Here is a 115,343-nt window from a genome sequence, read left to right on the forward strand (position 1 = left end):
TTGAGCAGCGAGATCCAGGAGACCAATACGTAAATCCATGTAACATTAAGCCGCCTTGATTAGAACTTTTGATAGTGTTAAAACCCTTATAGCAAAATAGTATATAAACTTCTTCACAAAACCCGTATTTTATACATATGTCTATAAGTCGATTAACCCCCTCATATGTTGTCTCTACATAAATGACACAAAATTCCCTTGATTGTCATACCACCCTTTGTCGTTATCGGACGTTTGGAGGCCCCAACCATTTTAACAGGAATGCGGCTCCCTCGATTTTTAAAATATTGACCTGAGATGAGCTCTGCAAACCTCTTATTCGATGTCAATCAAGGAATTGCTTTAAATTGCTTCATTTTTCACCCATGCGGCCAATCACAGCTTTATCTGCTTCGGCTTTACGGCACCTTGCTTCACCGCCTCCATATATTCATATGGCGACAAGTCATAGATGCTGCCGTGGATGCGGATTCGATTGACGTACAGGAATCTAGGCTTTTTAAATAATATGAATGCTTAGCGTACGTTTTCCGCGTTTTGTTGGCGGGACCCCTTACTGATCTGCTAGGTCACGCCCCTATATATCCAGCTTCAAGGCTCCGACGAATACGTAGGTATATTTAAAACTTCGGGATGGAATATCATGGGAAACTCAAAAAGAACGAGCCTCGTCCCTTACGTTCCTAGCCTTTGGAGTCGGTTCTGCGCAGTGGATCTGCTCGTTCTAAAAGTATCATACCTCTGGATCTTCTTTCTTATGCGTGATGATCTGCAAAGAAAAAACGCCACCCGTTAAGGTGACGTTGATTTCATTATTTCTTACAATACACGGCGTGCCGTAGCGTAATGATTGCTCCACCAACCTTTGCTCATATCCGAGATCGTAACTCCCGGACTGCCGTAAGTCTGTAGAACTTTACCGTTACCGATGTAGATACCTACGTGATGGATCGGTGAATAAAAGAATACCAAGTCACCGGGCTGCAGTTGATTACGTGGTACATACGTACCGACATGCGATTGCTCGCTGGACGATCTAGGCAAATTAATACCATATTGTCTAAACACAAATTGCGTAAACGAGGAACAGTCAAAAGTTCGAGTATTTCCCGACGCTGAACCAAATCGATATGGTGTGCCCATATAGCGTTCGCCTGTAGTGATGATCTTATTCGCAGTTGTGGCCGCCGGTGCCGTTACCGTAGCGGCATGTGTTGTTGGTGTGATCGCCATAGCGCCGCCTGTGAAGACGGATAAACCCAGAGCAAAAGTCGCGATCATTTTATTGGCTTTTTTCATGTGTGTATCCTCCCTTTGTTGGCTCAATGGCCTGTGTTTTGTTGACCTGGGATCACTATAACACAGAGAGGATATCCGAAAATTTACCGCTATGTCCGTTAAAGTACGCGCGGCAACGATTCAACCGGGTTTATTAGAGTTTGCTAAGAACTGAATGAGCAGAATTTTATTGACTAAATAATAAAAACCGCCGGATGCTTTCCGAGGCGACTCTCTAAATTTATGGTCGATCAAAGAAGTCCTTTTGAGTTTTGCGTTTTCTAAGGGCTAGAAGCAGCCGGGAGCCAGCTAAAGCGCACATCATGTGCATCATATTGCGATATTGCCTTCGTACTCGCTAAATTAATTTCTTAGAAAAATAAGGGTAGAGCCAACGGAACGCTAAAAATCGTTAAAGCAGACAAATTATGTCAAACTCATTATTATAACCTCCGGATCGGAGGTTTCTTTGTTTGTTCAGTCGTCGACGATACATCGTCAAAAACGCCTCAAAAGGGGTAGTGTCAACATTTTGAGCGATTTAGACACGGCCATGGAACGGACGGAGATTCACCCGACTCTTATCTCTCACCTGTATGTTATCGTCCAACATTAACGATCTTCTTGATCCATGCTGGCTCACTCGTCGCCGCCCGCACAAGGCAGTCGGCACAGTCTGCAAAGGGCAGCGGCCGCAGTGGAGAGATGCGAGCCCATGGACCTGCTGTATAGTTCAGATTGCCATCCGCGTATTTAAGCACTGACGCTCGTACAATTACCCAATCCAAATCACTCCGTATTACTGCATGCTCGGCAATCGCCTTATCCTCGATCGCCTTCCAATAGATTCGGCGCATCAAGTCTACTGCCCACCGATTGACAGCAGAAAGTTCTTTTCCGTCGCTCAAATTAATGCCACTCTGCATGACTAGGTGCTTAACGCCAGCTCGCTGACAGGCCGCAAGTATATTCGGGATTCCCTCCGACATGACGGTGCCCGGTGAGAAGTTTGCCGCCATAACATTCTTTGCCGCCCTGATATTCAGAAGCCACTTCTTGGCGCTATCCGGCGAGAAGTTACTTGGCGGGCCTATGCAACTGATTACGGCTTCAGTACCGGCTATGGCTTTTTCCATGCTCGACGCATCGAATACATCCCCCTTCCGGGTGCTGATCCGCTCTGCGGGGGTAATGACTTCTGGCCGACGAGCCACGGCTACAACTTCATGTCCCAATTCAAGTGCTCGTTCCATCACTTTCCTTCCAGTTCCCCCTGTTGCTCCAATAATTGCAATTTTCATTAAAATGTTCTCCTTTCGCTGGTGATCATGATTAAACCCATCCTCTTATATGCGCATATAATGCACTCTAGAATATTAGGTAACAACTATGTATAATTATAAATAGAAATAAAAAGTCTACAATGATTAAAAAGTCAGGTTCCGTGCATTAGTTCACAATTCTTTTGAAATTATGTATTAATTTCAGGAAAGCTGGTGTTTCTCAGGTGTCAACGATGGATCGAAGGATACGCAAATCTCAAGAAGCCATAAAAATGGCTGTTGTTGAACTGATGATTGAAAAAAAATTTGATCAAATTACGATACAAGATATTTCCGACAGGGCAGATGTCAGCCGAAGAACCATCTATCTTCACTACATGGACAAATTTGATCTTCTGGATAAACTCATCGAAGAACATATTGAACAGATGCGGGAAATCTGCGATTCGACAGGCGACGACGCCGATTATGTGGATGCGGGGTTGTTATGGTTCGAGTATTTTGAGCGTCATTCTTTATTTTTCTCCGCGATGCTAGCGAGTAAAGGGGGCCCTTTTTTTCGTAATCGATTCCTTACGTTTTTCCTCCAAGAGTTAAAGAATAAAGAGAATGGTTTATCACAAGGGAGTAATCGAGGCTTAACTAACGGCGAGGAGGTTGATTTTCAATTTTTAGGAGCGGCTATCGTAGGGGTAGTGGAATGGTGGTTCAAGAATGAAATGCCCCACCCTCCTTCTTTCATGGCTCAACGATTGGGGACGTTGCTTGAACGAAATCTTGAAGCAGATTTCCCGCTTGCATGAAGAAAAGCCCTATGTATCGCCGCAAACTTGGCGAGTTTTCTTTAATATTGTTATCTATTCCTAATTCAACTAAACTCCCCGTTACTTCAATAAAAAAGGAACAGCTGCCGGCCCGTGGCATTCTGCTCCCTTATTTTGAACTATCGTCCCCCGATAGTTTAGTTCTCAGAGCGTAATGAGATGATGTAAGACTAAAATGTTCATTGCGGACCTCTATCCCTAATGATATACCCTTGCCCGAGTTCGATCTCTGTGAAGCCTGCCATTTGGCGTGCTTGGAACCCGATCGGCTTATTTCTGCCTACGAGAATGATATTTTGAATGTCGGCGATGCCTTCTGACGGTAGAGAAAATGCTTTGATATACGCAAATTCCTCGCTTAGCGTTGTATGAATAGCATTCATGAGCTGGTCATTTTCACCTTTACCGAACAAGTTCATAACGATCAATCCCGAAGAATCGAGCTTTTCTCTGCAAATCACAAAGAATTCTTTAGAGATCAAATGAAGAGGCGTTCCCTTTTCAGTAAAGGCATCTAAAACAATAAAATCATAAGCCTGTTGATCTTCACTTTCAAGAATTTGTCGGCCATCACCAATGCTCACATTATCCTTTCGGTATCCAAAAAACCTCTTACTTAACTCCACCACCTTGTGATCTAGCTCCGCCACCTTAAATCGTTTCTCTGGAAAATGGCCAGCAATCGTCCCAATCCCGTGACCGATGATAAATACGTTTTCGAAGGAAGGGGTGTTACATTCAATTAGATGTATAATAGCTCGCGGATATTCAAATAGGATACGTTCCGGATCATTCAAATCCATAGCACCTTGTATGGCTTTATTGGAAAACTCCAACACTCGAAACTTGCCTTTTTCACCGTACAACTCTGTAGTGTCATAAACGGATATCTCATGATTAGGGCTGGACGTTTTGAAAAGTAAATCCAAGTTATCGATCCCTTTCTGGCTGATCTTTGTGACAGTATACCATTATAAGCAATCAACCTAAAGAAGAATTCTATTAGTTGTCGAAACGATATCCGCCAATTATTAGAATATGCGGCCGTCACTTCGCCAAATTCGGAAAAAACAAATATGTCCCGTTTTTCCGTTCGTCTGTATTTCCCGCTTGTTCCATTCGCAGTAGATGTCGCCGCTGATGCAATAGTTCGACTCGAAGATCGGGCTGGCTTCCGGAATGCTTATCTTTGTATCCTGTTCGTAGATCAGATCGGAAATGATAATTTCCATTCCGGACCGAATCCGCATACGCGTGATGGCGCCACTCCCCATACGAGCGGGCAACAAGAGTTCTTGCTCCCAATGGCTATGGCGAGTACCGCCATTTACCCATGCTGTCAGTTGATCAAAGTAATCATGTATCGTTGTATTTGTAACGGTAAAGTTCGATGTCATCGTCAACCCTGCTTTCCTTCACAATCAAATTGATAACCATTCTCATCGATTGTACTTGGTTCTCCCTCGTTTATCAATAGCAGGGAAAAGAAGGCTGCGATGTCAGGCATGCAGGGTTGATTGATCTGGAAGCAACTGAATTTCGCATTAACATTTCATCACAATTAACCGACTCTACGGCCGTTTCGATACAGCAAATAAAGCAAATATGGCGCTCCAATCAGCGACACCATCAATCCCGAAGGAACTTCTTTCGGCAAAGCAACCAATCGTCCCGCCACATCGGCCGTTGTCAGCAGCAAAGCGCCGATCAGCATGGAGAACCCCATCATTCTGCGATGAGCCGTTCCTGTCAACAGTCTTGCCGCATGCGGAGCCAGCAATCCGATAAATCCGACGGTGCCTACGGTGGCTACAACGACCGCAGCTAATGCTACTCCCAGGCTTGCCGTCAGCAATCGATCTCGCTTGACGCGTTGTCCAACCCCTGTCGAAACTTCGTCGGTAAAGGACAATAATTCCACGCGCTTCCCCAACCACCAGGCGATCGGAAGAAGAAGAGCAGAAACGATGACTAATGGAATCGTATCTGTCCATCCTCGCGCATACGTACTGCCCGCAAGCCAGATGAAAGCAGCCGTAAAGCTTGTCGTCCGCAGCACCAGGATTTGAATGACGGCCGTACCTACCGCGGATATGCAGATCCCCGCCAGAAGCAACATTCCGGGCTCCAGACCGCTTCGCCAAGCAGCCGCGAAAATAACAATGGAGATGATAACCGCTCCAGTAAATGCACATATCCCCATCAGCCATCCCGGCGCATAGGGCCATACAACCAACAGGGCCAGCACCCCCGCACCTGCGCCGGACGTAACCCCGATGACTGACGGATCGGCCATCGGATTGCGCACGGCACTCTGAATCAGTAAGCCGGATGCCGCCAGTGCCGCGCCGCCAAGCCAGGCAGCAGCCATACGCGGCAAGCGCAATTGCCACACCAGATGATGAATCGATGGTTCGCCTTGGCCTAATAACCCTTGGATAAACCCTTCGAAGGTCAGCATGGAATGTCCTGAACGCAAGCATCCATATAGGGTGACGCCGAGCAAAGCCAAGCTCAGCAGGATATAGGCCGTGAACATTCGCGCTTTACTCGCTCTGAATCTGGAAGTTGCGGACATCGGGGGTGTCCCGGCGAATCCGCCAATTCCTTGACGCTTCTTTTGTGCGCGCATTACGAATACGACCAACCAAGCACCGCCAAGCAATGCCGTCACAGCTCCGACAGGAAGCGTGCCGTAAGTCGCCTGTAACATGGAGGTCAGCGAATCGGCAACGAGCAAAAGCCCTGCCCCCAGCATCGCGCTTGCGGGAATCAACAAACGGTGCCGCCGAATGCCGGTCAGTCGAATGATATGCGGCGCGAGCAGACCGATATACCCGATAGGACCAGCGAGGCTCGCACTGAGCGCGGCAAGTGTAATGGCTATTCCAGACAACGCCACCTTCGTCCAAACCGTACGTTGCCCCAGGGAAGTCGCTGACTCCTCACCAAGCATCAGCAGATCAAGGGATTTGGAGAAAAGAAAAACAATCGCCAACCCGATGACCATCCAGTGCCATGTGACCTGAACGCCTTGCCAATTGTTTTGCATCAAGGAACCCGAGCCCCACACGAACAAGTGACTGGCATCTTCCAAATACAAAATTTGCATCATATTCGTCAACGAAGACAGCAACAAGGTGACAATTAAGCCGGACACCACCAGACGAATCGGTGGTGCCCGATAACCCCCGGCCAGCACGTAAGCCATGCCGGCCGCCAGAACGCCGCCAGCAAGAGCAAAAACAAATGGAAACCGGTGAAGCAGAAAAGGACTCCATACCGTTCCTGCTACGACTGCCAAGTAAGCTCCCGCATTAATGCCAAGGGTGCCCGCAGAAGCGAGCGGATTGCGCAGCACCGTCTGCAGCAACACGCCGCTGGCAGCCAAAGCTGCTCCACAGAGCATGCCCGCAACCGCCCGCGGCAAACGCAGCCCCCATATGGCCTGATCAACAGCCGATCCTTGCGCATGTAGAAGAGAACGCATTACATCAGATACGCTGATATCTACTTGTCCCTGAGTTACATGAAACATAAAGAGCAGCGCCAGAAGCAGGGCGCTTCCTCCTATCACACTGACCGCCTTCACATTCGCTTTCATTGCCCGGTCAACGCCTTGACAACCTCACCGACCAGCACTTTGGCGCTGATTGGTCCCCCATACGCCCAAATCCGACGATCTATCGCATAGACACGCTGCTGTTTGACGAAATCCAATTCGTTCCATAACGCATTGGCTTCCAGTTGATTCCGCAGTCCGCCTGTACTGTCCGTGTTTAAATAAATCAAGGAAGTATCCTGATAATCCATTAACGCTTCTACGGTTGTCACCGTCACGCCTCGTTGTTCAAACATCTGAGGCTGATAGACGTGATGTAATCCGATTTCTTTCATGATTCGCGCACCTTGGGAGTTTCCAGTGAACAACCATACGGCAGGACCCGATTGACCAGGTGTCATTTGTGCGAACACAACATTCGCTCCCGCTTTATTCGCGCCTTTCAGCCTCCCTTTGGCCTCGTCATACACCTTTTGCAAATCCTTGAGTTGCTGCTCGGCTTCATCCCCTTTGCCTACTATATCTGCAATTACACGGAATGTTTCCGTCATTTCTTCGTACTGCTCCTTCCCTTCCGGCGGATAGGGATCAAAGACCATGGTCGGCGCAATGGCATTTAGCTTCTCATAGTTCTTCTGAACAAAATACACATTGGTTAAAATGAGATCCGGCTGAAGTTCGGCAATGATTTCGAGATTAGGTTCCTGCCGGCCTCCGACATCCACAACCTCGGCCCCCAACCCAGGCTGTATATTCACCATGGTGTTAAAGCCTGTCGGAGAATCAATATCCGCTACGCCTACCGGCGTAATCCCCAGCGCCAGCAGATCTTCCGTATAACTGAAATCCAATGCCACGATTCTTTTTGGTGTTTCGGTCAACCTTACTTCGCCTAACGGATGCTTAAATATACGAGCCTCTTCCTGGTTAAGCGATGGCTGCCGATTCTTGGAGCAGCCAGTCAGCATCACTATGGCCAAAACAATAAATGTGAAGATAAACCCTTTTCTAACTCCCATCCTTATGTGCTCCTTTCTGTGAATGATAATGATTATCACATACATTCATAGCTCACCTCTACCCAAGGAAGACGCTCGGCAACCCATTAAGGACGGCAAAACGGACATACATCAGTTGACGATGCATGTCCGTTTCGTTTGTAAGGGATTCCGTTTTTATCGTTCAAGATGCTGCCCATATTGACTTGGATTGCAGCCATATTGCTTTCTGAAGGCGGCAGCGAATTGGCTCGGGTTGCTGTATCCAACCGCCATTGCCGCATCGCATACCCTCATCCGATTCGTCTCCAGCAGCCATACCGCTTTTTGCATTCTTTGTTCGCGGACATATTCAAAGATCGTTTTGTCGAACACAGTCCGGAAGCCTGCTTTTAGTTTTGTTGTGCCCATTCCTGCTATTTTGGCCAACTGCTGAATGGAAAGAGGCTGATCCAAATGCTCGAGTATCGCTCTGCGAACGTTATGCAGCTTCTCCAAGTCATTGCGATGAAGTGTCGTTAATTCTTTGCTCGACAGATCATATGTAGACAACTCATGAATAAAGAGAATGACCAGCTCCAAAACCTTACTTTCCATAAACAATCGCTTTAGCGCCCCGTCATATTCACATGTCCACATCGCCTGCAAAATCGCTTGAACAGCCGGTGAGATAGCTTGACCGCGAATGGTGTTTTTATATGAGTGTAGCATCTGCCGCAGTTTGCGATTCTCCTCCCCGTCGGCAAAATACGCCTCCAATATACCCGGACTCATTCGAATCTTAATGGCATTGTTCTGGATAGCTGAGCTTGTCTCCAAATAGACTTTGGTTTGATGGGTAAAGAACACCGTACTCTCAGGACCGGATAAGTTCGTACAAATGGCATTATTCCATTCACAGTAGCTTTCTCCGCTTAGGCGATAAACCAAACCCAAAACTTGGCACTCCTGGTCGATCCTCAATCTCAGATTTTGATGCAGACTTAAACGCTCCAGTAAAATTTCCATCCCCGGACGAATAACCATTCGGTGAATCGTGCCATTTCCAAGTTCATTCGGAAGGATCAGTTGTTGTCCCCAACTTGAACGAGACAGTTTCCTCTCCAGCCCCATCGATAAATGATCCATATATTCGTGCATGCGGGTTAATTTGAATTTGTGCTGCATAAGCCACTTCCTCGATATCTATAATGAGTATCATTCTCATTATAAAATATAATAAGGAATAATGCAGGATTGTTTTTCTGGCGCTATCCTCTTACTTTAAGAACGTTTTATAAACCGACCTTGTCTTCGACGCAAGCAACTCTCATGACCAATGCCAACCTTCTCTGCATCACAAGTCCTAGCCGCTAGTTTCATACAGTTCTCCCCTCTGCCTGATCATTCTTCATTGGCCTCTATCTTCTCCACGACCACCTGCACGACATAGCAAATTCCGCTATGATACAACTCTTACTTCCGTTCTGCTTCTCCAGTGAAAATTTGTATCACTTACGGCATATATTTTAAAATGTTTGTGCGAGCTTTTCTGCACGCACAACGGCATTCGCTTTAATTTCTTCAGCTTTGTTTGGTGTTGCCGCATAGCCTTCTATAAAAATACCTTCAAGTGATGGAACTCCAAAAAAGTCCATAATTGCTGCTTTGTATGAATCGATAAATGTTTTTCCGACTGCCATGCTGAAAGACTTTGCTTCATTATAGAAAGGGCGATATGACGGTCGGGTGTCGTTTGTGACAACATAGACACCTTGGACAGTACCCAATTATGGACAGACTTATCCCGTTGGTGATTGATTGTTGATTTCTGGCCAAAAGAAAAACCGCTCTATCAATCATAAGGCGGTAAATTCTGAACTAACGTTTTCCGTTATCAATGACTCGTGGTACGGTCTTCCCCCAGTCTGTAACGGCAAAGTGCACTTTATCCCTCATACGCTTGCATCAAAGTTTTTATGTCAATTTTACTCTTCGTTTGGAGCAATGCTTTCATAACTCTTTCTGATTTTTCTGGATCTGGGTCGCTTACCATCTCGGTTAGAGTGGAAGGAATAATTTGCCACGACACGCCATACTTATCTTTTAGCCAACCGCAGTTTTGAGCCTTTTCATCTCCGCCTTCGGAGAGTTTTTCCCAAAAATAGTCCAATTCATCTTGATCTTCACAGTTCACGATAAATGATATTGCCTCTGTGAATTTGAAATACGGACCGCCATTCAAGGCTACGAATTTTTGCCCGTCCAATTGAAATTCCACGGTCATTACTGTTCCTTCTGGTATCCCGTGATTATCTTTGCCATGGTGAGTGATTCTTCCTATCTTCGAATTTTTAAAAATAGAAGTGTACAACTCTGCCGCCTGTTCGGCTTGTGTATCGAACCACAAGTTTGGCGTGATTTTTTGGATTTTGTTATTCATAATTTTTTCCTCCTTAATATTCAAGCGTTTTAGTAGGTTTATACACAATACAGTTTAGCATAAAAAATGAGCCATGGTTTCTTTCAAATTGCTATGTTTAAAAAGTTGCTCATTGAAAACAAAAAAAGAACGGGAAGCTTCCCGTTCCAAGCTACTGCGAATGTCTAACTGTTGATACCCGCTGTTTGTATTTATTCTTATTTGAAATAATAATTTCAATCATGATAACTAAAATGAGCGATAACCCAAATAACGGCATCATACAACCTAGTACAACCATAAAAATGATGAAGCCTATCGACAGCCTGCCTGTAAGATTTGGAGGTGCTGACAAGGAATTTTTCTTCTTCCGGATGAACCACGTTCTAAAGCCCCAAAAAATAACGAGCAGAAACGAAAGACAAACTAGCAGATTCATTAATTTATTGAGCCAGCCGAATAAGTGGCCTTCATGCAGCGGAATTCCCCAAGTATACCATTTCGCTAAAATTCCGTAATCCTCATAGCCTACTTTTGAAATCAATTTACCGTTATATTGATCAAAGTAGGTCGTCACTTCCTCATAAGGGCTAACGTCTAAGCCTGTTACACCGGTATTGCTTCCTTTGGAAACCGTATACACGCCGTTTTCACCGGATGGGTAAATGATTGAATATGGTTTGGAAATGTTATTCTTCTCCACCTCATTCATCAACTGTTGGACAGTAATCATGTTGCTTGGGCTCGACATTGAATCCATAGGCGCCATACCAGTATGATCAGCATGAGCTTCGCTGGATGTTGGGGCTTCATTTTTACGGGTAGCCCAAGGAATTTCGTTCATGTCCGATGTCGGCGGATGTTGTTTTAAGAATGGAATGCCGATCGAAGGATGCTTTTGAGCTGTCGAATAGATGAAATCCCCCATAAATGCCGACCAGGGCAACCCGGTAAAAATAATGATAATCATTGGAATTGTAATGATGGTTCCGATGAGCGCATGCCATTTAAGATTCTTTTGCCTCTTCGTTGGGCTTGGCTCTTTCTTCAAGGCTCTTTCTTTGAACGTCATATAAATACCGGAGAACAGCAGGAAGACCGCCCAACAGGCAGCTAGTTCCACCAAGTAGTTAACGACGGTTCCACCTACAAACAGTGAACTATGGAGAGCTCTCATGAAATTTGAAAACGTATATTCCGCATTTTGACTGCCGACGATTTGGTTATTTTTATCCAAGAATATGTATTTTTGGACGCCGTCTTTAGTCAACGTCAGTCGTGTATTATACGGATCTGCTAACATAATTACTTTTGCAACAGAATATCCTGCGTAGGTTTCTTTAGCCTTTTCAATTCCTTGATCGATCGTCAATGGTTCGGCTTGACTGCTTTTACCAAAAAATTCATGCTTATACACATTATTTTCTACATTTGTATAGAACAAATAGCCAATACCGCTTAATGTTAGTGTAATCAGCAGTGGTGTAATAAATAATGCTGCATAAAAATGCCACCGCCAAAAACGGTTATAATTCGTTTTTTCCATTTTGTCTTTCCTTTCATGTCATAAGAGTGTAACCCATTCACCATTACACAAGCTCCTGCACCCTATCGATGGCCTGGGTGCAGGAATGATCCCCGCATAAAAAATGTCACCTCCTGAATAAAGACTCCCCTTCGAATACCTACTTCGGATTCAGACTACATTATACTTATTGTGTTTGACTTTGAAATGACTCGATAGTGCTAGGAATCGATGAACAAATTTTGAACGTGTATGCCATCGAATGGCACTCACCTCGTAGAAAATGACTGCCAACTTGCCGGAAGCCATCATCAGTCAGTCGAATATCAACTATCATTGGATACCCACAGGTTATAAACCAGCTCCCTCTGGTTCTTGGTGCTCAGTCTGTTGTTCCGGTTGAACTTGAGGTCCCAAAGATTGATACAGAATTCCAACAGTCAACAGCATGATAGCGTCCATAAACAGAATCATGAGCAAAGGATGGTCCTGCGTGATCATGACACCAAGCATAGCCCCCATCATTCCGCTCATCACTCCGGACAACATGCCGTCGAGTGCAGCAAGCCAGCTATAGGCCTGGCCTGCAAGGATTCCCGCGCCAACTCCGAGCGTCACGCTAAGAACAGTTGCATAGAACAAGGATTGTAACCAGATTCCGAGTAGTGTTCCTCCAATCAGCCCAGTCATCATTCCGACGGTCATGGCCGCCATCATGGCGGTCATCTTGTTAAGCCTGGAAGCATCGGTCCGGAGCCGCACGATCATAGCTGCAGCCGCAATCGTCGTTGCCAGAGCGGATATCGTTCCGACAATGACCGTTTCTGAAGCGGATCCTGAGCTGCTGGCGGCAGTCGCGGTTCCATGATTATGATCGTGCTCTGCTGCTACAGCTAACGGTGCTGCCATCCACATGCTTATCACCATAATCAACATGCAGAATGCTACCTTTACCCAGTTCTTGCTCATTGCCACAAGCACCTCCGCATCATTGTAGTTCATCCCATAAGCTCTTCACTCTATCATAGTCATCTGCAATCAGAATAGTATGACTCGTTCGAGTCATTTTTCAACGCCAAATAAGACATCACACCAGTATCCCTTCTGAAAACAACTCCTTAGAGCCACGTCGTCAGGCTATGAAACAAGTTACAATGATGTTCAAATACGAGGTGAAAGAGAATGAAGAAGCCATACTATCGCGTGCTTGTAGCCGTTCACGAAGAACGGATCCGTCAGTTGATTTGCATGAATTTGGAAAAAGATTCCGCATTTATAAGGGAAGCAGAAAATTCCGAGACGGCCATTAGTGTGCCTGCTAATTCATTCGATCCCTACATAACCAGGTTCCGCCCAAAGCAAAAAACACGTCGAAGGCAAGTCGGATCGAAACTCTGACTCCCTACTTGCTAGGCAGGTGCTCTTCGAACTGAGCTATGTCACTTCGTTGTCATCTTTTCGGTGCTTTTCAGTGCCTTACTGATTCTCCCTATTTATATTTTATTTTAGTTGGCACTTGATGACAGCTTCGCTGGGAACAGAGACCCCTACTGCCGGGATTCCAACTGGTCCATGCGTTCTACCACTTCGTCAAGATCATTATCGAGCATTCGCATGTAGCCTTCCAACTGGCGGAAGTTGCTTTTCGTTTGCCTGCAAAATGTGTGAAGCTCGTCGGGGAAACGGCATTCAGTTTTTCATTTTGTGCCTCAACCTCGCCTTTTTTCCAATGCCGCAGCAAATACGCATACTGCACCGCCGCTAGCGCTGCCGGTGATCATTATTTTCGACATTTTCTTGATCCTGTATGGACTCTTAAATTTTTATCCAAAAAAAGAAAAATATATGATATATTTGACATGTAACTTAAAACATGTTCAGGAAAAGAGGATGTTATATGAAAAAAATCTTTTTAACTTGTCTTACCATGCTCATGTTTTTGATTCCATTTTCCCCTGTGACTTCCGCCAGTGGAGATCGGCTGATTTATGACACGATGTATAATGTCGCCGGTAGAGGGTTAGTGTCAGACAATAACAGGTTTTCGTTTCAATTTGATAACTGGGGCGATGCGCAGCTCTGGGACGTCAAGACAGGAACGATGTTATGGAACTCCAAGACTAAAGACACGAGAATACATAAACTCCAGATTAATTATTTCAGCGGGAAGTTGGTAATATCAGATCCGCAAAACACACCTTATTGGACGTCGGATAACCTGGCGTGGGCTAAGGCATGGTATGGAGCAGACAATGTGCCGGCCAATCTTAGAGGCAATGTGCTGATCATGCAAAATGACGGCAATCTGGTACTGTACAACAATGAAAATCCGGCCTTGGGCTGGTATCCTGTCTGGGCTTCCAATACAGGTGGACATTAGACACCATCCGTATCTTGCAAGTGGATTCACGCGCTCATCCGTCATCATTATGTAATGTGATTTCATTAAAAAGTTGTTGTACACCAAAAGATCTCTTCAGTAGTGAAGAGATCTTTTGGTAGTGCGCCACGCATGGCAATTAAGTGTCCGGTGAACCTAAAGTGGTTGCATTGATTTGGAACACTAATATTGACAGTATCCCAAATCAATGCAACCTGTTTTATCCAGTTCTCACTACTCCTGTCGCCTTACCTTCCTTGCTCCTTTCAAGTGGATTTCCCGATCCGCGCAAACCCCTAAACTAAAGAGGACTATGGGGCTGATTCGTTCCAATACCCCAACTTTAATTTCTCATCTACAATTTGACTCGTCGTCCACAAATGAGATAAAGTTCTTGTCACCCGACACATGGCTGTGAGTTAAAACGTATTATATACATTTACACATTCTTTCGCGGTCGGCTCATAAAAACAGTGCTTCTTCCATCGTCCTACGAGCGGCTGATTATACCAAGTTGGCGGACATGGTCCGGGATTTTCGAACGATCCTGGACGGAAGTACCATAAGGAGAATTTGGCTGGCCAATTCCGCTCCCCTTTCACAGAACGTTGCGCCAGACGGCGTTCCCTCTCTCTTGACTTTTGATAGTACAAACCATGTTGCAACGCTTCGAATGCATGCGGCTGGTTGATCATTTGGGGAATTGTCCGAATTCCTTTAAAATCGGAGCAATTCGCTCTTATTCGGTTAATGCCAACATTTCCAACAAGGAGCATGCCCATTTCACCTTCGGTCTCAGCTTCAGCTCGAAGCAACCTTGCCAACATATCAATATCCTGTTTCCTTGCTTTTACGACTGCCATTGGCTCACCTCTTTAGATTTCTAGACTCATCATATTGTAGGTGAAGCGGATGTGTTACTCTGGCAAAATAGAACATGCCTATTTTTCAGTATAATGCTGGTAATCGGCGGGATGTAAGCAGATACAATTATAGCTACCATCCCAGCCTTCGTTCACTTGGCAGCTAGACTACAATTGCGAAGTCATTGCGTGCCTTGGTAGCGACCTAACAGCTCGGAAAGTCTCGTCCTTATCGCTTCTTTTAATTCCTCCGGCTCATCCAGAATAACCTCATCTCCTAATCCAATGAAAAACTCCGCATAAAAGGAAAGATGGGATCGGGACACAGCCTTGTCAATAAAGCCGCTTCCGTCTGCATTCAATTGCAGAGAGAGCCAAATCTCTGCCTCGCAGCGTTGCACGCCTTTGCGACTCAGATAAGCCCGAAGGTGGGTGGGGTCTTTCACAGGCTCCTCTTCTTCTCGCCATGTAAGATGGATATCGCCAAGCTCAAGCGGCTCTATGCCTGAAGTATCGTAGACAGCCGTTCGAATCCGGTCGCACCGGAACAACCGATAACCTTGGCGCAGGAAGCAATGCGCCAAGCAATACCAGTACCCTTGGTTGGCATAGAGCAAGACTGGTTGAATCTGACGGCTGCTTTCCCCTTTCTCATCCGATTCGTATTCGATAGCGAGTACCTTTTGCTCCACAGCGGCTTCCAGCACAATAGCCAGGTATGGAGCATCCCCCCACCTTGTCGGTGCAATGAAATCGAGCCGGTCTTTCATGCTGTCGATGCGATTCCTGACATCTCCAGGCATATGCAAATAAAATTTTTTCAGCGCAGAAACCGACTCCGCTTCGAATGGAAGCGAGGAATAATGACGTAAGGCATGCACCGCAAAAAACATCGCCACCGCCTCCATTTCCGTAAACGCGATAGGCGGCAGAACCCTTTCTCTTACTACTTGATATCCCCCGTGCGGGCCTACTTCCGAATAAAGCGGAACCCCCAGCTCGCTCAATTCCTGCAGATCTCTCAAGATGGTGCGCGTGGACACCCCGAATTCATCGGCAAGCTCTCGAACCTTGAACTGCCGCTTTCGATTAACGGTCATCATCAGTTCCATCAGTCTTTTGGACTTAGGCAATTCAGATTTTGGCATTTTAATTCCCCATCTTGTTCCAAATTAAAGTTCATGACAATCCCTGTCACCATTATTCCTTATTATAGTCTCAGAGGGCAATACAAACTTCAAAAATGATGGAGGAATGACGAATGTCAACATGTGACAAGAATCAAAAAGTCGAATTCGTAACAATGAGAGACGGGGTCAATCTGCATACGATTGTTACGCTTCCGGAAGGGGGAGGCCCTTGGCCAGTCATTCTCAGTCGAAATCCGTACCCGTTCATGCAGGCGGATTTTCTGGAGCAGGCGAAGTTCTGGGCTGGGCACGGATATGCCTTCGTTCTCCAGGAATGCCGAGGCCGGGGGCAATCTGAAGGAGAATGGATTCCCTTTGTCCATGAGAAAGAGGATGGGCTGGATACGCTCACTTGGGTGATCGAGCAATCTTGGTCGAACGACCACATCGGCACTTACGGTTCCTCTTACTTGGGGATCCTTCAGTGGAGCATGGCCGCACACTTGCCCCCGGAAGTCAAAACGATGTTTATCGCCGTCGCCGGAATCGAGCGGTACAAACAACTTTACATGAACGGCATGTTTCGGCACGACCTCTTCACCGCTTGGGCGATTTGGAACGCCGGCTATGAGCCGCTTTTGCCGCAAGATACGCTTTATCGGGAAGCGCTGTCCGTGAAACCTCACATCGAGATGGACCAGCATCTGTTTGGACATAAGCTGCCTTGGTATCGGGATTGGGTAACAGAGGTCGATCCCGATAGTCCTTTTTGGAAAACAGGTTTTTGGGCCGAACTGAAAGAAGCTCCCTGCAAGACGAAGATTCCGCTCATGATCATCGAAGGATGGTTCGATCAAAATCTCAATTCGTCCGTCTTGAGCTACAACAAACTTCCCGAACCCGTCCGATTGGGAAGTTGTTTTCTCATCGGGCCTTGGGTGCATACAGAAGATGTTGCCGGCGACCTGGATTATCCGAATCATGAATTATGGGTTCCGAAGCAGCATCGAGCCGCATTGCAGTGGTTTAATCATCATTTGAAAGGCGAGCCGTTCGAGAACGAGGATCTAAAGGGAAAGGTTCAAACTTATGTGATCGGGGAAGGACGTTGGAAAAGCTGGGACGGATGGATCAAAAACAACAGCGTTGCGCGATATGAACTGGCATGTACGCAGGGGCCCATTCATTGCTTGACGCTCGAAAAATCGTTTGCGGAAACTTCCGTTTCCTATGCATACGATCCTTCGAATCCCGTACCGACGAAGGGGGGAGCCGCTTTGATGAATTATTTGTCCGGGGCTCCTGACGCTTGCAGGCCGGCCAGCGTCTATCAAGACGCGCCGGGTACGAGGACGGACGTCATTTCTTTCTTGTCGGAAGAACTGGAGGCCCCCTTGCAGATCTCGGGGCCAATTACAACGCATCTGACCGTAAGCTCGGATGCCGAGGATACTTCGTTCACGGTATGCATCATGGAGCAGTTTGCTGACGGTACCACGTGCAACATTCGCGATGGCATCACTAGCTTGCGTTTTCGCAATGACCGTACATCACCCTACACGCCAAACGAGATCGTCGAGATCGAAATCGAATTGTGGCCGATCCTCTGGACGATCCGCAAAGGTTCGAAATTGAGGTTTGATATCTCCTCATCCAATTTTCCGGCCTACCATGCACACCCTAACATCACCGGATCTTGGGCGCTTCAAGAAGAGATGAGAATCGTGAAGCAAACGATATATACCGGTGATATTCGTTCATCCTGGATTGAAATTCCGGTTCTATAGAACCTATAGACTAGAACTAACAACATCGCTGATCTGCCTGTTTCCGGCAAGACGTCCCGATCGGAATACTATTGGGCTTAGAGTAAGAATAAACGCTAAGCCAGACATGATTGAAGGCTTAGCGTTTATTTTCGTTAACATGCCCGCCCGAAACTGATTTCACTTACCATTCCGCATACACAAATGTCGGAGACCTTCCGGTTTAGCAACTCTTTTGTCGATATCCGTTCAATCAATCCGGCACAACCCGATAAACATTTTTCTTCCCTATATTTTGCAAAATGCGGGTTGGCACACATGACATTTTCACCACATCCGTTATCCCTTTTGCATTTTTCGTTAAGGTTAACATCATGATTGTTCCTCGCAGTCTAGCGGTATGCCGGGGAAGTTCGGTGGATACGAAATTCCCTAGAGAAGACGCCGCTACCCGATTTCTAATGCGTCCGTCTATGTCCTTCACCTTAAACATTCTTATCGGATGCAGTACATGGGGATGCGCTCCCAGCACTACATTCACACCATTTTTAAACAACAGCTGCATGAGCCGGATTTGGCTGCGGTCGGGATAAGTTTGAAATTCTTTCCCGAAATGTAGGCAAGCAATGATAAAATCTGTTCTATTTTTCAAGCTGCGCACGTCCGATAATATTTTTTTCCGGTTTAGCCTGTTGACTAACCACGGCTCCGGCACTGGGATCCCGTTCGTTCCTTTCGTATAAGCCAATATTCCGATTTTTATTCCCTTTACGTTGACAATCAGTTTCCGGCGGGCTTCCCGGGCGGAACGATACGTGCCCGTATGTCGCAGACCGTGTCGATCTAGGACGTTCAATGTCCGCCTCAAACCGGATAGTTTCCCGTCCATACAATGGTTATTGGCTGTGCCTAATACATCGAAGCCCAAGTTCCGGAGCGCAGCAGCGAACTTGTCCGGGGAGTTAAACAACAGTTTTCTGGGCTCTTCGCGAAAATTGTTGCCGGAAAAGGTCGTCTCCAGATTGCCTATCGTTAGATCGGATTTCCTCAGATAGGGTTTCACTTTGGCAAAAATAGGTGCGAATCCGCCTTCCCGTGCGGCCGAGGCGATCATCTTCTTTTTCATCAACAAATCTCCGACTGCAGCGATTGTGATTTTCGTCAAACCACCCACTCCCTTCATGATTACACCTTATGCGATAGAAAAGCGAAATGCTTGTAAGTTGGGCACCCTTGGTACAGCCAGAAGAAAAAAGCCCAAGCCTGGATCGGCTGAGCTTTCGCATTTTAACCCGCTATAGGTTGACGCTTTTCATACTCAATGCCAATTTGTGCCGCGGCTGTAATCAACTAACCACCGCTATTGGCGATCGCCTGCCCCAATACCTCTTCATTTCCATAGATACGCGCTGTGTCAAAATGACGATATCCCGCTTTAATGGCTTCGAGATTTGCTTCCACCCGAACGAAAACGGCAAGGTGGACGAATTTCGCTTGATGCTCAACGCTATGTTTTGGGTGGCCAGGTCCGGGGCGCCATGGCGAGATCTAGTGCTTCATTTGGATAATGATGAACCTGGGAAAATGAGTAGTGTTTTCCCTCCCCAAAAAAACAGCAGCTCTGGACAAAATCCAGCAGCCGCTAGCCGATGGTTGGATCATTCATTGGGTTTTCTGCCAAGCTTCCTGATTTAATTCTCCATTTATTGCTGCTGCAGCTACAGCCCCCGATGCGGCTGCGGCAATGGATTGATGCATTAGTGAAGACGCGTCACCCGCTGCGTAAACGCCAGGTACACTGGATTTTCCAAATTCGTCGACTGCAATCACCTCCGTATCCGATATGTGGCAACCAATGGACTGCGGCAAATCCGTTCCCTGAACCAGTTCCGACTTGAAGAAGATTCCCGTGCACGGAATTTCTGTCCCATCCTCAAGCGCAACATGGTTCACCATACCCTCACTGGATAAAATGGCACGAATCGGCGTATCGAATAGCGGAATATGATGATCCCGCAATTCATCGCGTTCAGCCTCGCTCAATTCATCGGGGCCATTCGTGCAAACGACAAACCGCTTCGTCCACCCCGACAACAATGGAGCGAAATGCATGAGTGCCGCTCCTCTGCTAATGACAACCAGCGGCTCATCCCTTAATTCCCAGCCATCGCAATACGGGCAAACAAACGCGCTCTTCCCGTAGACCTCGGTCAATCCCGGTATTCCAAGCTTGCGATCCTTCATGCCTACGGCAAACAACAGCTTTTTGCTGGCGATCTTCATCCCTGTGGCCGTCTCCAGCAAGAAGTATCCGTCCTCACCCGTGATCGACACAACGGTATCTTCCGCCTGGGAAACCGACGGATAGACGCGCAGCTGCTCCTTCGCAATACGTCGGAATTCACCCGGGCTGATTCCGTCCCGCGTCAAAAACCCGTGCGCCTCCAGGGTCACGGCATTGCGGGGACGTCCCTCATCAATGACAATCGTCTGCTTCCTCGCGCGTCCCAGCATAAGTCCGGCGCTCAAACCGGCGGGACCTCCCCCGATAATCGCTACATCCACTTTGTTCATGATTGTTTAACCCTCCTCGTTAGCATGATCAATAATTTGGAGACTATCGTTGTTTTCAATTCCCGGGTTACCAACGATTGATAAGAGTATCCCTTTAGCAGCAGTAATTGGGTCAGGTAAATCATCTCCAAATGCTCGGTCTTTCGGGGGCGATCGGTGACAAGCGGCCATATCTCGTCAACCAGACTGTGTTCCCTGAAACCTACCGCCAAACTCATGTAGCAGAACGCCCTCGCGCAGCTCAGCGCCCTCTCCACACTGGCCCAATCGACCAGAACAGGGCACATGGAGACAAAGACGAGATCAAAGGTTCTCTCCCATCCCCTCACCTCAAGATCGATGTTTTCGAAAGGTTCGTGCATCACCTTGACCGTTCCAGTCGCCAAGCCCGAACTATTTTGCTGATATGTGAACACGCCTCATGAAAAGAGAGAAGACGAAACCTACAATCGCAACAACAATAGCAATTTCAAAAACATGTTGTATGCCTGCTGTCAAAGCAAGCGCGGCGTTAACTGGGTCCGCCTGGTCTGCCGTTTGCTTCAGAATGTTGCTCATGCCAACAGACATGATACTTACCGCAACCGCAGTGCCGATCGCCCCCGCCACCTGCTGGACCGTATTCATAATTGCGCTACCGTGCGGGTAAAGTGAAGGAGGCAATTGGTTCAGACCATTCGCCTGCGAAGGCATCCAGACCATGGAGATCCCGATCATCAAGAAGGTATGAAGCACAATGATTTGGGTTATGGTCGTCGTTGTCGTAATTCCTGAGAGAAACCAGAGCACGACGGATATCAAGACCATACCAGCGGGAACAACCCATCTCGGCCCAAATTTATCGAATATTCTGCCCATAATCGGTTGCGTGATCGCGTTCACAATCCCCCCGGTCAACAAAACAAGTCCGGCAGAAAAAGCGTTTAGGCCGAGGCCTCTAATCAAATACAAGGGCAACATAATCATGGCTGACATCATCACCACTACGGCAATCATAAGCATAACAGTGCCAACCGTAAACATGGGCTGTTTGAATGCCCTCAAATCCATCATCGGCTGCTTCATTCGCAATTGCCGTACCGCAAATATTAAAAGCGCCAGTATGCCGACAATCATCGGAATCACGACCTTGGGCGCTCCAAGTCCTCCTTCTCCTTCCCCGGCGCTGCTAAAAGCAAATACAATTCCACCAAAGCCAAGCGTGGATAAGATAAGCGAATAAATATCTATTTTCGGCTTGGTAATCGTCGTTATATTTTGCATATATCGCATTCCAAACAAAAGAGAAAACGCCAAAACGGGAAGAGTCAATCCGAAAATCCAGTTCCAGCTAAGCTGCTCGATCAACAGACCGGAAAGGGTAGGTCCGACAGCAGGAGCAACCACAAGGACAAGCCCGATCAGCCCGTAGGTCGTCCCCCTCCTCTCAGGTGGAACAATGACCAGCACTGTGTGAAACATCAGCGGCAGGATGAGCGCTACGCCCGCAGCTTGAATGACCCTTGCAATCATGAGCAACTCAAATCCCGGGGAAACGGTCGCCACCACTGTGCCGAGTAAAGCCAATAGGAGCGATGCCGTGAACAATTGTCTGGTTGAAAACCATTGGAGAAACAACCCGGATACCGGGACTAATATGCCGAGGGTCAGTAAGTAACCAGTCGTCAGCCATTGGGCCGTTGCGGCGGTGATATGAAACTGGTTGATTAAATCGCTGAGCACTACGTTTAAAGCCGTCTCGTTAAACATCCCAATAAATCCGCTTAATAGTAAGGAAACCATGATCGGAATAACTTTATATTTTTGCACCGCATTATGCTGTTCTTCTGTCGCTGCCTGCATATTCTCCACTCCTAGTGATAATTCGATATTTTAGACTTTACAGATACGAGTTATCTTTAATAGACTTAAAAAAAGAAGTGTTATGTAACTATATTCAATTCCCGCACAAGATCCGACATTTTCTGATTTCTCAACTGTTCTTCCCTCTTCTCTTCTGCCGATAACACCACCTTTTGAATCGGGCATTCTGGCCCAGGACGAAACTGCAATCGAACATGGAGGCCGAGCCTTCAATCGCATGAATAATATCTAGGAACGAAATATTTTCCCAATTTCGTTTGAGTCGATAACCGCATTCACCCCCCCTTTTCGATTCAATCATGCCCGCCTTTTCCAACTTGGTCAGTATTTTAGACAAATAGGTTGGAGACACATCTTGCCGAACCGCCAACTGCTGTACACCCATTGGTTTTTGCGGAGTCGACGCAGTAAGAAAGAGCCTCGTATGGAGGGCATAGGCCTGGAAAACAGGAATCGTTGCCGTACCCCTCTGGGGTTGACTCAAACTTACCGAAAGTATCTCCATGAAATCACTAAGGTTTAGCGAGGTTCATTTTCGGCGGGATATACCCGAGTTGCCTGCCCATTTTTACAATTTGTCCTCTATGGTGAAATTCGTGGGTGATGGTGTGCGTAAATAGCCATAATTCGGTTAACTCTACGCTGCCACTCTGCCAGGATGTTTCAATGGTAGGATCCCATTTGTTTTTAAATTCATTCAGAAATTCATAAACCAGAGCATCCGTTTTCTTAAAAACTTCACGCATTTTCTGTACATTGTCAACGGATTCTGGGTTTACTTTGGGAAGTGATTTACCAAGGGCACGACTCCCCAACCATACCCGATAACAATCGGCTACATGAACATGCAGACTGCGAATAGAAACTCCGCCTAAGGTTTCAACTTCTTTAACATAATCTGTGGGGGACAAAGTTTCGCAAAAACGAAATAATGATTCCCTTGTACGTTGGATCAATTCATACTGGCTTTCGAATACATCCATCTTCTCGCTCTCCTTTTGATATCCGCTTTGACCACAGCTACAGCTTTATTTACTTCTCCATTCTCCACTACCTCGGTGCCCAATACAGTCGAATCGCAGCTCGCAAAGGGAAGCACCGAGCGGCCGCTGCCGTTACCCATTCCATCATGACAATCGCATACGCATGGGTTAGCAACAGAAGCTTGCACTCTGTATTGACACCAGTTCGCTGGAACGAATCTGTATACCAAGTGCTACCGATTTCAGCCACGGTTGGCGGGGTCAAATCTGTTGGAGAAGGCCCGTTGGCAACACCCGTTGAACGGGTGGTCAAGTGACTTTATATTTTTGCACCACATTATGCTGTTCTTCTGTCGTCACTGCTTGCATACTCTCTACTCTCCCAGCTAAAATTCAATATTCCAGCTTTTAAAGGTACTAGTTATCTTTAATTGGTTTAAAAAAAATAAATGTTATATAACTATATTCATTTCCCGCACAAGATCCGACATTTTCTGATTTCTCAACTGTTCTTCCATCTTCTCTTCTGCCGATAACACCACCTTTTGAATCGGGCATCCTGGTCCATGATCGAAACTGCAATCGAACATGGAGGCCGAGCCTTCAATCGCATGAATAATATCTAGGAACGAAATATTTTCCCAATTTCGTTTAAGTCGATACCCGCCATGAACCCCCGTTATCGATTCAATCATGCCCGCCTTCACCAACTTGGTCAGTATTTTGGACAAATAGGTGGGAGACACACTTTGCCGCTCCGCCAACTGCTGTACACCCATTGGTTTTTGGGGAGTCGCCGCAGTAAGAAAGAGCATCGTATGGAGGGCATAGTCGGTAGCCTTAGAGAACTTCATTCATAATCACCTCAAAAAAGGACTATACATATCTATAATAACTATTATGTTTCATTACGTCAAGGATAAAACATGCGCTTTTCTTGGAAAAGTACATCAACGGTCCATACCGAATATGGCGAAATACAGATCAAAGCGCCACACGATCGCTTCGGTGAGTTTGAGCCGGTCGTTACCCGAAAAATCAAATGAAAGTACCGGGATCGAGGTGTCTCCGACGCTAATTTCTAATGTCACCAATAAAATTATGCCCGTCATTTTTCATTTTGTGTAATAATAAGATCGGCCCCTTCCAAGCAGGACTTGGCCTATTCTGACGCTGATCTGCTGGTTTCTTAAGCATTAGAACTTTTGACTGTCCAGATACGTTAACATAGACTTAATTAATATCTTTAATTACGTTTTTTATATATTCGCTATACTTTGTGAGAAAAATTACGGTATTCGTTATTAATAGAGCGATTTGACATGGAGCCTCTGCGGGCATGATTTCAAGCGAAAGGGCGAAACCACAAGGGTTTCGTATAGCAGGCTAGCCTATCATGCCCGCCACTCCATGTAGAATCGTAGTCTATTTTACCATGCAGAGTAGCGAGGAATCCATTATTTATTATATACTACTATATATTAGGAACCTATTTCGACCAATGAACCATTTGGTTGCTAGCAGCAAGGTTCTTACTTATCATCCAAATCCATTCCAAGGAGAATCCCAATGAAAACGCATGTCAGCTTACCCGTGGAACAGCCGATCATCACCTCGTGGGCCAACCAGTCGCATGTTTTTTCCATTGCCCAGCGTCATCCCGCCTATAAACCCTGGATCTATTCGGGCTATATTCAAACCGAACTGATTTTGGGCTTGAGCGGAAGAGATACCGTTCTCAACTACTCTCATTTCGCCACCCCCCAAGAGGATTGTCCTTGGATTGAGACTACCCGTACGACCGTACAGCAGATCCAAGAATCAGGGGGAGATCTGGTATCGTTTTTTAAAGAAAATCTGCAGCAGGGCCATTACATCTATCAGTTTGTAGATACCTACTATATTTCAGCTTATCCGTTCTATCAGCTGAGACATGAACGGCATGACCCGATGATCATCGGATTTGACGATGAACAAGAGATATTTTACATGGCCGATTTCCATAAAAATGCGGATGGTGCCAACCGGTACGGGATCTTTGAAGTTTCTTACGCCCAGTTAACGGACTCCATCATTCATCTGACGGAAGATTTGAATATTTTAAAAGGAATTGAGCTTTTCCGCTACAGGACCGACGTCTCCGTTCCCTTTGATACCGAAGGGGTTAAGCAGGCTTTGTCCGATTATCTGGAATCCACTTATACGCCTCACCGGGAACCGACCTGGCTGTCCACTCCGGTTCTAGCGTACGGTATTGCGTGCTATGACCATTTGATCCGGCATATTGAGGACATCAAGACGGATAGCGGGAGGAGAGACTTCCGCTTCTTTCATGTCATGGGCGACCATAAGCTGCTGATGCATCAAAGACTCCAATATATGCATGAAATTGGCTTGATTCGTGCAGAACTTCCCCAATCCTACGAGGAAATCTTGAACGATGCTGCCATTACGAGAAACCTGCTCCTGAAATTCGGCTTAAACGGAAACATCCGTTTACTCGATCGGATTATCCTGCTTCTCCGCAAGATCGCGGAAACCGAAAAGAACATCCTGGGAGGGGTGCTGGAAGAATTGAAGACTTCCTGCTCCGCATCCGTTCAGGCTTAAATCACACAAAAGACTATTCTCGCCTGGCCGTCATCGCCGGCATTTGAGAATAGTCTTTTGACTGTTCATCCTGCTTACTTCGTGCCTGGAGTCACCGAAATCCGGCTTTCTACATAATCGACCACATCTGCGATTGTAATAAATTTGCCTGGAATCATATCCTCATCGGGAAATTCGAAATCGAATTCCTCTTCAATCGTCACAATGGCCCGCATATAACTTAAAGAATTCACGCCCATATCCACCAAATGATCCAGCATTCCAATCCGGGTCCTCCCGAGCAGCTCTTCCCAAATGGCCGCCATCCTTTTCTCTACAGAGCTTTCCGGTGCTTTATATTCATTCATTGTAACGGAAGGGTCAGGAAGCGGTAGAGCCTTTCGGTCTACTTTCCCATTCGTATTCAGCGGCATGCTCTCCAGCCGGACCGCATAGGCTGGCAGCATGTAGGACGGCAGCATCCGTGACAGCGCTGTCCGTATTTCGCCGACACTGTACGCACGGTCTCCCATATAGTAAGCGCACAGCTGGTTTTGTCCCGACAGATCGACCTGGGCCGTTACAACGGATTCCAAGATGCCTTCCAACCCCGCCAGCTGTGCTTCAATCTCACCCAGCTCGATCCGGTAGCCCCGGATTTTCACCTGGTGGTCGATTCGTCCCACATACGCGATACTGCCATCCGGCAGCCATTTCGCCAAATCGCCTGTCCGGTACATCCGCTCTCCCGGCAGGAAAGGATTTTCCACGAACTTCTCCTCCGTCAGCTCCGGACGCCGCCAATATCCTCGGGCCAGTCCATCCCCTGCGATGCACATCTCCCCGATCACGCCGACCGGCTGCAGTTGAACCCCGGACGGCTCCACAATATACACCTGCGTGTTCATGATCGGCTTGCCGATGTTGACTTCCCGGCCGCTCCCGCTGATATCCGCCATCGTGGACCAAACCGTCGTTTCCGTCGGACCATACATGTTGAACAGCTTCGCCTTCGAATGAATTCTGATCTGCTCCGGCAAACCCGCCGGCATCGCTTCGCCCCCAAGGAGGATCTGCTTCACATCGGTCCATATCTTCCCGCGGCCCGCACCCAGCAGCAGCCCCATCCGGGACGGGGTGGTCTGGATGAGCTCCACACGCTCCCTCTCCATAAGTTCAAGCAGCTTTTGGGGATCATTTTGCTCCTCCTCAGTCGCCAGAATGACCACAGCCCCGACGGTGAGCGGCAGCAGGCACTCCAGAACGAAGATGTCAAAGCCATACGTGGTGACCGACAGGACGCGCTGGCCTTCATAGAAGTCGATCCGCTGCTCCATCCCCTTTATAAAGTTATGCACGCTCCGGTGCTCCAGCATAACTCCCTTCGGCTTGCCGGTGGATCCCGAGGTGTAGATGACGTATGCCAGGTGGCTGCTATGATTGAGCTGCCCCGGATTCCCGGCCTCATCCTGCTGCAGCCCGGCCTCCGCTGCAACACAAACCTCCACATTCGTCGGAACGAGTTCGCGCAAAGGAGAGGAGGCCACCACCAGCCGCACCTCGCTGTCCTCCAGAATCGTTTCGATCCGATCTAACGGAAATGCAGGATCGATCGGGCAATACGCTCCCCCGGCTTTCAGCACGCCCAGCATAGCCGCCGGCATGTCCACCGAACGCTCCATCAATATTCCTACGATCTGATCGGGCTGCACTCCACTGCCGCGCAGCTGATGCGCCAGCCGGTTCGCCCTTGCGTTCAGCTCCCGGTAGGTCAGCTGCTCTCCGCCGCACACGACAGCCAAGCGGTCCGGCGTCCGCTCCGCCTGCTCCTCGAACAGCTCGTGGACGGTTTTCTCCCGGTCATAGTCTGCTGCCGTGCAGTTGAACTGCTCCAGTATGTGCCTGCGCTCCTCTACTGTGGCCAGCTCCAGTGAAGACAGCCTCCGCTGCGGATCCCCCAGCAGCATGTCGATCACCCGGAGCCAGTGCCCGGCCATCCGCTCCACCGTCTCCCGCTTGAACAGCGCCGTGGCATATTCCAGTGTGAACCGGAGACCCTCCGCCGACTCTTCCGCGTTCAACGTCAAATCAAATTTCGCCGCCATGAATTCCTGGGGATAGGCGGATAGCCGGACTCCCTCCATGACAAGCTCCTTTTGCCCCATATTGTTCATAATGAACATCGTGTCGAACAGCGGGTTGCGGCTCAGATCCCTCGGAAGAGCAAGCTTCTCCACAAGTTCCTCGAACGGATACTCCTGGTGCTCATACGCTTGCAGCAGCCCGTGCTTGACTTCCTCCAAATAGGCTTCAAAGGTTTTGTCCGCCGCCGGATATTGACGAAGCGCCAACGTGCCGACAAACATCCCGACCAGAGGCTCCAACTCCTCCTGCAGCCTGCCGGCCACCGGCGTACCCACGATGATCTCACCGCTGCCGGTGTATTTGCCGAGCCATGCGGTATAAGCGGCAATCAGCACCATATACAGCGTTGTGCCCGTTCGGGAGGCCAGCTGCCGGAGCGCTTCGCTCCGGTCTTTTCCAAGCGTGAATCTCACCGCTGCTCCTTCATAGCTGCGTACCGGCGGTCTGGCATAGTCAGCCGGAAGATCCAGAACGGGAAGCTCGCCGCTGAACACCTCCAGCCAGTAGGCTTCCTGCTTCATCAACCGCTCGCTTGCCGCCTCCCTCTGCTGCCATACCGCATAGTCCTTATACTGGATGGTCAGCGGCTGCAGCGTTTCGCCTTCGTAAAGCCTCGTAAATTCATAGGCCAGATTGATCATGGATATCCCATCCGAAACGATATGATGAATATCGAACAGCAGCAGATGGCGCTGCGGCTCCAGCTCGACGAGACCCGCCCGCATGAGCGGGGCCTGTTTCAGATTGAACGGGCGCAGGAATCCCTTGATATACGCTGTCACATCCTCCTCGTTCAGCCGGACGTTTTCCACATCAAAGGCTGCCTCATTCCTTACCCTCTGAACCATCTCTCCATTCTTCATCTCGAAGCCGGTCCGCAGCGTTTCATGGCGGGCAATCAGCCTGCGAAAGGCTTCCTGCACACGGCTGCTGTCCAAGGGACCATCGAGCTGAAGCACCACCGGCGTATTGTAGCTCATTTCCCCGCCTTCCAGGCTGCTGACGAGGTAGATCCGCTTCTGTGCCGAGGAAAGGGGATAATATTCTCTCTCGGGTGCCTTCAAAATCAGGGAAAGGCCCGTAGGCTGCTCAGCCTCCCCAGTCTCCTTGGCTCGTATGAGCTTCGCCAACCCCCGGACCGTCGGTGACTGGAACACCTCCTGCAAGGGGACTTCCACCTTAAAATGGTTACGTATACGGGCAGCCAGCCTCGTTACGCTCAGCGAATCCCCGCCCCGCTCGAAGAAGGATTCATTCACCCCGATGCTTCCTTGGCCGAGAATTTCCTCCCACAAGTCGGCCAGTCCCTGTTCCGTTGCGTCGGCCGGTGCTTCCGCTTCGGACGGATGTGCTGATTCTCGGGCCGGCTCCGGCAGCGCCTTCCGGTCTACCTTGCCGTTCGCATTCAGCGGCAGCTCCTCCAGCAACACATAGGCTCCCGGCACCATATAGGCCGGCAGCTCCGCCACGAGATATTCCCGGACAGCGGCCACCGTCAGCTCGCCCGAGGGTACGATATAGGCGCACAAATACCGCTGCTCCCGTCCGTCCAGCCGGTCCATCACCACCGCTTCGCGGATCCCCGGGTGCCGAGCCAGTCGGCTGTCGATCTCGCCCAGCTCCACCCGGTAGCCGCGGATCTTCACCTGATGATCCTTGCGGCCCAGGAATTCCATGTTCCCGTCCGGCAGCAATCTCCCAAGGTCCCCGGTCTTGTACATCCGCCCCCCTCCCGGGAGGAACGGGTCGGGCAGGAACGCCGCCGCCGTCTTCGCCTCGTCGTTCATATATCCGCGGGCTACGCCCACGCCGCCGATATACAGCTCGCCGACCACGCCCCACGGCACCCTCTCCAGGTCGTCGTCCAGAATGTAGAAGGCGTTGCCCCCGATCGGCCGGCCGTACGGGATGCTGCTCCAGTCAGCGCTGACTTCCATGGCCGGATAGTAATTCGACCAGACGGTCCCCTCCGTCGCTCCCCCCAGCGAGATCACTTCCGCTTGCGGGAACAACTGCCGGATCCGACCAGGCAGCGTGACCGGAATCCAGTCCCCGCTCATGAAGACCAAACGCAATCCAGCAGGAAGCGACTCTGACTTTGCGGAACCTTCTTCCAGATGATGGATAAAGTGGTTCATCGTCGTCGGCACCGAATCCCAGAACGTGACCTCCTCGGCCTCCATCAGCCTTAGAAGCGCCCCGGGGTCGAGCACTTGCTCGCGTTCCGCCACCACGACGGTTCCCCCCGCCGCCAACATCCCGAAAATATCGTAGACGGACAAGTCGAAGCACATCGAGGTGATGAACAGCAGACGGTCTTCCCCACCGACCGCAAACCGTCGGTTGACCCAGGAGACCAGGTTGACGGCGCTGCGGTGCTCGATCATCACGCCCTTCGGCGTGCCCGTGGAGCCGGAGGTGTAAATGATATAGGCCAAATCGCCGCTGTCCTTCGCCAGCTGCAGCGGTTCGGAACTTTCCCCGGCGATCCTCTCATCCTGCATGAGGATGACCCGTTCATGCCCAAGATCCGGGTAAACGCGGTCGGCCAGTACCGCCGCAGCTTCCGCGTTATGCAGAATATATGCCTTGCGGCTCGGCGGGTAATCCGGATCGACCGGCACGTAAGCCGCCCCCGCCTTGAGGATGGCGAGCATTCCGGTGATCATGCCGGTTCCGCGACCGGCCACCAGGGCCACATGATCCCCGCTGCGCACACCGTGCCGTGCCAAATGCCGCGCCAGCCGGTTCGATTCCGCCTCCAGCCGCGCATAGGTCAGCGTTCGGCCTCCATGCCGAACCGCCGCATGATCCGGCGTTCTTGCCGCCTGTTCCTCGAACAGCCCGTGCAGCGTCTTGCCCTCCGTGTAGGCAGCCGCAAGTTCGTACACCGGAGCATTCCATTCGCGGAGCTGCCGGTTCCCCTCCTCCGTCAGGATCAATGCCCCGCTGCCCAGAATCGGGTTCGCCTCGTCGCACAGCTCCTCCAAAATCCGCACATAGAGCGTGAATACCGTCTCCATATCCTGGTCATAGAAGTAGCTCGGGGCATACTTGATTTGGACACTCATCCGGCCCCCCGCCCGATGCACCTCGACATCCAGCAGCGTGTTGGTCATTTCGGCGTTCTGCAGCTCCAATCCACCCGGTTGTTCCGGACGGATACCGCTCCCCCCTTTACCATAATCCAGGATATGAAAGTCGGTATAATTGAATAACGTATCGAATATCGGATTGAGTGACGGATCGGAACGTTCGCCAATCATTCTGGCGATATCGCTCAGGAACGCTTCCCCGGACTTCATCCGGTAGACCGTATCTGCGACTCTCCTCACCAGCCCCTTCTTGTCTTCATGCTTGCCGACATGCAGCCGCATCGGCAGCGTGTTCAGGAAGCAGCCAAGAATGCGGTCCCCGTCCTCTACAGCAGGACGATCGTGCGAAACGACTCCCGTTACGATGTCCTCTTCTGCAGTTATAATGCGAAGCAGGTACAGATGGGCGCTTAGGCAAAGGTCTCTCACGGTGCTTCCGTACGTTCCTGCCACCGCCTCCAGCCTGCTCACCAGCTGCGGAGCCAAAGGTCTCTTGATGATGGCGCTGGATGCGGTGCCTGTCATGGGTTTGCGGGCGATATTAAATGGCAGCTTGCCTCGTGTATAGCCCCCGAGGAATTCCCGCCACCAGTCTCCCGTCTTCCCGTCGGCCTGCCTGAACGCATTCAGCGCCACGTATTCTTTGTACGAGCTGCGGAGCGGAGCCCGCTCTGAAGATGAGGCCGGCGAGGCTTCCCCTCCGGCAGCAAGCTCCACGTACAATTCCATAAATTCCTGCTGGAACACCGCTACACTCCATCCGTCGAGAGCCGCATGATGGAACGATAAAAGAATGATGGTCTCCTCATCGCCTAACCGGAACAGCCGGAGCCGCCATAATAAGCCGCGGTCTTTTAAATATTTATCGCGCAGATCCGCCCCCCTGCATGCTTCGATATGGGCCTTCTGGGCATCGGCCGAAAGATGCCGGATGTCCTCCAAGACCACATCCGGCTCGAACCGCTTATAAACCAGCTGGATCGGCTCGTTAAAGTTCACCGTATCGAAAACCGTCCTAAGCACGGCATGCCGGTTCAGCAGCCTGCGCACCGTTTGGATGAAGATATCGTTGTCCATAGGACTCATCCGGACGGAAAAGAAGAATTGATCATGATAGATCGGCTGATCGGGCTTCAGCAGCGAGTAGTACACCATGCTTTGCTGGATCTTGCTCAGCGGGTAAAAGTCTTCCAACTCCTGCGAAGCATAAGTCTGGAATGCCGGCGTGCCGCGCAGAGTCTCCTGGAACGCTTCGATCAGGCTCAGGCCGCTCTCCAGCTCTTCGGATTGGCGTTTCGTTCCTGCACCATCCAAATAACGGGCATACTCGCGGATCGTGCGGTACGTATACAGGTCTTTCAGCTGGACGGGGATCTCCAGCTCCAGTTGAATTCGGCTGGCAAGCCGGAGCAGGGTAATGGAATCTCCGCCGGAGAGGAAGAAATCATCTGTGGCGCCCACCTTTTCTTTACCGAGGATCCCACTCCAAAGATGTGCAAGCTGAGCTTCCATTCCCCCGGCAGGAGCCGTGAAGGTTCCCTCGCCTTCCCTCTCCTTGTCCGGCTCCGGCAGCGCCCTCCGGTCCAGTTTGCCGTTTGGCGTCAGCGGCATCCGGTCCAGCTCTACAAAAGATGAGGGCACCATATATATGGGCAGGCTATTCACCAGATGCTCTCTGTACTCCGCAGCAGATAGTTCCCTCCTGGATACGAAATAAGCGCAAAGGGATTTGGCTCCGGACCGGTCCATCCGGTCCACTACAACGGCCTCAACCACATCCGGATGATTCATGAGCGCTCTTTCAATTTCTCCCAATTCAATTCTGTAGCCCCGAATCTTCACCTGGTGATCCATCCGGCCGAGATACTCCACATCGCCGTTCGGCAGCCAACGGGCCACATCGCCGGTGCGGTACATCCGCTCGCCCGGTATGAAGGGATTGTCTACAAACTTTTCCGCCGTCAGCTCCGGCCGTCCTACATATCCCCGGGCCAGACCAGCCCCTGCTATACACAGCTCGCCCGGTGTGCCGATCGGAAGCAGGTTCAGCTTCCCATCCACCACGTACAGCCGGGTGTTGTCGATCGGTGCTCCGATCGGGATGCGTCCCAGCCCCGGTGCACATTCGAATGAACTGACATCCACGGTCGCCTCCGTCGGTCCGTACAGATTCACCAGCTTCACCCGATCCGGTCCGAACAAAGTGAAGAACCGTTCCACCATAGGACTTGGCAGTGCTTCACCGCTGGCAAACACTTGCTTAAGATTGGAGATTTGTCCCAATGCCCCTTCCGCCGCTTCCAGATCTTCCAGGAACGCCCCGAGCATGGAAGGCACGAAGTGCATCGTCGTCACGCCATATTTCGAGACCGCCTCCCGGATGAGGCTGGGGTCCTTCTCCCCTCCAGGCGTCAGGAGGCACACGCCCGCACCATACCACGACCACCAAAACAGTTCCCATACCGATACGTCGAAGGAGAACGGCGTTTTCTGGAGGATGACGTCCTCTTCGCCCAGTATGTAGCGTTTCTGCATCCAGTGAATCCGGTTGATCACCGAATGATGCTCAATCATGACACCCTTCGGTCTTCCCGTGGAGCCGGACGTATACATAACGTAGGCGAGATCCGCAGGTCCGCTTACGGGAACAGGATTGTCCGCAGGCCGGTTATTGATCTCTTCATCCCGAAGGTCCAGCACGATGCCGGAGAACCGGGCAGCTGTGACTTCATCCTCCCCTTGGGTCAGCAGTACCCCCGCCTTACTGTCCTCCAGCATGTAGCGAATCCGCTCCGCCGGATACGCCGGATCTATCGGCAGGTAGGCGCCTCCCGCCTTCAATATGCCGAAGATGCCGATCAGCATCTCTAAGGAACGGTCCGTCCTGATTCCGACAACGGCATCCGGCTTGACACCATATGCCCGCAAAGTATGGGCAACCTGATTGGCTTTGGCGTTCAGCTGCGCATAAGTCAATGCCCGGCCTTCAAAGACTACCGCCACGTGATCCGGCGTGCGTGCCGCCTGTTCTTCGAACAAGCCGTGGATCGTCTTCTCCTTGGGGTAATCCGCCTCCGTGTCGTTGAACTCCTCAAGAATTTGCCGGCGCTCCCCTGAAGTCATCAGCTCAAGAGAGGACAGCGGTCTGCCCGGATCCTCCAGGAGCATGTCGATCAGCCTCATCCAATGACCCGCCATACGCTCTACCGTTTCCCGTTTGAACAGCGCGGAGGCGTACTCGATCCAGAACCGCAGCCCGTCCTCCGTCTCTTCCGCGTTCATCGTGAGATCGAATTTCGCTGCCGCAAAATCCTGTGAATAAGGGGATATCCGCAGTCCGTCGATCGTCATCGGGGATGGGCCCGTGTTGTGCAGCACGAACATCGTGTCAAACAGCGGATTACGGCTCAGATCCCGCGGGAGGTCCAGCTTTTCCACCAGTTCTTCAAATGGGAACTCCTGATGTTCGTATGCTCCCAGCAGCCCCTCCTTGACCTCCTGCAGGTACGACTCGAACGTTTTGTCTCCGGACGGATGCTGCCGCAGCGCCAGCGTGCCCACAAACATGCCGATGAGGGGCTCCAGTTCCGCCTGCAGCCTTCCGGCCACCGGGGTACCGACGATCACATCTGGGCTTCCGCTGTATTTGCCAAGCCATGCCGTATAGGCTGCGAGCAGTACCATATGCAGGGTTGTCCCTGTCTGTCGGGCAAGCTGTGTCAACGCTTCGCTTCGTGCCTTGTCAAGCGTAAAGCTCAGGGAGGCCCCTTGATAGCTCCGTACCAGCGGTCTGCTATAGTCGGCCGGCAGTTCAAGGACCGGAAGCTCGCCGCTGAATACACCCAGCCAGTACGCCTGCTGTTCCCGAATCCTCCCGCTGTCCGTCTTCTCCTGCTGCCATACGGCATAGTCCTTATACTGGAGAGGCAGGGGAGCCAGCGTCTCTCCTTCATACAGCCGCGCGAACTCGTGTGTCAAATGGTTCATGGACACCCCGTCCGAGATCATATGATGCATATCGAACAGCAGCAAATGATGCTCCGGCCCCAGTTCGACAAGACCCGCCCGCAGCAGCGGCGCCTGATCCAGGTCGAAAGTGCGAATGAACCCGCGAATCAATTCGGCAACCTCCCGCCCGTCCCGTAGGGTCGTTTCGAGCTCAAACGGCACCTCCTCATGAATCCGCTGGACGATCTCGCCGTCTTTCATTTCAAAGCGGGTCCGAAGCGATTCATGGCGGCCGATCAAGGTCCGGAAGGCTTCATAGGCCCGTGTCCGGTCTAAAGGACCGTGGATCTCCAGAACCCCCGGCATGTTGTAGCTCAGCTCGCCGCCATCCAGTTGGCTTAGGAGATAGATCCTCTTCTGCGCAGAGGAGACGGGATAGCTCTCTCTCTCCTCCGCACGCGGAATGCCGACATAATCGGTACGCTTCATCCCGTCTATAGCTTGAGCCATGCTTTCAATGGTCGGTGATCGGAATATTTCCCGCAGCGGCAGTTCAACGTTCATTTCTTTGTATATTTTCCCTGCCAATCGAGCCGCCCATAGAGAATGCCCGCCCAATTCAAAAAAATTGTGCTTCACGCCAATATCCGGGAGCTTCAAGACCTCCCTCCAGATCGCGGCAAGCCTTTCTTCGGTCGGATTCCGGGGGGCAGCATACTCGGTGCTGCTCTGCATCACCTTCTCCGGCTTCGGCAGCGCCCGGCGGTCCAGCTTTCCGCTCGAGGTCAGCGGCAGCTTCTCCAACTGCACCATGTAAGCAGGCACCATGTAGGAAGGCAGCTTCCGGGAAAGCTCTTCTTTCCAATCCTGAGCGGCATACGTCGTCTTCATGACCACATAGGCACACAAGTGCTTATCCCCCGTATCGTCCTCTCCGGCTACGACAACGGCTTCCCGCACCCCCTCCAGCCGCAGAAGCTGCGCTTCGATCTCCCCCAGTTCGATCCGGTATCCCCTGATCTTCACCTGATGATCGATCCGCCCCATATATTCGATACTGCCGTCCGGCAGCCATCTCGCCAGATCCCCCGTCCGGTACATCCGCTCCCCCTCATGGAAAGGGTTGTCCACGAACTTCTCCGCCGTCAGTTCCGGCCTGTTCCAGTATCCGCGTGCCAGGCAGACTCCTGCTATACACAGCTCGCCCGCTACGCCTATAGGCTGCAGCTTGGCTGTGCCTTCCTTCACAATATACAGCTCTGTATTGGATATCGGTTTGCCGATGGGAATTAGCGGATACGGCCTGTCTTGTTCGCAAGGAAAGCAGGTCACCTCAACCGTCGCTTCCGTCGGACCGTAGAGGTTGATCATCCTCGCTCCGTTGACCGATCCGATCAAACACTGGAAGCGGGACACCTGATGCGGAGTTAGAGCTTCCCCGCTGGCGAACACGTACCGCAGACTGCTTAATTTCACAGACACTTCCTCTGGGGGCAAAAGCTCCACATATTCAAGAAACAGCTGAAGCATCGATGGGACAAAATGAACGGTAGTGATCCCGGAGCTTGCGATCGCCTCCACCAGCTGCCCCGGATCCTTCTCTCCCCCAGGGGGCAGCAGGCTTACCGTGGAACCGGCCATCCCCCACCAGAACAGCTCCGGTACCGATACATCGAAGGTGAACGCGGTTTTGAGCAGACTGACATCGCCGCTTCCTAACGGAAACCGGCTCTGTCCCCAGAGAATCCGGTTGACCACGGAATGATGCTCGATCATAACCCCCTTCGGGTTCCCGGTGGAGCCCGAGGTATACATCACATACACGAGATCCCTTGGCCCGGAGGATGCCTCCAGATTGCCGCCGTCCCCGCTGCTGCACGAAGCGTCATCGATTAGCAAGTACCGGCCTTCGAAGTTCACCCGGTCTCTGAACCGGGCCGTTGTCAGCAGCAGCTGAATACCCGAATCCTCCGCTACGTACCTTATCCGGTCTTCCGGATGGTCCGGGTCTATCGGCACATAAGCGCCTCCGGCCTTCAGGATGGCATATACCCCGATGACCATCTCCAGCGAACGCTCGGTCATGATCCCTACAAGCCCGCCCGCTCGAACACCTTCCGCCCGCAGCCTTCTCGCCAGACGGTTCGCCCTCTCGTTCAGCTCCGTGTAGGTCAGCCGCTCGTCCCCGCACAGGACGGCCACGCTATCCGGCGTCCGCTTCACCTGCTCCTCGAACAGCCCGTGGATCGTCTTCTCCTTCGGATAGCTCGCAGCCGTATCGTTGAAGGCGAACAGGATTGCGGCTTTCTCTTCCTCCGTTACGAGAACCGTATCCCCGAGAATGAGATCAGGCGCACTTGCCAGCGCGGAGAGCAGCTCCTGCAGATGCGCGGCCAACCGGAGCATAGCTTCCCGGCTGTACCGCCGCTCATTGTAGGTGAGGTCCAGCACAACATCCTGATCCGCCTGATCAAAGAAGAACAACAGATCGAATGCGGCCTGTTCCCTAAATTCCATCGTATGAAGGGGCCTGAACCCCACGATCGTGTGGATTAAGGGTTTGCCATCCGAAGCGGATTGCGTGGTGATCCGCTCAGTATAGTTCCAGAAGGGAATACTCTGATGCTCCATAGCTTCGCTTACGGCTGCCTTGATACCGGAGAACAAGGTCTTTAGTGTGCTTTGATCCGTGACCGTGTTTTTTACAATGACCAGAGAATTGAGGTTCTCCGCCGAATCGTCCGGCTGACGGAAGACCGGAACGCCAAGCAGCATATTGGATTCATTCGTGTAGTGGTGCAGCAGCCCTTCCACTCCGCACAGCAGAATCATGTACAAGGCTAACGGAGAACCGCCGGCGATTTGCATCATCCGCTTGGAGAGCGTGGCCTCCAGGGTCAGGTTGACGGTTTGAAACAGGCTGTCCTGATTTCCGGAAGTCCGGTTATAGGGAAGACACACGATACGATCCCCGCCATCTAGCTTTTGGTTCCAATAGGCAGCTTCTTTACCAAACAGGCTCATAAACATCGGTACGTCCTTTCTATCACATCATAGGATTAGAGTAGGAATGCTGCCGGACTTCAGGCAGTGGGAAACGAAGCCGCGGGTGAAGATTAAAAGATGAGTTCGATGGATTCCAGCTGTGGAACTGTCTTTTTCTGAAAACCGGTAACACGGAGGTCTGCCAAGCGCCGGTCCGGATGGAGCGCGATGACCGCCAACAGCTCAAGATAATCTCTTGTCAAGGCTTCGATCGATTTCATAGAGAACAAGGCGGTGCTGTATTCAAACGATCCCTTGAACTCGCTATCTTCAAGCTCCATCGTTAAAGACAGATCGAATTTGGCTGTATGGTGCTCCATGGCATAAGGCCGCACCGAGATGCCGTCAATCTCTGCATTACCGGATGCACTCTCGGCGAAAGCAAATACGAAATCAAACAAAGGATTGCGGCCCGGATCGCGGCGGATACCCAGCTTTTCCACCAATTCGGCGAACGGATATTCCTGATTCTCGAACGCCTCAAGCGTATTCTCCCTTACTTCATGGACATATTCCCGGAAGGTAAGCTCCTTGCGCGGATGGTTCCGCAGGGCCAGCGTGTTGACGAACATTCCGATCATCGGCTCCAGCTCCCCTGATATTCTTCCGGCCACATGGGTCCCCAGAACAATATCTTCATAGCCGCTGTAGTGGGAGAGCAGAACCGTATAGGCTGCCATGAGCGTCATGAACAGGGTGCTTCCCTCGCTTGCGGCCAGCTGCCGCAGCCCTTCCGTTACCGCGGAATCCACCTCGAAAGAGTGCCGTCCCCCCTCGTAGCTTCGCAGTGCAGGCCGGGGGTAAGCAATCGGAAGCTCCATTCCCCGGAGCTCACCGGACAATGACTTCAGCCAGTAAGCCTCTTGCTTCAGGTACTGCTCGCTTTGCATTCTCTCACGCTGCCAGGCCGCATAGTCTTTATACTGGACCGGCAGCGGCGCAAGCTCTTCCCCCGCGTACAGCCGCAGGAAGTCCCGCATGACGATCTGCATGGAAACGCCATCCGAAATGATATGGTGCATGTCCACGATCATGAGGTGCTTCCCGGTCTGCTGAGCGGCCAATCCTACACGAAGCAGCGGCGGCTTCGAGAGATCAAACGGACGGATAAACCGGGAGATCACCTCCTGCATTTCAGGAGCATCCTGCTTCCACGGAATCCGCTCGATTTCGAAAGGCACCTCTGTATAAATATGCTGCACCACTTCTTCCTCCTGGATGTCAAACCCGGTCCTCAGCGTTTCGTGACGCTCCATCAGCTTCAGGAAAGTGGAGCGTATCCGGTCCACCTCGATCGGTCCCGTGACCTCCAGAACGTGCGGCATATTGTAGACATCCCCTTCGCCCGACATCGTGCTCACGGTATAAATCCATTCCTGCGCAGCGGACGCCCTATAATATTCCCGGTTCGGCAGAACGGGGATGCCCGCGTACTCGGCCTGCTGCGAGCTTTCAACAAGAACGGCTAGTTTTTCCAGGGTCGGCAGCCGGAAAATTTCGCGCAGAGGAAGGGCAACCCCCATCTCCTTTTGAATCCTTCCTGCCATCGAAGCAGCCCCCAGCGAGTCTCCGCCGTTCTCAAAGAAATCCTCATGGACGCCGACCCGTTTCAAGCCGAGCACCTCCTGCCAGATCTCTGCGAGCTTCAGCTCTACCGGGGTCCGCGGCGCAGTGTAGCCTGATCCGCTATCCTGGAGCTCCCGCGGCTCCGGCAGCGCCTTCCGGTCTACCTTGCCGTTTGCATTCAGCGGCAGCTCCTCCAGGAACACATAGGCTCCCGGCACCATATAGGCCGGCAGCTCCGCCGCGAGGTATTCCCGGACAGCGGCCACCGTCAGCTCGCCCGACGGCACGATATAGGCGCACAGATACCGCTGCTGCCGTCCGTCCAGCCGGTCCATCACCACTGCTTCGCGGATCCCCGGGTGCCGGGCCAGTCGGCTGTCGATCTCGCCCAGCTCCACCCGGTAGCCGCGGATCTTCACCTGATGATCCTTGCGGCCCAGGAATTCCACGTTCCCGTCCGGCAGCAATCTCCCAAGGTCCCCGGTCTTGTACATCCATCCCCCTCCCGGGAGGAACGGGTCGGGCAGGAACGCCGCCGCCGTCTTCGCCTCGTCGTTCATATATCCGCGGGCTACGCCCACGCCGCCGATATACAGCTCGCCGACCACGCCCCACGGCACCCTCTCCAGGTCGTCGTCCAGAATGTAGAAGGCGTTGCCCCCGATCGGCCGGCCGTACGGGATGCTGCTCCAGTCAGCGCTGACTTCCATGGCCGGATAGTAATTCGACCAGACGGTCCCCTCCGTCGCTCCCCCCAGCGAGATCACTTCCGCTTGCGGGAACAACTGCCGGATCCGACCAGGCAGCGTGACCGGAATCCAGTCCCCGCTCATGAAGACCAAACGCAATCCAGCAGGAAGCGACTCTGACTTTGCGGAACCTTCTTCCAGATGATGGATAAAGTGGTTCATCGTCGTCGGCACCGAATCCCAGAACGTGACCTCCTCGGCCTCCATCAGCCTTAGAAGCGCCCCGGGGTCGAGCACTTGCTCGCGTTCCGCCACCACGACGGTTCCCCCCGCCGCCAACATCCCGAAAATATCGTAGACGGACAAGTCGAAGCACATCGAGGTGATGAACAGCAGACGGTCTTCCCCACCGACCGCAAACCGTCGGTTGACCCAGGAGACCAGGTTGACGGCGCTGCGGTGCTCGATCATCACGCCCTTCGGCGTGCCCGTGGAGCCGGAGGTGTAAATGATATAGGCCAAATCGCCGCTGTCCTTCGCCAGCTGCAGCGGTTCGGAACTTTCCCCGGCGATCCTCTCATCCTGCATGAGGATGACCCGTTCATGCCCAAGATCCGGGTAAACGCGGTCGGCCAGTACCGCCGCAGCTTCCGCGTTATGCAGAATATATGCCTTGCGGCTCGGCGGGTAATCCGGATCGACCGGCACGTAAGCCGCCCCCGCCTTGAGGATGGCGAGCATTCCGGTGATCATGCCGGTTCCGCGACCGGCCACCAGGGCCACATGATCCCCGCTGCGCACACCGTGCCGCGCCAAATGCCGCGCCAACCGGTTCGCCTCCGCCTCCAGCCGCGCATAGGTCAGCGTTCGGCCTCCATGCCGGACCGCCGCATGGTCCGGCGTTCTTGCCGCCTGTTCCTCGAACAGCCCGTGCAGCGTCTTCCCCTCCGTGTAGGCAGCCGCAAGCTCGTACGCCGGAGCATTCCATTCGCGGAGCAGCCGGTCCCCCTCCTCCGTCAGGATCAATGCCTCGCTGCCCAGAATCGGGTTCGCCTCGTCGCACAGCTCCTCCAAAATCCGCACATAGAGCGTGAATACCGTCTCCATATCCCGGTCATAGAAGTAGCTCGGGGCATACTTGATTTGGACATTCATGTGCTCGCTGCTCCGATGCACCTCGACATCCAGCAGCGTGTTGGTCATCTCGGCACTTTCCATTTCAAGCCCCGCCGCTTCCTCCGGGCGGATGCCGTCACCTGCCGTACGGAAATTCAGAACATGGAAGTCCGTATAGTTGAACAAGGTGTCGAAAATCGGGTTAAGGGACAGATCGGATCTTTCTCCGACCATCCGTGCAATATCGCTAAGGAACACTTCATGGGCCTTCATCCGGTAGAGGGTATCCGCCACCTGGCGAAGCAGCTCCTGCTTGGCCTCCCTCTTGCCGATGCGCATCCGCATCGGAAGCGAATTCAGGAAGCATCCGAGTATGCGGTCCCCGTCGTCCACAGCCGGACGATCATGGGAAACGACGCCGGTCACGATATCCTCTTCGGTCGTGATGACGCGCAGCAGGTAGAGATGGGCGCCGAGACACAAGTCCCTCACGGTGCAGCCATAAGCTTTGGCCCCCTCCTCCAGCTTGCGTACGAGCCCGGGTTCCACCGTTTTATTGATAATGGCGCTTGGCGCCGTGCTTGAGCGCAGTTTGCGCGCAATATTGAACGGCAGCTTGCCGCGCGTGCAGCCGGCGAGGAACTCTCTCCAGAATTCCGTCGTCTTCCCGTCCGCTTGCTTGTAAGCGTTCAACGCCACGTATTCCTTGTACGAGCTGCGGAGCGGAGGCAGCTCGAAGGATCGCGGAAGGGCATCCTGCTGTGCAGCGGCGAGCCGGTTGTACAGCTCCATAAATTCCTGCTGGAACACAGCCACGCTCCAGCCGTCGAGCGCCGCATGATGGAAGGACAGAAGGATCACCGCTTCCTCCGCTCCAATCCTGAACACCCGAAGCCTCCACAGCAGACCGTCGTCCGTCAAGTACTTGTCGGCCAGATCGGCATGCCGCCGCTCTTCCACATACTGCCGCTGAGCCTCTACCGGCAAATGCATGATGTCCTCTACCGACAGATCCGGCTCCACCTGCTTGTACACCAGCTGAAGAGGCTCGGAGAACCGGACGGTATCGAACACGGTCCGGAGGATGGCATGCCTGCACATCAGCGCTAGGGTGGTTTGCCGGATCAATCCGGCATCCAGACGGTGAATCCGTGCGGTGAAAAAGAACTGGTCGTGATAGATCGGCTCATCCGGCTTCAGCTTCGAGTAGTAGACCATACTCTGCTGGATTTTGCTCAGAGGATAGAAATCCTCGATTCCATGCAGCAGGTACCGCTGCATCGCCGGTTCATCCCGGAACCGATCCTGGAGTGCCTCGATAAGCCCCAGCCCTCGCGCCATCTCCTCTGACCCGCTGCCGGTTCCGGACTCCTCCATGCAGCGGGCAAACTCGCCGATGGTCTGGTAGACATACAAGTCTTGCAGACGGGCCTGAGTCCCGAACACCTGATGAATCCGGTTGGACAGGCGAATCAATTTAATCGAGTCCCCGCCCATCTGGAAGAAATTGTCTTGGGTCCCTATCTGACCCGCTCCAAGCACCTCGCTCCAGATCTCCGCCAGCTTCCGCTCCGTGCTGCTTTGAGGCGCCACATAGGCTTCCGCCCTTGCCGCCGCCGTGTCGGGAACCGGCAGCGCCCTCCTGTCCAGCTTGCCGTTAGGCGTCAGCGGCAGGCGTTCCATGGCGACAAAGTAGGCAGGAATCATATACTGCGGCAGTCTCTGGGCCAGATGTGCCCTAAGCTCATATCCCGTCATCTCGGCCTGGGCAGCAACGTATGCAACCAGATAGCTCATCCCGGTTTCGTCGGTCCGGTCGATCACGACCGCTTCCCGAACCCGCTCATGGCGCAGCAGAGCTTCTTCAATCTCACCCGGCTCGATCCGGTTGCCCCGGATCTTGACCTGGTGGTCCATCCGGCCGAGGTACTCCACATTCCCGTCCGGCAGCCAGCGGGCCACATCGCCGGTGCGGTACATCCGCCCCTCTCCTGTGAACGGATCGTCTACAAACTTCTCCGCTGTAAGCTCCGGGCGGCCCAGATACCCCCTGGCGAGGCCGACCCCGGCAATGCACAGCTCGCCGGGGATGCCTGCGGGGAGCAGGTGCAGGTTCTCATCCACCACATACAGGCAGATATTGTCAATTGGCTTTCCGATCGGAATGCGTTCCAGCCCCGGTGTGCAATCGAACGAAGTGACGTCCACCGTCGCTTCGGTTGGCCCGTACAAATTCACAAGCCGGATGCCGTCTTCGCCAAGGCATTCGTAGAACCTGTCCGCAAGCTGCTTCGGAAGCGCCTGGCCGCTGGCAAACACTTGCTTCAAGGAAGCCATGCCCTGTACCACATCCGGGTGTGCTTCCAGATAATCCAGGAACGCTCCCAGCATGGGCGGCACGAAGTGCATGGTTGTCACCCGCTGCTTCGCAATGACAGCCGCGATGACAGCCGGATCCTTCTCTCCTCCCGGCGGCAGGAGGCACAAGCCGGCACCGTACCAAGACCACCAGAACAGCTCCCATACCGACACATCGAAACTGATCGGCGTCTTTTGCAGAACGAGATCCCCTTCGCCGAGTCCATACTCTTTCTGCATCCAATGCAGCCGGTTGATGACCGAACGGTGCTCAATCATGACGCCCTTCGGCCGTCCGGTGGAGCCGGACGTGTAGATGACGTAGGCGAGATGGTCCGGTCCGCTAACGGGTATCGGATTGTCCATGGGCTCATCGCTGAAAACATCGCCCTGCAGATCAAGTACGGTGCCGTCGAACACGTCAGCTGCCTCAATGGCCAACTGCCCGGTCAGCAGCACCTTCGTCTCGCTGTCCTCCAGAATGTAGCGGATACGCTCCGCCGGATACGACGGATCGACCGGCAGGTAGGCCCCTCCCGCCTTCAAAATACCGAAGATCCCCACCATCATATCGAGCGTGCGTTCCGTCATCAGGCCAACGATCGTATCTGCCTGAACGCCGCAGCCCCGAAGCTTGTTCGCAACCTGATTCGCTCTGGCATTCAGCTCGGCATAGGTCAGCTTCCGGCCCTGCTCATCGGTTACGGCCGCCGCATCCGGTGTCCGCGACGCCTGTTTTTCGAACAAGGCATGGATCGTTTGCTCACGCGGGTACCCGGACTCCGTCCGGTTGAATACTTCCAGAATTTCATGCCGCTCCGGGGTCGTCATGATCTCCAAATCTTTCAGGAGCCCATCCGGCTCCCTCACCACAGACCTGAGCACCTCAAGAAAGTGGGTGGCCATACGCTCCGCAGTTTCCCGCTTGAACAGCCGGACGGCATACGCAAGACTGCCTTGCAGCCCGCCCTGTTCTTCCGTCAGCGTAAGGGTCAGATCGAATTTGACCACTCGCGAATCGATCTCATAAGAGCTAAGGACAAGTCCCGGAGCCGACAATTCGTCCTGCTCCATATTCTGAAGCACGAGCATCACATCAAATAACGGGCTGCGGCTCAAATCCCTGCGCACCTGCACCCGTTCCACCAGCTCCTCGAACGGATAGGCTTGATGGACGAACGCTTCCACCGCCCGCTCCCCTACTTCGGAGAGGAAGGCACGGAAAGACTTGCCGCCTTCCGGATAGTTGCGCAGCGCCAGTGTGTTAACAAACATGCCGATGAGAGGTTCCACATCGGGATGCTCACGGCCGGCCACCGGGCTGCCCACCACGATATCCGGCTGCCCCGAATATTTGAACAGCAGCATATTGAAGGCTGCGAGCAGCGTCATGTACAGCGTAGTTCCCGTCTCCCGGGCCAGCTCCTGCAGCCTCTGAAGCAGCCCCTGATCGATCCGGAAGGACACCGTATCCCCTTCGAAGCTTTGTGCAGGGGGACGGGGGTAGTCCGTCGGCAGCTCCAAGACCGGAACCCCATCCTGGAAGCGGTCAACCCAGTACTGCCGGTGCAGCTGCATCGCGAGCTGGGCTATAAGCTCCTGCTGCCAGACCGCATAGTCTTTGTATTGAACGGGAAGGGGCGGCAGTTCTTGCCCCTGATAGTATTGAATAAACTCCCGGGCCAGAATACCCAGCGACACGCCGTCCGAGATGATATGATGCATATCGAAGAGCAGCAGATGCCGGTCCGGCTCCAACCGGACCAGCCCGGCCCGGAGCAGCGGCGCCTGAGACAGATCGAACGGCCGGATAAAGCCGCGAAGGAGATCCGGCTCCGCCTGATCCATCACCGGGATGGAAAATGCGGAGAAAGGCACCGCTTCATAGATCCGGGCCATGACATTCCCGTCCTTCATTTCGAATCCGGTCCGCAGCGATTCATGACGGGCGATCAGCCGCTGGAGGGCCTCCTGGACCCGGATGCGGTCCAACGGACCGTCCATCTGCAGAGCCCCCGGCATGTTATAGCTCAGCCCGCCGCCATCCAGGTGACTGATCAGGTAGATGCGCTTTTGGGCGGAGGAAACCGGATAGTACTCTCTCTCCTCTGCAAGGGGGATCGGGGTATAACCGCTGCGGTTTGCAGCGTCGATCACCCGGGCCATGCCTTCAATGGTCGGATACCGGAACACCTCTCTCAACGGGAGCTCCATGTTCAATTCTTTGTAGATTCGTCCGATTAAGCTTGCCGCCGATAAGGAATGACCGCCGAGTTCAAAGAAGTTATCCCTCACTCCAATGTCCTGGCGCTTTAATATGCTCTTCCAGATTTCCGCAAGCCGGTCTTCGGTCTCATTGCGCGGAGCCACGTACACCGCTTCGCTCTGAACCGCATGCTCCGGCTTAGGCAGCGCTCGGCGGTCCACCTTGCCGTTGACCGTCAGCGGCAGTCTGTCAAGCTGTACGATGAAGGACGGGATCATATAGGCAGGCAGTTCCTCAGCCAGCGCGCTTCTAATTTCTCCCGAGGTGAGCCCGGATTCCGCCACAACATACGCGCATAAGTACTTCGCTCCCTCTTCATCGTCGAGCGCCAAGACGACCGCCTCCGTTATGGACGGGGTATCCAATAACCGGGATTCCACCTCGCCAAGCTCAATCCGGTATCCCCGGATCTTCACTTGATGGTCCATGCGGCCCAAGTATTCCAGCGTGCCGTCCGGCAGCCATCGCGCCAAATCGCCTGTGCGGTACATCCTTTCGCCGGGCTGAAGCGGATGATTTACAAACTTCTCGGCCGTCAGCTCGGCACGGTTTACGTACCCCCGGGCGAGACCGGCCCCGCCTATGCACAGCTCCCCTGCCGCTCCTACAGGCAGCAGGTGCCCGTTTCGGTCGATAACGAAGATGCTTGAATTGGCTATAGGTCTGCCGATCGGTGGCAGGTTCGGGAGAAGCGGATCCTTGCCTTGCATCCTGTGGGAGGTCACCACATGGGTTTCGGAAGGACCGTAATGATTGTGCAAAGTCACCTCATGCTCCAACAAATAAGCGCGCAGATTCGGATGAATCACTAACTGTTCCCCGGCCACGACAATATGCCGCACACGGCCTTGGGAGAGCGTCTCCAGATACCGCTTCTCCGAAGCCAAATATTTGAGATAAGCGGTTGGAAGGAATACGATATCCGCGCCGGTTTCCACCACAGATTCGACGAACTCCCTCGGCTGCCGCTTCCGGTCTTCTCCAACAATATGCAGCTCGGCGCCTCCAAGAAGCGCAGTGAACATCTCCTGATAGCACACATCGAAGCCCATCGCAGCAAATTGAAGAACCTTCGAAACCCCCGCTTCCACAGGGATGCTTTCCTGCTGCCACTGCAGCAAATTGATGAGGGTCCGGTGCTCGATCAGTACACCCTTGGGGGTTCCCGTGGATCCCGACGTATAGATCACATACAGGGCATCGCCTGAGCTGGCACCAATGGTCAGATCCGAAGCCGGCATACTCCTCGAACGGGAGATGGCCTCCTCTGCCGCTACTGCCTCTACATCGCCCAGAACGGCCTCCGGCAGGGAAAGCTCCGTCAACACAAGTGCAGGTCTACTATCCCTCAGCATATGCCGTATACGTTCGGCCGGAGTAGACGGATCGATGGGGAGAATAGCCCCGCCTGCCTTTAACACGCCGAGCACAAACTGAATATAACGCACGGACCGGGGCAGAAGCAGAGCAACGATCCCTTCCGGTCCGATGCCCTGGCTCTGAAGGAAGCGCGCCAGTTGATTCGACTGTTCATTTAGCTCGCGGTAGGTCAAGGCTTCCCCGTCCGAGACCACCGCAAGGGCATCCGGCATCCGTTCCGCCTGCTCCCGGAACAGGGCATGAACGGTCTTCTCCTTCGGATAAGGGACTGCCGTGTTATTGAAAGATTCCTGCTGCAGGAGGATCTCCTGCTTCGTCATCAGCTCCAGGTCGCCGACAACCCGGTGCGGGTCGTTCACCACTTGCTCCAGGATGTGGATCAGGTGTCCGGCCAATCTCTGCACAGCCGTCTCCTCATAGACACTGCCGTTGAATTGAAATTGAACCGACAGCTCTTCGCCCGGAAGCACGATGAGGTTCAGATCATAGTTGGTTTGCTCCCGCACGGTAAAGCCCCCAAATGCCAGATGGACATCCGGATGTTCCCCCATTGGGCCGAGTCCTTCGGTCAGCGGGTAGTTCTCGAATACAAGAATGTGATCGATCAACGCTCCATTCTGCGGAACCTTGGCCTGGATCTCGTACAGCGGATAAGCAAGGTAGGCTTGGGAACTCAGCGCCTGCTCCTGCGTTCTGCGCATCACTTCAGATATGCTTTCCTCCATCCGGCACACGATGCGAACAGGGATCGTATTGATACAAAGACCGACCATCGCTTCAATCCCCGGAATTTCCGGCGGTCTTCCCGAGACTACGCTCCCGAATACCACATCCTGCCTCCCGGTATACATTTGCAGCAGCACAGCCCAAGCGGTTTGCAAAAGGGTATTCATCGTCACGCCGTTACGCTGGGCGGTCCCGTTCATCCGCTCCGTCAAATCCCTGCCAAACCCGGCTTTGTACACTCTCGGATCGTAAGTGGACTGCTGCGCTTCATCGGGAGTCCGCTTCGGCAGGGACGACGAACCTTCATACCCCTCAAGGCAGGCCATCCAGTACTTCTCCGCCGCTTCCATGTCCCTTTGTTCCAGCCATGAGAGATACCGGTGATACGGCACGGCCGGAGGGAGTGCGGGTTCGTTCCGCTTGAGATAACAGGCGTATAAAGTGAAGAGCTCGCGGAAAATCAAAGGCAGACACCAGCCATCGAGAAGAATATGATGATGGCTCCACAGCATTTGATATGTCGCGTCTTCCTTGCGCAGTACGGTGACCCGCATCAGCGGATCCCTGCTGAGCTCGAATCCTCTGGCCCGGTCCCGGGCGATCAGGTCATCTATACACGCCACCTTCTCTTCCTCGTTCATGCTGCGGATATCCTCATACTGGAAGCTGATCTCTTTCGTCCGAAATACCACCTGCACCGGTTCTTCCCTTCTGCCGCTGTAGAAGTTCGTTCTCAGCACATCATGCCGCTCGATCACCGCATTCCAGCTTCTGCGGAGGAGCTCGATGTCCAGGCTTCCCTGCAGTTGGAGGCTGACTTGTTCTACATAAGCTCCGGGCTGGCCGCCGAGGAGAGAATGGAACAGCATGCCTTTTTGCATCGGTGTCAACGGGTACACATTTTCGATCTCACCGAAAGGCCGGCACTGTTCCGTCAGCTCCGCTACCTCTTCCAGCGTCATATCCTTGATTAACAGATCACTCGGTGTTAATTCGGAGTAACTCCTCTCCATGCAGTGGCCAATCACTTCGCGAAGTGCCGTCTGCAGCCGTTCAGCCAAGCGCTCGATCGACGTACTGCGGTACTGCTTGGAGCTGTAGCTGAGCGTTAGCGACAACCTGCCTGAAGTGACCGCGCAGTGGATATCCAGAGCGTACGGTCTTTCGGCATTCCCTCCGACCAGGCTGCCGCTGGAATAAGGCGATAGTTTGAGATTCAGCCCATGATTTTGCAGATCCTGATCGAACTGCCCCAGATAGTTGAAGCTGATCTCCGGTTTGGCGCAGAACCCCCACTTTTCTTTGCCCGTGGATAAGTACCTCAGGAGGCCGTACCCCACGCCCTTGCCCGGCACGCCCCGCAACTGCTCCTTCACCTTCTTGATCTGCTGCGAAAGGGGAAGCTCCGCTTCGTTCCTCAATACAACAGGGAAGATGCTCGTAAACCAGCCTACCGTTCTGGAAATATCGGTATCCTGAAGAAGGGCCTCTCGGCCGTGTCCCTCCAGATTGACCATGACTTCCTTGTGCCTGCTCCATTCCCCGACAGCAATTCCCAGCGCCGTTAACAGCAGATCGTTAACTTCGGTATTGTAAGCCCGATGCGCTTCTTTGAGCAGAAGCTCCGTTTCTTCCACCGTCCATTGGACCGTGAGAGCTTCGCTATCTTGAACCCGCGAGACCTCCTGCTCCATATCTTTGGGCAGTGCTTTAACCGGAGTGCGGTCCACCTCCTGCCAATAAGAGAGCTCCTCCAGCAGAGAATGAGAGTCCGCATAGGCCGTAAGCTTGTCCGACCAGACTTGGAACGAATCGGTTTTGAGCGGCAGTACCGGTTCCACACCGAGAAGAGCCTGCTCATACCCTTTGGCGAGATCTTCGAGCAAAATCCTCCAGGAGTACCCGTCGATCGCCAAATGATGGATGACGATGAGCAAATGGTCGCCATCCGCACATTGAAACAGCGCCAGCTTCATCAAAGGACCGGCACACAGGTTGAAGCCGCCCTGCAGCTCCGCCGCCTTCGCTTCGATGGTGTTCTCTGCAGACGCTTCCCCTCTGCAATCGATCACCTCCAGCGTGAAGAGATCCCCTTCCTCTGCGCTCCGAATCCACAGCGTATTCCCCTGTCCATCCTGCCTCATGATCATGCGCAAGGCATCGTGATGCGTAACGATCTGCTGCATGGTTAGACGCAGTGCAGCTTCCTCGAATCGTTCCGGCCGGAACAAGAAAAGACTCTGGTTATAGTGATGGAGAGAATCTTTCGTCAGCTCCATGAACCTTGCGATCACAGGCGTCGGACAGACCTCGCCGGAAACTTCCCTCTGATCAGCCAGCCGGGTGACCGGCGTTAGTCTAGTGCTCATCTGCTCCAGCGTCGGATAGTGGAATACATCCTTCATTTCCAGCTGATAGCCGGCGGGATACAGCTTGGAAATCACTTGGAGGGATTGGATCGAATCCCCGCCCAGCTCAAAGAAGCTGTCCTTGACGCCGATTCTCTCCGTTCCGAGGACCGACTTCCATATCGAAACGAGCAAATGCTCCTCCGGCGTCCGGGGCGCCGCATACTCCACACCGGTCTGCCTGTAGCCGGCGGGTTCAGGCAGTGCTTTGCGGTCGAGCTTGCCGTTAACGGTTAACGGCATGCCGGGCAGCTGGATCAAATGGGCAGGGATCATGTGCCCCGGCAGTACAGCCGTCAGGCGGCTTCGGATTTCACTTGAAGCAAGCTCCCGGGCCGCCACGTAATACGCGCAGAGCTGCTTCTGGCCCCACTTGTCCTCTCTTGAGATGACCACCGCTTCCCTCACATCATCCACTTGAAGCAGCTGTGCTTCCACTTCACCGAGCTCGATACGGTAGCCGCGGATTTTGACCTGGTGATCCATCCGGCCGATGTATTCCACATTCCCGTCCGGCAGCCATCTGGCCAGGTCGCCCGTCCGGTACATCCGCTCCCCGGGCTCGAAGGGATTCTCCACGAATTTCTCTTCCGTCAGCTCCGGCCTGCCCAGATAGCCGCGTGCCAGTCCAGTGCCGGCGATACAGAGCTCTCCCGGTACACCGATCGGCTTCAGCTGCCGGTCTTCATCTACGATGTACAGCCGGGTGTTATCGATCGGCCTTCCGATCGGAATCCGCTCCAGCCCCGGTATGCAATCAAAATAAGTCACATCCACCGTAGCCTCGGTCGGACCATATAAATTCACCAAAGCCGCCCCGTTGCCGCCGGCGACGCGATAAAAACGATCCACCTGCTGCTTGTGCAGCGCTTCGCCGCTCGCAAATACCCGCTTGACGCCGGCAAGCTCCTCCGGGTTCCCCGCCGTTTCCATATGCCCGAGCCAGGCATTCAGCATGGAAGGCACAAAATGAAGTACCGTGACTCCGTAAGCAGCAACGGCCTGTGTAAGCACGGCCGGGTCTTTCTCGCCGTCCGGCTCCAAGAGGCACACGCCGGCACCGTAGAGTGACCACCAGAACAACTCCCATACGGAGACGTCGAAGCTAAGAGACGTCTTCTGCAGGATTACATCATGGGCGCCCAGCGGGTAACGTTTCTGCATCCAGGCCAAGCGGTTGACCACGGCCCGATGCTCAATCATGACCCCCTTCGGCCTTCCCGTCGATCCCGAGGTATAGATCACATAAGCGAGATCTTCCGGGCCGCCTGCCGGCTCAGGATTCCGTGCCGGAAGGCCGCCATCCGCTTCATCGTTCAGTTCCAGTACGATCCCTTCGAAATGGACGCCATCCAGGGACTCGGCCGAACCGAGCAGCAGACCTGCCCCGCTGTCCTCCAGCATGTAGCGGATGCGCTCCTGCGGATAGCCCGGGTCAAGGGGCAAGTAGGCAGCGCCGGCCTTCAAGATGCCATAGATGCCAGCCAGCATATCCAGCGAGCGGGGAGCCATCAACGCAACCACGCTGCCGGACCGCACGCCTTCAGCTCTGAGCTTCCAGGCCAGTCGGTTCGCCCTCGCATTGAGCTCCCGGTACGTAAGCTTCTGATCCTTATATACGGCAGCCGTCGCATCCGGCGATCTCACCACCTGCTGTTCGAACAAAGAAACCACCGTTTGGTCCGAAGGATAAGGCGTCAACGTTTCATTAAATTCATGAAGAATCCGCTGTCTTTCTTCCTTATGCATGATCTCGATATCCTTCAGCCGAAGCTCGCCGTTCTTAAGCAGCTGATCCATAAGGAATTGAATGCGCTCATTCATCAGGATAATCTCTTGTTCTGTGAACATCTCTGTTTTGTAGTCGTACATGAGAATGAGCTTCCGTTCATGTCGCTCCCCAATCAGTAACGTCAGGGATTCGGTTTGCTGTCCGGTATGATGCCAGTTGGTCACAATAGGGATTCCGTTAAGCTCCGGAATGAAGCGGTAGTTCAGGAAATTAAGGCCGTATTCGAACAATTGATTCAGTTCGGGATGTTGTTTTTTAAGCAAAGGAATCAGGAGGTCATAGGGATATTTCTGGTGAAAATAGCAGCGTTTGAGTTCATCGTGAACGGAGCTGAATAGCTGGCGGAGAGGCACGTCGGTATCACTTGTGAGTCTGACAGGCATCGTACTCGTACACATCCCGAACATAGCCCGCTCTTCCCTGCTAGACCGGTTGAATACGGGCGTACCCAATACTAGATCGGTACACTGCTGCACTTGGCTGAGGTAAATATAGAGGACCGTCATAAAAAAGGAAGGAATTGAAATATTGTTCTCTTGAATGAATTTCCGTACGCCTGCATCCTGCTCATCCGAGAGGACAAAGTAACTTCTTCTCGCAGCGGTGGAATCGCTCGGAGCGGGGAGCCTTTCCGGCAGCGGCGTGAAGGTTTTCTGCCAAAAGTAACTGCTCTTTACCCGCCGGCTGGAATCCAGATAGCTCCGCTCGCTCTCCATATACCGCAGGTAAGAACCTTGGGGAGCGGGTGATTGAGGGAGCTGATCTTTACCGTCCGGCTGGCCGACAGTCCGAAGGTATTCATTCCAGATATAGTCAAGGAATAAGGTTGTCGACCAGCCGTCCGCAATGATGTGATGAAACTTCGCTATAAACCCCCTTCGCTCTCCGATTTCATAGAAATAAAATTTGAACAATTCACAGTTGAACAGGTCCATCTGGAACGCTTCCTTGCGGGATACGAGAGCTTCCAGCGGATCTTCAGCGCCTACCGGCCGGTCGAGCTGCACTCTTTCCACCGGCTGCAGATCCGCCTCATCGTCAATATACTGTCTGATCTCACCGTCCACCAGGATCAACCGGATGCGCAGGCTATCCTGATTCTCGATAAACTTACGGATGGCCTGCTCCATGACATCAAATCGGATGGCTTGTTGGGTCTCGCTGCTGATCACAATCAGATTCAAATTCGACTGGGGATATTTACTTTCCGTATACCAAATTCGGCTCTGCGGATGGGTTAGGGGAAAAAGCGTTCTTCGTTTCAAACGGGTCATTTGAAGCATGCACTCCCTTGTTTTTCGAATATATCATCTTATGGGTCAAGATGATCGAAAACCATTGTTTCTCATATTTCTCTTTTTTTAGGTGATATTAATTAATGTAGCATATCTTTTATATATAATCTACTTATGCGAATTCAAAATCTAGCTGCTTGTGGTTTGACACTGCGGGTGGGCAAGCACAAATTGATCAATCTTTGGGCTGAGTTTAAGAGTAACTTAATCCCAATGTTACCTATGTTATAACTAGACAGTCCAATTCTATGAATTTAAAAACGCCAATATCCATCCCCAAGGTTTGGATATTGGCGTTTCTATAATTTAGATGACTTCTTTTCTCTTATACAAATACACGTATAGCTTCGTGTGAGATGTTATCTCCAGGGAACGTACTGAACAAAGCAGTCACAATCGGGATGACGGACAATAACAGCATCACCAGATACATCCCGCGCCAATCCAGCGTGTGGCCAGCAATCGGTTCACCGAATCTTCTCTATAACGAAAAAAAGGGCGTCCTAGTGGACGCCTTCAGTTAGTTTAGTTCCTTCGCTCTGTCAAATATTGTTCAAGCTGATCGAAGGTTCCTCCGAAGCCCTGCTCCATGGATTCGAACATGCCCTCAAAGAAGCTTCTCTCTTCATCAGTTGCGTTTATCGGTCCGCTGCACAAGGTCATTGTGGTAATACCGTTATTTTCACTAAAGGTTACCGCATTGCGTATTTCCAGCGGGATCAAATCGCTAAATGGAGCCCGGACAATGTTACCCGCCTCATCTGAAAAGCTGTTGACCCAGACAATCTTTTCGAAAGCTTCGATTTCCTGATACACGAATTTACCCCACATTTGATTACCATCAGGAGATTGCATGTTGTAGTGGAAAAAACCTCCCGGACGGAAATCCAATTGCGCAACATTTATTTCAAATCCTTTCGGTCCCCACCAGCGTTTCAGGTGCTCTGCCTCAGACCATGCTTTGAAAACAACCTCGCGCGGCGCATTGAGTACACGTGTTATGACTAACTCCTTGCCTTCTGATTTTGCTGTCATATCCATTCCTCCATTTCACAAAATGAATCCCTGATTAAAATATACTCCAATCGGAATATTCCTGTCAAGGAATATTCATCTACGCAATAAAGGGATACCATTAAACTTCAAGTAGAATTTTTACTCCTGTTAAGCCCCGTCCTCTCTCCGCCAACTTCACCTATCCATGTGGAGCCCAATAGCAAGACAGCTCCGATCAGCTACTGCAAAGTCATCAACTCTCCTACAACCAGAGCTGATATCACTAATGAGGTTAGGGGATCGATATAACTCAATACGGCGATGCTTTGGCCTTGTAGTCCTTTCATTCCGGCAAAGAATAGATGAAATCCAACCCCGCCATGAAGGATACCTAGCACGAGCATCAATGCAACCGCGTCACCGGTGACAGAAAAGATTTTGAAGCCACTCGTGAACAGCATAAATGGGAGCAACATCGCCACCGATAAGCCAAGCTGCAGAAGAGTATTTGCCAGTCCGTCCAGGTCCCGAATAAACTTGTTGACCAGCGTCAAAACGGCATAGAAGCCTGCCGCGACGAGTCCGAAGCCGATACCTAGCAGATGATGTCCGGTTGTTTCCATCCTGCCATTTGCAAAACGAAGAACAGACCAAGCAAAGCAATAGCGACGCATACCGCCTTTTTGAGCGACAGCTTTTCTTTCAAAACGAAGGGTGAGCATATAATAACCAGAACAGGCGCAAAATAATAGCTCAACGCCGCATTTGCAATTGTTGTTTCCTTGTACGCCTGAAACAGAAAAATCCAGTTGCCGCTCAACGCCACGCTCGCAATGAACAGAGCAGCCGCATTCTTCTTCACCTTCCGCCACGACACTTTCTGCTTCGTCCACACGAAGACGACAAACAGCAACAGGCTGCCGATCAAGCTCAAGAGCAACGCAATTTCTCCGGATGACATGTTGATATATTTGGCAAACACGCCAACTGCGCCGAATATGATCATCGACAAGATGAAATAAATTTTTTCCTTCATTTATTATTCCCACTTTCTACCAATATGATGATGAGACCAATGAGATAGTCTCCCCTTACATACAGTAGAATCTATGGCAGGACCAGCAACATTCATGTAGTTACCTTGACAGTAGATTCTACTGTTGTGGTACTACCGGTGGAGCAATAAAATTATACATTTGATTCCCTCCTTCATGGACTAATGCGTTCATTTTTGAATTCTGTTGTGCTATAGTGTATCATCCTTTGCCCTACAGAAACATTTCAGAGAACAATTTTATTTGACCTGATTGAGCAAAAAAATGGACAGTACCGTCCCTCTCGAAAACGGATGTCCACATATGATGTGTAACGCTATATGAAATTACAGTTCCATATCATTGATTTACTCTTTTATTTTTCTCTAACTCAGCATTTAATTTAGCATTCTCTCTCAACAAACTTGCATTCTCTTCCAATAACTTTTGTACGTCTGGTACATCCTTGCCGGAAATCCAGCCATGCAAATCGTCTCTTCCTGCATACTCCGGCAATTTTTCATGAATAACCCACTTAATGTGCCGTTCATTTTCAGCATAAAACGTGGGTATTTCTTCCATTACTGATTGCTTAAACTCTTGGTACTTCTGATAGCTATCCATTACTACAAAATCGTCTGGCTTTTGTCTTAATGCTTCATCTGTGATAACAATAACAAATCTAGGTTTGCCAACTTCTCCGGCATAATCATATTCCCAATGAGTATAACTCTTCGATTCATCAGGAAGCATTGAACCATAAAGTCCTCCGAGTATTAGGATATAAACGTCAGATTCATAGATCCATCTCTTAATAGTTTCCATATGATGACCTTCTTTGAAGAAAAGCTCTACTCCAGCAGGAATGTGACCGGCATTAACAACAGCTTGTACAGCGGCTTGACGTTCTCCAATCAGGTCAGTAAAAGTAGACGATATGAAAACTTGTAATTTTTTTCTCATAGGCCACCTACATGAAATGAAATTAATATAAATCGTACCATTGGCTCGCTTTATTTGTCAAAAAATATCCAGAAACATATTTGGCTCGACCTTAAAATCAGTGCTTGACGGCTAAGTCCCCATGCGATGCCGATTGCACTCCAGTAGGATACCGTCTTTGTAGTTGCGACGATTGCGCGTAAAGTAACGACGACGCTGGAAAGCCTTAATGCGATTATGCCGGCCTTCTACTGTCGCGTTGGTCCATCTGCAACGATGATAGTTGACGATTTCCACCTTCCAGTTTCGCATCGTTTTTAAGGTGCTTCGAACTGCCGGATGGTCGATTCGATCCCCATGCGCACACCAACGTTCAAAACCAGATTCGGCGATGGTAACGCTCGGCGAAAAGTTGTACCAAGTGGTGAAGGCTTCTTTCCATTCCCATACGCTGCGCAAGAGCGGGGAATAGCCAAGCAAAATATGAAGACGATTGCCAGATTCTGTTTGTCGATCACAATGAACTTCATATCGACGCCACTCCCGTCGCCCATCTTCAAAGCTGCCCGATCTGCCTGTCGGTGCAGCACGTGATTCGCAAAGGTACCAATGGGACGCGAACCGTACGCCATCTGTCAGTCTTCAATAGGAAATCCTATCTGCACGTACCGGCGATTCGTTTGTTCTGTACGACTTGTCATGCCGGATGGGAATTACAACAATACAGGAGTGGCAGGAATCAAGTGGCTTAGACTGTTCAAGTCGCCCAGTGCCAATAACAAAAGCCCTCCATGGATGAGGGCTTTTAGCATTTATTTAAATTTCTGGCCGAGGTACTCGGAGAAATCCGGAACCTTTACAGTTATATTGACCAGCACTACCGCATACAGCTTTTAAATAATATTTACCGGCACCTACTGTAACAGTTGCAGCATTGACAGCTTGCCGATTCTCCAGTACTTTTAGTACCTCGTTCTTTTAATTTTGTTTTGCTGCCTTATAGAATTTACAAAGCATCTTCAAAATGATCAGGTCTTTACTAGAAGCATCAAGCAATCCCGCAGGCGGTGTGTAAACAGGATCTAGATCTTTAGCAAACTTTTCATATTCGGATTGCAAATTATACTCGATCTGATTATGCCACCCGACTGGAATTCGCCAACCGCTTTCATATCCGGTAGCAAGCGTATGCGCTACTGTTTCCGAAATGACCTCTTCACGGGAAAAAGGTTGAATAGGTTTACGCACTGGCTTAAATAGCTCTAAGTCGAAATCAGCTGGCTCGCCACTTATAAGTTTGGCCATCTCTCGAGACAAATAAGGCGAGAGCGTTAACCCATCACGAAATGTCCCCGTCATAATCCAGAGACCATTAAGATCCGTTTCGCCAATAAGAGGAAATCCATCGAGGGAAACGGGGCGATTCCCAACTTGCAGACGACTCATCCGTCCTTTCGACAAATCCCGCCGAATTTGGCGGTATGCGCATTCAAGAAGAAATACGACATCTTCTAACATAGGCGAGTCTACAGCTCTCGGAGAAATAATGTTTGTAGCTCCGACATATACTTCTCCCCTGCTGCGTGGAAGGATATGCAATCCGCATGAAAAAGCTCGGTTAGGCGTCCTAATTACAGAGTTTGGCGTAGTTCCATCCATCGTACTTACTAATGCTGAAACACCGTACCCGCTGACCAGTCGAGGGATACGTGCGGCAACATCAGGGACAGTATCCAACAAGGTTTGGGACTTGACACCCGCCGCTATTACGATTTTATCACAAATCAGACGTTCTCCAGAATTGAGAACTAAGGCTTCAACACGGCCATAATTCCTTTCGATCAGGACGCCTACTTCAGAAATCAAAGTTCCACCAAGAGAAATAAAGGACTCTTCCAATTTTCGAAAAAGTTGGGTGGTGTTTACTGCATGTTCATTCGGTATATATACGGCTTTAGTGGGACGTGAACCAGATTCCGGGTCAAGCCAATGAATATCGGTTGGATTAATATCCTCAAATGGCTCACCATACTCCGTCAGCGACTCACGAATGGCCTCGAAGTTGTCATCATCGATTTTCGAGTAACCAACGGTATTATGGATAACGAATGTTCCGTCGGCTGCACGAATGTCAGAAACACTAAGATTATCTTCCAATTCGTTTAGCCAATCGTTCCATAATCCGGTAGCACGTACCGCAAGATCGTGTTTCATGCGTCCGTATTTACTCTTTAGAAGAGTACTCGTTACTTCACCGAAGCTCCCTAGCATTGCGCCTGCAGCCGTCGATGCTGCCCATGGCCGATGGGATTCGCCAACTAATGCTACACGTAATTTCCTTCGAACCAGCGTAAGTGCCAGTGATAGTCCTAAAACACCATTTCCCACAACAACAACGTCATATACCGGATTTTTTGACATACATTCTTTACCTCTTTCCACGTTATTATTTGTCCACGCACCACCCGAATTTTGTGCCGTAGTTAGGCTAGATAATGCCTGGACTTTCGGGTTTCGAACAAAACATAATATTAACTGCATTTTTCATAAAAAAAATCAGATGCAAAGGAATGGATTCCTCCGGCAAGCAATCCAGATGTCCCCACTCTCTAGTAGAGAACAATCGTCTAGCAATCTCGAAGTCAATCGGTTTCATTTCTTCGATATCAACGCCAATAGGCTATTGGTCTATTGCGCAAACCACCCAATTCCCTGAATGGGATACATTAAACTCCAAGAGTCCATTCGAAAGAATCGGTTTAACGTACTCATTGCTGTCTATTCGAATATTTTGGTTTCGAAGCGAAAGCTTTTTAGGCACGACCACACGAACCAATAATTCGGCAGCAAAAGACCTATAGTAACCCTCCTTTCTTCTGAAACTGCTTAATCCAATTCTTCTCTTACTCGTAATGTATGGAAGAAACAAGGATAGAATCTCCTCGGCAGGTGGAGCGCTTAGATCAACGGCATATAGATTCATTTCTGCACCCTGGTGTTTATTCTCTATCACGGTCAAATAGTGAAAGAGCGCTTTCATTGTTGTCGACTTTAATAGCGGCACTACACAAAGGAATAATCACTATTATTCTTATTCGACATTACCACAATTTCCAAGAAAAGGATGCGCCCTACTCTCATAGTATCTCTCTACTTGCCCATCGTCAAGTTCATTTTGGCGCTTAAGCTGGAGTTCTCTAAACCGCAGATCGGCCATCTGTTTTCGCTCGTTCATGGCATCATCCTTTGTGCCGGTCGTAAGAATATCACCCAACTCTGCAATGCTGCAGACAGGGTCGTCAACTGAACAATGTGACGAACTTCTTGAATCATACTCCTTGGTGTGTAAATCGGATGCAACGCAGAAGAATGCAATTTGTACTCGAGAAGATTCGGGCTAAGCAATTGAAGGAGAGTGATTTGAAACGGCTTGTGTTTCTCATCGTCGACGACACTTGCTGCAAGAAAGACAAGTCGACCAAGAAGATGGAGGCGCTTAGCTTCCAGTATTCGCATGAAGACGAAAAGTCCGTCTGGTGCCACAATCCGGTCACCGCTCATGAAGTCAGCAACGGAGGTTCTTTTGCGTGGGATTTCCGTCCGTACGAGCAAATTATTGATCCAGATAGTAAATGAAATTAGTGAAGAGTTGGAACGGAACCGGGAAAAAGCAATAACAACGCTAATTGCGGAATATTGGGATATTTTGCAATCGGCTGAATTATTGAATATTTTCAATGAAAATGATGTGGATTGTTTTCAAAAAAAGTACTCTGCCCATATAGAAGCTCTCATTCGCAATTACTTCAATGCTTACTCTCCTTCTGATATCGATGTAGTTAAACTTATTGATGTGATATCGAGATATTTCTTTTCACGTTCGTTTGAATATGATGATACTACTGGGGGGTTGTCTTCAGTGGATTCGGAGAGAATGAATTGTTCCCATCAACAATTGCTTATATAATGGACAACATGCCAACGGTCATGATAAATGCACTCGTGGGTCTAGAGAAACAGTATTACCTTAAAGAATCAGTATTTAACAGGTTCAATTGTGTTTGATAGTTCTAAATTGGCATCCCGACAATCTTGGCTGATGAGCAAGTATACAGCCGATACGCAAGCAACATTACCGTTCTCATCTCCGTCTGTAAATGTATTAGAGACAAATCAACACAAGGAGATGAATGGGATGTCGGCAAAACATGTGCTAATCGTTCTGGCCATTTCGATGCTTTTGGCGTCATGCGAAAAACCGTCCATACTTTCGTTTGAAAAACGGGCCGAGGCCGCTTCGAACCTGGATCCGAAAATCGTAAAAGCGCAAAATGCTTTTGGCCTGAAGCTCCATAGGCAAATGGCGCTTGGGGAAAAAGATACTAATGTTTTTGTATCCCCAACCAGCCTATCGACGGCGCTCGCTATGACGTATAACGGAAGCGACGGAAACACGAGGAAAGCTATGGCCCAAACGTTAGGCTGGGAGGAATTGCCGCTCGCGGAGCTCAACGAGGGCTACAAAACGATGAATCATTTGCTTGAACAACCCGGCCAAGGAGTGGAATTGAATATCGCCAATTCACTTTGGATCAGAAAAGGAACGCGTCTTGCAAAACCCTTCGTGCAAGCCGCCCGCAACGATTTTGCAGCCTCTGTCGAGGAGTTGGACTTTGGCAGCAAAACAGCGCACGAAACCGTAAATAAATGGGTGAAAAAGCAAACTCAAGGCAAGATTCCCGCTATTCTAAACAAGCCGCTAGAGCCTGAAGATAACCTGGTGCTGGTTAACGCCATTTATTTTAACGGGAGTTGGAAAGATGAATTTTCGCCTTCCTCCACCAGAGAAGAAGCTTTTAGACTTGCCGACGGTTCTACCAAAAACGTTTCCATGATGTCCAGGACGGGCAGGTACGAGTACGCGGAGGAGGACGGTTTTCAGGCGATCCGGCTGCCTTACGGCGATGGCCAAATGGATATGCTCGTCATCCTGCCGGATGAAAAAACCCCTCTGTCCGCTTTGCACGAACGCTTGTGGTCCGACGCATCCCGGTGGCAGAAGCCCTTCAAGGAAAGGACCGGTGAAATCCGACTGCCAAGCTTTAAGCTGGAATACGAAAAATCGATGGATCAGGCGCTGCAATCGATGGGCATGGCGGTCGCCTACGATGCCGCCCGCGCAGAATTCCCCTTCATCGCTCCCGGTATCAACCATGTGATCGGCCAGGTCATGCACAAAACCTATCTTGAAGTCAACGAGAAAGGTACGAAAGCTGCCGCGGTTAGTTCCGTATCGATGAAAGCCACCTCGGCGGAAATCCCTTTGGACCCGTTTAACATGAACGTGGACCGTCCGTTCTTTATCGCGATTGAAGACAGGCAGACGGGAGCGTGGCTGTTTATCGGATCCATTTACTCCCCGTAGCCCGGCCCCTCTTCTTCTTTGGCGAAAATAAAACCAGCGGCAGTCTAAGACCGAAAAATAAAGCCTTAGACTGCCACTGGTTTATTAAACTTCCAACGTCTCCCTTTTGTTAAGAATAGTCAGCCTTTCATCCCCTTGGTGCTTCACTTATTTCTGAACAATTGAGCTTGCAGATTCTGTCGTACCTTTTGCCTCGCCGTGTCCGGCGCCGAATAAGTTTAAAATCACTACCCCAATAACAATCAATGCGATCCCGACGATGCTTCCTGTGTTTATTTTTTCTTTCCAAATCAAGACAGAAATAAGCGCCGTTGCTACTGCCCCTACTCCTGACCAGATCGCGTAAGTCATGTTTAAAGGAAGTGTTTTGAGAGCAAGCGAGATAAAATAGAACGAGGTAACAAAAGCAACAATCGTGAATAGAGTCGGATATAGTTTAGTAAATCCTTGCGATGCCTTAAGCATCGATGTACCGATCAATTCACCGATGATAGAGATTGCCAAGAATAAATATGCCATTATTTTCCCTCCTGGATACTTGCTTTTAACTGCTCAATTACCTTTTGCCTGAGATCTGCTTGGGGTGGAGCCAGCCCAAACATTTCAGCAAACCAAAGACCATCAATTGCTAAACGAACAAGCGTAGCACGAACAGGGTCTAGTTCATCATTCTCGATTTTATTCTGAATCTCAGAATATGCTTGCTGCAGCCGTTGCAGCATCTCCGGATTAGTAAAGTGCGCAGCTGAGATCGCCGTATAAAGATCGTTCGCATCGCTCTCTCCGGAAACTGATGTTTCGATATAGGACCTCGTCCACTTCCCTTTAGACTGTAAATCGCCATTGGCCCTCATATTAAACCCTTCGAGAAAGTGATTGGATAACTGCTCTATCACACCTAGAATTAAGGCATCTTTATTAGGGAAATGATATAGCAATCCCCCTTTACTGATGCCCGCCTTTTGGGCAACAGCCTCTAATGTCAGCTTTTCCACCCCTTCTTCATTTACAATTTGCGAAACCGTTTTAAGGATCAGTTCTCTCTTTAGATCTTTTTTTCTTGTTTTCATTTTATATCACCCTCATTTATAATACCGTCTGGACGGTTTTATTTCAAGTTAATTATATTTCACCACCTTCCCCCTCGCCAGGCGGCAGTCTACAACTGCATGGCCAGCATTTCCCTATTATCACTTATAGGATGGACGTTCCTTTTTTTGGCAAAGGCGAATTCTTAGTCCAAAAGGAAGTGAAAGGCCGCCGATTCTGCCGGCAGCCTTGGATGAGCATACATAAGTTTAACCTTTAGTACTTGCATTACATCAAGTATCTTCCTGTAACAGACGAATCAGTCGGCGCCTGTTTGGATCTGCAGTCGCCTGCGAAAGCTTTGCCGTCAAAGATACGGTGCAGCCAGTTCGATAGGCAATTGGCGGACCGCACCCGCAAAGCCTGCGAAAGTGCAGGCTTTTTCCATGAAAGTAGCTCGTTTTGGCGAAAAGCCTGCGATTGTGCAGGAATTTTGGATGAAAATGGCACTAAACTCGTGTATGAGCTGAAAAACCTGCATTTTTGCAGGAATTTCTCTCGGCCGGCGCATCGACGTGTGAAAAACTGCACTATTGCAGGCTTTCTCCACGATGTCCGGCATCTTGCGCTGCCTCCGGTGCGCAAGCCGCTTCTCCGTCGCTCCAGTTTGCCGCCAAGGACACGGTACAGCCAGTTCAATAAGCAGTTAGCGGTACGCAAGCCGCAAAGTGAAGAGAACTTCAACATGGACCTATTGGCCGTCCCTTTAAATGTCAAGTTTTTGTCGACCGGGCACGGAATAGCCAAAAGCTTCATATTATGGCATCAGGCCACATAACGATGACAAGGCGGGGATGGCATGTTGGCGAACGAATGGCGGCAACCCGAAGCCGTCGGAAATGTCGGAAATGTCGGAAATGTCGGAACGGTATGGCCGCCTGGGATTACCGGCGTCAAGATCTATGGGAGCCTTCCTCCGGGAGTGCATTTTATCGGACCGGAATATGGTTACCACCCTGTTCCGTATCACATGATTGTACCCATGTATCTTGGCTTTCCGGGTGTCGGTACGTATGTATATTTTTAGAAAAATAAAGGCTGCCGGGCGCCCGACAGCCTTTATTTTGCCTAAGCCGGTACAGCTTCCGCTCTCGCCTTAGAAGTTAGCCAAATATATTTGATTAATCAACTTACGTCAATTATTATATAAACAAGACGTTTATTTTCAATAGTTAAGGAAACGCGATATGTCGATATCTCAACACTGTACTCGAAAATGTTATCATCTATGAAAGTTTGGTGGGTATTTACGATGGCAAAAGTGGATCGGAGAATTCTTAAAACACAGGAAGCTATGAAAAAGGCTGTCATTGAGCTGATGACTGAAAAAAATTTCGATGAAATTACAATTCAGGATATTGCCGACCGGGCAAACATAAACCGTGGAACCATTTATCTTCATTACCAGGACAAATTTGATTTATTGGATAAACTCATAGAATCTCACATTAACGAATTAGCGGAGATGGGTGAATGGGCATGCAAGCTGGATTGGAGCAATGCTCTTTTACCTTTTTTCGAATATTTTGAGAAAAATTATTTATTCTTTTCGACCATGTTAGCGAGTAAAGGGGCCCCTTCTTTTAGAACACGGCTGCTTGATTTTATTACGGAAGGATTCAAAGGTGAGATTGACAGAGAAAGCGGAAGAAATACGGATTTAAGCGAAGACGTTATGTTGCAATATTCTGGGACCGCTTATGTAGGTATAATTGAATGGTGGATCAGAAATGGAATGCCATACCCTCCTCAAGCAATGGCCAAACAAGTTGGGGCCTTATTAGAAAGAAGTCTATAGTCCATGTATAACAAGAGCGTCCTGCTTCATTGTCAGGACGCTCTTGACGCGTAATATTCCAATAACACCCATTTCTGTATTTATAATTCCGAAAACTCCAATGGTCAAAATAAATATAAGTAAATTATTTCGTTTAGCCCCCAAAAAAACCTCCTGGATAGTTTACCTCCACTTGCCAGTTAATACCTCTGTTCGATCTGTAGCAGGGGATGGCGTTCTTGATAAATTCGAAATTTCAGCGTACATCTCTGCTGTCATTTTAAAATCGGCTGCCGCCAACGAGTCCTCCAATTGGTTTAAATTGCGGGCACCTATGATAGGCGCGGTAACAGCAGGGTTTGCCATAACCCAAGCAACAGCTAAAGTTACAGGATTCACATGATGTGATTGCGCATACTTGGTGATTTCTTCAGCCGTAACAAAATCCTCATCGGCACCATAACGATCTTTGTAGCGGGCATCCTCTACAAGACGACCCTGTTCAGGACGTTTGTTTACCCCATATTTACCGGTTAATAACCCCCCGCCAAGCGGGCTGTACGTAATGACTCCAATTTGTTCGGACTTCGCCATGGGTAAAATTTCGACTTCAGCCTGACGCTTAACCAAGCTGTACATCGGTTCGATTAATTCGAAACGAGCCAATTGCTCTTTTGCAGAAATTCCAAGAGCTTTGGTGATTTGCCACGCTGCCCAATTGCTTGCAGCAGGGTAAAGAATCTTGCCTTGCCGCTGCAAATCGTCCAATGCTCGTAACATTTCTTCCATTGCTGTACTTTCATCGAAGTCGTGAAGAAAATAAAAATCAATATAGTCCGTTTTTAAGCGTCTTAGGCTGGCTTCAACATTTTGTATAATGTTTCGTCTTGAGGTGCCCAATGCGTTGACATCAGGACGGAATGACCAAAAGACTTTCGTAGTTATAATGACGTTTTCCCGCTCGTGGGCGATACATTCCCCTAAAATTTCTTCAGAACGTCCCTCACCATAACCATTGGCTGTATCAAAGAAGTTGATACCCGCTTCCCGGCAGCGTTTATACATGTCTTTCGATGTTTTTTCATCGGCATTTGCACCAAAAGACATAGTACCGAAACATAAATTAGAAACCTTGATTCCTGTTTTTCCTACAGTACGATATTCTATAATAACATCTCCTTTTTAGGGGATAATTTCATTTATACAATGTAAAGCGTTGAGTGTTCTCGGAAATCCCATATAAGGAAGGCAGTGTGTAATGGCGGTGATCAATGTTTCCTTGTCATTGCCCACATTTTTGTTACCCTGCACATGTGCTTTAACTTGACCATCAGCACCACCCAATGCACTAACAATGCAGAGTGTCAGCAGCTCCCTTGTTTTCAAGTCAAGCCCGCTACGAGTATAAAAGTCCCCGAAACAGAAAGCAGAAAGATAATCCTGTATGTGTTTTTGGTTTGCCGGAGCACTTTCGCGCGTTTTTGCAATGATATCACCAAAAATCTCTGCCTGCACCGCAAGTCCCTTGTCAAAACGATTCTCTTCACCAGCACTCCATCACCAAATAGCTGTTTGTATTTTTCCTTGCTCTTTTCAATTCGATTCATGACTATGCCTCCTTCCTGCATTCATTAGATATTATCATGTAAATTGATTAGTTTCTTATAATATTCGACAATGATTGATTTTTCAACTCATGTCTATATTTTAAACATAATCAGGACAATTGCAATCGTCAAATCCACGTGATGTGTGGATTACTCAACAAGCCATCAACAATTGTTGAATTAAAACCATTCCCCACCCCAAAATGCCGAAAACATTGATTTTCCGGGCGTTTCAAGGTGGGTTTCTGAAGGGAACCTCAATTGTAAAAACAAAAATACCATTCTTATGCGTTAGTGTTAAAGTTCCCCCTTGCAATTCGATAATATTTCTGGCGATGGAAAGTCCTAATCCGGTCCCGTTCTGAATGCCTTCACTGCTCCGCGAATGATCAACTTTATAAAAACGATCGAACAGTTTGTCTTCTTGTTCTTGCGTAAGGGGTTGTCCTTTATTTTCGACCTCGATGTAAAATCGTTGATTATCCGTCCTTAATAATATGTGAATAGTACCCGGCTTAACGGAATACTTGAGAGCGTTCATCAGCAGATTATCGATAGCTCTGGCAAATTTACCACCGTCAATCAAGGCAATAACAGGGGAATGACCTGTCTTTTTAACGATTTGAATTTCGTTTTCCTGAGCAAGCGGTTCGAATTCAAACAGCATCTGGTCGAGTAGTTGATGTACATCAATCGTTTCCAAATGTAATTGGATGTCGGAAGTTATAAGACGCGTATATTCAAACAAATCATCAATCAGCTTTTTTAAATGAACGGCTTTGTTGTACGTGTTTTGAACAAACCGTGTATATTCATCTCTATTTTGAAACGAATCCGTCCTTAGCAGTTCTAAATAGCCAATAATACTCGTGAGCGGCGTGCGCAAATCGTGGGAAACGCCCGTAATCAGCTCCATTTTGGAGCTTTCGATTTTACGTTCCTTTTCGATCTGCCGCTGCAACCGTTCCGTCATCAAATTGATGTTAAGCGCGACCCGTCCGAGTTCATCTTTGCGAATGACAGGAACCCGAAATGACAAATTACCTTCGGAGATGGTTTGAAGCCCATCAGCCAAAGCAATGATGTACTTAACCATGCGACGGGTCAGTTTATAAAAAGAAAAAATGAAGGCTATTACAAAAGAAACAGGGGCAAGATTAAAAAAGTAGTATCCCGTTTGAAATCGATTTACAAAAAAACTGACACTAATGTCTACAATGACGAAGCAGAATATTGCAATGACAAAACTAAATGCGGACGCCCAAAATAATTCAAAGCGAATGCTTCTTTTACCGCTTATCAGATGGGACCAATTATTTTTCAATTTTGTACCCAACTCCCCAAACGGTTTTAATATATCGCGGCTCTCTTGGGAGATCCTCTATTTTTTCGCGCAAATTCCGAATGTGAACCATTACCGTATTATTTGTATATCCGGACGGTTCATTCCACACGCTTTCGTAAATTTTATCCGCGCTAAATACTTGCCCCGGGTGGCTTACGAGTAATTCCAGTATGGAAAACTCTAGCGGCGTCAGCGAAATTTCGATTCCTTTCATCGTTACGGAATGCTTAGCTTTGTCGATAACGAGGTCTTGGATACGGATTATGGAATCGTTTGGTTCGTTAGGTTCTTTCTCCGCGAACGTTTGCCGCCTTAGCTGAGCTTTGACTCGCGCCAGCAGTTCTAATGGATTAAAGGGCTTCGTAACGTAATCGTCGGCACCGGTAGTGAGACCTGTAATTTTGTCAATATCTTCTTCCTTTGCCGAGAGCATGATTATAGGGAGCTTTGAAGTTTCCCTGATTTTGAAGCAAGTTGTAATGCCATCCATTCGGGGCATCATCACATCCAAGATCACCAGATGGACAGAATTTGACTTTAATACCTCTAACGCTTCTAGACCGTCTGCAGCCTCTAGAACGCAATATCCTTCGTTTCGTAAATATACATGAATAACATCCCGAATTTCCGAATCGTCATCGACGACAAGCACTGTAATCATTACGCTTTGCTCCTTTTACGGCATATATAAACAAAAGCCGGAGGAAAATTGAGCGGCACGAAATCGATTTTATCAATAATGAAATTTTGGGATAAATGTTTCTTCATCTGGAGGGAGTATTGAAAAGCGATAAAATAGCCCCCCGGTTTTAATGCTTCGGTAATTTGATTAATTAAAGTTTCTCTTAGATCGCTCGTAAAATTAAAAAAGGGTAATCCGCTAATCACGCAGTCCAATTGATTGATGCCTTTCTGCTTCATGATTTCAGTTAAATGGCAGGCGTTTGAATGACATCCGAAATTGGGGTAATTTGTTTGCAAATCGCTCTTCATCTTATCGTCCATTTCAAACAATAATACCTTAGTAGATCCATTTACTCGCGGTTTGATAAAGTGTGTGATGGCTCCTGTGCCGGAACCGAGCTCAGCGATTGCGGTTACATCATTCCATGGCACAGATTGAACCATTTTACTGGCCAGAAACCGTGAACTGGGAATGACACTTCCGACTCGCCTTGGATTGTTAATAAATCGTTGGAAGAACGTTACATACTGATTTGAAGTCAAATGACTCCCCCCCATTTCCCTTATTTTCTTCATTTATGGATTAGCTCATGCAGCAAAGACATTTAGGGACTGGGGGGCATGCCGTTGAAACGGGTAGGGTTTGCCTTTGTTGTTACACTGGTGCTGTGTATCAGCTATTACATCAGCAAATAGACGCAGCACGTTTTATATGGGTATCGTATTAACAAATCATTCAGGAGGAATTCAACATGAATATACAACGGATCAAACCGCTTTTGCTTACTTTAAGTTCGCTATTGATTATTCCGCTGATCGGCACGATTTACGTTTATCTCAATCATGCCGGAGGAGCCGCGCATAGCTTGGTTACCGATTTGGATCGTCAGCTTCCTTTTTTGAAAATTTTCATTCTTCCCTATATGGGTTGGTACGCTTTCCTTATTCTTGCCTTCATCTATTTGGCTGTGAAGCAGCGCGAGGCTTATTACGAAACATTGCTCCATTTCGTCTTCGGCCTTCTTGCGTGCTATGCCATCTACGCTCTCTATCAAACTTATGTACCGCGGCCTGAGCTTGTCGGAGACGACTTCCTGACAAAAGCTGTCCGCTACGTATACAGCAAAGATGAGCCAATCAACTGTTTTCCCAGCACGCATGTGCTGACGTCTTACTTGATGATGAAAGCCTATCTTCGATCTACATCGGTCGCTAGGCCCATCCGCATTGCGGTTGCCATCATGTCTCTGCTGATCATCGCCTCCACCCAATTCGTCAAACAGCACGTCCTGCTTGACATTGCAGGCGCCATTGCCGTAGCCGAAACGGTGATCTATGCGCTAGGCCGCGTACGGCAGCTTTGGTTCGGCAGTACCTATACGCCAGGTATGTTGAAGCAAAGCGAGGTGCTTAAGTAATGCAGCGCGAAAAAATATTGCTGTTGACAGGATCCCTGGGCGACGGTCACATCCAGGCCGCGAAAGCCATTATGGAGGCGGCGAAGCTGCGCTGCCCGGAAGCGGAGATCGTCACCGTCGATTTTATGGAATGGGTCCATCCGCGTCTGCATGCAGTCGGCCAGTTCTGCTACTTGCAGTGGATGAAGAACCTGCCTTCCATGTACGGATACTTATACCGCAAAACGCGCAGTGACAACAAATGGTCCACCTTGTTCAAAAAAATCCGCTCCTTCCGTACCTATCGGATGATGGAGCTGCTGCGAAGCGTGCAGCCGACGAAGGTTGTCAGCACGTTCCCTGGAGCCGCGGCCGCGATGTCCTTCCTCCGTTCCAACGGGCTTACGGGATTGCCGACAGCCACTATAATAACTGATTATACCGATCATAGTTATTGGGTCCATCCTTTTACCGACCGCTATCTGGTAGGAGCCGAGCATGTGAAGGAAGCGCTTCTGCAGCACGGAGTACCGGGATCCCAGATCGAAGTGACCGGCATTCCGATCCGTCACTCCTTCTCCAATGCTTATGACCGCGATCAACTTCGCGGGAAATATGGGTTACAACCGAATCAGTCTGTCGTTCTTGTCATGGGAGGAGGCTGCGGTTTGATCGGCAAAGAATTGTTGTCTCAATTGCAAAGCAGCGGTCTTCCGGGAAATGTACAGTTCGTTATTGTCTGCGGACGCAACAAGAAACTGCAGACGACGCTGGAGGAAGAAGTACAGCGGCTGGAAGAGTCGGGAGCTAATCTGCACAACTATCGGATTACCGGCTATGTGAACGAAGTCCATGAGCTTATGGCCTTATCCGATCTGATCGTGACGAAGCCGGGTGGCCTCACCGTTACCGAAGCGCTTTCGCTGGAGCTTCCGATGCTGCTGTTTAAACCGCTGCCGGGTCAAGAGCGGGACAATGCCGCTTACCTTGTCGGTGCCGGCGCCGCGCTGGAGGCATCCGACGAGAGCGAGTTAGCGGATTATCTGCAGCTGCTGTTGGCCAACAGATCGCATCTAAGCCGCATGAAGCTGGCAGCCCGGCGGATCAGCCGTAAACATAGCGCCGCGACTGCCTTGGAGGCGATTATGGAGATGGAAAACCAATACGTTCCCACGCAAAGCGGCGGCAGGCCGTTAATCGCTGCTGCGAATGCGTAAGAGCCGCCTTTGAAAGGATGAAGCTTTCCTTGATAAATATAAATAGACCTGTTTTTATAATTATTACCGGTATCCTTATTTTGTATGTGATCGTCCCATTCGTTCTTACCCGCATCCTCGGCATAGGCGTTATCCGCAAAGGCGCAGTTCCGCGGGAAGTCGCTTTCACCTTTGACGACGGGCCGAATCCGGTTTACACGCCGTTCCTTCTCGATTTGCTGCACAAATACGGGGTCAAAGCCACTTTCTTCGTGCTCGGAGAAAAAGCTGCAGCCCACCCGGACCTGATCCGGCGCATGTGGCGTGAAGGGCATCTCATCGGCATCCATAACTACACACACCGGATGAACATCCTAATGCCCCCATGGGCGGTACGACGCGATGTTGAACGGTCCGCAGACACAGTCGAGTCCATCACCGGCGTACGCCCCTGCTATTACCGTCCTCCATGGGGGCTCTTCTCCCTTTGCGATCTGTTTCTCGCCAAACGGTATACATTCGCACTATGGTCTGTGATGGGCTTCGATTGGCGCCGAAACACTGCGGAGAACAATCTGAAGGACAAGCTGATGCGCCAAATAACCTCCGCTTCCGCTCCAGACGGAGAAGGCGCCATTGTGCTGCTTCACGACTGCGGAAATACTTGGGGTGCAGATCCCGAAGCGCCGAAATACATGCTTCTCGCCTTGGAGGGAGTATTATCCGAGCTCAAGGACGCCAATCTTCGTTACGTCCGGCTGGAAGAGATGACATTGGCTTCAAGCATAGCGCACTCCGCGGATGACTCAGGTTGATTCAAAACACATTTACCTATACGTCGCGTAATCTAAAAATCTCTGTGCTAGCCTTTTTGAGAAATCCTTCATTAACTCCGGGTGTTCGGCAGCGATGTTGATTGTTTCGTCTGGATCGTTAAGTAAGTCATACAGCTCCGGCTTATCGTTAATGTTTTGAATATACTTATATCGATCTGTACGGATACATTTAAAGTTCTCTCCGCAGGTTACGGCATCTTTGCGGTGCGTCTCTCCTTTTCCCTGAAGAACGTGCAAAAATGATTGGGAATCGTACAATCGTCCATCTGGGGGGAGATTAGCCAGTTCGCAACACGTGGCGTTAAGATCGATCAATTCAATCATCGCGTCAGAAATTTTGCCTGCTTCGATTCCAGATCCCGATATAATTAGGGGTACATGAATCGATGACTCATACGCCAACGACTTCGTATACATCCCGTGATCACCGAGCATCTCGCCATGGTCGCTAGTGAATATCATATATGTGTTATCCAGCATCCCTCTCCTCTCCAAGCTATCCAAAATCAGCCCGATCTGGTCGTCTATCGCTTCCATGGATGCACAGTATTGGCGGCGAGTTTCGGCTATTTTTTCCGGATCCTCCGTCTTCACACGTCCTTGAACCCAACCCGGCTTACCTTCGCGAACCAGCTTAATTGCCTCTGGCATTACCGCGGCTCTATACCGATTAGCATACTTTGAGGGGGGATCATATGGATCATGCGGACCAACAAAGCTGACAAAATGAAACCATGGAAAGTCATCGGGCACATTGTCTATCCAGGCAGCTCCCCGTCTCCCGATATAACAATCTGCGAAGGCTTCGGTAGGAAGCACCGAGTCTCTACAATCAAGCGCAAACCCATTTTTTCGGCGTATATGGTAATAGTCCTCGTGGAACGCATCGTACAAACCTAATTCTTGCAAATAGAAGCCGTACGGTCCTTGCGGTTGTGGGTATAAGCCGGCATGCATCTTTCCTTCCACTTCCTCAGGATGCGTGAAACCCCATTGATAGACGCACGGTCGGTCCCCATAACGCCCGTTATACGGATCCGGTTTTGCCAAATCAAGTTTCCCGACACAGCCAACGCGGTAACCGTTGTCGCGAAATCGTTGGTAGAATGTCGGAGTATGCGGTTGCAGATAGGATTCATTGTTCAAAGCACCGAGACGGCCGGGGTGCACTCCTGCGGCCAGACCTATCCGGGAAGGCACACAAAGAGGAGAATTTGTAAAACAATTTGTAAATAAAGTTCCCCTCGAAGCGATTCGATCCACGTTTGGCGTACGGATAAAATCGGCTCCCGCACATCCTAAATAATCAAAACGCAGCTGGTCTACCATAATAAATAAAAGGTTTGGTTTCACTTCAGAAGTCCCTTCCTTTTTCCTCAATTAATCCGCTATCCTAACCTCTGCAAAAAACTCTCTGTCATTCCCTACAACCGTCCGATTCCCCACAATTTCAAAGGTATCTTCCAATCGGATATCCGTTGAGGAAGAACCTATCATAAGAGACATCATTCCGGGCTCAATGATCCATTCCATCTTACGATCCAAGAAAGATAGCTGACTCATTGCTATATGGAAGGTTACATGCTTCTCTTCCCCGGCTTGAAGATGAATTCGCCCAAATCCGGCCAGTTCTTTGACAGGGCGTGCGATAGACGCAATTAAATCTGTAATATATAATTGGATAACTTCATCCCCGGCTTTAGAACCGGAGTTTTTAACCTTACACGAAACCGTCAGAACCTCTTCAGGCCTCACCTCTTTACTCGACAATTCCAGATGCGAGTAGGAAAATTGTGTATAAGACAGGCCATGGCCGAAAGGATAAAGCGGATCCAAAGATTCGTTTACGTACCCCTCCTTGGTGACAAACATGTCCACCCCGCGTCCTTCGTAACCGCTCCCGTTTCGATGGGCATAGTAGACTGGTATTTGCCCCGCGCTTCTGGCAACGCTGACCGGCAGCTTTCCTCCTGGAGTATAATCGCCGAGGAGGATGTCCGCGATGGCACGTCCCCCTGATTGCCCGGGATGCCAAACTTCTAAAATCGCAGGAATATGCTCGGCTATCCAAGGACTGCTGAGCGGACGGGCACTCATATGAACGAGAACGATAGGCGTACCGGAAGCATAGACGGCCTTCACAAGGTTTTCCTGTATTCCGGATAGGCCGATCTGGGAGGAATCATTCCCTTCTCCTGTAGTACACGGCTTACCGAAGCCATCCTTCCCGCCGATTGCCATGATGACGATATCTGCTTTTTGTGCATGCCGAACCGCTTCTTCAACATCCGTTTGATTATGGCTGTCGAGATCGCAACCTTTACTGTACGTTACTTCCGCATGTTGCAGCCTGTTTTTCAGTTCGCTGTAAATCGAAGAAATATAAGGATAAGCTTTTGGTAAATATGCCGTTTCCAGCTCATGCAATTGTTCTTCGTAAGGTACGTTGGAATTCCCTGTTACTTCGACGCCAACCATTTTCGCCATGCCAAAAAATAACTCTTTACTTGCAGGATGGGAGTAGCCGCCGAATAAATTACGCAAGGTATGAGCGTTGGGGCCAATGACGGCCACCTTGCTGCAGTTTTTGGCCAAAGGCAACAATTCCCCTTCATTCTTGATGAGAACCACCGATTCCCGCGCCATCTTCAGCGCCAACTCTTCGTCACCCTGTTGATGAAAAACAGATTCAATCCGTTCCATTTCAGGGTACGGGTTCTCGAATATCCCTAACCGGAACTTGATTTCGAGCACTCTTCGTACGGATCTGTCTACGTATGACATCTCTACTTCTCCGGCTATTATCGCCTCAAGTAACAGGGTGCCGTATCCGTTTGTGTGCGGAAGCTCCATATCCATACCCGCTTTAATCGCCTGAATGCCTGCGTCCTGCATATCCTTCGCCGTTTTGAAAGAAGTGACCAGCTTATCGATAGACCTGTAATCCGATACGGTAAGCCCCGGGAAGCCCAGCTCTCCGCGTAAAAAGTCCGACAGAACGGCCTCCGATGCAATAATCGGTTCTCCGTCCAGCGTACTGTAGGAGTTCATGACGGAGGCGATATCCGCTTTGCGGATTACGGCTTCAAACGGTTTGGCATAGACCTCGCGAAGAGTGCGTGGAGGAATTTGTTCCTCCGTCATATTGAGTGCGCCCTCTGTCATGGAGTAGCCCAGGAAATGCTTGGCTGTAGCCGCGACGCCTTCCTTTAGGTTTTGTCCCTGTACTCCCGTAACATAAGCGACCCCCAAGCTGGAAATTAACGTCGGGTCCTCGCCGTATGTTTCACCTATCCGCCCCCAGCGCGGATCGCGTCCCACATCCAGAACTGGCGAAAGTGCTTGCCGGATTCCCAGGGATCGGAGCTGCTTCTTAACTACCTCTGCCATCCCGCGCATATTTTCCGGATTCCATGCAGCCCCCAAACCGATAGCTAACGGGAAGCTTGTAGCGCCCGGAACCATGGCCCCGGACAACGCCTCTCCATGAAAAAGGGCCGGAATCCCCAGTCTGTTTGTTTCCACGCAAAGGTTCTGAATCCGTGTAATGAGCTCCGCAATAGTACGGGGACTATCCAATTTTCCAAATAAAATGGTTGATATTTGTCCGATTCCGTTACTTATCGCCCGTTCCTGCCGATCATCGGTAAGATGCGGATTCCACATGATACAGCCTAATTGTGCGATTTTTTCTTCAAGCGTCATTCTTGACAGTAAATCGTCTATCCGTTCTTCAACAGGCAGACTGCTGTTTTGATAGGGAAGATTATTGGGATTCATATTGATTTCTCTCCTAATGGGCTCGAGGCGTACTTTCCGGAATACGCCGCGGTTACTTCCTTGCTGTCTTTATATCCGATACGGGATGCTCGCGCTCTGATCATTGTCTCTCCATTTTTCAATAGGATGGGTTCGGTATAGAGCTTCCAACGCGGCTCAGTAGCCCCCTCTGTTTCTATAGAATAGGCAATGGACGCGCCCTGCGTTGCACAATGAAGCATAATAACAGTTGGCTCGGAAAATTCCCCTTCCGCCGAGGCATCCGTACCACGTAATTGATTGTTTATCGGAATGAAGATCGGAGCCGCTGTTTGAGGCTGTACCCCTCCGGGCCACATTCCTGCCACCATCCGGTCTTCAGGGATATCCCCCCACTTATCATACATTTCCCGCCATTCATCCAGTGCATTGCTCAAGCGCTCCAACTCATCCCGATAATCAGGGTCATCGGCCAAATTGTGCAATTCGTAAGGATCATTCACGCAGTCATACAGTTCTTCCGCGGGACGTCTGTTTGCCATTAGCAGCTCCTGCTCCGGGCTTAGAGTTCCATTCAACTTCAGTTGCCATAGATCATGATACATCGGATGCGAGTGGCTGAAAGGAATCCAGAGCAGATATGGCTTCTCAGGGTAATAATTGCGAATATATTTATATCTTTGATCTCGCACGGCACGCACCATATCATAGGACTCGTCATACCGGTCGCGAGTGGCGTATATATATTCCCGGCGTTTCGATCGCTCGCCCAGGAACACGTTCCCCTGAAGATGCTGCGGTGCAGGGGCGCCGGTCAAGGATAGGACCGTTGGCGCTAAATCAATAAGGCTGACCATTTGTTCATCAATCCCATGTTTCGGCCCATTAGGCTGCCGAACAATGAGGGGAATACGAATTCCGGCATCGTAAGGCCAGCGTTTGGCACGCGGGAGTCCCTCGCCGTGATCGCTCCAAAGGAACACGATCGTGTTTTCCGCCAATCCGTCCTCATCAAGCTGACGAAGCAGTTCCCCCACATAAGCATCCGCCTCTTCAATAAGATCATAATATTTGGCGAGTGCCAGCCGGGACTCAGGCGTGTCCGGCAGGTATGGGGGAATCACCACCCGAGAAGGGTCTGTCCTAACCTCTTTATCGAAATCCCCGTTCGGATAATACTTTTTCCTGATCATTTCCGACCACATCATGCTTTCATGAGTACAAATGAAATTAAAGACTGCGAAGAAGGGCTGATCAGGCTCCCGGTTCCTCCAGTGAGCTTGCATACCGTTTTCGTCCCAGGCGGTTAATGGCGGATCAAACTGATAGTCTGTCTTGAAATTATTCGTACAATAATACCCTGCCGCGCGTAAATATTCCGTAAAGGTCTTCACATAAGGCTGTGGAACCGCTTGATAAGGAGTAGGCAATTCTGGCGTATATTCATTCGTATGTTCTGTCCTCATATGGTGCGTTCCAATAAAAGTTTGATACATGCCGGTGATAATAGCCGAGCGGCTTGGTGCGCATACACCGGCCGTGCAGTATGCGTTGGTATAGACGATCCCGTCTTCCGCAAGCTTATCGATGTTTGGAGTTCTTGCTAACCGATCGCCATAGCAGCCGAATCGCGGGCTGGTGTCCTCAAGAGAGATCCACAAAATATTAGGTTTTCTGGTTCCCGTTTGCATTCACTTCAACTCCTTCATTAGTGTAATAAATCTAGCTGCTCAAGAAGACAATTTAAACGTTCTTCCGCTTCTCTTCCTTTCATTTGTCTAACTTCGTTGATCACTCTTCTGGCTACCGGGGCTTTGATCTTTTGCGTGTCCAAGCGGTTTAAAGTAGCATCCGCGTATTCGTGATAATACTGAACATCCATCAAATCCGCCCGCCAGGTTAACAATGCTTGCAGCATGCGATTGCGAATCTCCGCGTAATTCTCATCATCAAAAAGACTGTTTCTCTCCAATGGATCGGACACGCGATCGAACAGTTGCCCCGCCGCTTCGTCAAAATAATACGTAAGCTTCCAACGATTTGTCGCGATCGCAGCCGATTTGAACAAAGTTGCCGCCGCGTACTTGCGTGGCGATGCTTCGCCTTGCTTCAGCGGGTTAAACAAATCGAAACCTTGCATCGTATCAGATTGTATACCTGCGGCCCCTAATATCGTTGTTGGTATATCGTTCCACGTCGCAAAGTCCCGAACTTCATCCGCCGGCAAGGTACCCGGCATACTCATAATAAAAGGTACGCGCCATGAAGCGTCGAAATAATTGTGCTTATCATTAAATCCGTGGTCGAACAACTGCAATCCATGATCGGAAGAAAAAATAACGAGAGTGTTCTCGCGCAGCCCGGATTCGTCCAGATATCGCAGCAGTCGTCCGACCTGTTCGTCACAATAAGCGGCTAAACCGTAGTAAAGTTTGCGAAGCTGATCCACCTTTTCTTTCAGTTCTTCCCGGTATACGACGCCTTTTGCTGTCTCTAGCTGTTCAAGCGCATGATTAAAGTTCTCATTTTGATAAGAGACCGAGTCCCTCAATCCTAGAAGAGCCTTCATTTGCTTCGGAAACCCGTCGATTTCTCCCGGAACGAAGTTGACCTCAGGCAAACTTATGTTTTCGTACAATTCCGCCCACTTGCCCGGGGGATCTATCGGTTCATGCGGACTCACCATGGAGCAGTAGGCAAAGAACGGCTCACTCTGCTCTTGTTCCCATCTATCCAACTCCTGGATGGTCTTATCGACCAAAAAGGCCTCCATAAACAAATGGTCCGGCACCGGATTCGGATGATGGCTTATCCGGCTGTAACCGTGCTTTGCAATATGCTCCGCATAACAATCGGAGGCATTAACCATTTTTTCAGTCACAATATGCTTGACATCAAAAGAGTCAGGCACCGGTCCGAAGTGGGCCTTCCCAATGATCATATTGTAGTACCCGGCTTTTTTCAGCAAATCCGGCAGCGTTGGAAAATGTGTTCTTCTTTCCACACCGTTTTCAATGCAGCCATGGACAGGCGTATGTAATCCCGTGATCAGGCTGCATCTTGCCGGCATACACACAGGCGAAGATGTGTGCCCTTGTTTAAAAAGCACGCCTTCCTTGGCAAGTTTGTCCAAATTGGGCGAAACGGCAAATGAGCTGCCCATGCAGGCTAACGTATCCCATCGCTGGGAGTCCGTCGTAATCAACAAAATGTTCGGTTTACTCATGTTCTCACCCTCACGAATCCGTTATATACCGCTATACCATACTTGCTCCGGAAGTTCGAACTGATCCCCGGTTTTGGCAATCCAATCCTTCAACATTCCGTGAAGCCTCTCCAAATGCCTGCGATTAAACTTACTGTAAGCAAGATTGACCATCTCATACGGATCAGAGTTCAAGTTGTACAGCAGCCATGGTTGATGCTCCAAAGCGATGTACTTCCAACCGTCGCGGGTAACTACACCTCTAAAAGGGCGATCGATCCCTTCCTCGAAGGGCCCTGGCTGCATGGCTTGCGGCAGCGGCAAGCTGATGTAGGCGCTTTCAGGCATAGCTGCCGAATCGGAATTGAGAGCAGGATCCAAAATAACGGATGAATAATCAAAGCCCTCCATATCCTCAGGCACCGGAATGCCGCACAAACCAAGTGTTGTCGGGGCTATGTCAACGTGATTGACCAGCGCATTCGACCGCTTTGGCTTGTAGCTTCGGCGGGTCGGTCCGCTGACCAGAAAAGGAATGCGGATGGATTCCTCCCAAGGCGCCATCTTTCGAAATTGACCGTGTGCTCCATGCATATCTCCGTGATCGCTGAAAAAGATCACATACGTCTCTTGATCGATGCCAAGCTTCAATAACGCATCTCTTATTCGCCCGACGTTGAAGTCAATCCGCTCAATGGCTGCATAATAACCCGCCAATTCTAAACGGGCGCGTTCCTCGATGTCTTTGACGGCGGGGACGTTGGGATTCAGCCGAATGTTGGCAGGGCGGTGCCTTTTCATATCCTCCTCAGGCGCAACATAGGGGTCATGCGGAGGTTGTACGGATAGAACGCCGAAGAAAGGCTTTTTTGCATAATCTTGTGCGCCCCCTGCCTGCCGCTTCATCCACTCGATGAACAAATCGGTCAACGCATCTGTCTCATAACCGGGAAGCCTCAATGATAAAGGCCGTCCGTCTTCCCCGTCCGTATGAACATAGCCGTGAAAAGGCTGATTATTATTCTCGTATGCCCACCAATCTTCAAATCCTCCTCTTCTTTCCGGGGGGATATACCGGGTGCTGGCGTGATTTTTGGAATCTTTAAGATCCAGCTCCGGGCGGTTGCCATCCAGATGCCATTTTCCAAACCATCCGGTCCGGTATCCATGCTCCCGAAACGCATGCGCTACCGTTTTAGCTTCAGTTGACATTGGCGAGTGAAGAGCAGGAACGGTGGAACGGTGCGGATACTTTCCCGTCACAAGAGAACCTCGAAACGGCGAACAAAGAGGAGTTCCCGAGATCGCATGTGTAAAGTTGACCCCTTCAATCGCCATTCTGTCGAGATTAGGTGTGCTGACATTCGGATCTAAGCGGTGGCTCATCGCTTGGGCACGCATCTGATCGACCAAGATCCAAATTACGTTGGGCTGCTTCAAGGTACCTCCATCCTTTCAACTCTCGTCCGCAATCAGCAGTCTTATTTCATTTCTTTAAAGTTGCTGCTTCCGTCCCATTTCGGGAAATGGAAATCCTCCATATCTACTTTGGCGCCCTCAGCTTTTGATTTATTTATGGCATCTTGCAGGTTTTTATTCAACTTATCGGAATGTTCCTTCAGCGTTGCTTCCACATTGGTTGCTTTACCGTTCAAAATCATCTGAAGCACTTCACCCGTGTTCGGCTTCATCTTGTCTTGCACCAAATTGCCGATTTTATTGGATACAGGAACTAATTCCGGATTGCGGGCAATGGCGTCAGGTCCGAGTATCCAAGCATCGTTATGAACTTTGACAAACTCCTTTAATTCGGGGAACGGATAATTGCTTTCGTCCGCGTTTACATCCGGCATAGGCGTTAAAGAGATCCCTTTTTTCATGTATAAATTATAATATTCTTTGGAAGTAAATGCTTCCTCGATAAATTTCCCCACCTCTTTGGCGTGCTTTGTGTTCTTGGAAACGACATAGCCACGTTCGGGAACAGCCAACGTATATCCAAATTTAGGTGTGCTTCCATCCGGCGTAGGTACATAGGCCGAGCCGAAATTAAGCTTTGGATTCAAATTTTTTAGATTAGCAAGCGACCAGCGGCCGTTTAAAAGAAAAGCCGCCTTGCCTTCCGCAAACAACGCCTCGGATTCTGATGTTTTAAACATAAAGGAAGATGGCAGAATGCTCCCTTCCTTCTTTAAAGTTAACAAGAAATTGACCGAATCTACCCAAGCCTTGGAGGCAAGGTCATATTTACCTTCAATAAAATTGAATCCGTCGAAAGGACTTTCCCCTTTACTGGCTCCGACAGCGAAGCCGGCTACAACGAGTTGAGTAAAGCGTGCCGGCGTTCCGCCTGCAAACGTTACTCCGTAAACATCCCCTTTTCCTTGCGCTGTAACTTTCTGAGCCATTTCTCTTAGCTCATCCCACGTTTTTGGGGCTTTAGGCTCCAGCCCGGCATTTTTCAAAACATCTTTATTGTAGTACAGCATATAACTGAGAGACGGACCTGAACTCGGCCAAGTATAGATTTGACCATTGAATTGGTTAACCCCTTCTTGGAACGACCCTTCATAAAAATTCTGTTTCCATTTATCTGATACTAATCCTGTAATCGGTTGAATTAAGTGCTTATCTACATAATCGGAAACTTGAGAGCCTAACGGCAGTTGGAACAAATCGGGTTCATCCCCGGAAGCAAAAGCTGCCTGTACCGCTGTGTTATGTCCTTCCCACGGAGTATATTTGGCCTCTACTCGAATTTGCCCTTTATACTTCTCGTTAAAAGTTTTGACGACCTGCTGTCCCGGACTGTCTTCCCCATCCCAACTAGATTGGTCAGCGCCCCAAACCTTTAACACGACCTCTTTGGCTCGGTTATTAGCGCTTCCATCTTTCGCTCCTTGTTTGCTGCTTTCTTGCGAACATCCGGAGAGCGCAACCGAAAATGCCATTGCTGCTGCAATCGTGACTGAACCTGTACGTTTTAACATGTTAGTTCCCCCTTGTGAAATTGCAATATCCGTTTTTACATCCTTATTGTAAACGCTTACTCTATGCATATTAAGACGCCCATTTTTTACTTTTGAGGGTCTATTTTTTACTTTGATGCTTATCGCGGTATTCTCCCGGCGTCATCCCAAAATCCTTTTTAAAGGTTCTTCTAAAATGTTTTTCGTCCCAATAGCCAACCTGTTTAGCAATTTCTATATTTGTCAAGCTTGTCTCCTTAAGCATTCTGCATGCGTGCCTCATCCTCACATCTCTCAAATACTGGACAAAGCCTTTACCTGTTTCTATTTTAAATAACCGGCTAAGATAGGAAGAGTTAAAGCCTGCCTGATCGGCCAGCAGGGAAAGTGACAGGTCTTCCATATACAAACGCTCCATCGTTTTCAAGACCGATTGAACAAGCTCTACGCCACCGCCCAAACCGGTGAGACCGATAGCCGTTTCCTTCTCAGTTGACGGCGCTTCCGTACGCCGGGACAATAATTCCTGCAGGTTGGTCAATACGGCGGAAAGCTCCTCGTTGTTGACAGGCTTTATCAAGTAATCAATCGCACCCAAGCGCATAGTCGTCCTGGCATATTCAAATTCGTCGTATGCTGAAACAATAATTACCTGCTGCTTGAACTGCCGCTCCCGCATTTCCTTCATCATCTCCAGCCCGTTCATGCCCGGCATGTTGATGTCCGTAATAATCGCATCAAAATTCCCTTGTTCAAGCTTGGCCAGTGCCTCCCTGCCGTCCCGAGCCGAATCCGTAACCGTAAATTGAACGCCTAGCCGGGCTATAATTTTTTTCAACCCTTCGCACATCCAAAACTCGTCATCCACTACTAATAAGTTATGCATAGCTGCCGTCCTCTCTGTCTTCATCCAATGGTATACGAATTTCTGCAATCGTTCCGGTTAACGGACTATAATCGATTCCAAGCCTTCCTTGCCCGCCATAGTTTAAAAATAATCGTTGGCTCACATTAAACAACCCGACATGGCCGGCCAACGGCTCCTCACCGTCGACAGCTTCGTCTGCTTGTCTGGCAAGCCTGCGCTTAATCTCCTGCAAACGCTCAGCCGCAATACCTACTCCGTTATCCGCAACACGTAAAACAAGCTCGTTATCATCCGCTTCAACGGCTGTTATCCAAATATCCCCTACTGACGACTTGGGGATCAAGCCGTGTTCGATCGCATTTTCAACTAGAGGTTGAAGGATTAATTTAAGCACCGGCTGTTCTTCAAGGTGTGCCGCAATATCAAAATGGCAGCGAATGCGTCCGGGATACCGAACTTGAATAATTTGTATATAGGCTGCCACATGATCAATTTCTTGCCGCAGTGTTTTATATTTCTCGGTATCGATGCTGTACCTGAACATTCCTGCCAGGCCCTCACTCATAATCGCGACTTCCTTCACGTCATAGACTTCACCGACACACTTTATCGTATTTAACGTATTGTGCAAAAAGTGCGGATTAATCTGCATTTGCAGCGCTTTCAATTCGGACTCCCGCTTTAATAACTGGAGCCTGGTCTCCCTAATTTCCGACAAATACACTTCTTCTTTTAATTCCTGAACTTGCTCCAGCATACGGTTAAAGCGCCGTGTCAATAAGCCCAGCTCATCCCCTCTATCGATAGGCACCCTGGCGGATAAATCTCCTTTTTCGACACGCTTCATATATTCGGCAAGCCGGATCATAGGGTTAGTAATAGCCTGACTCAGGTATTTTGCAAAAAGGACGATAAACCCAAGAGCTACGCAGACGATGATCAAGATGGCCCATTTTAGGGCTTCAATCTTTCCCGACACCTCTCGAAACGGGACAGCCGCGACAATTTTCCAACCCGTCGCCTTAGAGGTTGAGTAGCCTACAAGCGTATTTACTCCATGAACCTCAGTAAACAAATACCCGTGGTCCTGCTTAAATTCCGGCAGCGAGTTGATCTTCTTGATCAGGTCTTCCGATTCGCCTTCCCCGCTTTGATTAACGACAGACTTCCCTTCCTGTGAAATCATAAATACGGAACCTGTATTCCCAACCCGGATGGTATCAATCATACCGGATAAAAATTGCGCATCATAATTCAGCAGCAGCGTACCGCTTTCCTTCAGATCGGAAACTTTGAATATTCTGCCTGCAAACGTTACAACCGATTCCCCTTGGGCATAGTTTTGCGCATGCGCGGGAAATAAACGAAAGCCCTTTTGCTTGATGACCTCGCCATACCAAGGGTCGTTTAGAAAATCAAACCCTATTTTCGAAAAATCCTTACCGTCAGAAATGAAATTACCGTGATCGTTAACAACATAAACACCGCGTATATGAGTGTTTTGATTTGAAATGGTAGAAATGAGGTTTCTAAGGGCCTGAAGATTCGGAATCAGGGACAAATCGGCGGGATCTTTCCAATCCAGGAAAGCCTGGGTATCCGAATCAAACTGTATTAATTTGATCAAATGGGTCGTTTCTTCCGTAAAAGAACTTATTCGTTCATCAACTTGCCTAGTTGTTTGCACCATAGATGCCCCTACCTCTTCCCCAAGCGATTGAGTTAAGGTCATATAAAAGAAAGCCGCTGTAACAATAAGCGGCACAATACTTATAAAATAAAAAGTGATCAACAATTTAGGTCGAAGCTCAATATGATTCGTCCATTGATCCAACATATCGACAAATCTATTCACATGCTGTCTCTCCTATCCTTTTACGGCACCGGCAATCCCCTCTACGAAATAACGTTGAAAGAAGACGAATATGAAGATGATTGGAATGAGGGAGATGCTCGCCGCTGCAGCGGCTCCGGTCCAGTCGACGGAATGCTCGCCGACAAACTGATACATTCCGACACCAAGCGTTCTTAATTCCGGTTTATTTAAAGTAAATACTAACGGAATTAAGAAGGAATTCCAAGAGTACATAAACTGTAAAATTCCGGTTGTCGCGATCGTCGGCCTCGAAAGGGGCAGCATGACCTGAAGAAAGGTGCGCAGAAATCCCGCCCCGTCAATCTGCGCCGCCTCTTCCAATTCTTTCGGCACTCCCCGAAAAAATGCTGTAAACAATAAGATAAATAACACATGCGCTCCGCCGGCTTCTGCAAGTATAACCCCTGCAAGCGTATTATTTAATCCGAGTGAATTAACTAACGTATAGACTGGAATAATCGTATAGCCTTTAGGTAAGAACAACGTTGCCGCAACTAATACTAATATCAATTTCCGCCCCGGGAATTCGAACCGCCCTAACACATAGCCTGTCATGGCACATAGTAAGATAACAACTAGAACAACGGATACCGAAATGATCGCGGTATTGTAAAAATAAATGGAGAATTTAGCCGTCTCCCAGGCTCTAACATAGTTTTCAAATTGAAACGATTTCGGCAAGACGGATAATCCGCCCGAAATGTACTCGGAGTTCGTTTTAAACGACGCCGTTACCATCCAGATAAATGGATAAATCCAAATCAGGCCTACACCAATTAACAATAGGTGTGTAATGGGAATAACCAGCTTCTTCACAGATTTTGCAGCTTCCATATCTAATCCCTTCCTCATCAAAGATGTATGAACTTGCAGTTCTAGTGCTGCGCTCCTCGCTTTTTCCCGCCCGCCATACGGGAGAGTAAACCAAAGGCCAGCGATACGAACAAGATAGCAAAGCCGTATACGACCCCGGCTGCCGAAGCGAATCCGATTCTAGATTCCCCGCCGCCGCCGAAAGCATACCGGTAAATATAAACGTCAACCATATCCGTTGAGAAGGATGGGCCACCGCCCGTCATGGACTGGACCAAATCGAACACATGTAGCGCATTCACCGCTGACAAAAGAACAATCACGGTTCCTACAGGAATCAACAGCGGGATCGTAATGAGCCGGAAGCTTTGGAATGCCGAGGCACCGTCCACTTTTGCAGCTTCGTATAAATCTTTCGGCAGCGTGGAAATGCCCGATAACCAGTAAATCACTTTAATCCCAAAATACTTCCAGATCCCTACAAATGTCACGATCAGCAGTGCCGTATCGGCGCTGCCAAGCCAGTCGATCGGAGCATCAATCAATCCGATTGCTATAAAAACTTCGTTAACCAATCCTTTATAAGCTCCGAATATAAACTTCATAACAAGGCCAACGATAGCTGTCGTCGTAACCACAGGCAAAAAAAAGATCGTCCGATAAGCAGCGGAGCCTTTCAACCAGGAGGCACTTAATAACAGAGCCAGCAGCAATGCAAGCGGTACTTGAATAAGAACGAGTGCCCCCATGAATATAAAGCTGTTTTTAAAAGCGTTCCAAAATAACGGGTCCAAGAGGGTTTCCTTAAAGTTGTCAAGACCGACAAATTCATCTATAGGACCAATGCCGCTCCACTCGTAAAAGGCATATACATAGCTCATAATCATAGGATATAACGTAAAAGAAACATACAATAATGCTTGTGGCAGTAAGAATAAATAACACCATAGCCACCTTTTTGTTTTTAATGAATTGTTTCTTGTTGTCTTCATTACAGCCGCATGACTTATCCTGTTAGCAGTCACTACAACCCCTCCTCTTTGTAGTTTAAATTGTAACCGCTACCACGAAAGCCTTAAACGCTCCATTTTTGACTTTTGAAAGGGCTTTTTTTGATGTTCGGAAACGAGACGGGTAAGGAAAAAGACAACTCTCACGCCCATACATCGGGAATGGTAGTTGTCTTCAGTGTCTTCGGGACCTCGGGAAGATTCCGCCGGGATTTTGTATGGAAGAATCGTTTGCCGCTATGGAGCTTTAGTTGTTCTCCAAATAATCAATGTAAGCATCCCATGTCCCGTTATCGGCTGTTACAACGAGCTCGATCTCTTGATTTCCGGTTCCATGGCTGACATTGTTTAGGGTATAGACCGCAGGACTGCTCCCGCCGAAGTAGAAGGTGCCCTTTGTCTGGCCGCCGATTTTCAAATCGACTCTGGCCATGTTGGAGTTATTCGAAGCGCCACGGAGTGAAAAATTATGGGTACCGCTCGCGAAATTTTGCGTGTATTTCACCGAATCATTGTTGGCGTATAAAGCGACTCCGTTGAACGGCGAGCTGATATTCCCGGTGTACTGGCCGCCTTTGGTCATACTCTCGGCTTCTGTTTTCGCACCTGTGTTACCACCGCTGCTTCCGCCGTCAGGCGCGACCGCCCGGCCGGTGCTCGGCGAGATCATGCCGGAGCAAAGATTCCGGCTCTTGAGGTTCTGCGCGATCTGCGGGATTGCTTGGAGCGTAGTCTGGTATTGGTCGTGCATCAGGATCACATCGCCGTTTTGCATCCTGCCCGCGGCGGCTGCGATCTGGGCGGCGGTAGCGCCGTTCCAGTCCTGGGAGTCAACGCTCCATAGCACTTCGGTAAGACCGTTCTGGGCCTCGATGGACTTCAAGGTCGCGTTGGTCTCGCCGTACGGCGGACGGAACAGCTTCGGCGCCGTGCCGGTAATGGACTGCAGCGTTTGCTGCGTGCGTGTAATTTCCGATGACATCTGCGAGGCGCTCAGCTGCGTCATGTGCGGATGCGACCATGAATGGCTGCCGATCCACATGCCTGCCGCCTGCTGGTCGCGTACGAGTGACGGGTAATTCTGCGCATTCTGCCCAACATTGAAGAACGTCGCGCGCAAGCCGTTTTGCTTCAGTGTGTTAAGCAGCGTTGTCGTATTGTTGGGATTCGGACCATCGTCGAAGGTTAATGCTACATAGCCGTTCGAACAATCGGCCGCAAGCGCCTCGCTGCCCAACATCACCAGCGAGCCCGTGAACAAAGATACGACGAGCGACCCGATCGCCGCCCATTTTCCTGCTTTCGCTTTAAACATGGTTCTACCTCCTTCCGCTCTTTTAGTTGATCTCCAAATAATCAATATAAGCATCCCATGTCCCGTTATCGGCTGTTACAATGAGCTCAATCTCTTGATTTCCGGTTCCATGGCTGACATTGTTTAAGGTATAAACCGCAGAACTGCTCCCGCCGAAGTAGAAGGTGCCCTTTGTCTGGCCGCCGATTTTCAAATCGACTCTGGCCATGTTGGAGTTATTCGAAGCGCCACGGAGTGAAAAATTATGGGTGCCGCTCGTGAAATTCTGTGTATATTTCACCGAATCATTGTTGGCGTATAAAGCGACTCCGTTGAACGGCGAGCTGATATTCCCGGTGTACTGACCGCTTTTGGTCATACTTTCGGCTTCTATTTTCGTACCTGTAGTACCACCGCCACTGCTTCCGCCGATCGTAAGTGTATTGCTAGTCACATTAGCGCTCCCGCTGCTTTGATACCCCTCTATCGTAAGCGAAACTTCATTCATTTTCCCCATTTGCATTCCCATGTTCTCCCACGCATTAAAGTGTTGGCTAACAGATATGGTTCCGCTCGTGCGTTTCGACGTCCGGACACTCCAATACTGCTTAAAAGTTGTATTGCCTTTAATGGAAGGTTGGTTGACTCTGATGGTCTCATAAACGTCATATGTCCCCCCGTCAACGGTAATAGTGCCTTTTGACGTTGCGCCGGGCGGACGCCAGCTGCCCCAGCTATCGACGATGTAATATTCGACTAGCGGGTCAACCATCCACCCATAGACGCATAAATACGAATTGCCGTTTGGCTGGTAGTCGGCACTGTAGTTGACGGATATGTTTCCGATTTGCTTGTGTGTCTGGGTCTCGTCGAATTTCTTGCCTTTACGGAATAACGCATTTCCGATGTTGCTCCACTGTGCGCTGAACGCGCCGCCGCTATTGAGCGTCATACTCGTCGTTCCGGAATCCTTCCACAGTTCATAATAGTAGCCGTCATGGGTGCCGGTTTCATTGGAAGTGATCGTTGTTGCCGCTTGCGCGGTTACTGCAGGCAATGTAAGCGTAAAACAAATTAAAATCGCAAAAAATAACCTCATTCTTTTTTGCTTCATTTCGCATTCCTCCTTATTAGGTTAAATTGCATGTAGTTTTACTATGATGCTGTGCTGCTCGTAGCAGGCCGTCGTCTCCACTTCCTTCCAATATCAAAATTGTAAGCGATTACATTTACTATTTTATCAAACCATTCCTTCATATTTCACCCAAAAAGATTTAGTTTTTACTGTAAAAAGCTTAGTTCTTTTGGAAACGGAAATAGCATCAGGGATAGCGGTTCGTTTAAACGAAAAAAACAAACGCCCCTGTTTCGAAAGCGAAACAGGGGCGTTTGTTCATAATCGGGACGGTGCCGACCGCGCCGTTCTTTGCGGATTCATGCGGCGCCACACTGCGAGTTGGGAACTGCGCGCGTTGCGACCGAAGCTATTTAAGCTTGACCACGATATTTCCTTTCCTACTATCGTCTGTCTCGTCAATGACATTTACTTTGATGCCATACAACGGCAAAATAACTCCTGCATCCGGCATTTCCTGCGTAAAATAAGTCCGTTTATCCTCGAAAGTAGGATTTTTGGAATTGGTGGTGTCTGTTATGGTGCGCACTACAGTATCCGTACTGTAATCGATGAACATTTTCTTGTCCTTATTTGTGCTGAAGGTTGCATCGTGAACTTGGTACCTGGTGGCCGCTGCGCTGCCGTCGTTCCACCTCATCAATTTTTGCTCCGCATCGACAACATTTAAAAAGCCGTGACCGGGATGAACAGTTGTCCAGTTATCGGTGTACTGTTCGTCCGCGTACCAGATCAAGAGGCCCGGTTTATAAGCCATAAGGCTTTTGCCGCGTAAAATATGGCTGAGTCCTGCGTCAACACCGGAATGGTTCCTCATCTCGAGCAAGTAATAGTGATCCGAATACTTGTAACCATCGTCTTTCGTGAAGCCGTTCAATGTGAAGCTGGAGGCAGTTCCTTCCGCGTCATCAAATAAAGACACCTTGCCGTCTGTTACTAACGAAATGTCATCTACATATAAGCCCGCCATTGCAGCGGCAACGTCGGTCCAATAGTTGATTTTCAGGTTGACCTTTTTACCCGCGTAATCGTTCAGGCTAAATTTGGCGTCAATCCAGCCGTCGGATTTGCCGGTTATGCCGTTTCCGGGATTTTGCTGATTGGGATTGGCAGCGGTTGTAATGTTGCCGGGGATGCTTGACCAAGTATTCGTGCCGTATACCTGCACTTGCACAGAGCCATAATCCCAATCCTTTTCGATATCGTACCAAGTCTTGAAGTTCAGGTCTGCTGAGGTCGCATCGGTCAAGTCGAAGGAAGTAAACATGGAATTATTCAAATTATTGCCTGAGCCGCTAAAGTAAGCGTATTTACCGCTGGGCGGCGTGGTTACGAGCGTTCCCTTTTTCGGAAGAGTGATCTTGACTACGTCGTTGTTGGCTGCTTTGATGCTGGCTGCGTCCAAAGTGTATTCCTTGCCTTTGGTCGTCAGCTCCGACAAGTCTACTGTATTGCCGTGGAGCCAGTTGCCGCCATAGGTATTTTGGAAAAATTGCTTGGCGTACGGACTGAAGCCTACAGGCTCGGTTCCCGGTATAGTTCCCGCCCAGCTTCCGGCTGACATAATGGACCAGTAGGCGACGGAATCGCCTTGGCCGGTATATTCCGTATCGTATTCGTCAGGAAGTCCGAGATCGTGGCCGAATTCATGGCTAAACACACCGGCCGCCCCATCCTCAGGCATAACAGTATAGGAATAAGCGGAAATTTCCGTGCCCGGTATTTTCCACGGAATGGCGGAACCGTTCACGATGTCATAGACCTTTGAGCTATGGGACCATATTGCGTCCGTTCCCAGCGTGCCGCCACCCGCCTCCTGGCCCATTCCCGAGTGGATAATCATGAGGTGATCAATAATGCCGTCTGGCTCGTTAAGGTCGCCGTCACCGTCCAAATCATTAGGGTCCTTCAGGTCGTAGTCTTGAAGATTCACATCCTTGGAAGCGGCAATTAAAGCCTCCTTGACAAGCTCTCGAATGTTCACATTTTTGCTGCTGCCGCTGTCTGCGCCATAGTAGGCCGCCGGTTTGGAGGCTTTGTACCAGCCCAGAGCTCTGCCTTCCACGTCATAGCTGCCGCCGGATTGCTGGTCATAGAATTGCTTTAAGGAAACGAAATTTTCGCCGTTAGGGCCGGCATAGCCGTTACTCCCAAATATCATATTCTGATAATGCGACGGGGTGTAATCCTTGTAATACATTGCCGTTTCTTTCGGTGCTAGCGAATTATGCGGAAAGTCCGGGAACTCGATCAAAAGAACAAGCGCTTTATCCTTGGTAACACTTCCGTCCCAAGAGGTTTGGGGATCATTCTTTTTCTTCTTGTGGGTGTCTGAGTTTTTATTCAAAAATCCTCTGGCAGCGGCGGATTTGCCGTACTTCTTCAAGTCTTGGGCCGACTTGATATCGGATTGGGAACGGTTCTTAATGTCCTTATCCGCATTTTGGCTTAAGTACTGCCTGATAATTTTTTCGGCTTGTTCCGGCGTTGCATCCTTTGGAATCGTTCCATTCTTCGTCAAAATTTCATTCAGCTTTTCATCGTTGGCGACTATCAGATGTTCATCGATGCCGAGCGTAGGGTCGGCATTTGGGTATTGTGCGCCTGCTGCAAAGGCGCTGGTGCCAAAGCTTGCAGTTGTCATGACCGCGGCTGTTAATAAGCCTATGATTCTACTTTTTCCCATAATTAATTACCTCCTTTTGGTATAGGTTATACATAAACTACCATATAAAGGATTAAGTGTAAATACATATTTTCCATAATTTATATGAAATTAGTTTGGTAGAATAAAACATAATTAAAAGAAAAAAGGGCCGCTCATAAGTCATAAAATAACTTACGGGCGGCCCTAAAAAAAATTGTTGAACAAATGAAGCTCATCCTATTTTAAATTGGAAGTGTCGAGCGACCGTTCAAAGGAGTGCTTTTGGGGGACATTCGCGCCAGTTCCCCTTCTCCCCGCTCTGAAGTCAAACCTCTTCGGCGCCGGAAAGATCATCGAATCCGACAATGCGCGCATCGTGGAAATTCACCATCACGCCGTAAGGCTCACAGATATCCAGACTCCCCTCGGCGAACAGGATGGACCAGTCCAAGCCGCCCCAGAATGTGAAACATTCGATTATTTACCTTCATTTGCCGCATCACAAAATTGTTTCAGCGCCTGCTCCAATATCGATCTGGGACATGCTAGGTTAATACGCAGCCATCCTTCGCCCTCGGTTCCGAAAATCGACCCTTCATTAAAGGCCACCTTCGCCCGATGGTACATCAAATCCTTTAACCCGTTACGATCCAAGCCAAGCTGACGGCAGTCTATCCATAACAAATACGTACCCTCCGGCCGCAGCGGCTTGACTTCCGGTAAATGCGATGTCAGGTACTCAATTGCATATTCAAGATTGCCTTTCACATACGCCATCATCTCGTCAAGCCACTCAGCCCCTTCACGATAAGCAGCCTCCACTGCGTCCTGAGCGAAATGCTGAGCCATGTCTAAGCTGAGCGTTTTGAGCCGCTGCTCCATTTTTCTTCTTAAGCCCGCATTGGAAGCAACGATGAACGACGTATGTAACCCCGGCAAATTGAATGTTTTGGTCGCAGCCAAGCAGGTAACTGTTATATTAGCGAGTTCAGGAGATAGCGTGGCGAACGGCGTATGCGCATGTCCCGGGAAAGTTAAGTCGCAATGGATTTCATCGGAGATGACAGTGACTTGATATTTCAAGCAGAGCTCGCCAAGCTTCAGCAGTTCTTCCCGCTCCCATACGCGTCCGCCCGGGTTGTGAGGACTGCAAAGCAGCATAAGCTTGGCGCCGTCTTTAAATAAGGACTCCAAATGCTCGTAATCCATCTCGAAGCGGCCGTTGCGCAACAGCAGCGAATTTTTGGCCACTTTCCGGCCGTTGCCTTCGATCACATGATAAAACGGATAGTAAACAGGCGTCTGTATAACAACCGGTGCGCTTGGCTCGCTGAACAATTCTACAGCCAAACTTAAGGAAGTGACTATACTCGGCGAGTCCGTGATCCAACCGGGTTGAATTTCCCAGTGATGACGGTTACGAAACCATTGGATAATGGCGTTAAAATAATCGTCTGTACGAATGGCATAACCATAAAGCCCTAATTCGGCACGTTTCTTCAAAGCTTCCGCAACTGCAGGCGGACTTGGAAAGTCCATATCTGCAACCCATAAAGAAAGTACATCCGCTTGGCCGAACAGCTTTTCGTTTTGATCCCATTTGTAAGAACGGGTGTTGCGGCGGTCAATGAAACGATCAAAAGAGTAACTCAAGACTTACCACCTCATATTATTTTCTGCGAGTTCAGTAATATATGGAATCGTACCTTATGATGAACTTTTACGACGTATTTGTCAATTCATCGGTACATAGCAAAGCACATGCCAACAACAGCATGCGCTTCTAAAAGTTTTTTATTCTTCTCTAGCATTTTCCACATATTTTTTGAAATTGTTTAAAATCGCTTGCCATCCGGACTGCTGCATCTCGATGGCGTTGGTCTCTTCCGCTTCGAACGATTCGATGATTTTCGTGTTGTTGTCTTGACGTATAAAAACGATCTTCACTTTTCTACCGTCGGCGATCGTATAGGAGATGCTCTCGTTAACGCTCACTTCGTCGTATACTCCGCCGAAATCAAATCCAAAGCTACCGTCTTTGGCTTCCATTCTCGAGGCGAATTTACCGCCGACCTTCAGATCATTCTCGGCGTATGGCGTGTGCCAGTCATCGGAAGCCGTACTCCATTGCGTGATATGCTTCGGATCCGTCCAATACTTCCACACGCTTTCAACGGGAGAATGAACGATCGTTTCTACTGTTATCGTTACCGGTTTACCTGTTCCCATTACATAACCTCCATAAATGAATATATTATTCTCAAATATTGCCGTCAGTCATTCGCTGAAAAACGATTTACCTACAACTATTATATCATGTAAGTGGCGACTAGATTTCTTTTAGATTGCTATTGTACAAATCTGCCAGTTTTAAACCTCATGCCTTAGAATCGCACCCGGATACCATCCTGAATCGGTTCGCTACTGTCGACGATAACTTGGTCGTACTCGCAGATACCGCTGCTTACAGCGATGGTATGGTCATCGGGGTGTCCATTGATTCGATGCTTGTAATCCGGGCAGTGATCAAACATTTATCCGCCGCGGCCAGTGCTTTTCCCGTGAAATTAATACCCCGCAAACGATCCAACGGCCGAGATCTTCGGATGAAGATCTCGGCCGTTGGAAGCCAATGCTATGGGAGGGTGTTTCATGATTGAAGCGCAGCCTTCAATCAAACTAGCGGGCGATTCCCGTCACTTTCCACTCCAGAATTCCGGTCGAAGCCGGATTCTTCGCTACGATTTCGAGACGCACCGCCGTTGTGCTGACCGGATCGAAGCGAGTTGTGTTATACGCATCGGCTTTCGTGCCCAAGCCCTGTGCATTGGGAACATTCCTCCAGGTTGTGCCATCCAGGTATTGGACCCGGTACGAAGCCGGTACGTCGATGCCTCCGCCATCCTTGAACCAGTACACGTCCGTCTGCGAGACGGTATACGCGCGGTCAAAATCGTATTGGACCCATTGTGTCCCAATTTGCGGCCAGTTGCCGTATACCGACTGGGTGCGGTCATTGGAATGGGCGGGGTCCAGTCCGTCATTCAGTGCTTGAATGGTCTCCCATGGAGACACATAGCTCGTAGTGGCTTTGGCCGTCAAAGCCGCATTCACGGATTCATTGCCCGCCGGAGTCGTAGGGAAACGTCGGGTATCTTTCTTAATCTGGCTCCATGTGTAGCGAAGCAGCCATACATCCCAATTGGTTATGGTAGCTGAGTTGCCCGCCCACATAATAGTTGGCTGAGGGAAACCACCCGGCGGCCGGTCCTTATCTTCGTAGAAATCGGGCATGCCGAATCCATGGCCAATCTCATGTTCCGTAATATGAACTTCATTGTTATTGACGGTGCTCAGAATATAGTCGTCCGATACACGCTGTCCCCAGTCGCCTCCGGCGCCTCCGCCAAAATTGGTCGTCCCCCACAGATACATGTCAAACCGCTTATCCAGTCCGCCGGGATAGGCATAGTTCGGATTGCTGAAGTGCTCGAACCGGGACAGCTCATTCGGAGCGACAGGCAGTGCGGCCGGAATGCGGGGATCGGTTTTGCTGAGATCATCCACGATGGTCTGGGTATATACGATTTCACCCGGCTGCCTGTCCAGAATCTGGGACGAATTGGCCACAGCCCAACCTACAACTTTGACAGAAATATCACCGTAAGGCCAGCCGTCATACCCCTTGAGATTCTTCGTCCAGTTGTTCAACTGGCGACCCAGCATCTTCTCGATATCCTTGCGCTGCTGCAGGGTCAGATTTTTGGAAGACTGCCAGCGGACCACATAGTTAATTGTTCCTTTACCTGCAAAAATTTGATCGTAGATCAAATTTTTACGACTGACGGAGCCTTCCTTGACCATGCGGTTGTTGTACACCCATTCAATGGAGGATTTGAATCCGGCAGGCATATCGGACACAGCGGCGTTTATTGCCGCTTCTGATCCCGCAGTCGCCGTGATTGCAGGCTGTTCTGCCAAAGCAGACCCGGTTCCGATTACGGATGTTGATAAAGCCATGAACATTGTTATTGCTACCCATTTTCGACGTTTTGATATCACTAATTCATCTTCCTTTCCTGATTGAAGTTTGAATTTCTTAAAACTTAGTAGAACTTAGTAGACTACTCACCTCCTTTTCGATTAATAGAATTTCCCTCCCCACTCTATTAACGGGAATTCTCTTCTATTATTTTATATTAAAAAGAAAATAAAAGAATATTTTCCTTTATTTATATGAAAACAACCGGGTTAAGTGAACTTTATCGGGACAATTCCCGTATCATCGCGGGTGTCGGGTGCCCTCTCCTGGTTCATAAAGAAATCCCCTCCAAGCAAACTGTAAGGTCCTAACCTTTACAGTCTACTTAGAGGGGACACTATTAGTGCATGACACCAGGGTTCCTGCTCACCTCAATCATCCGTCTAATCTGATCGCTCACCTTTCGGGAGAACGCCCGGTCAAATGTCTCAACGGGAATCTCTTGGGCTAGCAGCGGTCTGAGCACATCCTTTTCAAACTCATCCCAACGATCCCGAGTATAAATAAAGGTGCCAAATCCTTTGCCGGGAGTAAAGTACATATACTCTTGGCTATCGCCATCAATTTGTGATAAGCCGCAGATCAGACAATGAACCTCCAGCCAGTGCATTTCTTTCCGCGTCAAACGCTCTTCGAACTCCTTGCGCACTCCCCACACTTCTGCAAGCAGCGAAAACATCCCTTGAATTTCTATAGGAGGCACAAGTTCCGGATGTATCCCGTGTACAAGGCCAGGCACCAACATAAATTGACGAAGTGCATCCGGCAAGGTAAAACCTAATTCCTCTTCAGCTTTCGCAATCATGTCCTCCCTAAACGAAAGGGAGATAATGGGCCCAAACTCCTTTTCCACTTGCGAGTTGAATTGGCTGAATGTTTCGTAGGCCTTGTGGTAACGGATCACTGCCTCCATAGCTGTTTCTTGCACAGGTGCCTGTATATACTCTCTATCGACTTCATGGCTGCTTTTCAAAAATGCCTGATACTCTACTGAATTTATCGCTTTAGTCAGTCGAGGCTCTTCCCTCAGATAATGCGACCCCATAGTTTGCATCCGCTGAAGAAAAGCAAATGCCTTGGCTTTCTCATTTGGATCAAATTCACTCAGTTTTAACAGCACAAGCGCTCTGGTGTCATAGAAATATTCAAGTACCGCTTCGCCCTCGACCGGTTCCACCGCTTTGAAGCAAGCCTTTACATGTTCCCAGGCCGATAGGCATTCTTCTTTGGATGCAGCGTGTTCCATAAGCTCCCGTGCGAGCATATTGTGGCAAACGCGCAGCGTTTGGCGGGGCTCCGATCGGTAGTTGAATAACATCCTCCGGTTGATATAGTCAATCGCTTCGCGGCAGGACTCGAGCGATTCTTCTACTCGGCCTAATTGATAAAGCGCATTCCGCTTAAAGTCATAGATACAGCTCATTTGTGCGACATCCACATCCACAGAATTTGATGCCAGTTCCTCCATTTGGGACACCAAATTCAGAACTTCATCATATGCTCCCTCATCCATACGAGACTGAGCCTCTTTTATTAGCTTTTCAAACTGATGGAGATCAAATGTTTGGCTATTTTCTTGGGGTTCTTCATTGTTCGTACTGTATTCGTTCTCGTCATCCTCCTGGTCGTCATCCAAATCCTCTCTGTATCCTGCAGCAAGCCACAACTGGTGAGCAAAATCACCATCACCATATTGATTGAACCATTCCAGCACCAAATACTTGCCGTTCACTTCCCATACTTTGCTAACGTTGTTATGACCCCAGCGCAGCATGATTGACGCATCGGGCAGCGGGTCGCCGAAAAAATCGGAAATACGGTCAGCTATCACTGTAAAATACTGTTCAAACGCATCGCGCACCCATTCTGCGAGAAAATGGTAATGCCCATGATGCTCCTCGCTTACATAGGTTCTTGCCAGAACCTCCATCGCGCCTCTTTTTTTATACTCGTCAATCTCATCTTCTTCCGATAGATCGTATACATCCCGTTCATACCAATCATAGGGATAAAAATCTCTAGGCTCTGCATCCAAAAGGGCTCGTGCAGCAGCCGCAATATCTCCTTCCCAATACTTGATATCCTTAAAATGCTGAGCAGGCTGCTTGCGAAAAAACGGACTCTCCATAAAAAATGTATCCCGCCCTGCTTCGTTTTGCCATTCTATTCTTCCATCAGCATTGAAAAGTCGCAATACACGCTCCTGAGGATTATCCGTCTCCCCTACCTGCAGTTTGCAAACTTCCCTTCCAACTGCGTCCACGTAGACGACTTCGCCCTGCCGGATAAGAAATGGAGCAATTCCTTTGCAGCTATTAAAGCCTAGCATCCAGCCTTCATGATCCGTCAGCGGCTCCAAATAAGGCATCTCCCGGAACCGGCCATCCATCGTAAGAATCCCCCACGTATCATTGCGAAGAACGATACTGGCTCCACACTCATGAAAAGGATCGGCCCAAGCGTACTGTGCCGGGATCACCATCGTACCGGTACGATCAAAGAAACCGATACCTCCGCCATAAGGTACAACTTCTTTGGCCAGCCCGCACACCATTTGGTCCGAGATCGACGTTCCCTCGATGACCACATCGCCTTTTGTATTGAGGTAACCGTTTCTCATATTCATATTGGTGTAATCACTGAAAAAAGCGAGCCCCTCTTCGTTGAACTCTTCGATACGAGAATAGGTCGGCTCCATGATCCAGTTGCCTTGCGCATCGATTAATCCCCATAATTTACGTTTCTTTGCAGGGGCTATTCCATCATTTGTGTACATTCTGACATCTGTAAATTGGGGGGCAATCACCATTTCTCCCTTCATATTGATCATTCCCCAAGAGGAGTCCCCCCGCTTTTTCACGGCAGCCAGACCGTTCGGCGAAAAGTAGCCTGCCTCGGCAATCGGCCCGTCGATGACTACTTGTCCCGTACAATCGATATAAGCATAACCATTGTTCAATTGAACCGCCGCCAAGCCTGTACTAAATGGCAGTGCCTCCTGAAACTGTGGTTGGATTTTGATCTCCCCGTTTAAGTCTACATAGCCCCATAGCCCCTCTTTTTTGAATCTGGCGATGCCCTCCTCGCCAAAAATGCGCGCATCCTCCAAAGTCGGCTCGATCAGCCATCTGCCGCTTTGATCCAGGTACCCCCATTTTTCGCTTAAGTCTTGAGCAGCAGTTATGTAGCCTCCTTTACCATTCGGAGTAAAATTATGTACTTTAAGCAAATTCGGCTCACGAACAAGATTTCCGTTAACATCAATCAATGCATGACGTAGTCCGAGCGATTTTTCAAATGGAAACCGTACTACGTATGGTGGATGAAATGCGTTACTATTTTCCGTCATGACAAACTTCTCCTCTGGTTATTTTTTCGTCGGGTCCCCTTGCGATTTTTTCTTCCGGGTCGGCGGTTTTTCCACAAACAATCTTTCCTGATTTTCCTTGAGATAGTAATTCTGCTTCCCGACCATCAAGCCAATGCCGTCTGCCGGCGTCAATCCATAGCTTTGCGCAGCTGCGGCGATTTGCTGCAACTCCTCCGCATCGGATATATTAAAATCATGCGGAAGCATGACAACCGCTTTGGCGGCCGCATGAGAATCCTTAAGCGGTGTAGTCCGGACCCAGAAGGTAAAGCGGCCTACAGTTGTTTTGACATATCCGCTTTTTTCGTAATTACGATCGGATTCCTCTACATTCGAAGCGCCTTTCGTTTTTTCTATTGAGCCCTCCCCGGGTTGCTCCGCTTGCTGATTGACAAACGGAAGCATCCATAGCGGTTGGGCCCCGCGAGTTGGACCGCCGTTCTGCTGGTTTGTATCGATATCATCGACAAAGGGATTGTCCTCTTGTACAAAAATCGGTTCGTAATGGACTCCGGTATTCCACAACCTAATGACATTGGGCGCGCCGGCATTAACGGTCTCACGGTGCTGGCGGGAGCCTCTTGCCGTCCATTCGCTTCGAACCTCGTAATCATGAGGATTTACGCCAATTAATTGCAGAATCCTTATAATATGCTCGTCGCCAAACAAGAAATCTCTCGGACCGGTTCTTCCCTCCTGCACCAACTGATCACGGATGAACCTCGCTTCGGTCATCCGTTCCTCAGCACTAAGTGTCGTTGTGTGCTGCAGCAGCGAATCAATCAGGCAATTGAATCCCATACCCGAGGCTTGCCCGCGCTGCCAGGTTTCAGGCATGATTCCCCATTGATTGGAGGGCATATAGGCTTCCAGCAAATCCTCCAAGCTTTCGTATTCTGCAAGCTCGCCTTCCAGCTGACTGAGCTTCTCCCGGGCATTCTCACGCTTGTCCTCATCCTTGTGATACAACCCGTCCAATGCTTCCTGCAGCAGCTCTTGAAGCCCTGCATTATCCGCCTCTTCTCTCTTTTTTATGGCGATTAACACCCGGTTCATGCGTCCTTCAATTGATTCCCCGGACGCCCGCCTGCCGGCACGTTTGTCCGCTTGTGACGCTTTATGCTTTGCTGCTTTCTTCTCCTGGAAGCCCTTGTCGTCAACTTGCTCCGTTTCACCGACCCAGTCCTGTCCTTCCCAATGATTCCCTTGCAGCTTATCCGTACCGCTGTTGGAAAGCTTAAGGTGAGCTCTACCGTATGTAATGGCTTTGCCAACTTTCATTGCGACATCGTAGATTGTTGGGCTGCGGAACACCGCATTGAAATTATGGGTGCTTAATTCTAAAGCGAGACGTGCACGTTCCTCCGGCGTAAGCAACACAATACTTGAATTGTCTGCGGATCGGTCTGGGAACTGCTGATCATCCGGAAAATGCTTTTCCAGCATTTCCGCAGTCAAATGGGCCTCCAGTTTGGGCGCACGCTTCCACTCACTCTCGTAGGATGTCTCAGATTTTTTCTTGTCGGTCGCCGATTTATTGATCACGTAAATCAACATGTCCGACAAATCCTCTGCAATCTTCTCCGGATCTGTACCTGCTTCCAACTGCGATTCCACATAAACCTGTGCATCCAGTTGCAGCGCCGGACCCGATAAGGCCGCCCGTATGATGCCACCTTCTCGAATCGCCGCCGGCTCGGTCGCGCGGAATTCGTCATCCTCCCGCTGTTTCTTGAATGCTTCGCGCCGATCGATATGTTTCCCTGACGTAGGATCGGTGCTGCCCGTAGTCATCGCTAACGCTGTGGTGAACAAACTGTCGTGCTCATCCATTTCCTGCGTTGCCCCGGTCATGGCCAGCGCTACAGAGACGAGCTGCGGTTCGTAGCGGGTAATTTCAGCTGCGACCGAGGCGATAAAAATCGTCAATTGATCAAGCGAAGCATTCGGTTGTTCACCGTTGAGCATGGCTTCGATGATCGAGCGAAACATCGGATGAGACATTTTCTGAAACGGGTAGTCATAATTTGCAAAAAGGCTGTCCGGCGTCGGAATCACTTGGCCGCTGTCGCCGATGATATTATCGGAAAGAGGGGCCACATACCTCTTGGGGCTCACGACAAAGTCATATCCCCAATACGTGAACACGTTGGTACCCCGCGGATGAGGTGAGGCTTGCAAAGCAGCTAACTGAAACGCATGAATGAGATCGCGGACGACAGCCAACATTTCCTGAACCTGCACATCAAACCGCTGCGGTTTGAGCTCAGCCTTCTTCTCCTGCTCATTCCCCGAATGCTTATGTTTAGCGGACTTTGCTTCGCCTTTGTTCTTGCCGGTTGATTTCTTCGCTTGTTCCTTCATTTTTTTCTTCTGCCCGCGTTTCGATTCGACAGGTACCTGTTCCGCATTGCCCTTGAGCTTGTTTACGTCTATACCGGAAAGGTCGGCGGGTACTTCTTCTTGCATCTGCTGGGTCACACGGACCGCCGTTCGATGAAGGATCCAGTCCACGATATTGCCTTCGCGAGCCAGATCGTGTCCCTGTGTCATCGTAAGCGGTTCACGCTTCGGAAGTGAAGTTCGCGCCGGTTTGGATGTACTGCCTTTGCCTTGATTATTGCCTGGATCAGAACCATCCTTTTCTCCTTTGTGCCGCTGAATGACGCTTGTCCCTCCACCGCCGTGTACCGATAGCAAGAACTGACCCGTTGCCCGATTGCCGAACTGCCGCTGCATGAACTGCAAATACGGATGCCCCGAACCTACCGTGCGTTTCGCGCTTTCGGCTGCTTCCGAACGTTCCGGATCCCTTCGTTTTATCCGCTGAAACGCATCCATCCGTTCACCTGCTTTCACATTCATCAATTAAGCATGAATTCGACATTATCCCGCTCTTTCCTCTTTGAACAGTCTGCCGCGCTCTATCGCTCTCATTCGGCCATCTCCCTCAAAAGAAACAACCACCGCCGACTTGAAAGAATCGGCAGTGGTTGTACTCAAACATCAGTCGATCAAGTTCTTGGATTGCAGTAATCTTCTCATTAACGCCGCTGCTTCCGCGCGAGTCATGTTTTCTTGCGGTTTCAGCAGCTTTCCGTCCCGGCCTTCGACGATTCCGGCCGCAATCATCCGGGCTACGGCTTCTTTCGACCAGCCGGATACATTCGCCGCATCGCCGTAAGCGGACAGAATCGTTTCGATTTCCGCCTGGCTCTTCGAGCTTTTCGGTCCGATCAAATCGTAAGCACGCGAAATCATGGCGATTCCCTGCTCCCGCGTAATTTGCCGATCACCGTGGAACAGGCCGTCTTCGTAGCCGAGCACGATGCCGAATTCGCTCGCGATAGCAATCGCGTCATGTTACCAGGAAGAGCGAGGAACGTCGCCGAACGTGTTTCCGGCAACATTTTGACGCATCAAGCCCATACCCGTTGCCACAATAGCGGCAAACTCGGAACGGACCACGTTCCGATCGGGCGTAAACGTGTTGTTTCCGGTTCCGGCAAGAACCAGTCTCGCTACGATGTCGTTAATATCCGCTCTGGCCCAGTGGTTTTTCACATCATTGAGGTCTTGCGGATTCCAGATGACGGAATAAGTGCCGCTGCTGCGCAAATCGTTGATCAGCGCGAAATACCGGTTATTGATTTTCGTGACGACCGTCGGAATATGGAATACGGTTCCGTCCGGATTGACGACAACGCCCGTAGTAATCCGGTTCGGATCGATTCCTTCCGGCAGCGCGATATATTTCGCTGCATATCCGTTCAATTGATCCGTTTCGACCGTTTTCCCTCCATTGGAGAAACTCAGCTTCAGATCGACCGGCGAAACGAGCAGCTCGTAGCCTTGAGCCGATGCCTTGCTTTTGGCGCTATCGATTAAAGCTTCGGAAGCGCGTTTAATTTCGACATGGACCGCAATATCCCTGAGAGCGGCATTGTTCAACTTCTTCGCAATGTCGCCAAAGTTCAACTGTCCGCCCGGAATCGGATAGATCGCCAGCAAGTTGCTCATTTCCAGACTCGAGCCGGTATCAACCAACCTCCGGACAAGCTCGGCCGTCAACCCTTTTACCTCGACATCCCCGTTGTTCGGAACGCGAATGGCGAGCTTCTTGCCGTTGCCTTGCGATAAAAGTTGTGCCAACTTATCGGCATCGACGGTAATGTGCGTTTGCGTCCGGTCGCCGGATTTCTCCCCGGTTCCCGCGGCGAAGTCGGCATCCTTACCGTTCACGCTCGCTTCGATTTTTGTCGGGGTGGAGGTGCCAGTGCCAGTTCCTGTGCCAGAGCCGGAGCCTGTACCCGTTCCACCTCCCGAGTTGCCTCCATTCGAAGAGGAGCTTCTCACTACAGTGATCGTATATGGAGTAATTCCTCCGTCGCGGTCTGTAACCTTGACGACGATCGTATTTACGCCTTCATGGAGAGGCAGAGCTTCGCTCGCCATTCCGCTTGCCACATGCGCGAACGGTCCGTTGTTGACGCTGATCTCGATGACTGCCTGCGGGTCAAGCGCGACCGGCGTCCATTGAAGCGCATATACGCTGTTCGCCACGCTCATGTCGTACGCTTTCTTGTCCGACTGGAAGGCCGGAATCAGACTGTTGCTGGAAGGCGTGAGCGATACAAGCTTGCCAGTAACGCGCATAACTTCAATGGTGTAAACGTTCGTACTGCCGTCCGGGCCGATCGTTTCCACTATGATCGCATTAAGGCCTTCCTTGAGCGGCAAATGACTCCAATCCGCCGCGCTCACCGGTTGACCGTTCAACGTTACGTTGATCGCACCGTTCGAATCAAGCGTCTTCGGAGCTATGCTTATTGCGTCGACGGTGTTCGGTTCGACAGCCTCGTAATTCAAGTATTGTTTTCCGTCAAATGGCGGAGACAGCTCGAGTGCGACCGGATTCCGGTTCCCGTCCAGGTAAACCGCATCCAGCACCGCAAGACCTGCTCCCGCTTTCACCAGATTATTGCGTGCGGCAAGCAGGACGGCCAATGCATCATTGACTTCCTGCTGGGTTGCGTTCGGGTCGCTCAGCACCGTCCCTGTCCGGACCAGCGCATTTTGCAGCGTCGCCCAGCTTGCCGGCGTGAAGTCCGATTCCGTCAAGCCTTCGCCGTTGACGGCGGTTGCTTTCGCCTGCAGCGCGGATTTGTCGGCCGACTTAACCAAAGCGGCTCTTGCCGCTTCCAGCGCGGACTTCGCCACATCGACCTCGGCTTGCGTCGCATTCGGATTGGCAAGTACGGCTTGCGCCTCGGTCAGTGCTTGCTGCAGCATCTGCCAGCTTTCTGGCGTATAGCTTGCCGAATTCAACTGTTCGGCGGCAATTTCCGCTTCCTTGGCACGCAGCTTGCTCAAATCGACCAAAGTGCCCCGCGCCAATTCCAACGCGGACAACGCTTGTCCGAGCTCGGCCGGAGTAGCTTGCGGCGTGCGGTTAAGCAAAGCTTTCGCATCGTCCAGCGCCTTGGTTAACGCCGCCCAACTGCCGGTCGTGTAATCGCCCGGTTTCAAGCTGCCGAGCGTAATCTCGTTTTGGACTTCGTCCGCTTTCGTTTTCAGCTTGTCGGCCACGCTGCTCAAGTTGGCCCGAGCAGCTTCCAAAGCAGCCAAGGCGGCATCGACTTGCGCCTGTGTGGAGCCTGCGTTGTTCAACACGGCTTCGGCGCCAGTCAGCGCGGTTTGCAGTGCCGCCCAGCTTGCCGGCGTGTAGTTGGCCTCCGTCAAGCCTTTGATCCCGGACAGCTTGTCCTGAAGAACATTCTTGTACACTTTCGCAAAGGTGAACAGGGAACCGTTACCGAGCTTGCTGCTGTTGAAAGTAGCTTGACCCGACGCATCCAGCGTAATACCCGAATTCACTCCGTCGATGATGAGATCGTACAGCACAGCCGGGCTTTCGGCCGTCACATCCAGCTTCAAGGTGATGTTCCGGTCTTGCCAATTCGTCTTTTCTACCTTAAACACACGGTTCAACTGCTTCAGCGTATGTCCGGGAGCTTCCTGCACGCTTGTTTCATACTTGGCGGTTGCGCCGTTGTCGCTGAAGACGAAGAACGACAAATCCGCGGTAAGTGTGTTGGTATTGTCCGCATTGGTCGCCTGCACGGCATCGCCCAAAGCGATCGTTACCAGCGCGCCGGGATCCTGCGATTTGGACTGCTTTTGCAGCAAGACGCTGCCGTCATCCCGACCGATGCCGGTAATCCGGTTGCCGTAGCCTTTATTGTTGTCCGCCGTCCACATCTTGTCACTGCCGCTGCTGGTTGTATAATCCGTTTTGCCGCCATTCAGCGTCAAGCCGTATTTCAAAGCCAAGTAGCTTTCGATCTGCTGCTTCTCCAGTTCGGTATGGCTTGTCGGATAGAGAATCACCTCGGCAAGCTCGCCTTTGTAATGAGACCAGTTGTTCGGATTCCCTCTGCCGAACGTGCCTCCGATGACCGGAGTAAAGTCGATTTGGCTGAACGAATTGTTACCCGTAACCGTTTGAGGCGTTCCGTTCAATCGGCCTTGAGACTCTAGCGGAGCGGCTGCATCAAAGGCGGCCAAATAATACCGGGATGCGTCATTAACGGAAAATCCGCGGTAAGTGCCGCTCGCTCCGTTGCCCACGTACAATTTGCCCCACTTCGAGAAGATGCCGACTCCGTACCCGCCTGCACGAGGGGCAGCCGAGCCGATGATCGTCCCGTCCTTTTGCTTGAATATGGCATATCCGTCCCGGTATGTAATCTGCTTATCGCCTATAAGATATTGGTTCGGATTTTGACTCGGTTTGTTCGTATTGTCGAACGTTACAGCCGGGTTGAAGTTGGCCGCTTCAGCCTTATAGGCCGGTGTGCCTTTAACCTCGAATTGGTTCGTGCCCGTCTGGTCGGCCCAACCGGCAAGCTGTCCTGCCCCATTGGCCGCAGCGTCTTTATCGGCCTTCAGCCACAAGGAGGCACCGCTTACGCCACCCGGGGCTTTTACCGTTACTTCTTCTTTGGCGAACGTAAAGTAGCTGATTGCACCCAGGTCGCTGCCGTTAATAGTAACTTGACCCGCCGCGGAAAGCTGGGCTTTGCGGCTGTTATTGTCGAAAGTGCCGTTGCTGCTGACCAGCAAATAGGTTGTGTCTGTCCGGGCCGAAGCGTCCAGTTGGAACGTGATCTGCTTGCCTGTCCAGCTGCCCGTTTTGTTGGCCTTGAACACCCGATCCATCTGTTTCATAGTCGTACCGGCTACGGGTGTTTGGTAAGCGGTGCTTTTGCTGTCGCCGTTATCGCTGAAGATTAGAAAATCTCCATCGGCAATGCTGCCCGCCGCAATGTCTTGGTTGGATGCTTGAATGGCATTACCCGCCGCAAGCGTCACAAGCGCTCCCGAATCTTGGGACTTGGACTGCCGCTGGTTCAGCGTGCTTCCGGAATCGCTGCCGATGCCGGTAATACGGCTGCCGTAACCGTTATTGGCGGCTGCAGACCAAACCGTCATTCCTTGGCTGTTCACGTAGTCCGTTGCTCCATGATTCAAGGTCAATCCGTACTTCAGCGCCAGATAGCTTTGAATCTGACCCCCATAAGCGGCGGTGCTTCCGGAAAATAAGATAACTTCCGCCATTTCTCCGTTATAGTTGTAGTAATTTCTACCGCTTGCTCCCTCTTTCGTCCCGCCAATCATTGGCGTAAAGGAGAACGTCGAATAGTCAGGGGTAGGGAAATTTCTTTGCTCACCGGTTACTGTTACTGTATCTGTCGTCCCGCTAGTATCGTACTCGGCCAATTGGTAGCGGGTTGACTCGGCAATGGGATAATTGATCGATTTATAACGACCATCGATATTACCCAAGTAAAGCCCGTCGCTGTCTACTGCAAATAAGGCCGCTCCGTGCCCGCCAGTCCGCGTTGTGGAGCCGACGAGCGCCCCTCCGTTTCCGGAATTGGCTTTAAAGACTGCATACGCATCCGTAAAAGTGATCTGCCCGTCGCCGCGCAAGTATTGGCTAAGTGCACTGTTCGTATTGCCCGTGTTGGCAAACGTCACAACCGGATTGAAGTTTGCTCCCGCTGTTTTATAACCCGGACCTCCATAAACGTCAAAACGAACCGTTCCTGCCTGATTGTCCCATTTCCCGACACCAATACCTGCTGAATACGTCGCCGTAGTGACACCTTCATCTGCCTTCAGCCAAAATTCGGCGTCGTTTTTCCACACAGGCAGAGGAACGCTAGGATTCGCCGACGCTTTACGCGGCGCCGCTATGCTGGAAAAGCTGCCCACATCCATCGTGAGGACCAGCATCGCCGAGAGCTTCCTTTTCCAACTACGTTTCATACCTCTCAATGCCATTTTCTCCATCCTCCTGATTTATTACCGGGTCAAAGTGCGACCCTTCTATAATTATCTAACCCTTCCACGCATCTCCTCTAACTGTCCGATTCAAACTTTCATGGGCATCCTATCCCCCCTTAATGAAAAGAAATTTCGCTTTGCAACGTTTGCGACAACAAACGCCACAATTCGATTTTTCAAATCCCAACTGAGTATACTAATCCCAACTATACAAAAAATATACAACTATTTCCTCGAGTTCCCATGTCCTCAGACTCATCGATTCATCTGTCGCATACGATGGCGCCGACCATAGCCACCCGTTACATAAGCGGGAGAGATCGTGCCCATGCCGGGAATAACGCAAAGAGCCGCCCGGCTCCTTATCGGAATTCGGACGGTTTACGAGCCGGAAGAAAATTTACCCGACTGAGTGCTGTCAGTGCCAGCCTTTCGTCATGCGAACGTTAACTGAGCCTCCTCATGATAAGCTCAACAGGCCCTCTGCCAACTCGAGCGTGACAAGTCCAATGACCACATGTCCGATATAATGTGACAAGGATAACTGTCCAGTACTGATCAGCGCGCGTACAAACATGGCGTTTGGAAATTTTTCGGTGAAATACATACACAACACAAGGACTGCCAGTGCAGAAGAGGCTGCGGATAAAACATATAGAAGATTAGGCGGCATAGGCTTAGTTGTGAATAAATGATAGTAGGTATTATTTTGATCCAAGACGGAAGGGGTCCATCGTGTAAGTACCCAGGATACCATTTCGAAGAACAGAGTTCCGGACATGGCAAACCACAGCAATCGGTGACGAGCTTTCTGTTGGAAAAACCATTCTTTCCTGCCGAGCCATAGACCAAACAGAAAAAAACTCAGCCAGGGAAATACAGGATGAAAGCCGTTAAATAGCAGGTTGCGGAAAAATCCGGGTAAGGTCCAAAGCTCTGTGTATTCATGGAAGTCTTGTGACCATCCTTGGTCATAATCCAGTAATAATAATTGAATTTGCGTTGTCAGAACAATAACAACAATGAATCCTGCTATCTTTTTATCCGATACACCAATCAGTGCAGCTCCAACTATCATAAATACGGCATAATAATGCAATATATCTGCGCTCCATCCTATTAGCAATAGCAAAATTCCTGCTGCAAACAGGAACATCGCCCGCCGGTACAAACTGCTCCGGATTTGACGGATAAGCTCGCTGCTGCCCGAGCTTCTGGCCTTGGCGGTCATCAGGGAAACACCGATCCCGGCTAGTATCACGAATAATGCGGAGGCTCTGCCTTCAAATATTTCTGTAAACCCTCTTAACCATCCGGGACCTGCGTTCTCTGCCCCCATTGCGAGTTTGTAATTGACGATGATCATGCCCGCGATCGCCAGTGCTCTGGCAACATCCAGCCCCATGACGCGCGCTTTTGATTGATTCATTCTTCATACCTCCTTAGAAAAGAGCTAACTAAAGTCCGCCCCTGCCATTCTTAATCTTTCTTTGCGATTCGGGCGAACATCTCGTAATGCAGGCTGTCCTGACTGAAGAGGGACAGATACGACTTTTCTGCCAGCACAAGCGGGCCTGTGATATTCAGCGAATGCCCTTCAGCATAAGTCTGAAATTGATCCATGTGCTGTGCAAGTTCATTTTCATCCCGGGCAAGGAAGCGATAGGATAGATACTCGCCCGCCGGCAAAAGCAGGTCTGGCTCCCCTTCCCACGCTTCGGTATAAAGAGCAACACTGTCGGGACCGTCGTAGATATAATGCAGATCGGCTTCGAATAGGTTCGATACCGATCCACCCTGCTGCGCAAACATTCTTGCATGAAGATCGGTCAGGCTATCCGTCTCGAACCAAAACGCCAGAGGCAAAGTCTCCCTCCACTGGGTACGGTAAGCTCCGATCTCCCGTCCGAAATCCTCATGCTCGCCCAGCACTTTTCGGATAAACTGACTGAGCTGCTGGAGCCGTACAATTTCGGCATCGATCTTCACCAGGGAATTGCGGAGCAGTGGCTGCATGCTGTCCGAAGCATCGCCATCAAGACATTCTCGAATCGACTGCACAGACAGTCCCAACTTCCGCAGCAGCAATACATGAGCCAGTTGATAGACCTGGTCCATGCCGTACATCCGATATTGGTTGTCATCGATGTAAGCTGGCAGCAGCACTTCCTTTTCCTCAAAATAACGAATCTGATGAACAGACACCTGCATAAGCCTCGCTAGCTCACTAATCGTAATTTCATTTTTCAAAGACAATCTCTCCTTGGCTGCCATTGGATTTAACTTAAGGATACACCCTGGGTCTGACCTAAGGTCAACATTCTTTGAGTGATTCCGATTTTGCTCCACGATGTATGCCCAATTTATTTTGCTGGCCGTGAGCTGTCGATCTTGCTGGAAAACGCCGCCAAACCGCTAGAGCTGCTTCCCGTCATCCGCAGGCAGCCGCGGCGTCTCGACAATCTCGGAGCGATGCTGGAGAAAAGAGCGGTTTCGGTCAAGGTCGGTTTTTTCTCCGACAAAACCAACGCCTCGTTCGTAAACAAATAGATTTCGCAAGTTCTGCTTGCTTTCGTCGGGATGGCATTCGGCGGCACAAGAAAAAACGCCGAGCCTGTACGATTCATGGCTTGGCGTTTTTGCGTTGAAATATCAATGGAAAATACATTATTTTCCGAAACCATTTAGCTTTGTAATTCCGGGTATAAGGAAGAAACCCCTCCTGCAAGACCATTCTGCACCTTCCGACTTAGATCGTCGGCAACAATCTCATAGAGATCAGCTTCGATTCCGTCTATCGCGATTCTTGCGATATCCTTTGGGTCTGCCTTAGGCGTTTGGATGTGCGTTGCCATGTCCGTGTCCATGAACGCTACGTGTAGTCCGGCAACCCTAATGTTGTTAGGGGCTAAATTTAAGCGTAAAGCATTCGTCATTCCCCATTCGGCGGATTTTGCAGCCGAGTACGCTCCTATCCCACCCACACTGAACCAAGATAATACGGATAAAATATTCAGTATCGTCCCTCCTCCATTCTTTTCAATAATTGGTGCGAAAGCGCGAATCATAGATAGTGTGCCGAAGAAATGAGTGTCGAATTCCATTTGTATATCGTCCAGCTTACCTGTAAGTAGAGAGGCGCCCGTTGACGTACCGGCATTGTTGATCAAAAGGGTCACATCCCCAGCCGCCTCCACTGCAGCAGCTACGGATTTGGGATCTGTAATATCGAGCTGCAGCGGGATTGCCCCCGGCAGATCGATTGATGCCGGGTTCCTTGCTCCGGCATATACTTTGGCTCCCCTCGCCAGAAGTTCCTGAGCTAAATGCTTGCCAAAACCTCGGTTTGCCCCACTGACAAGAGCAATTTGTTTAGAAATATCCATTTTTCACTACTCCTTTTTTGTATCTAAATATGATGAGCACAATATATTATAATCATCATATTTTGAAATAGTCAATAGTGCCACATATTCCTTAGCGGAAGTTTCGGATGCAACCGGCAAATTGACAAAGTTTATTATGATGATTATAATTTTTTAAAAGCAGATTTCGAGTAAAGGAATGATAGTAATGCCTTATCCTGAAGGACATAAAATAAAAGTCCGAGGCCGTATCATTGAAAGTGCCGCCAAAGCCTTTCGTACCAACGGAATTCGCGACATAAGCGTTCCGTTCATTATGAAAGGGGCGGGACTGACACACGGGGGGTTTTATGCGCACTTTGCAAGCAAAGAACAACTGGTCTCCGAAGTTTGCAGTTATGCCATCGGCGCTACGATTGCGTTACTTCAGAAAGCGGTGGAAGAGGAGCAAAACGAATCCAAAATCAATGCAGTTATCCATTATTATCTAAGTCCGCACCATCGTGACAATACCGAGATGGGCTGTATTCTCCCTGCCCTTTCCGGCGAAATATCCCGGTCATCGGAAGAAGTTCGTCAGGTTTTCACCCGCGAGTTAGAACGAGTCATTGATTTTATCTCCGATTTGGCGGGAACCGATAAATCTACTGGCAGCGCTCTGCTCAGCATCATGGTTGGAACGCTTATACTGGCACGTTCCGTTGATGATTCCAAGCTAAGCGACAGCCTCCTTGCTGCTGGAAAACAGCATGCCAAAGATTTACTGAAGTCCTAGCTTTGCTGGAAGTCTCGTTGGATTGCTCCCAAGACTTTTTTGCATATATGAATGAGCTGGCTTACAATATCCTGTATACTCATGGACATGACCACTAGCGAAAACTACACAAGAGGGTTCAGGCATCGTTGCAGCCTGAACCCTCTCTTTTTGCAATCCGCGCTTCCTCTCCGCTAAAAAGCGACAGGCAGAGCGGCTAACCCCTGTGAGGACAGCTTGAAGTGCCAGATGACGCTCTCCCGTGGGATGCTGAGCCGCAGATTGGGCATGCGCCTCAGCAGGGTGGTAAACGCAATGTCTCCTTCCACACGGGCCAGCGGCGCCCCCAAACACATATGGATACCGTGTCCGAAGGCGAGATGACGATTAATTGTACGTGTAATATCCAGATACTCTGACTCAGTAAACTGGCGCTCATCCCGATTTGCTGATTTCAATACGGGAATGACCATGTCCCCCTTCTTGATCTGCCGCCCGGCCAGCTCGATATCTTCAATGGCAAAACGCGGGCCCGCAATTGTAGCGGGCCCATTGAAGCGCAGCAGTTCTTCGACTGCCGAGGGGACCAAACTTTGGTCGGCTTTGAGCTTCTCCAGCTGCTCGGGATGATCCAGCAACATCAATGTACCGGTGGCGATCAGGTTCGAGGTGGTCTCATGGCCGGCAAAGATCAATAACGAGATCATCGAGAGCAACTCTGCTTCTTCGAGCCGGTCTCCCTCCTCTTCGATGGCGATCAACTGGCTGATCAAGTCATCAGCAGGATGCCGGCGTTTGTCCGCCACGAGCTGTGCGGTGTATTCGCCGAAGGCTCGTATGTGCTCCGTTACCCCTGGTTCTCGCCTTCCCAGACCCAGACCGTGCGCGATCGCATCAGACCAGACATGGATCTGTGCCCGGTCTTCTTTAGGCACCCCGAGCATGTCGGAAATGACGTTGATCGGTAAAGGATAGGCATAGTCCTTGACGAGGTCCATCTCGCCTTGAGCTTGCACCCGGTCGAGCAATTCGTCAGCAATCATCTGTACCCGGGGGCGTAAGCTTTCCATATATCTGGGCGTGAAGGCTTTAGACACTAACCCGCGCAACCATCGATGATCGGGCTCATCGACAGAGAGCATGGAATTGGCAAAGAAGTTAGGGGGAGCCGATGGATCAGCGTTGCCGGTGAAAATTTTCCGAATGTCGCTGTTGCCATCGATAGAGCTTGGGTCTACAGTAAAGCGGGCATGATCTTTGAGCACCTGCATCGCCTCTTCCATACGCGTGACCAGCCAGGCTTGACGATCCGTCCCACCCATCGGAAACTGAACAGGAATAACGGATCCCACCTCCCGCATCTGTGCGAATAATGGAAATGGGTTTTCACCGCTGTCACCGCTAAACAGGCTGAATGCTGCTTTCACAATTTGGTCCGAAGTATTCATGACGACCTTCCTTTCCCATAATAGGCTCTATACTTTCGTTAAAATCACTGTTGTTTAGGTTTAACATCGGCACAAAATTCCATACCTGCTCATCAATTGCATCGAGTATCTCGTAATTAACCCCCAGGTGTTATGATAAGTCAACGATAACCTTTATAGCCCCTTTGGCTTCGATTGCGACGTTGAATGCTTCTTGGATATCGTCCAGTGCATAGACTTGTGTCACGATATTCGCAATATTTGTTTTTTGATTTGATTTGATTACAGCTTTAAAATTTTCAGCAATAATTGGTTCATTTCATCAATAGGTTCTTCAAAATTGTGATAACACCATTCCATGACTACACCCAGGATTGCATTTGCTTGATAAGATATATGAAACTCACTGACCTCCTCAAGCATGGCCATGGAATCCATTGATTTTTTTACAAGTCTTTTTATCCGTATATAAAACATCTCATAATAAACAAAATTTGAATTTGCACTGAATATGAAACGATAAAAATCTTTATTATCGTATACATGTTGGAAAAGATGAATCATTTGGGGTTGTAAACGATGATAATCCGCTTCTTGACGATACTTGGAAGTTGCCAATAAGGATGCCTCTAAATCTACCAAAAGCTGCTCAATTTGTTCTTCTAACAATTTAGAAACACTTTCATAATGTAAATAAAAGGTTCTTCTGGTGATACCAGATTCCTTACATAATTCGGAAACGGAAATTTTGTCTAACGATTTTTTCTTCAATAAAAAAATCAATGCGTTTTTTAAATTGTTTTTTGTTTTGATGACGCGTAAATCTTGCTCATTCATTATTCACCTCCGAAAAGATTTTTATTACTCATGTGTATAATAACTTTAAACCCATTATTCTGAAATGTCAAATTATTCCTCCGTTTGAAAGCTTCCCATAATAAAAAAGACCGCAAATAAATGCGGTTCATAATAAATTTAGACATATGTACAAGCAAAAGTTAAATCGCAAACGTATAAATAAGACGTATCGAAAAATGGATTGTGAAGGGAGGAAATGAACATGGGCGCTAGTTGTGCAGGTTACGGCATGGGAACAAATGTGGCTGCTATCTTGGTTCTTTTTATTCTTTTGGTAATCATCTCGGTAACTTTCGTTTGGTAATCTAAAACTCAAAAAAGTTACTATTTCGTTAAGAACATGGAGATGATTTTGAGTGAAGAGTCCAAAAAAATTAGCTAAACACAAAAAATCCGTTAAAACAAGTGCATTTTTCACACCCTTCAGTCCATTCGGATTCTTCCCGTTCGAAGAAAGATTCGAGCGTTTTGAGCCATTCGAATTTTTTGAGTCCCCGTTCTTTTTTAGAAGAGGTTTCTTTTAAAACAAAATCGCATAAGTTGTAAAGAGCAAAAGGAGCTGCCGAGGCAGCTCCTTTTTAAGTTCTGACGGACTGGAACAGAACACACGTTCTCCAATCAACTTAATCCGTTCCTGTGAGCAGACTCCCGGGGTTAAAAAGGTTCTGAATGTTTATTGTAATTTTGGTCGTAATTGGCCCTAGCCTCTTTGACCTGAGAATCATAGATCCTTACCCATTGCCTTAACTCTCTCATTGGCTGAAGCAAAGCTTCCCCCATAGGAGTAAGCGAATATTCGACGATCGGGGGCACGACCGGTGTAATATGGCGCTGAACCAACCCATCCCTTTCCAGCTTTCGCACCGTCTGGGTCAGCATTTTTTTGGAAATGCCCTCGATTCTTCTTAATATTTCTCCATAACGAATACTTCCGTTTTCCAATGCATAGATGATTAGTGCTGTCCATTTATCGGAAATCAGCTCAAGAACTCTGCTGTAACCGCAACTTGCCAACGAAATATCGGGCTGTATTGTTTTTCCAGAAGATGACAAACGATCTCCCTCCTCTACCTGTGCACCTTAAAGTACCCAGGGAACAATAAAGTGCCTACTTATGTCATCTTAATTTATATATTATTGTATGTCTATATTCTGTTTAATTAGGAGGAAATGAACATGACGAATATTATTAAAGCCCGCCCTAAGCTGTATGTAATGGATAACGGCCGAATGAGCATGGACAAAAACTGGTTGATCGCCATGCATAATCCGGCTACGCTCGGCAATCCTAACGCCCGGACGGAGTTTGTGGAATTTCCGATCTATACGGTATTGATTGAACACCCGGAAGGGAAAATTTTGTTCGATACGGCCTGCAACCCGAATTCGATGGGTATCGAAGGGCGCTGGGCCAAATCGACCC

At 49.8% G+C, this 115,343-nt stretch carries 78 protein-coding genes and 5 pseudogenes (1 of these 83 running past the window's edge); 19 read left to right on the forward strand and 64 right to left on the reverse strand.

Translation table 11 applies throughout. The features are described from left to right. Positions 1 to 819: 819 nt before the first annotated feature. Together AC3G2T_RS25285 and AC3G2T_RS25290 are read right to left on the reverse strand one after the other, a co-directional pair. Positions 820 to 1,299, reverse strand: a complete 480-nt coding sequence (locus AC3G2T_RS25285; RefSeq protein ID WP_474681012.1) for a C40 family peptidase — start codon at positions 1,297 to 1,299, stop codon at positions 820 to 822. A gap of 578 nt (positions 1,300 to 1,877) precedes the next feature. Further along, entirely contained in the window at positions 1,878 to 2,579 is a 702-nt protein-coding gene (locus tag AC3G2T_RS25290) for an NAD(P)-dependent oxidoreductase (RefSeq protein WP_474681013.1), read from the reverse strand. A gap of 206 nt (positions 2,580 to 2,785) precedes the next feature. Between AC3G2T_RS25290 and AC3G2T_RS25295 the strand changes: the two genes are divergently transcribed. Then, positions 2,786 to 3,364 (forward strand): TetR/AcrR family transcriptional regulator, encoded by a 579-nt coding sequence (locus AC3G2T_RS25295; protein WP_474681014.1) that lies wholly within the window; start codon positions 2,786 to 2,788, stop codon positions 3,362 to 3,364. A 200-nt stretch (positions 3,365 to 3,564) separates the two neighbouring features. Here AC3G2T_RS25295 and AC3G2T_RS25300 read toward each other — a convergent pair whose 3' ends face one another. The 9 genes and pseudogenes from AC3G2T_RS25300 to AC3G2T_RS25340 form a co-directional block, all read right to left on the reverse strand. Further along, positions 3,565 to 4,314 (reverse strand): spermidine synthase, encoded by a 750-nt coding sequence (locus AC3G2T_RS25300; RefSeq protein WP_474681015.1) that lies wholly within the window; start codon positions 4,312 to 4,314, stop codon positions 3,565 to 3,567. A 102-nt stretch (positions 4,315 to 4,416) separates the two neighbouring features. After that, a complete protein-coding gene (locus tag AC3G2T_RS25305; protein WP_488437321.1) occupies positions 4,417 to 4,782 on the reverse strand; it encodes a hypothetical protein in 366 nt (121 codons plus the stop codon). Positions 4,783 to 4,946: 164 nt separating this feature from the next. Beyond that, a complete protein-coding gene (locus tag AC3G2T_RS25310) occupies positions 4,947 to 6,989 on the reverse strand; it encodes an iron ABC transporter permease (RefSeq protein ID WP_488437322.1) in 2,043 nt (680 codons plus the stop codon). Next, positions 6,986 to 7,966 (reverse strand): ABC transporter substrate-binding protein, encoded by a 981-nt coding sequence (locus AC3G2T_RS25315; RefSeq protein WP_474681018.1) that lies wholly within the window; start codon positions 7,964 to 7,966, stop codon positions 6,986 to 6,988. Before AC3G2T_RS25315 ends, AC3G2T_RS25310 begins: the two co-directional genes overlap by 4 nt. A 156-nt stretch (positions 7,967 to 8,122) precedes the next feature. After that, positions 8,123 to 9,073, reverse strand: a complete 951-nt coding sequence (locus tag AC3G2T_RS25320; RefSeq protein WP_488437323.1) for a helix-turn-helix domain-containing protein — start codon at positions 9,071 to 9,073, stop codon at positions 8,123 to 8,125. 380 nt (positions 9,074 to 9,453) lie between these two features. Further along, a pseudogene (locus tag AC3G2T_RS25325) lies at positions 9,454 to 9,591 on the reverse strand (FMN-dependent NADH-azoreductase); the annotation flags it as partial. Between the two features lie 281 nt (positions 9,592 to 9,872). Beyond that, a complete protein-coding gene (locus AC3G2T_RS25330; protein WP_488437324.1) occupies positions 9,873 to 10,367 on the reverse strand; it encodes a VOC family protein in 495 nt (164 codons plus the stop codon). Positions 10,368 to 10,518: 151 nt separating this feature from the next. Then, the gene (locus AC3G2T_RS25335) at positions 10,519 to 11,892 is read right to left on the reverse strand and encodes a PepSY-associated TM helix domain-containing protein (RefSeq protein WP_488437325.1); all 1,374 of its coding nucleotides are present in this window, start codon (positions 11,890 to 11,892) and stop codon (positions 10,519 to 10,521) included. 330 nt (positions 11,893 to 12,222) lie between these two features. Next, positions 12,223 to 12,873, reverse strand: coding sequence for a hypothetical protein (locus AC3G2T_RS25340; protein ID WP_488437326.1), 651 nt, complete (start codon positions 12,871 to 12,873; stop codon positions 12,223 to 12,225). Positions 12,874 to 13,768: 895 nt separating this feature from the next. Here AC3G2T_RS25340 and AC3G2T_RS25345 point away from each other — a divergent pair. Next, complete coding sequence (locus AC3G2T_RS25345) at positions 13,769 to 14,251, forward strand: hypothetical protein (protein WP_474681023.1); 483 nt, start codon at positions 13,769 to 13,771, stop codon at positions 14,249 to 14,251. A 419-nt stretch (positions 14,252 to 14,670) separates the two neighbouring features. Here AC3G2T_RS25345 and AC3G2T_RS25350 read toward each other — a convergent pair whose 3' ends face one another. Continuing rightward, a complete protein-coding gene (locus AC3G2T_RS25350) occupies positions 14,671 to 15,114 on the reverse strand; it encodes a cell wall hydrolase (protein WP_488437327.1) in 444 nt (147 codons plus the stop codon). A 182-nt stretch (positions 15,115 to 15,296) separates the two neighbouring features. Then, a complete protein-coding gene (locus AC3G2T_RS25355; protein WP_488437376.1) occupies positions 15,297 to 16,247 on the reverse strand; it encodes a helix-turn-helix transcriptional regulator in 951 nt (316 codons plus the stop codon). A 128-nt stretch (positions 16,248 to 16,375) separates the two neighbouring features. Here AC3G2T_RS25355 and AC3G2T_RS25360 point away from each other — a divergent pair, with 128 nt between their 5' ends. Beyond that, positions 16,376 to 18,031 (forward strand): CocE/NonD family hydrolase, encoded by a 1,656-nt coding sequence (locus AC3G2T_RS25360; protein ID WP_488437328.1) that lies wholly within the window; start codon positions 16,376 to 16,378, stop codon positions 18,029 to 18,031. Between the two features lie 232 nt (positions 18,032 to 18,263). Here the strand turns inward: AC3G2T_RS25360 and AC3G2T_RS25365 are convergent, their stop codons facing one another. Next, on the reverse strand, positions 18,264 to 19,184 hold the full coding sequence (locus AC3G2T_RS25365) for a CapA family protein (RefSeq protein WP_474681049.1): 921 nt from the start codon (positions 19,182 to 19,184) through the stop codon (positions 18,264 to 18,266). A gap of 59 nt (positions 19,185 to 19,243) precedes the next feature. On the opposite strand from AC3G2T_RS25365, the gene AC3G2T_RS25370 reads away from it, so the two are divergent. Further along, positions 19,244 to 19,705, forward strand: a complete 462-nt coding sequence (locus AC3G2T_RS25370) for a transposase (protein ID WP_488437329.1) — start codon at positions 19,244 to 19,246, stop codon at positions 19,703 to 19,705. Here the strand turns inward: AC3G2T_RS25370 and AC3G2T_RS25375 are convergent. The 6 genes and pseudogenes from AC3G2T_RS25375 to AC3G2T_RS25400 form a co-directional block, all read right to left on the reverse strand. Beyond that, complete coding sequence (locus tag AC3G2T_RS25375; RefSeq protein ID WP_488437330.1) at positions 19,673 to 20,584, reverse strand: NAD(P)/FAD-dependent oxidoreductase; 912 nt, start codon at positions 20,582 to 20,584, stop codon at positions 19,673 to 19,675. The two genes, AC3G2T_RS25370 and AC3G2T_RS25375, sit on opposite strands and share 33 nt — an antisense overlap. A gap of 35 nt (positions 20,585 to 20,619) precedes the next feature. Next, a pseudogene (locus AC3G2T_RS25380) lies at positions 20,620 to 20,988 on the reverse strand (SAM-dependent methyltransferase); the annotation flags it as partial. Beyond that, entirely contained in the window at positions 20,978 to 22,426 is a 1,449-nt protein-coding gene (locus AC3G2T_RS25385) for an MDR family MFS transporter (protein WP_488437331.1), read from the reverse strand. The pseudogene AC3G2T_RS25380 and the gene AC3G2T_RS25385, both read right to left, overlap by 11 nt. Before the next feature lie 80 nt (positions 22,427 to 22,506). Then, a pseudogene (locus tag AC3G2T_RS25390) lies at positions 22,507 to 22,901 on the reverse strand (Rrf2 family transcriptional regulator). A 58-nt stretch (positions 22,902 to 22,959) separates the two neighbouring features. Beyond that, complete coding sequence (locus tag AC3G2T_RS25395) at positions 22,960 to 23,430, reverse strand: DinB family protein (RefSeq protein WP_488437332.1); 471 nt, start codon at positions 23,428 to 23,430, stop codon at positions 22,960 to 22,962. Positions 23,431 to 23,882: 452 nt separating this feature from the next. Next, positions 23,883 to 24,284: an Rrf2 family transcriptional regulator gene (locus AC3G2T_RS25400; protein ID WP_474681032.1), complete on the reverse strand. Its 402-nt coding sequence runs from the start codon at positions 24,282 to 24,284 to the stop codon at positions 23,883 to 23,885. Between the two features lie 90 nt (positions 24,285 to 24,374). Between AC3G2T_RS25400 and AC3G2T_RS25405 the strand changes: the two are divergent. Continuing rightward, a pseudogene (locus tag AC3G2T_RS25405) lies at positions 24,375 to 24,543 on the forward strand (IS256 family transposase); the annotation flags it as partial. 456 nt (positions 24,544 to 24,999) lie between these two features. Continuing rightward, positions 25,000 to 26,040 carry a hypothetical protein gene (locus AC3G2T_RS25410; protein WP_474681033.1) on the forward strand — a complete coding sequence of 347 codons (1,041 nt, stop codon included), beginning with the start codon at positions 25,000 to 25,002 and terminating at the stop codon, positions 26,038 to 26,040. A 74-nt stretch (positions 26,041 to 26,114) separates the two neighbouring features. On the opposite strand, the gene AC3G2T_RS25415 is transcribed toward AC3G2T_RS25410, so the two are convergent. From AC3G2T_RS25415 to AC3G2T_RS25445, 7 genes and pseudogenes are all read right to left on the reverse strand, one after another. After that, entirely contained in the window at positions 26,115 to 38,231 is a 12,117-nt protein-coding gene (locus tag AC3G2T_RS25415) for an amino acid adenylation domain-containing protein (RefSeq protein WP_488437333.1), read from the reverse strand. A 92-nt stretch (positions 38,232 to 38,323) separates the two neighbouring features. Further along, positions 38,324 to 53,827, reverse strand: coding sequence for an amino acid adenylation domain-containing protein (locus AC3G2T_RS25420; protein ID WP_488437334.1), 15,504 nt, complete (start codon positions 53,825 to 53,827; stop codon positions 38,324 to 38,326). 546 nt (positions 53,828 to 54,373) lie between these two features. After that, positions 54,374 to 54,883 carry an SRPBCC family protein gene (locus AC3G2T_RS25425; RefSeq protein WP_474683039.1) on the reverse strand — a complete coding sequence of 170 codons (510 nt, stop codon included), beginning with the start codon at positions 54,881 to 54,883 and terminating at the stop codon, positions 54,374 to 54,376. A gap of 200 nt (positions 54,884 to 55,083) precedes the next feature. Continuing rightward, complete coding sequence (locus tag AC3G2T_RS25430; protein WP_488437335.1) at positions 55,084 to 55,467, reverse strand: EamA family transporter; 384 nt, start codon at positions 55,465 to 55,467, stop codon at positions 55,084 to 55,086. Next, positions 55,440 to 55,880: an EamA family transporter gene (locus AC3G2T_RS25435; protein WP_488437336.1), complete on the reverse strand. Its 441-nt coding sequence runs from the start codon at positions 55,878 to 55,880 to the stop codon at positions 55,440 to 55,442. The genes AC3G2T_RS25430 and AC3G2T_RS25435 overlap by 28 nt, the downstream gene beginning before the upstream one ends. A 358-nt stretch (positions 55,881 to 56,238) precedes the next feature. Next, on the reverse strand, positions 56,239 to 56,841 hold the full coding sequence (locus tag AC3G2T_RS25440) for a DUF4062 domain-containing protein (protein WP_488437337.1): 603 nt from the start codon (positions 56,839 to 56,841) through the stop codon (positions 56,239 to 56,241). Between the two features lie 111 nt (positions 56,842 to 56,952). Then, positions 56,953 to 57,324 (reverse strand): annotated as a pseudogene (locus AC3G2T_RS25445) (transposase); the annotation flags it as partial. A 65-nt stretch (positions 57,325 to 57,389) separates the two neighbouring features. Between AC3G2T_RS25445 and AC3G2T_RS25450 the strand changes: the two are divergent. Further along, entirely contained in the window at positions 57,390 to 57,572 is a 183-nt protein-coding gene (locus tag AC3G2T_RS25450) for a transposase family protein (RefSeq protein WP_474683258.1), read from the forward strand. 226 nt (positions 57,573 to 57,798) lie between these two features. Here AC3G2T_RS25450 and AC3G2T_RS25455 read toward each other — a convergent pair whose 3' ends face one another. Beyond that, the gene (locus AC3G2T_RS25455) at positions 57,799 to 59,241 is read right to left on the reverse strand and encodes an NAD(P)/FAD-dependent oxidoreductase (protein WP_488437338.1); all 1,443 of its coding nucleotides are present in this window, start codon (positions 59,239 to 59,241) and stop codon (positions 57,799 to 57,801) included. Between the two features lie 259 nt (positions 59,242 to 59,500). After that, a complete protein-coding gene (locus AC3G2T_RS25460; RefSeq protein ID WP_488437339.1) occupies positions 59,501 to 59,860 on the reverse strand; it encodes a 4'-phosphopantetheinyl transferase family protein in 360 nt (119 codons plus the stop codon). Between the two features lie 314 nt (positions 59,861 to 60,174). Between AC3G2T_RS25460 and AC3G2T_RS25465 the strand changes: the two genes are divergently transcribed. From AC3G2T_RS25465 to AC3G2T_RS25475, 3 genes are all read left to right on the forward strand, one after another. After that, positions 60,175 to 60,456: a hypothetical protein gene (locus AC3G2T_RS25465; RefSeq protein WP_474683043.1), complete on the forward strand. Its 282-nt coding sequence runs from the start codon at positions 60,175 to 60,177 to the stop codon at positions 60,454 to 60,456. Then, a complete protein-coding gene (locus AC3G2T_RS25470; protein WP_488437340.1) occupies positions 60,437 to 60,787 on the forward strand; it encodes a hypothetical protein in 351 nt (116 codons plus the stop codon). The genes AC3G2T_RS25465 and AC3G2T_RS25470 overlap by 20 nt, the downstream gene beginning before the upstream one ends. Before the next feature lie 228 nt (positions 60,788 to 61,015). Continuing rightward, positions 61,016 to 62,245, forward strand: a complete 1,230-nt coding sequence (locus AC3G2T_RS25475; protein WP_488437341.1) for a serpin family protein — start codon at positions 61,016 to 61,018, stop codon at positions 62,243 to 62,245. A 147-nt stretch (positions 62,246 to 62,392) separates the two neighbouring features. Here AC3G2T_RS25475 and AC3G2T_RS25480 read toward each other — a convergent pair whose 3' ends face one another. From AC3G2T_RS25480 to AC3G2T_RS25490, 3 genes are all read right to left on the reverse strand, one after another. Beyond that, complete coding sequence (locus AC3G2T_RS25480; RefSeq protein ID WP_474683045.1) at positions 62,393 to 62,764, reverse strand: DMT family transporter; 372 nt, start codon at positions 62,762 to 62,764, stop codon at positions 62,393 to 62,395. Then, positions 62,764 to 63,315 (reverse strand): TetR/AcrR family transcriptional regulator, encoded by a 552-nt coding sequence (locus AC3G2T_RS25485; RefSeq protein ID WP_488437342.1) that lies wholly within the window; start codon positions 63,313 to 63,315, stop codon positions 62,764 to 62,766. Before AC3G2T_RS25485 ends, AC3G2T_RS25480 begins: the two co-directional genes overlap by 1 nt. A 326-nt stretch (positions 63,316 to 63,641) precedes the next feature. Then, the gene (locus tag AC3G2T_RS25490; RefSeq protein WP_488437343.1) at positions 63,642 to 63,896 is read right to left on the reverse strand and encodes a hypothetical protein; all 255 of its coding nucleotides are present in this window, start codon (positions 63,894 to 63,896) and stop codon (positions 63,642 to 63,644) included. Positions 63,897 to 64,133: 237 nt separating this feature from the next. On the opposite strand from AC3G2T_RS25490, the gene AC3G2T_RS25495 reads away from it, so the two are divergent. Continuing rightward, positions 64,134 to 64,361, forward strand: a complete 228-nt coding sequence (locus tag AC3G2T_RS25495; RefSeq protein ID WP_488437344.1) for a hypothetical protein — start codon at positions 64,134 to 64,136, stop codon at positions 64,359 to 64,361. Positions 64,362 to 64,586: 225 nt separating this feature from the next. After that, complete coding sequence (locus tag AC3G2T_RS25500) at positions 64,587 to 65,132, forward strand: TetR/AcrR family transcriptional regulator (RefSeq protein ID WP_474683048.1); 546 nt, start codon at positions 64,587 to 64,589, stop codon at positions 65,130 to 65,132. A 162-nt stretch (positions 65,133 to 65,294) separates the two neighbouring features. Here AC3G2T_RS25500 and AC3G2T_RS25505 read toward each other — a convergent pair whose 3' ends face one another. From AC3G2T_RS25505 to AC3G2T_RS25525, 5 genes are all read right to left on the reverse strand, one after another. After that, positions 65,295 to 66,281 carry an aldo/keto reductase gene (locus AC3G2T_RS25505; protein ID WP_488437377.1) on the reverse strand — a complete coding sequence of 329 codons (987 nt, stop codon included), beginning with the start codon at positions 66,279 to 66,281 and terminating at the stop codon, positions 65,295 to 65,297. Between the two features lie 12 nt (positions 66,282 to 66,293). Then, positions 66,294 to 66,626: a carboxymuconolactone decarboxylase family protein gene (locus tag AC3G2T_RS25510; RefSeq protein WP_488437345.1), complete on the reverse strand. Its 333-nt coding sequence runs from the start codon at positions 66,624 to 66,626 to the stop codon at positions 66,294 to 66,296. Between the two features lie 324 nt (positions 66,627 to 66,950). Beyond that, on the reverse strand, positions 66,951 to 68,042 hold the full coding sequence (locus AC3G2T_RS25515; protein ID WP_488437346.1) for a sensor histidine kinase: 1,092 nt from the start codon (positions 68,040 to 68,042) through the stop codon (positions 66,951 to 66,953). Continuing rightward, on the reverse strand, positions 68,032 to 68,724 hold the full coding sequence (locus AC3G2T_RS25520) for a response regulator (RefSeq protein ID WP_488437347.1): 693 nt from the start codon (positions 68,722 to 68,724) through the stop codon (positions 68,032 to 68,034). Before AC3G2T_RS25520 ends, AC3G2T_RS25515 begins: the two co-directional genes overlap by 11 nt. Further along, positions 68,724 to 69,305, reverse strand: a complete 582-nt coding sequence (locus AC3G2T_RS25525) for a class I SAM-dependent methyltransferase (RefSeq protein ID WP_488437378.1) — start codon at positions 69,303 to 69,305, stop codon at positions 68,724 to 68,726. Before AC3G2T_RS25525 ends, AC3G2T_RS25520 begins: the two co-directional genes overlap by 1 nt. 194 nt (positions 69,306 to 69,499) lie before the next feature. On the opposite strand from AC3G2T_RS25525, the gene AC3G2T_RS25530 reads away from it, so the two are divergent. Genes AC3G2T_RS25530 through AC3G2T_RS25540 form a run of 3 tightly spaced genes read left to right on the forward strand, consistent with a single transcriptional unit; the run spans position 69,500 to position 72,155 of the window. Beyond that, positions 69,500 to 70,165 (forward strand): phosphatase PAP2 family protein, encoded by a 666-nt coding sequence (locus AC3G2T_RS25530; RefSeq protein WP_474683053.1) that lies wholly within the window; start codon positions 69,500 to 69,502, stop codon positions 70,163 to 70,165. Continuing rightward, complete coding sequence (locus tag AC3G2T_RS25535; protein WP_474683054.1) at positions 70,165 to 71,361, forward strand: MGDG synthase family glycosyltransferase; 1,197 nt, start codon at positions 70,165 to 70,167, stop codon at positions 71,359 to 71,361. The genes AC3G2T_RS25530 and AC3G2T_RS25535 overlap by 1 nt, the downstream gene beginning before the upstream one ends. A 29-nt stretch (positions 71,362 to 71,390) precedes the next feature. After that, positions 71,391 to 72,155, forward strand: coding sequence for a polysaccharide deacetylase family protein (locus AC3G2T_RS25540; RefSeq protein ID WP_474683056.1), 765 nt, complete (start codon positions 71,391 to 71,393; stop codon positions 72,153 to 72,155). 12 nt (positions 72,156 to 72,167) lie between these two features. Here the strand turns inward: AC3G2T_RS25540 and AC3G2T_RS25545 are convergent, their stop codons facing one another. From AC3G2T_RS25545 to AC3G2T_RS25655, 23 genes are all read right to left on the reverse strand, one after another. Next, positions 72,168 to 73,556, reverse strand: a complete 1,389-nt coding sequence (locus tag AC3G2T_RS25545) for a sulfatase family protein (RefSeq protein ID WP_474683057.1) — start codon at positions 73,554 to 73,556, stop codon at positions 72,168 to 72,170. Beyond that, positions 73,557 to 75,956, reverse strand: a complete 2,400-nt coding sequence (locus AC3G2T_RS25550; protein WP_488437348.1) for a glycoside hydrolase family 3 N-terminal domain-containing protein — start codon at positions 75,954 to 75,956, stop codon at positions 73,557 to 73,559. It lies immediately after the preceding gene. Continuing rightward, positions 75,953 to 77,626 carry a sulfatase-like hydrolase/transferase gene (locus AC3G2T_RS25555; protein ID WP_488437349.1) on the reverse strand — a complete coding sequence of 558 codons (1,674 nt, stop codon included), beginning with the start codon at positions 77,624 to 77,626 and terminating at the stop codon, positions 75,953 to 75,955. The genes AC3G2T_RS25550 and AC3G2T_RS25555 overlap by 4 nt, the downstream gene beginning before the upstream one ends. Before the next feature lie 17 nt (positions 77,627 to 77,643). After that, a complete protein-coding gene (locus tag AC3G2T_RS25560; protein WP_488437350.1) occupies positions 77,644 to 79,161 on the reverse strand; it encodes a sulfatase family protein in 1,518 nt (505 codons plus the stop codon). A gap of 21 nt (positions 79,162 to 79,182) precedes the next feature. Further along, the gene (locus tag AC3G2T_RS25565; protein WP_474683062.1) at positions 79,183 to 80,580 is read right to left on the reverse strand and encodes a sulfatase family protein; all 1,398 of its coding nucleotides are present in this window, start codon (positions 80,578 to 80,580) and stop codon (positions 79,183 to 79,185) included. A 41-nt stretch (positions 80,581 to 80,621) separates the two neighbouring features. Beyond that, positions 80,622 to 82,130, reverse strand: coding sequence for an ABC transporter substrate-binding protein (locus tag AC3G2T_RS25570; RefSeq protein WP_488437351.1), 1,509 nt, complete (start codon positions 82,128 to 82,130; stop codon positions 80,622 to 80,624). Between the two features lie 100 nt (positions 82,131 to 82,230). Further along, complete coding sequence (locus tag AC3G2T_RS25575) at positions 82,231 to 82,995, reverse strand: response regulator transcription factor (protein WP_488437352.1); 765 nt, start codon at positions 82,993 to 82,995, stop codon at positions 82,231 to 82,233. Beyond that, on the reverse strand, positions 82,988 to 84,832 hold the full coding sequence (locus AC3G2T_RS25580; RefSeq protein WP_488437353.1) for a sensor histidine kinase: 1,845 nt from the start codon (positions 84,830 to 84,832) through the stop codon (positions 82,988 to 82,990). Before AC3G2T_RS25580 ends, AC3G2T_RS25575 begins: the two co-directional genes overlap by 8 nt. Positions 84,833 to 84,844: 12 nt before the next feature. Next, the gene (locus AC3G2T_RS25585) at positions 84,845 to 85,687 is read right to left on the reverse strand and encodes a carbohydrate ABC transporter permease (protein ID WP_488437354.1); all 843 of its coding nucleotides are present in this window, start codon (positions 85,685 to 85,687) and stop codon (positions 84,845 to 84,847) included. A gap of 41 nt (positions 85,688 to 85,728) precedes the next feature. Beyond that, positions 85,729 to 86,553 carry a carbohydrate ABC transporter permease gene (locus AC3G2T_RS25590; RefSeq protein ID WP_474683067.1) on the reverse strand — a complete coding sequence of 275 codons (825 nt, stop codon included), beginning with the start codon at positions 86,551 to 86,553 and terminating at the stop codon, positions 85,729 to 85,731. A gap of 370 nt (positions 86,554 to 86,923) precedes the next feature. After that, complete coding sequence (locus AC3G2T_RS25595) at positions 86,924 to 87,991, reverse strand: polysaccharide deacetylase family protein (protein WP_488437355.1); 1,068 nt, start codon at positions 87,989 to 87,991, stop codon at positions 86,924 to 86,926. 22 nt (positions 87,992 to 88,013) lie between these two features. Next, positions 88,014 to 89,084 carry a glycoside hydrolase family 11 protein gene (locus tag AC3G2T_RS25600; protein WP_488437356.1) on the reverse strand — a complete coding sequence of 357 codons (1,071 nt, stop codon included), beginning with the start codon at positions 89,082 to 89,084 and terminating at the stop codon, positions 88,014 to 88,016. Between the two features lie 370 nt (positions 89,085 to 89,454). Then, positions 89,455 to 91,791: an immune inhibitor A domain-containing protein gene (locus tag AC3G2T_RS25605; protein ID WP_488437357.1), complete on the reverse strand. Its 2,337-nt coding sequence runs from the start codon at positions 91,789 to 91,791 to the stop codon at positions 89,455 to 89,457. 286 nt (positions 91,792 to 92,077) lie between these two features. Next, positions 92,078 to 92,203, reverse strand: a complete 126-nt coding sequence (locus AC3G2T_RS25610) for a hypothetical protein (protein ID WP_488437358.1) — start codon at positions 92,201 to 92,203, stop codon at positions 92,078 to 92,080. A 26-nt stretch (positions 92,204 to 92,229) separates the two neighbouring features. Then, positions 92,230 to 93,405, reverse strand: coding sequence for a MalY/PatB family protein (locus tag AC3G2T_RS25615; protein ID WP_488437359.1), 1,176 nt, complete (start codon positions 93,403 to 93,405; stop codon positions 92,230 to 92,232). Positions 93,406 to 93,546: 141 nt separating this feature from the next. After that, positions 93,547 to 93,981 carry an SRPBCC family protein gene (locus AC3G2T_RS25620; protein ID WP_488437360.1) on the reverse strand — a complete coding sequence of 145 codons (435 nt, stop codon included), beginning with the start codon at positions 93,979 to 93,981 and terminating at the stop codon, positions 93,547 to 93,549. Positions 93,982 to 94,431: 450 nt separating this feature from the next. Further along, positions 94,432 to 95,778: a discoidin domain-containing protein gene (locus tag AC3G2T_RS25625; RefSeq protein WP_474683074.1), complete on the reverse strand. Its 1,347-nt coding sequence runs from the start codon at positions 95,776 to 95,778 to the stop codon at positions 94,432 to 94,434. A gap of 356 nt (positions 95,779 to 96,134) precedes the next feature. Then, on the reverse strand, positions 96,135 to 99,143 hold the full coding sequence (locus AC3G2T_RS25630) for a WG repeat-containing protein (RefSeq protein WP_474683075.1): 3,009 nt from the start codon (positions 99,141 to 99,143) through the stop codon (positions 96,135 to 96,137). An 18-nt stretch (positions 99,144 to 99,161) separates the two neighbouring features. After that, complete coding sequence (locus tag AC3G2T_RS25635) at positions 99,162 to 102,005, reverse strand: hypothetical protein (protein WP_488437361.1); 2,844 nt, start codon at positions 102,003 to 102,005, stop codon at positions 99,162 to 99,164. A 165-nt stretch (positions 102,006 to 102,170) separates the two neighbouring features. Beyond that, a complete protein-coding gene (locus AC3G2T_RS25640) occupies positions 102,171 to 102,518 on the reverse strand; it encodes an S-layer homology domain-containing protein (protein WP_488437379.1) in 348 nt (115 codons plus the stop codon). Between the two features lie 9 nt (positions 102,519 to 102,527). Beyond that, on the reverse strand, positions 102,528 to 107,513 hold the full coding sequence (locus tag AC3G2T_RS25645) for a DUF8202 domain-containing protein (protein ID WP_488437362.1): 4,986 nt from the start codon (positions 107,511 to 107,513) through the stop codon (positions 102,528 to 102,530). 463 nt (positions 107,514 to 107,976) lie between these two features. Then, positions 107,977 to 108,945 carry a DUF418 domain-containing protein gene (locus tag AC3G2T_RS25650; protein WP_488437363.1) on the reverse strand — a complete coding sequence of 323 codons (969 nt, stop codon included), beginning with the start codon at positions 108,943 to 108,945 and terminating at the stop codon, positions 107,977 to 107,979. Positions 108,946 to 108,995: 50 nt separating this feature from the next. Next, a complete protein-coding gene (locus tag AC3G2T_RS25655) occupies positions 108,996 to 109,766 on the reverse strand; it encodes a MerR family transcriptional regulator (RefSeq protein ID WP_488437364.1) in 771 nt (256 codons plus the stop codon). 141 nt (positions 109,767 to 109,907) lie between these two features. On the opposite strand from AC3G2T_RS25655, the gene AC3G2T_RS25660 reads away from it, so the two are divergent. After that, a complete protein-coding gene (locus AC3G2T_RS25660) occupies positions 109,908 to 110,066 on the forward strand; it encodes a hypothetical protein (protein WP_488437365.1) in 159 nt (52 codons plus the stop codon). A gap of 134 nt (positions 110,067 to 110,200) precedes the next feature. On the opposite strand, the gene AC3G2T_RS25665 is transcribed toward AC3G2T_RS25660, so the two are convergent. Next, entirely contained in the window at positions 110,201 to 110,902 is a 702-nt protein-coding gene (locus tag AC3G2T_RS25665) for an SDR family oxidoreductase (RefSeq protein ID WP_474683081.1), read from the reverse strand. Between the two features lie 187 nt (positions 110,903 to 111,089). Between AC3G2T_RS25665 and AC3G2T_RS25670 the strand changes: the two genes are divergently transcribed. Continuing rightward, positions 111,090 to 111,656, forward strand: a complete 567-nt coding sequence (locus AC3G2T_RS25670; RefSeq protein WP_488437366.1) for a TetR/AcrR family transcriptional regulator — start codon at positions 111,090 to 111,092, stop codon at positions 111,654 to 111,656. A gap of 173 nt (positions 111,657 to 111,829) precedes the next feature. Here AC3G2T_RS25670 and AC3G2T_RS25675 read toward each other — a convergent pair whose 3' ends face one another. Both AC3G2T_RS25675 and AC3G2T_RS25680 read right to left on the reverse strand, forming a co-directional pair. Next, entirely contained in the window at positions 111,830 to 113,083 is a 1,254-nt protein-coding gene (locus AC3G2T_RS25675) for a cytochrome P450 family protein (RefSeq protein WP_488437367.1), read from the reverse strand. Positions 113,084 to 113,344: 261 nt separating this feature from the next. Further along, positions 113,345 to 113,899 (reverse strand): TetR/AcrR family transcriptional regulator, encoded by a 555-nt coding sequence (locus AC3G2T_RS25680; protein ID WP_488437368.1) that lies wholly within the window; start codon positions 113,897 to 113,899, stop codon positions 113,345 to 113,347. 223 nt (positions 113,900 to 114,122) lie between these two features. Here AC3G2T_RS25680 and AC3G2T_RS25685 point away from each other — a divergent pair, with 223 nt between their 5' ends. Further along, positions 114,123 to 114,224, forward strand: coding sequence for a YjcZ family sporulation protein (locus AC3G2T_RS25685; RefSeq protein WP_474683085.1), 102 nt, complete (start codon positions 114,123 to 114,125; stop codon positions 114,222 to 114,224). Positions 114,225 to 114,574: 350 nt separating this feature from the next. On the opposite strand, the gene AC3G2T_RS25690 is transcribed toward AC3G2T_RS25685, so the two are convergent. Further along, the gene (locus tag AC3G2T_RS25690) at positions 114,575 to 114,973 is read right to left on the reverse strand and encodes a winged helix-turn-helix transcriptional regulator (protein ID WP_488437369.1); all 399 of its coding nucleotides are present in this window, start codon (positions 114,971 to 114,973) and stop codon (positions 114,575 to 114,577) included. A 123-nt stretch (positions 114,974 to 115,096) separates the two neighbouring features. Between AC3G2T_RS25690 and ahlS the strand changes: the two genes are divergently transcribed. Continuing rightward, positions 115,097 to 115,343, forward strand: partial view of an AhlS family quorum-quenching N-acyl homoserine lactonase gene (gene ahlS / locus AC3G2T_RS25695; protein ID WP_488437370.1) — the beginning only. 602 nt of this gene lie beyond the right edge of the window; the window shows 247 of its 849 coding nt (coding positions 1-247); the start codon lies at positions 115,097 to 115,099; its stop codon lies beyond the right edge, outside the window.

The organism is Paenibacillus sp. sgz302191 (assembly GCF_057749925.1).

Coding starts and splice junctions, on each gene's coding strand:
- AC3G2T_RS25285 (WP_474681012.1), bottom strand. CDS start 1,299: ATGAAAAAAGCCAATAAAATGATCGCGACTTTTGCTCTGGGTTTATCC.
- AC3G2T_RS25290 (WP_474681013.1), bottom strand. CDS start 2,579: ATGAAAATTGCAATTATTGGAGCAACAGGGGGAACTGGAAGGAAAGTG.
- AC3G2T_RS25305 (WP_488437321.1), bottom strand. CDS start 4,782: ATGACATCGAACTTTACCGTTACAAATACAACGATACATGATTACTTT.
- AC3G2T_RS25310 (WP_488437322.1), bottom strand. CDS start 6,989: ATGAAAGCGAATGTGAAGGCGGTCAGTGTGATAGGAGGAAGCGCCCTG.
- AC3G2T_RS25315 (WP_474681018.1), bottom strand. CDS start 7,966: ATGGGAGTTAGAAAAGGGTTTATCTTCACATTTATTGTTTTGGCCATA.
- AC3G2T_RS25320 (WP_488437323.1), bottom strand. CDS start 9,073: ATGGATCATTTATCGATGGGGCTGGAGAGGAAACTGTCTCGTTCAAGT.
- AC3G2T_RS25330 (WP_488437324.1), bottom strand. CDS start 10,367: ATGAATAACAAAATCCAAAAAATCACGCCAAACTTGTGGTTCGATACA.
- AC3G2T_RS25335 (WP_488437325.1), bottom strand. CDS start 11,892: ATGGAAAAAACGAATTATAACCGTTTTTGGCGGTGGCATTTTTATGCA.
- AC3G2T_RS25340 (WP_488437326.1), bottom strand. CDS start 12,873: ATGAACTACAATGATGCGGAGGTGCTTGTGGCAATGAGCAAGAACTGG.
- AC3G2T_RS25345 (WP_474681023.1), top strand. CDS start 13,769: ATGAAAAAAATCTTTTTAACTTGTCTTACCATGCTCATGTTTTTGATT.
- AC3G2T_RS25350 (WP_488437327.1), bottom strand. CDS start 15,114: ATGGCAGTCGTAAAAGCAAGGAAACAGGATATTGATATGTTGGCAAGG.
- AC3G2T_RS25360 (WP_488437328.1), top strand. CDS start 16,376: ATGTCAACATGTGACAAGAATCAAAAAGTCGAATTCGTAACAATGAGA.
- AC3G2T_RS25375 (WP_488437330.1), bottom strand. CDS start 20,584: ATGAACAAAGTGGATGTAGCGATTATCGGGGGAGGTCCCGCCGGTTTG.
- AC3G2T_RS25385 (WP_488437331.1), bottom strand. CDS start 22,426: ATGCAGGCAGCGACAGAAGAACAGCATAATGCGGTGCAAAAATATAAA.
- AC3G2T_RS25395 (WP_488437332.1), bottom strand. CDS start 23,430: ATGGATGTATTCGAAAGCCAGTATGAATTGATCCAACGTACAAGGGAA.
- AC3G2T_RS25400 (WP_474681032.1), bottom strand. CDS start 24,284: ATGAAGTTCTCTAAGGCTACCGACTATGCCCTCCATACGATGCTCTTT.
- AC3G2T_RS25410 (WP_474681033.1), top strand. CDS start 25,000: ATGAAAACGCATGTCAGCTTACCCGTGGAACAGCCGATCATCACCTCG.
- AC3G2T_RS25415 (WP_488437333.1), bottom strand. CDS start 38,231: ATGAGCCTGTTTGGTAAAGAAGCTGCCTATTGGAACCAAAAGCTAGAT.
- AC3G2T_RS25420 (WP_488437334.1), bottom strand. CDS start 53,827: ATGACCCGTTTGAAACGAAGAACGCTTTTTCCCCTAACCCATCCGCAG.
- AC3G2T_RS25425 (WP_474683039.1), bottom strand. CDS start 54,883: ATGACAGCAAAATCAGAAGGCAAGGAGTTAGTCATAACACGTGTACTC.
- AC3G2T_RS25430 (WP_488437335.1), bottom strand. CDS start 55,467: ATGGAAACAACCGGACATCATCTGCTAGGTATCGGCTTCGGACTCGTC.
- AC3G2T_RS25435 (WP_488437336.1), bottom strand. CDS start 55,880: ATGAAGGAAAAAATTTATTTCATCTTGTCGATGATCATATTCGGCGCA.
- AC3G2T_RS25440 (WP_488437337.1), bottom strand. CDS start 56,841: ATGAGAAAAAAATTACAAGTTTTCATATCGTCTACTTTTACTGACCTG.
- AC3G2T_RS25455 (WP_488437338.1), bottom strand. CDS start 59,241: ATGTCAAAAAATCCGGTATATGACGTTGTTGTTGTGGGAAATGGTGTT.
- AC3G2T_RS25460 (WP_488437339.1), bottom strand. CDS start 59,860: ATGAAAGCGCTCTTTCACTATTTGACCGTGATAGAGAATAAACACCAG.
- AC3G2T_RS25465 (WP_474683043.1), top strand. CDS start 60,175: ATGCAACGCAGAAGAATGCAATTTGTACTCGAGAAGATTCGGGCTAAG.
- AC3G2T_RS25475 (WP_488437341.1), top strand. CDS start 61,016: ATGTCGGCAAAACATGTGCTAATCGTTCTGGCCATTTCGATGCTTTTG.
- AC3G2T_RS25480 (WP_474683045.1), bottom strand. CDS start 62,764: ATGGCATATTTATTCTTGGCAATCTCTATCATCGGTGAATTGATCGGT.
- AC3G2T_RS25485 (WP_488437342.1), bottom strand. CDS start 63,315: ATGAAAACAAGAAAAAAAGATCTAAAGAGAGAACTGATCCTTAAAACG.
- AC3G2T_RS25490 (WP_488437343.1), bottom strand. CDS start 63,896: ATGCCGGACATCGTGGAGAAAGCCTGCAATAGTGCAGTTTTTCACACG.
- AC3G2T_RS25495 (WP_488437344.1), top strand. CDS start 64,134: ATGTTGGCGAACGAATGGCGGCAACCCGAAGCCGTCGGAAATGTCGGA.
- AC3G2T_RS25500 (WP_474683048.1), top strand. CDS start 64,587: ATGGCAAAAGTGGATCGGAGAATTCTTAAAACACAGGAAGCTATGAAA.
- AC3G2T_RS25520 (WP_488437347.1), bottom strand. CDS start 68,724: ATGATTACAGTGCTTGTCGTCGATGACGATTCGGAAATTCGGGATGTT.
- AC3G2T_RS25525 (WP_488437378.1), bottom strand. CDS start 69,305: ATGGGGGGGAGTCATTTGACTTCAAATCAGTATGTAACGTTCTTCCAA.
- AC3G2T_RS25530 (WP_474683053.1), top strand. CDS start 69,500: ATGAATATACAACGGATCAAACCGCTTTTGCTTACTTTAAGTTCGCTA.
- AC3G2T_RS25535 (WP_474683054.1), top strand. CDS start 70,165: ATGCAGCGCGAAAAAATATTGCTGTTGACAGGATCCCTGGGCGACGGT.
- AC3G2T_RS25550 (WP_488437348.1), bottom strand. CDS start 75,956: ATGAATCCCAATAATCTTCCCTATCAAAACAGCAGTCTGCCTGTTGAA.
- AC3G2T_RS25555 (WP_488437349.1), bottom strand. CDS start 77,626: ATGCAAACGGGAACCAGAAAACCTAATATTTTGTGGATCTCTCTTGAG.
- AC3G2T_RS25560 (WP_488437350.1), bottom strand. CDS start 79,161: ATGAGTAAACCGAACATTTTGTTGATTACGACGGACTCCCAGCGATGG.
- AC3G2T_RS25570 (WP_488437351.1), bottom strand. CDS start 82,130: ATGTTAAAACGTACAGGTTCAGTCACGATTGCAGCAGCAATGGCATTT.
- AC3G2T_RS25575 (WP_488437352.1), bottom strand. CDS start 82,995: ATGCATAACTTATTAGTAGTGGATGACGAGTTTTGGATGTGCGAAGGG.
- AC3G2T_RS25585 (WP_488437354.1), bottom strand. CDS start 85,687: ATGGAAGCTGCAAAATCTGTGAAGAAGCTGGTTATTCCCATTACACAC.
- AC3G2T_RS25590 (WP_474683067.1), bottom strand. CDS start 86,553: ATGATTATGAGCTATGTATATGCCTTTTACGAGTGGAGCGGCATTGGT.
- AC3G2T_RS25595 (WP_488437355.1), bottom strand. CDS start 87,991: ATGTTTAAAGCGAAAGCAGGAAAATGGGCGGCGATCGGGTCGCTCGTC.
- AC3G2T_RS25600 (WP_488437356.1), bottom strand. CDS start 89,084: ATGAAGCAAAAAAGAATGAGGTTATTTTTTGCGATTTTAATTTGTTTT.
- AC3G2T_RS25605 (WP_488437357.1), bottom strand. CDS start 91,791: ATGGGAAAAAGTAGAATCATAGGCTTATTAACAGCCGCGGTCATGACA.
- AC3G2T_RS25620 (WP_488437360.1), bottom strand. CDS start 93,981: ATGGGAACAGGTAAACCGGTAACGATAACAGTAGAAACGATCGTTCAT.
- AC3G2T_RS25625 (WP_474683074.1), bottom strand. CDS start 95,778: ATGTTCATGGCTTTATCAACATCCGTAATCGGAACCGGGTCTGCTTTG.
- AC3G2T_RS25630 (WP_474683075.1), bottom strand. CDS start 99,143: ATGACGGAAAATAGTAACGCATTTCATCCACCATACGTAGTACGGTTT.
- AC3G2T_RS25635 (WP_488437361.1), bottom strand. CDS start 102,005: ATGGATGCGTTTCAGCGGATAAAACGAAGGGATCCGGAACGTTCGGAA.
- AC3G2T_RS25645 (WP_488437362.1), bottom strand. CDS start 107,513: ATGGCATTGAGAGGTATGAAACGTAGTTGGAAAAGGAAGCTCTCGGCG.
- AC3G2T_RS25650 (WP_488437363.1), bottom strand. CDS start 108,945: ATGAATCAATCAAAAGCGCGCGTCATGGGGCTGGATGTTGCCAGAGCA.
- AC3G2T_RS25665 (WP_474683081.1), bottom strand. CDS start 110,902: ATGGATATTTCTAAACAAATTGCTCTTGTCAGTGGGGCAAACCGAGGT.
- AC3G2T_RS25670 (WP_488437366.1), top strand. CDS start 111,090: ATGCCTTATCCTGAAGGACATAAAATAAAAGTCCGAGGCCGTATCATT.
- AC3G2T_RS25675 (WP_488437367.1), bottom strand. CDS start 113,083: ATGAATACTTCGGACCAAATTGTGAAAGCAGCATTCAGCCTGTTTAGC.
- AC3G2T_RS25680 (WP_488437368.1), bottom strand. CDS start 113,899: ATGAATGAGCAAGATTTACGCGTCATCAAAACAAAAAACAATTTAAAA.
- AC3G2T_RS25685 (WP_474683085.1), top strand. CDS start 114,123: ATGGGCGCTAGTTGTGCAGGTTACGGCATGGGAACAAATGTGGCTGCT.